General features: G+C 44.9%; 102 protein-coding genes (1 of these 102 cut by a window edge). 66 read left to right on the forward strand and 36 right to left on the reverse strand.

The window, feature by feature from the left end:
• From BMX69_RS20145 to BMX69_RS20180, 9 genes are all read left to right on the forward strand, one after another.
• A protein-coding gene (locus BMX69_RS20145; protein WP_100043340.1) for a glycoside hydrolase family 2 TIM barrel-domain containing protein crosses the window boundary here: on the forward strand, positions 1-912 show its 3' end. The gene continues 2,079 nt to the left of window position 1, outside the view; the window shows 912 of its 2,991 coding nt (coding positions 2,080-2,991); the start codon falls outside the window, past its left edge; it ends in the stop codon at positions 910-912.
• 24 nt (positions 913-936) lie between these two features.
• A complete protein-coding gene (locus tag BMX69_RS20150; protein ID WP_100043341.1) occupies positions 937-3,258 on the forward strand; it encodes a glycoside hydrolase family 65 protein in 2,322 nt (773 codons plus the stop codon).
• Positions 3,259-3,271: 13 nt separating this feature from the next.
• Positions 3,272-4,132, forward strand: a complete 861-nt coding sequence (locus tag BMX69_RS20155; protein ID WP_100043342.1) for a DMT family transporter — start codon at positions 3,272-3,274, stop codon at positions 4,130-4,132.
• 10 nt (positions 4,133-4,142) lie between these two features.
• A complete protein-coding gene (gene pgmB, locus BMX69_RS20160) occupies positions 4,143-4,784 on the forward strand; it encodes a beta-phosphoglucomutase (RefSeq protein WP_100043343.1) in 642 nt (213 codons plus the stop codon).
• Between the two features lie 120 nt (positions 4,785-4,904).
• Positions 4,905-5,900, forward strand: coding sequence for a LacI family DNA-binding transcriptional regulator (locus BMX69_RS20165; RefSeq protein WP_100043344.1), 996 nt, complete (start codon positions 4,905-4,907; stop codon positions 5,898-5,900).
• Complete coding sequence (locus BMX69_RS24960) at positions 5,888-6,013, forward strand: hypothetical protein (RefSeq protein WP_278280699.1); 126 nt, start codon at positions 5,888-5,890, stop codon at positions 6,011-6,013. The genes BMX69_RS20165 and BMX69_RS24960 overlap by 13 nt, the downstream gene beginning before the upstream one ends.
• Positions 6,014-6,061: 48 nt before the next feature.
• The gene (locus tag BMX69_RS20170) at positions 6,062-6,505 is read left to right on the forward strand and encodes a MarR family winged helix-turn-helix transcriptional regulator (protein ID WP_100043345.1); all 444 of its coding nucleotides are present in this window, start codon (positions 6,062-6,064) and stop codon (positions 6,503-6,505) included.
• Positions 6,506-6,529: 24 nt separating this feature from the next.
• Positions 6,530-7,090, forward strand: a complete 561-nt coding sequence (locus BMX69_RS20175; protein WP_054791273.1) for a CDP-alcohol phosphatidyltransferase family protein — start codon at positions 6,530-6,532, stop codon at positions 7,088-7,090.
• Between the two features lie 19 nt (positions 7,091-7,109).
• Positions 7,110-7,931: a glycosyltransferase family 8 protein gene (locus BMX69_RS20180; protein ID WP_054791274.1), complete on the forward strand. Its 822-nt coding sequence runs from the start codon at positions 7,110-7,112 to the stop codon at positions 7,929-7,931.
• A 104-nt stretch (positions 7,932-8,035) separates the two neighbouring features.
• On the opposite strand, the gene BMX69_RS20185 is transcribed toward BMX69_RS20180, so the two are convergent.
• Positions 8,036-8,302 (reverse strand): hypothetical protein, encoded by a 267-nt coding sequence (locus BMX69_RS20185; RefSeq protein WP_054791275.1) that lies wholly within the window; start codon positions 8,300-8,302, stop codon positions 8,036-8,038.
• Between the two features lie 169 nt (positions 8,303-8,471).
• Between BMX69_RS20185 and BMX69_RS20190 the strand changes: the two genes are divergently transcribed.
• The 6 genes from BMX69_RS20190 (at position 8,472) to BMX69_RS20215 (ending at position 15,931) form a co-directional block, all read left to right on the forward strand.
• Positions 8,472-9,563 carry a hypothetical protein gene (locus tag BMX69_RS20190; RefSeq protein ID WP_100043346.1) on the forward strand — a complete coding sequence of 364 codons (1,092 nt, stop codon included), beginning with the start codon at positions 8,472-8,474 and terminating at the stop codon, positions 9,561-9,563.
• Between the two features lie 173 nt (positions 9,564-9,736).
• Positions 9,737-10,336 carry a spore protease YyaC gene (gene yyaC / locus BMX69_RS20195; RefSeq protein ID WP_100043347.1) on the forward strand — a complete coding sequence of 200 codons (600 nt, stop codon included), beginning with the start codon at positions 9,737-9,739 and terminating at the stop codon, positions 10,334-10,336.
• 62 nt (positions 10,337-10,398) lie between these two features.
• Positions 10,399-11,613 (forward strand): LysM peptidoglycan-binding domain-containing protein, encoded by a 1,215-nt coding sequence (locus BMX69_RS20200; protein ID WP_100043348.1) that lies wholly within the window; start codon positions 10,399-10,401, stop codon positions 11,611-11,613.
• A 73-nt stretch (positions 11,614-11,686) separates the two neighbouring features.
• Complete coding sequence (locus BMX69_RS20205) at positions 11,687-12,961, forward strand: DUF5711 family protein (RefSeq protein ID WP_054791276.1); 1,275 nt, start codon at positions 11,687-11,689, stop codon at positions 12,959-12,961.
• Positions 12,958-14,937 carry a transketolase gene (gene tkt / locus BMX69_RS20210; protein ID WP_100043349.1) on the forward strand — a complete coding sequence of 660 codons (1,980 nt, stop codon included), beginning with the start codon at positions 12,958-12,960 and terminating at the stop codon, positions 14,935-14,937. Before BMX69_RS20205 ends, tkt begins: the two co-directional genes overlap by 4 nt.
• Before the next feature lie 49 nt (positions 14,938-14,986).
• The gene (locus BMX69_RS20215) at positions 14,987-15,931 is read left to right on the forward strand and encodes an ROK family glucokinase (protein ID WP_100043350.1); all 945 of its coding nucleotides are present in this window, start codon (positions 14,987-14,989) and stop codon (positions 15,929-15,931) included.
• Positions 15,932-15,988: 57 nt separating this feature from the next.
• Here BMX69_RS20215 and BMX69_RS20220 read toward each other — a convergent pair whose 3' ends face one another.
• The 4 genes from BMX69_RS20220 to BMX69_RS20235 all read right to left on the reverse strand — a co-directional run bounded on the left by BMX69_RS20220 (position 15,989) and on the right by BMX69_RS20235 (position 19,879).
• On the reverse strand, positions 15,989-17,176 hold the full coding sequence (locus BMX69_RS20220; RefSeq protein ID WP_054791277.1) for an oxygen-binding di-iron domain-containing protein: 1,188 nt from the start codon (positions 17,174-17,176) through the stop codon (positions 15,989-15,991).
• Positions 17,177-17,178: 2 nt separating this feature from the next.
• A complete protein-coding gene (locus tag BMX69_RS20225; RefSeq protein ID WP_054791278.1) occupies positions 17,179-17,877 on the reverse strand; it encodes a DUF542 domain-containing protein in 699 nt (232 codons plus the stop codon).
• A 125-nt stretch (positions 17,878-18,002) separates the two neighbouring features.
• The gene (locus tag BMX69_RS20230; RefSeq protein ID WP_054791279.1) at positions 18,003-18,692 is read right to left on the reverse strand and encodes a Crp/Fnr family transcriptional regulator; all 690 of its coding nucleotides are present in this window, start codon (positions 18,690-18,692) and stop codon (positions 18,003-18,005) included.
• A gap of 89 nt (positions 18,693-18,781) precedes the next feature.
• Positions 18,782-19,879: an aldose epimerase family protein gene (locus tag BMX69_RS20235; protein WP_054791280.1), complete on the reverse strand. Its 1,098-nt coding sequence runs from the start codon at positions 19,877-19,879 to the stop codon at positions 18,782-18,784.
• A 360-nt stretch (positions 19,880-20,239) separates the two neighbouring features.
• On the opposite strand from BMX69_RS20235, the gene BMX69_RS20240 reads away from it, so the two are divergent.
• From BMX69_RS20240 to BMX69_RS20250, 3 genes are all read left to right on the forward strand, one after another.
• Positions 20,240-21,745 carry a sugar ABC transporter ATP-binding protein gene (locus BMX69_RS20240; RefSeq protein WP_054791281.1) on the forward strand — a complete coding sequence of 502 codons (1,506 nt, stop codon included), beginning with the start codon at positions 20,240-20,242 and terminating at the stop codon, positions 21,743-21,745.
• Positions 21,745-22,731 (forward strand): ABC transporter permease, encoded by a 987-nt coding sequence (locus tag BMX69_RS20245; protein ID WP_025230748.1) that lies wholly within the window; start codon positions 21,745-21,747, stop codon positions 22,729-22,731. The genes BMX69_RS20240 and BMX69_RS20245 overlap by 1 nt, the downstream gene beginning before the upstream one ends.
• 66 nt (positions 22,732-22,797) lie before the next feature.
• Positions 22,798-23,856, forward strand: a complete 1,059-nt coding sequence (locus tag BMX69_RS20250) for an arabinose ABC transporter substrate-binding protein (protein WP_100043351.1) — start codon at positions 22,798-22,800, stop codon at positions 23,854-23,856.
• Positions 23,857-23,910: 54 nt separating this feature from the next.
• On the opposite strand, the gene BMX69_RS20255 is transcribed toward BMX69_RS20250, so the two are convergent.
• Positions 23,911-24,759: an AraC family transcriptional regulator gene (locus tag BMX69_RS20255; RefSeq protein ID WP_054791282.1), complete on the reverse strand. Its 849-nt coding sequence runs from the start codon at positions 24,757-24,759 to the stop codon at positions 23,911-23,913.
• A gap of 163 nt (positions 24,760-24,922) precedes the next feature.
• Between BMX69_RS20255 and BMX69_RS20260 the strand changes: the two genes are divergently transcribed.
• The 4 genes from BMX69_RS20260 (at position 24,923) to BMX69_RS20275 (ending at position 31,418) form a co-directional block, all read left to right on the forward strand.
• The gene (locus BMX69_RS20260; RefSeq protein WP_054791283.1) at positions 24,923-28,210 is read left to right on the forward strand and encodes a DUF5107 domain-containing protein; all 3,288 of its coding nucleotides are present in this window, start codon (positions 24,923-24,925) and stop codon (positions 28,208-28,210) included.
• 343 nt (positions 28,211-28,553) lie between these two features.
• Positions 28,554-30,224: a putative manganese-dependent inorganic diphosphatase gene (locus BMX69_RS20265; RefSeq protein ID WP_100043352.1), complete on the forward strand. Its 1,671-nt coding sequence runs from the start codon at positions 28,554-28,556 to the stop codon at positions 30,222-30,224.
• Between the two features lie 103 nt (positions 30,225-30,327).
• Positions 30,328-30,894, forward strand: coding sequence for a flavin reductase family protein (locus BMX69_RS20270; RefSeq protein WP_054791324.1), 567 nt, complete (start codon positions 30,328-30,330; stop codon positions 30,892-30,894).
• Positions 30,891-31,418, forward strand: a complete 528-nt coding sequence (locus tag BMX69_RS20275; protein WP_054791284.1) for a shikimate kinase — start codon at positions 30,891-30,893, stop codon at positions 31,416-31,418. Before BMX69_RS20270 ends, BMX69_RS20275 begins: the two co-directional genes overlap by 4 nt.
• A 96-nt stretch (positions 31,419-31,514) precedes the next feature.
• Here BMX69_RS20275 and BMX69_RS20280 read toward each other — a convergent pair whose 3' ends face one another.
• From BMX69_RS20280 to BMX69_RS20300, 5 genes are all read right to left on the reverse strand, one after another.
• Positions 31,515-33,194, reverse strand: coding sequence for a methyl-accepting chemotaxis protein (locus tag BMX69_RS20280; RefSeq protein ID WP_160117889.1), 1,680 nt, complete (start codon positions 33,192-33,194; stop codon positions 31,515-31,517).
• Between the two features lie 431 nt (positions 33,195-33,625).
• Positions 33,626-35,593, reverse strand: coding sequence for a methyl-accepting chemotaxis protein (locus BMX69_RS20285; RefSeq protein ID WP_100043355.1), 1,968 nt, complete (start codon positions 35,591-35,593; stop codon positions 33,626-33,628).
• A gap of 481 nt (positions 35,594-36,074) precedes the next feature.
• Entirely contained in the window at positions 36,075-37,919 is a 1,845-nt protein-coding gene (arsA, locus tag BMX69_RS20290) for an arsenical pump-driving ATPase (RefSeq protein WP_330387493.1), read from the reverse strand.
• Positions 37,813-38,190, reverse strand: a complete 378-nt coding sequence (gene arsD / locus BMX69_RS20295; protein ID WP_054791288.1) for an arsenite efflux transporter metallochaperone ArsD — start codon at positions 38,188-38,190, stop codon at positions 37,813-37,815. Before arsD ends, arsA begins: the two co-directional genes overlap by 107 nt.
• Before the next feature lie 178 nt (positions 38,191-38,368).
• Positions 38,369-38,686: an ArsR/SmtB family transcription factor gene (locus tag BMX69_RS20300; protein WP_025230760.1), complete on the reverse strand. Its 318-nt coding sequence runs from the start codon at positions 38,684-38,686 to the stop codon at positions 38,369-38,371.
• 300 nt (positions 38,687-38,986) lie between these two features.
• Between BMX69_RS20300 and BMX69_RS20305 the strand changes: the two genes are divergently transcribed.
• The 5 genes from BMX69_RS20305 (at position 38,987) to BMX69_RS20325 (ending at position 44,600) form a co-directional block, all read left to right on the forward strand.
• Positions 38,987-39,493 (forward strand): QueT transporter family protein, encoded by a 507-nt coding sequence (locus BMX69_RS20305; protein ID WP_100043357.1) that lies wholly within the window; start codon positions 38,987-38,989, stop codon positions 39,491-39,493.
• Positions 39,494-39,783: 290 nt separating this feature from the next.
• Positions 39,784-40,668, forward strand: a complete 885-nt coding sequence (locus tag BMX69_RS20310) for a hypothetical protein (RefSeq protein WP_100043358.1) — start codon at positions 39,784-39,786, stop codon at positions 40,666-40,668.
• 167 nt (positions 40,669-40,835) lie between these two features.
• Entirely contained in the window at positions 40,836-42,215 is a 1,380-nt protein-coding gene (murC, locus tag BMX69_RS20315) for a UDP-N-acetylmuramate--L-alanine ligase (protein ID WP_100043904.1), read from the forward strand.
• A 312-nt stretch (positions 42,216-42,527) separates the two neighbouring features.
• Entirely contained in the window at positions 42,528-43,571 is a 1,044-nt protein-coding gene (locus BMX69_RS20320) for a DnaD domain protein (RefSeq protein WP_100043359.1), read from the forward strand.
• A 36-nt stretch (positions 43,572-43,607) separates the two neighbouring features.
• A complete protein-coding gene (locus BMX69_RS20325; RefSeq protein ID WP_100043360.1) occupies positions 43,608-44,600 on the forward strand; it encodes an ATP-binding protein in 993 nt (330 codons plus the stop codon).
• A gap of 56 nt (positions 44,601-44,656) precedes the next feature.
• Here the strand turns inward: BMX69_RS20325 and BMX69_RS20330 are convergent, their stop codons facing one another.
• Positions 44,657-46,330 carry a S8 family peptidase gene (locus BMX69_RS20330; RefSeq protein WP_100043361.1) on the reverse strand — a complete coding sequence of 558 codons (1,674 nt, stop codon included), beginning with the start codon at positions 46,328-46,330 and terminating at the stop codon, positions 44,657-44,659.
• A 245-nt stretch (positions 46,331-46,575) separates the two neighbouring features.
• Here BMX69_RS20330 and BMX69_RS20335 point away from each other — a divergent pair, with 245 nt between their 5' ends.
• Together BMX69_RS20335 and brnQ are read left to right on the forward strand one after the other, a co-directional pair.
• A complete protein-coding gene (locus tag BMX69_RS20335) occupies positions 46,576-47,754 on the forward strand; it encodes a ribose-phosphate pyrophosphokinase (RefSeq protein ID WP_025230767.1) in 1,179 nt (392 codons plus the stop codon).
• A gap of 9 nt (positions 47,755-47,763) precedes the next feature.
• Entirely contained in the window at positions 47,764-49,074 is a 1,311-nt protein-coding gene (gene brnQ / locus BMX69_RS20340; RefSeq protein ID WP_100043362.1) for a branched-chain amino acid transport system II carrier protein, read from the forward strand.
• Between the two features lie 77 nt (positions 49,075-49,151).
• Here the strand turns inward: brnQ and BMX69_RS20345 are convergent, their stop codons facing one another.
• From BMX69_RS20345 to asnS, 3 genes are all read right to left on the reverse strand, one after another.
• Positions 49,152-51,014: an ATP-binding protein gene (locus BMX69_RS20345; RefSeq protein ID WP_100043363.1), complete on the reverse strand. Its 1,863-nt coding sequence runs from the start codon at positions 51,012-51,014 to the stop codon at positions 49,152-49,154.
• A gap of 4 nt (positions 51,015-51,018) precedes the next feature.
• Positions 51,019-52,089 carry a metallophosphoesterase family protein gene (locus tag BMX69_RS20350; protein WP_054791325.1) on the reverse strand — a complete coding sequence of 357 codons (1,071 nt, stop codon included), beginning with the start codon at positions 52,087-52,089 and terminating at the stop codon, positions 51,019-51,021.
• 84 nt (positions 52,090-52,173) lie between these two features.
• Positions 52,174-53,565 carry an asparagine--tRNA ligase gene (asnS, locus tag BMX69_RS20355; RefSeq protein WP_054791290.1) on the reverse strand — a complete coding sequence of 464 codons (1,392 nt, stop codon included), beginning with the start codon at positions 53,563-53,565 and terminating at the stop codon, positions 52,174-52,176.
• Positions 53,566-53,810: 245 nt separating this feature from the next.
• Between asnS and BMX69_RS20360 the strand changes: the two genes are divergently transcribed.
• The 5 genes from BMX69_RS20360 to BMX69_RS20380 all read left to right on the forward strand — a co-directional run bounded on the left by BMX69_RS20360 (position 53,811) and on the right by BMX69_RS20380 (position 58,108).
• A complete protein-coding gene (locus BMX69_RS20360; protein WP_054791291.1) occupies positions 53,811-55,085 on the forward strand; it encodes a glucose-1-phosphate adenylyltransferase in 1,275 nt (424 codons plus the stop codon).
• Positions 55,082-56,203, forward strand: coding sequence for a glucose-1-phosphate adenylyltransferase subunit GlgD (gene glgD / locus BMX69_RS20365; RefSeq protein ID WP_025230773.1), 1,122 nt, complete (start codon positions 55,082-55,084; stop codon positions 56,201-56,203). Before BMX69_RS20360 ends, glgD begins: the two co-directional genes overlap by 4 nt.
• 23 nt (positions 56,204-56,226) lie before the next feature.
• Positions 56,227-56,511, forward strand: coding sequence for a septation regulator SpoVG (gene spoVG / locus BMX69_RS20370; RefSeq protein ID WP_054791292.1), 285 nt, complete (start codon positions 56,227-56,229; stop codon positions 56,509-56,511).
• A gap of 137 nt (positions 56,512-56,648) precedes the next feature.
• The gene (locus BMX69_RS20375; protein WP_100043364.1) at positions 56,649-57,635 is read left to right on the forward strand and encodes a diaminopimelate dehydrogenase; all 987 of its coding nucleotides are present in this window, start codon (positions 56,649-56,651) and stop codon (positions 57,633-57,635) included.
• Positions 57,636-57,658: 23 nt separating this feature from the next.
• A complete protein-coding gene (locus BMX69_RS20380) occupies positions 57,659-58,108 on the forward strand; it encodes a DUF3783 domain-containing protein (RefSeq protein ID WP_100043365.1) in 450 nt (149 codons plus the stop codon).
• A gap of 121 nt (positions 58,109-58,229) precedes the next feature.
• Here the strand turns inward: BMX69_RS20380 and BMX69_RS20385 are convergent, their stop codons facing one another.
• From BMX69_RS20385 to BMX69_RS20405, 5 genes are all read right to left on the reverse strand, one after another.
• Positions 58,230-58,979 (reverse strand): phosphotransferase family protein, encoded by a 750-nt coding sequence (locus BMX69_RS20385; protein WP_100043366.1) that lies wholly within the window; start codon positions 58,977-58,979, stop codon positions 58,230-58,232.
• Positions 58,980-59,117: 138 nt separating this feature from the next.
• Positions 59,118-61,028 (reverse strand): 1,4-alpha-glucan branching protein GlgB, encoded by a 1,911-nt coding sequence (glgB, locus tag BMX69_RS20390; protein WP_100043367.1) that lies wholly within the window; start codon positions 61,026-61,028, stop codon positions 59,118-59,120.
• A gap of 4 nt (positions 61,029-61,032) precedes the next feature.
• On the reverse strand, positions 61,033-62,367 hold the full coding sequence (locus tag BMX69_RS20395; RefSeq protein ID WP_100043368.1) for an alpha-amylase family glycosyl hydrolase: 1,335 nt from the start codon (positions 62,365-62,367) through the stop codon (positions 61,033-61,035).
• A 26-nt stretch (positions 62,368-62,393) separates the two neighbouring features.
• Entirely contained in the window at positions 62,394-62,612 is a 219-nt protein-coding gene (locus BMX69_RS20400) for a YaaL family protein (protein WP_025230780.1), read from the reverse strand.
• Between the two features lie 101 nt (positions 62,613-62,713).
• On the reverse strand, positions 62,714-63,094 hold the full coding sequence (locus BMX69_RS20405) for an ArsR/SmtB family transcription factor (protein ID WP_025230781.1): 381 nt from the start codon (positions 63,092-63,094) through the stop codon (positions 62,714-62,716).
• A 333-nt stretch (positions 63,095-63,427) separates the two neighbouring features.
• Between BMX69_RS20405 and BMX69_RS20410 the strand changes: the two genes are divergently transcribed.
• The 11 genes from BMX69_RS20410 (at position 63,428) to BMX69_RS20460 (ending at position 73,475) form a co-directional block, all read left to right on the forward strand.
• Positions 63,428-63,970, forward strand: coding sequence for a prepilin peptidase (locus BMX69_RS20410; RefSeq protein WP_054791293.1), 543 nt, complete (start codon positions 63,428-63,430; stop codon positions 63,968-63,970).
• Between the two features lie 62 nt (positions 63,971-64,032).
• Complete coding sequence (locus BMX69_RS20415) at positions 64,033-65,034, forward strand: P-loop NTPase family protein (RefSeq protein ID WP_242941306.1); 1,002 nt, start codon at positions 64,033-64,035, stop codon at positions 65,032-65,034.
• 71 nt (positions 65,035-65,105) lie between these two features.
• The gene (locus tag BMX69_RS20420; protein ID WP_100043906.1) at positions 65,106-66,287 is read left to right on the forward strand and encodes a CpaF family protein; all 1,182 of its coding nucleotides are present in this window, start codon (positions 65,106-65,108) and stop codon (positions 66,285-66,287) included.
• A complete protein-coding gene (locus tag BMX69_RS20425) occupies positions 66,217-67,014 on the forward strand; it encodes a type II secretion system F family protein (RefSeq protein WP_166433215.1) in 798 nt (265 codons plus the stop codon). The genes BMX69_RS20420 and BMX69_RS20425 overlap by 71 nt, the downstream gene beginning before the upstream one ends.
• Positions 67,011-68,261: an immunoglobulin-like domain-containing protein gene (locus BMX69_RS20430; RefSeq protein ID WP_100043369.1), complete on the forward strand. Its 1,251-nt coding sequence runs from the start codon at positions 67,011-67,013 to the stop codon at positions 68,259-68,261. The genes BMX69_RS20425 and BMX69_RS20430 overlap by 4 nt, the downstream gene beginning before the upstream one ends.
• 15 nt (positions 68,262-68,276) lie before the next feature.
• Positions 68,277-68,462 (forward strand): Flp1 family type IVb pilin, encoded by a 186-nt coding sequence (locus tag BMX69_RS20435; RefSeq protein WP_025230787.1) that lies wholly within the window; start codon positions 68,277-68,279, stop codon positions 68,460-68,462.
• A complete protein-coding gene (locus BMX69_RS20440) occupies positions 68,462-70,348 on the forward strand; it encodes a DUF5702 domain-containing protein (RefSeq protein ID WP_100043370.1) in 1,887 nt (628 codons plus the stop codon). Before BMX69_RS20435 ends, BMX69_RS20440 begins: the two co-directional genes overlap by 1 nt.
• Positions 70,349-70,412: 64 nt before the next feature.
• Positions 70,413-71,336, forward strand: coding sequence for a TadE/TadG family type IV pilus assembly protein (locus tag BMX69_RS20445; RefSeq protein ID WP_100043371.1), 924 nt, complete (start codon positions 70,413-70,415; stop codon positions 71,334-71,336).
• Positions 71,337-71,348: 12 nt separating this feature from the next.
• Positions 71,349-71,783 (forward strand): prepilin peptidase, encoded by a 435-nt coding sequence (locus BMX69_RS20450; RefSeq protein ID WP_054791298.1) that lies wholly within the window; start codon positions 71,349-71,351, stop codon positions 71,781-71,783.
• Positions 71,780-72,169: a hypothetical protein gene (locus tag BMX69_RS20455; RefSeq protein ID WP_100043372.1), complete on the forward strand. Its 390-nt coding sequence runs from the start codon at positions 71,780-71,782 to the stop codon at positions 72,167-72,169. The genes BMX69_RS20450 and BMX69_RS20455 overlap by 4 nt, the downstream gene beginning before the upstream one ends.
• A 1-nt stretch (position 72,170) precedes the next feature.
• Positions 72,171-73,475 (forward strand): DUF6382 domain-containing protein, encoded by a 1,305-nt coding sequence (locus BMX69_RS20460; protein WP_054791299.1) that lies wholly within the window; start codon positions 72,171-72,173, stop codon positions 73,473-73,475.
• Between the two features lie 117 nt (positions 73,476-73,592).
• Here the strand turns inward: BMX69_RS20460 and BMX69_RS20465 are convergent, their stop codons facing one another.
• The 6 genes from BMX69_RS20465 to BMX69_RS20490 all read right to left on the reverse strand — a co-directional run bounded on the left by BMX69_RS20465 (position 73,593) and on the right by BMX69_RS20490 (position 77,601).
• Entirely contained in the window at positions 73,593-74,201 is a 609-nt protein-coding gene (locus tag BMX69_RS20465; RefSeq protein WP_100043373.1) for a hypothetical protein, read from the reverse strand.
• Positions 74,198-75,052: a metal ABC transporter permease gene (locus BMX69_RS20470; protein WP_174715191.1), complete on the reverse strand. Its 855-nt coding sequence runs from the start codon at positions 75,050-75,052 to the stop codon at positions 74,198-74,200. The genes BMX69_RS20465 and BMX69_RS20470 overlap by 4 nt, the downstream gene beginning before the upstream one ends.
• Positions 75,049-75,759 carry a metal ABC transporter ATP-binding protein gene (locus tag BMX69_RS20475; protein WP_054791302.1) on the reverse strand — a complete coding sequence of 237 codons (711 nt, stop codon included), beginning with the start codon at positions 75,757-75,759 and terminating at the stop codon, positions 75,049-75,051. Before BMX69_RS20475 ends, BMX69_RS20470 begins: the two co-directional genes overlap by 4 nt.
• A gap of 14 nt (positions 75,760-75,773) precedes the next feature.
• On the reverse strand, positions 75,774-76,775 hold the full coding sequence (locus BMX69_RS20480; protein ID WP_054791303.1) for a metal ABC transporter substrate-binding protein: 1,002 nt from the start codon (positions 76,773-76,775) through the stop codon (positions 75,774-75,776).
• A gap of 118 nt (positions 76,776-76,893) precedes the next feature.
• Positions 76,894-77,190 (reverse strand): hypothetical protein, encoded by a 297-nt coding sequence (locus BMX69_RS20485; protein ID WP_100043374.1) that lies wholly within the window; start codon positions 77,188-77,190, stop codon positions 76,894-76,896.
• Between the two features lie 33 nt (positions 77,191-77,223).
• A complete protein-coding gene (locus BMX69_RS20490) occupies positions 77,224-77,601 on the reverse strand; it encodes a Fur family transcriptional regulator (RefSeq protein ID WP_166433216.1) in 378 nt (125 codons plus the stop codon).
• A gap of 298 nt (positions 77,602-77,899) precedes the next feature.
• Between BMX69_RS20490 and BMX69_RS20495 the strand changes: the two genes are divergently transcribed.
• Genes BMX69_RS20495 through BMX69_RS20505 form a run of 3 tightly spaced genes read left to right on the forward strand, consistent with a single transcriptional unit; the run spans position 77,900 to position 79,520 of the window.
• Positions 77,900-78,520, forward strand: coding sequence for a rhomboid family intramembrane serine protease (locus BMX69_RS20495; protein ID WP_025230799.1), 621 nt, complete (start codon positions 77,900-77,902; stop codon positions 78,518-78,520).
• 23 nt (positions 78,521-78,543) lie between these two features.
• Complete coding sequence (locus BMX69_RS20500; RefSeq protein WP_100043376.1) at positions 78,544-78,981, forward strand: HIT family protein; 438 nt, start codon at positions 78,544-78,546, stop codon at positions 78,979-78,981.
• Positions 78,978-79,520, forward strand: coding sequence for an RNA polymerase sigma factor (locus BMX69_RS20505; RefSeq protein WP_025230801.1), 543 nt, complete (start codon positions 78,978-78,980; stop codon positions 79,518-79,520). Before BMX69_RS20500 ends, BMX69_RS20505 begins: the two co-directional genes overlap by 4 nt.
• Positions 79,521-79,523: 3 nt before the next feature.
• Here BMX69_RS20505 and BMX69_RS20510 read toward each other — a convergent pair whose 3' ends face one another.
• Complete coding sequence (locus BMX69_RS20510) at positions 79,524-80,591, reverse strand: undecaprenyldiphospho-muramoylpentapeptide beta-N-acetylglucosaminyltransferase (protein WP_054791306.1); 1,068 nt, start codon at positions 80,589-80,591, stop codon at positions 79,524-79,526.
• A gap of 111 nt (positions 80,592-80,702) precedes the next feature.
• Between BMX69_RS20510 and BMX69_RS24590 the strand changes: the two genes are divergently transcribed.
• The gene (locus BMX69_RS24590) at positions 80,703-81,191 is read left to right on the forward strand and encodes a hypothetical protein (RefSeq protein WP_054791307.1); all 489 of its coding nucleotides are present in this window, start codon (positions 80,703-80,705) and stop codon (positions 81,189-81,191) included.
• Between the two features lie 92 nt (positions 81,192-81,283).
• Here the strand turns inward: BMX69_RS24590 and BMX69_RS20520 are convergent, their stop codons facing one another.
• Positions 81,284-81,643 (reverse strand): arsenate reductase family protein, encoded by a 360-nt coding sequence (locus tag BMX69_RS20520; protein ID WP_100043377.1) that lies wholly within the window; start codon positions 81,641-81,643, stop codon positions 81,284-81,286.
• A gap of 158 nt (positions 81,644-81,801) precedes the next feature.
• Between BMX69_RS20520 and BMX69_RS20525 the strand changes: the two genes are divergently transcribed.
• The 3 genes from BMX69_RS20525 (at position 81,802) to BMX69_RS20535 (ending at position 83,449) form a co-directional block, all read left to right on the forward strand.
• Complete coding sequence (locus BMX69_RS20525; RefSeq protein WP_100043378.1) at positions 81,802-82,329, forward strand: nucleoside recognition domain-containing protein; 528 nt, start codon at positions 81,802-81,804, stop codon at positions 82,327-82,329.
• Positions 82,330-82,432: 103 nt separating this feature from the next.
• The gene (locus BMX69_RS20530; RefSeq protein WP_054791308.1) at positions 82,433-82,882 is read left to right on the forward strand and encodes a MarR family winged helix-turn-helix transcriptional regulator; all 450 of its coding nucleotides are present in this window, start codon (positions 82,433-82,435) and stop codon (positions 82,880-82,882) included.
• A gap of 27 nt (positions 82,883-82,909) precedes the next feature.
• A complete protein-coding gene (locus BMX69_RS20535) occupies positions 82,910-83,449 on the forward strand; it encodes a GerMN domain-containing protein (RefSeq protein ID WP_100043379.1) in 540 nt (179 codons plus the stop codon).
• 52 nt (positions 83,450-83,501) lie between these two features.
• Here BMX69_RS20535 and BMX69_RS20540 read toward each other — a convergent pair whose 3' ends face one another.
• Positions 83,502-85,322: a DUF885 domain-containing protein gene (locus tag BMX69_RS20540; protein ID WP_054791310.1), complete on the reverse strand. Its 1,821-nt coding sequence runs from the start codon at positions 85,320-85,322 to the stop codon at positions 83,502-83,504.
• Between the two features lie 525 nt (positions 85,323-85,847).
• Between BMX69_RS20540 and metG the strand changes: the two genes are divergently transcribed.
• From metG to dhaS, 5 genes are all read left to right on the forward strand, one after another.
• A complete protein-coding gene (gene metG / locus BMX69_RS20550; RefSeq protein ID WP_100043380.1) occupies positions 85,848-87,827 on the forward strand; it encodes a methionine--tRNA ligase in 1,980 nt (659 codons plus the stop codon).
• An 88-nt stretch (positions 87,828-87,915) separates the two neighbouring features.
• Complete coding sequence (locus tag BMX69_RS20555) at positions 87,916-88,671, forward strand: TraX family protein (protein WP_100043381.1); 756 nt, start codon at positions 87,916-87,918, stop codon at positions 88,669-88,671.
• Positions 88,672-88,696: 25 nt separating this feature from the next.
• Positions 88,697-89,473, forward strand: coding sequence for a TatD family hydrolase (locus BMX69_RS20560; RefSeq protein WP_054791311.1), 777 nt, complete (start codon positions 88,697-88,699; stop codon positions 89,471-89,473).
• A 19-nt stretch (positions 89,474-89,492) separates the two neighbouring features.
• On the forward strand, positions 89,493-90,362 hold the full coding sequence (gene rsmA, locus BMX69_RS20565; RefSeq protein WP_100043382.1) for a 16S rRNA (adenine(1518)-N(6)/adenine(1519)-N(6))-dimethyltransferase RsmA: 870 nt from the start codon (positions 89,493-89,495) through the stop codon (positions 90,360-90,362).
• 14 nt (positions 90,363-90,376) lie between these two features.
• Positions 90,377-90,940, forward strand: coding sequence for a dihydroxyacetone kinase transcriptional activator DhaS (gene dhaS / locus BMX69_RS20570; RefSeq protein ID WP_054791312.1), 564 nt, complete (start codon positions 90,377-90,379; stop codon positions 90,938-90,940).
• Here the strand turns inward: dhaS and BMX69_RS20575 are convergent.
• Entirely contained in the window at positions 90,937-91,170 is a 234-nt protein-coding gene (locus BMX69_RS20575; protein WP_025230816.1) for a hypothetical protein, read from the reverse strand. The two genes, dhaS and BMX69_RS20575, sit on opposite strands and share 4 nt — an antisense overlap.
• A 209-nt stretch (positions 91,171-91,379) precedes the next feature.
• Here BMX69_RS20575 and BMX69_RS20580 point away from each other — a divergent pair, with 209 nt between their 5' ends.
• A complete protein-coding gene (locus tag BMX69_RS20580) occupies positions 91,380-93,107 on the forward strand; it encodes an oleate hydratase (protein WP_100043383.1) in 1,728 nt (575 codons plus the stop codon).
• Positions 93,108-93,300: 193 nt separating this feature from the next.
• Positions 93,301-94,971: a peptide ABC transporter substrate-binding protein gene (locus BMX69_RS20585; protein WP_100043384.1), complete on the forward strand. Its 1,671-nt coding sequence runs from the start codon at positions 93,301-93,303 to the stop codon at positions 94,969-94,971.
• Between the two features lie 154 nt (positions 94,972-95,125).
• Here BMX69_RS20585 and BMX69_RS20590 read toward each other — a convergent pair whose 3' ends face one another.
• The 4 genes from BMX69_RS20590 to nagB all read right to left on the reverse strand — a co-directional run bounded on the left by BMX69_RS20590 (position 95,126) and on the right by nagB (position 97,569).
• A complete protein-coding gene (locus tag BMX69_RS20590; RefSeq protein WP_054791313.1) occupies positions 95,126-95,677 on the reverse strand; it encodes a TIGR01440 family protein in 552 nt (183 codons plus the stop codon).
• A 30-nt stretch (positions 95,678-95,707) separates the two neighbouring features.
• The gene (locus tag BMX69_RS20595; protein ID WP_054791327.1) at positions 95,708-96,127 is read right to left on the reverse strand and encodes an HIT family protein; all 420 of its coding nucleotides are present in this window, start codon (positions 96,125-96,127) and stop codon (positions 95,708-95,710) included.
• A 95-nt stretch (positions 96,128-96,222) separates the two neighbouring features.
• On the reverse strand, positions 96,223-96,627 hold the full coding sequence (locus BMX69_RS20600; protein WP_025230821.1) for a bacteriohemerythrin: 405 nt from the start codon (positions 96,625-96,627) through the stop codon (positions 96,223-96,225).
• Positions 96,628-96,834: 207 nt separating this feature from the next.
• On the reverse strand, positions 96,835-97,569 hold the full coding sequence (gene nagB, locus BMX69_RS20605; RefSeq protein ID WP_054791314.1) for a glucosamine-6-phosphate deaminase: 735 nt from the start codon (positions 97,567-97,569) through the stop codon (positions 96,835-96,837).
• Positions 97,570-97,687: 118 nt separating this feature from the next.
• Between nagB and BMX69_RS20610 the strand changes: the two genes are divergently transcribed.
• Complete coding sequence (locus BMX69_RS20610) at positions 97,688-99,355, forward strand: hypothetical protein (protein WP_100043385.1); 1,668 nt, start codon at positions 97,688-97,690, stop codon at positions 99,353-99,355.
• Between the two features lie 28 nt (positions 99,356-99,383).
• Here the strand turns inward: BMX69_RS20610 and BMX69_RS20615 are convergent, their stop codons facing one another.
• Positions 99,384-100,079, reverse strand: a complete 696-nt coding sequence (locus BMX69_RS20615; RefSeq protein ID WP_100043386.1) for an anaerobic ribonucleoside-triphosphate reductase activating protein — start codon at positions 100,077-100,079, stop codon at positions 99,384-99,386.
• Positions 100,080-100,227: 148 nt separating this feature from the next.
• Between BMX69_RS20615 and tadA the strand changes: the two genes are divergently transcribed.
• The 3 genes from tadA (at position 100,228) to BMX69_RS20630 (ending at position 111,343) form a co-directional block, all read left to right on the forward strand.
• Positions 100,228-100,725 (forward strand): tRNA adenosine(34) deaminase TadA, encoded by a 498-nt coding sequence (tadA, locus tag BMX69_RS20620; RefSeq protein WP_100043387.1) that lies wholly within the window; start codon positions 100,228-100,230, stop codon positions 100,723-100,725.
• A gap of 354 nt (positions 100,726-101,079) precedes the next feature.
• Positions 101,080-110,934, forward strand: coding sequence for a DUF6531 domain-containing protein (locus BMX69_RS20625; RefSeq protein WP_115639880.1), 9,855 nt, complete (start codon positions 101,080-101,082; stop codon positions 110,932-110,934).
• 13 nt (positions 110,935-110,947) lie between these two features.
• On the forward strand, positions 110,948-111,343 hold the full coding sequence (locus BMX69_RS20630) for a hypothetical protein (RefSeq protein WP_054792188.1): 396 nt from the start codon (positions 110,948-110,950) through the stop codon (positions 111,341-111,343).
• An 801-nt stretch (positions 111,344-112,144) separates the two neighbouring features.
• Here the strand turns inward: BMX69_RS20630 and BMX69_RS24530 are convergent.
• On the reverse strand, positions 112,145-112,348 hold the full coding sequence (locus BMX69_RS24530; protein ID WP_100043388.1) for a hypothetical protein: 204 nt from the start codon (positions 112,346-112,348) through the stop codon (positions 112,145-112,147).
• A 427-nt stretch (positions 112,349-112,775) separates the two neighbouring features.
• On the opposite strand from BMX69_RS24530, the gene BMX69_RS20640 reads away from it, so the two are divergent.
• The 3 genes from BMX69_RS20640 (at position 112,776) to BMX69_RS20650 (ending at position 115,103) form a co-directional block, all read left to right on the forward strand.
• Entirely contained in the window at positions 112,776-113,024 is a 249-nt protein-coding gene (locus BMX69_RS20640; RefSeq protein ID WP_054792186.1) for an IS110 family transposase, read from the forward strand.
• A gap of 188 nt (positions 113,025-113,212) precedes the next feature.
• Positions 113,213-114,541 carry an RHS repeat domain-containing protein gene (locus BMX69_RS24815; protein ID WP_100043389.1) on the forward strand — a complete coding sequence of 443 codons (1,329 nt, stop codon included), beginning with the start codon at positions 113,213-113,215 and terminating at the stop codon, positions 114,539-114,541.
• A 55-nt stretch (positions 114,542-114,596) separates the two neighbouring features.
• Positions 114,597-115,103, forward strand: a complete 507-nt coding sequence (locus BMX69_RS20650) for a hypothetical protein (RefSeq protein ID WP_100043390.1) — start codon at positions 114,597-114,599, stop codon at positions 115,101-115,103.
• Positions 115,104-115,343: the final 240 nt, after the last annotated feature.

Genomic DNA, 115,343 nt, shown 5'->3' on the forward strand with positions numbered 1-115,343 from the left:
GAACCATTGGAAGTATCTGAAACAGCGGATATCCTCAAGGTTGGGAATGGGTCAGTCATGGTAACATTCCATAAAATATTTGGGAAACTGCTGTCTGTTGCGGCAGAAGATCAGGAATATTTAAGCGAAGGTCCGGTGGTGAGCGTATACCGTGCCACCATTGATAATGACATGTATAAAAAAGAGGATTGGCTGAATAAATACTTTATTCAGAAATCCAGTGAGCAGACAGAATATTTTACCTATGAAACAGGGGCGGATAAAGTGGTTGTTTCGATTGGAAAATATTTTGGATGCGTAAATCAGTCCTGGGGCTTTGAATGTGACTATGAATATACCATCTATTCCTGCGGTCAGGTTAAGGTGAATTTACAGGGTAAGGCCATTCAGAGAGGAAAACTGGAACCTTCTTTCCTGCCCAGAATCGGTGTGGTCATGAAGGGGAATCAGTCCCTGCAAAAGGCCGTGTGGTATGGCCTTGGACCCGGTGAAAACTATTCAGACAGCAAAGCCGCCAGCACAAGGAGGATTTATTCCAGCTCTGTGGATGAAATGGGAACCAGCTATGTATTCCCCCAGGAAAATGGTCATAGGGAAGAAGTAAAATGGTTTGGAATAGGAGATGGGAATAAGAGCCTGTTATGTAAAATGGAAGCGCCTTTGGGACTGAATCTGGCAAATTATACAGATGAAAGCCTGGAAGAGGCAAAACACCCATTCCAGATACAACGGGCAGACCATGTTGAAATCCATTTGGATTATTTACAGTCCGGACTTGGAAGCAATAGCTGCGGTGAGGAGCAAATGGAAGAATTTAAAGGTAAGCTTCAAGATTTTTCTATGGCATTTGTGCTACAGGTAGTTGATGACGGGGAAATAAAGAAGGAAGCAAAGAAGCGTTATTTGGACTAGGAAGGGTAAAGGAGCAGTCGAAGAATGATAAAAGAGAGATTTTCAGGGAAATTAAAAGAGTTGCTAAGCTCCGATGACTGGATGATTCTGCAGCAGGAATATGAACCGGAAGAAAATTTGAAATTTGAAAGTTTATTCAGTTTATCCAATGGGTATCTGGGAATCAGGGGAAGTTATGAAGAAGGCGGGAAAATAACCCTCCCATATTTATATATTAATGGCGTATTTGATAAATCAGAAACCTTTATGAGGGAACTTGCTGCACTTCCCAATTGGCTTGGGATAAAGCTTTATATTGAAAAAGAGCTGATTGGAATAGAAAACTGCCAGATTCTAAAGTTTTCCAGAGCCCTTGATATGAAACAGGCCCTTCTTGCAAAAAGTTATATATTGCGGGATAAAAAGGGAAGAGAAACCCTGGTGGAAGGAATCCGGTTTGTGAGCCGTGCCAATGTACATCGCATGGGAATCAAACTGTATGTCACACCGTTAAATTACAGCGGAATCATAGAAGTGGAAAATATCATTGACGGTACGATAATTAACTTCCATGATGCCCCCCGCTTTAAAGTAAAACATACATATATGACAGCAAATGATGCGCTGGATAAAGATGGTATTTATATGGAAGTGGCGACCAGGGATGATCACCTTCATGTAGGATCCGGATGCCGGATCGAAGCCTATAAAAATGGCAAGGGAATTCTGAAAAACCGGATGTTCCACGCCTTTGGGGAACAAGGGGTGGAGTTTGGTGATTTTGATGCCATGGAAGGGGAAACAGTAGAAATCATAAAATATGTATCCATGTATACAGAACGTGATGCAGCCAGATATGCACTTCATGGGTCGGTAAAAGATGAAATAGATGGATTTTTAGAAATAGGTTTTGAAGAAGAGCTGGCAGCCCATAGGGCGGTTTATGAGGAGATGTGGAAAGCCGCGGATATCCGTATTGAAGGTGACTTTGAGCTGGACCGGGCAGTCCGTTTCAATATTTTCCATTTAATGAGCACGGGCAATGAGAGAGATGCCAGAGTCAATGTGGGCGCAAAGCTCCTTTCCGGCGAAGAATACGGCGGCCATGCCTTTTGGGATACGGAAATTTTCATGCTTCCCTTTTTTGCATACGTTTTCCCTAAAACGGCAAGAAATCTGGAATCTTACCGGTATCATTTGCTGGATGCAGCAAGGGAAAATGCCAGGAAAAACGGCTATAAAGGAGCACAATATCCATGGGAATCTGCGGATGACGGCACAGAGCAGTGCCCTGACTGGACCATTGAGCCGGATGGTTCCTGTTACCGCTGTTATGTAGCCGTTTATGAGCATCACGTGACGGCGGCAGTTGCTTATGGCATTTATAATTATGTGAAAATAACCAGAGACATCGATTTTTTACTGAACCAGGGAGTGGAGATTTTAACAGAAACAGCAAGGTTTTGGGCCAGCCGGTGTGAATATGTCGCAGAAAAGGACTGCTATGAGATTAACCAGGTAACCGGCCCTGATGAATGGCATGAACCGGTAAATAACAATCTCTATACCAATTATCTGGCGAAATGGAATCTGCGCTATGTGATTGCCTTAATTGACACCCTTAAGAAAGAGCATGCCAAAGATTATGATACGATAATCCGGAAAACAGGGTTAACGGACGGAGAAATCAAAAATTGGGAGATCGTCCAGGAAAAGATGTACCTTCCGAGAAAAGAAGGCACGAGCCTTTTAGAGCAGTTTGAAGGTTACTTTAAGCTGGATGATGTGGTGATTGAAAAATACGATGAAAATGACTGGCCGATTCGTCCGGAAGCCTTTAAGACCAAGAAGGCAAGACAGACACAGATTATTAAGCAGGCGGATGTGGTCATGCTTCTTCACTTAATGGGAGAAGAATTTTCGGAAGATGAGATAGGTCAAAATTACGAGTATTATGAAAAACGTACCCTTCATGGATCTTCTTTAAGCCCAAGCATTTACTCTGTTATGGGATTAAAGGTAGGAGACGATTCCAAGGCGTACCGGTATCTGAAAAGAGCCGCTTTCCTGGATTTGCTGAACTTACAGAAAAACACGAGGGAAGGGATTCACGCTGCAAATACCGGAGGCGTATGGCAGACCGTGGTATTTGGATTTGCCGGGGTTTCCATTGGGGAAGACGGTATGCTGACTGTTCGCCCTCACATGCCAAAGGAATGGGAGGGGCTGGACTTTAGCCTCCACTATCGGAATTCCTGGTTAAAGATCACCATCAGCAGGGATAACAGCGTCTTAGTGAAGGTACTGGACGGGGAAGCCCTTAATGTAAAGGTAAATGGGCAGATCATAAAGGCATCCAGGGAATAGAGAGGGCATGTACATGAAAAAAAGGCTTGCAATCGGGGGGCTTATCTTAGTAACCATCATATGGGGCGGCGGCTTTGTTGCCAGCGATATGGCTCTGGAGAGTATGAGACCATTTCAGATTATGGCGGTCCGTTTTCTATTAGGCACTATTTTAATGGGGCTGATCAGCATACGTTCCTTAAAAGGAATCACAAAATCAGAAGTAAAGGCAGGGGGGCTCATGGGTCTCGCCCTCTTTGCCGGATTTGCATTTCAGATTGTGGGGCTTCAATACACCACACCCTCTAAAAATGCATTTTTAACAGCGTTAAATGTGGTGATCGTTCCGTTTATTTCATTTCTGATCTTAAGAAAGAAAATAGGAGCAAGAGGGATCGCCGGGGCAGTGATGTCCATAGCAGGTGTGGCCCTTCTGTCATTAGACCGAAATTTTTCCTTAGGCCTTGGGGACGGGCTGACTCTTATCTGCGCTGTTGGGTTTGCATTTCAAATATTTCTTACAAGTGAATATGTAAAGAAATACCGTGCGACTGTATTGAACTTTATTCAGATGATAACCGCATTCTTTTTATCCTTCATCAGCTTAATTGCTTTTGGAGAGACACAGTTTCATGTGACCGGGAAAGGAATATTAAGTGTTCTTTATTTAGGAGTGATCAGCACAACGGTATGCTACCTGCTTCAGACAGCAAGCCAGAAATATGTAGATGAAACAAAAGCGGCTATTATTCTGTCCCTGGAATCCGTATTTGGAACATTGTTTTCTATTCTGATTCTTGGGGAAATTGTCACCCCCCGCATGTTGGCGGGCAGCTTGATCATCTTAGGAGCAGTTGTAATATCAAACCTTTCAGAAGCCGGGCAGGTAGAATAGGAGGTTCCTTATGAAATATAAGGCAGTTATTTTTGATTTGGATGGGGTGATCTGTCATACGGACAGATACCATTATCAGGCATGGAAACAGGTCGCAGAAGAACTTGGCGTTTATTTTGATGAAGAAATCAATAACCGGTTGCGGGGAATCAGCCGCATGGAAAGTCTTGAGATCATTTTGGAGAATTATCACGGGAACTTAAACCAGGAAGAAAAGACGTTTCTGGCAGAAAAGAAAAATGAAATCTATAAGGAGTTATTGAAGCATATGAGCCCGAAGGATCTTTCCGGGGAAGTAAAGGCAACACTTAATGCCCTCCGCTTAAAAGGGCTGAAGCTTGGCATTGGATCTTCCAGTAAGAATGCAGGATTCATCTTAGAGCGTATTGGCCTTTTTGGGTATTTTGATGCTATTTCTGACGGAAATAATATTATTAATTCCAAACCTGACCCGGAAGTGTTTCTAAAAGCAGCCAGGTTCCTTTCAGAGGACCCGAAAGGCTGCCTTGTGGTAGAAGATGCCAAAGCCGGATTAGAGGCTGCCAAAGCCGGAAATATGGACTGCGGGGCAATTGGAGATGGGATATCCTGCAATATTGCAACCTATCAATTAAATACATTCTCTGATCTGCTTAAAATCGTAGAACCTTGATGGATCACAACGCCGGACTGTAACAAATTTGATATTGTGACAGACATATGATGATAGTTGCGGCACAAAATCAGATATGATAAAATGAGGACAATATAAGAAGCGAGGAAGGAAAAAATAGTGGCAACAATTAAAGAAATAGCTGAAATGGCAGGCGTTTCTGCTGCGACCGTATCTCGTGTCCTTAATTTTGATGACACGTTAAATGTACAGGACGAGACGAAACAAAGAGTGTTTGAGGCCGCAGAACGATTAGAATATCAGATGCGGGACAAGAAGAAGTATAAAAAGAAATTAAAGCTTGGCATGATATCATCCTATTCCCTGGAAGAGGAATTAGAAGATACCTTTTATCTATCTGTACGTATTGCAATAGAGAGGAAATTAGAAGAGGAAGGGTTTAAAAAGTTTCCGGTCAATTTAGGGGATTCTGTGGAAAGCACATCGAATCTGGACGGATTGATCTGCCTTGGGACCTTTAGTGAATCCATGGTAAACAAGGTGAAATCCTTTCATAAGCCGGCTGTTTTTGTGGATGCATTGGGTGACTTGGATTTGTTTGATTCCGTGGTAACAGATTTAAGACACTCTGTAAAGAAGGTGCTCAGTTATTTTTTACAGGAAGGCCACAAAAAGATCGCATTTATTGGAGGCCGTGATGTGGATGTGGATGGGAAAGAAGTGGTGGATTTAAGGGTTCCTATTTATCGTTCTTTCATGGAAGAGAGAGGGATTCTAAATGAGGAATATATTAAGATAGGCGGCTATACTCCCAAGCATGGATATAGGCTCGGAAAGGAACTTTTGGCTATGGAAGAAAGGCCAAGCGCTATCTTTACAGCAAACGATTCTTTAGCCGTTGGTTGTTATAAAGCCATACAGGAGGCAGGGCTTTGTATTCCGGAGGATATCAGCATAATTGGATTTAATGATATCTCCATTGCTAAATATTTGATTCCTCCTCTTACGACCGTTCATATTTATATGGATTTTATGGGTTCTCAGGCAGTAAGTATACTGGCGGAACGGATATATTCCGGGCGTGAGATCAGTATGCATATTTCCTTACCTACAAAATTGATGGTTCGGGGAAGTGTCAGTAAATGGAAAGGTTAGAATTAAGGGCTGCCGGCTCTATCAAGATGCTGTTTCTTCGCGTTTGTGCGGGAGGAACAGCATTTTTTGTGGATTTTATAAATCTGCTTGACAAGTATCTGATTTCAGATTAACCTTTAAGTGTCCGATATCGGATACTTTATGATAGAGGAGATTCTGGAATGAATGAACCGATCAAAAAGCAACAAGGAATTTTAAACCAACAGGAAAAGGAACTTGCAGCCATCTATCACAGCGCTGCTATAAGATACGGAATTTCTGACAGTGAACTTTGGGTATGGTATGCCCTTCTTGTTTGGGGAGGTGAGTATTCCCAGCAAGACATCTGTGATATATGGTCTTTGCCGAAACAGACTGTCAACTCCGTAATCGCAAATTTAACAAAAAAAGGCTATGTATTCCTGGAAACAGTTCCTGGAACGCGCAACCGGAAAATCATCCGTCTTACCGAAGCAGGAAAAGCGTTTGGTGAAAACAGGGTACTGCATATATATGAAGCAGAAACGAGAGTCATCGAAAAGATGCCGGAGCAGGAGCTTAAGACATTCATCGCATTGATGGGGAAGTATATTACCCTTTTGCGTGAAGAAATAAATAAAGAGTAATGAAAACAAGCAGAAAGGAGAATTATGAATCGAGAACCTCAAAATAGGATCCTGACAATCCCAAATATGCTTTCCGCTTTACGCATATGCATGATACCGCTTCTTGTCTGGCTATACTACGTAAAACAGGATTATTTAAGGACAGGAGGCCTTCTGATCCTGTCTGGCCTGACAGATGTTGTAGATGGTTTTATTGCAAGACGTTTTCAAATGATCAGCAATTTGGGTAAGGTATTGGACCCGATTGCTGATAAGCTGACCCAGGGGGCGATGCTCTTTTGCCTTGTCACCCGCTTCCCCTTAATGATGGCACCGCTTGTTCTTCTGATTCTGAAAGAGATATTTGCAGGAATCACAGGCTTTTTGGTGATCCGGAACACGGGGCAGGTTTTTGGGGCAAATTGGCATGGTAAAGCAGCAACGATTCTGCTTTATGCCATGATGATCCTTCATGTGATATGGAATGACATTCCCAGGATATTATCGGATATGCTTATTGTAATTTGCATCCTTATGATGTTTGTTTCTCTTGTTCTTTACGGAATCCGCAATATAGCGGCATTGAAGAATACAAACAAAACTTAGCAAAGAAAGGAGAAGAATCATGCATAATGACACAATCAATCTGCTTGTGACCTTTGATAAAAACTATATAAAACCGTTTCAAACCATGTTAGTGTCTCTGCTTGCTAATAATCCTCGGGAAACCGTACATGTATGGCTGCTGCATAGCGCGATCCCCCAGGAGGAGCTTCAAGCCCTGGAAGAATACTGCAGCTTGCGCTGTGTACCCTTAACTCCACTGCAGGTAGACCGTGCAATCTTCCAGAATGCCCCCATTTCAAAAAGGTACCCTCAGGAGATGTATTACCGCTTGCTGGCTCCCCATCTTCTTCCTGAGTCCTTGGAAAAGGTTCTTTATCTTGATCCGGATATCCTTGTGATTAATCCCCTTCGCCCATTGTGGGATGTGGAACTTAAAGGGTGTGCCTTTGCCGCCGCGTCCCATACCGGAATTACGGAGATAATGAATGATATCAATCGTGTAAGGCTGGGTACCGAGCATGACTATTACAATACCGGTGTTTTGTTGATGGATTTAGAAAAGGCCAGGGAGCTTGTCAAGACAGATGCTATTTTTAAGTGTGTCAGCGAACACGAATCGGACCTTCTGCTCCCGGATCAGGATGTTTTTAATTTCCTGTATGGACAGCAGACCATGCAGGTGGACGATGCCATATGGAACTATGATGCCAGGTATTACTCTAATTACCTCATAAGAAGCGGCGGCATTATTAATCTGGAATGGGTAATGCAGAAGACGGCGGTTCTTCATTTCTGCGGAAAAAGAAAACCCTGGGCAGCATCCTATTCCCATCGCTTTGGGTCTCTGTATAAGCATTATATGCAGGCTGCCGCCAGATAGCAGTTTGAATCAGCAGGTGTTGCGGCATGATACCAGAGAATACAACAGCAAAACGGCATAGTCAAAACTGACTATGCCGTATGGTGTACGAACACTTCTTTCGCTTATTCTTCTATGACCTGAATTTCCAGAAAATCAAAATCAATGTGCTCTATAAAATTATCCTGGGTAAACCGGGCCTTGGAATGTCTTTGAAATTCATGGATGGTAGCATCAAGCCACATAGGTTTTCCAAGATCGAACTGGAGGCAGATATCGTCAAGCGCCTGAAAGACCATAGTAGTTCTGGAAAGGCTGTAGTCGGAGATGCAGATGACGGTGTCTTTCATGATCCTGGTATCTTTCATTAATTTTGCCCACATGCGAAACATAAACGAATTTTCCTTTCTAAAATAAGGGGATGCCATCAGTTGCTTTTATGATGCAACGATTATAGCATTATTGCACAGAAAAAGGCAAGAAGGAAAATGGCGGACATTGTAAAACAATGAAAAATATGATAGAATCTTTGTAGGAAAAACCGAAGGAGGAAGACTTAAGATGGCGCAACCCATAACAGATCAGGTTGGTTTTCTTGGAGAGGCCTGCAGGGCCGTTCAGGAGCTATCTGCAAGCAGGAGTTTATTGGAAAAGTTCCGGCTGGAGGAGAAACGTCTGGAGAAGGAACTGGATGCAGAAAGGAAGGCTGTGACAGATGCCATCAGCCTTACGGTGAAGAAACGGATCGAGGAAATAAACGACACCTATGACAAGGAAATAGCAAGGGAACAGGACCGCTTAAAACGGATGAGAGGGAAGCGGGAGAAGGCAAAAACCCAGGGAGTCAGGGAACGGATCGAAGAGGAGACGGCAGAGCTTAAGGCAAACAACCGGGAGTTAATGCTGCAGATGAAGTCAGTTTTCCAGCAGGACCGGGTTCCTGGCCTTTGTAAAAGCGGCTGGTATTATGCTCTGTATCTTCCCAGGGGATTTTCTGAGTTCCTTGTGCTGCTTTTTAATATTTTCTTGTTCTTTCTTGCAATCCCCTGCGGGATCTATCTGTTGCTTCCGGAGAAATCTCCTTTTTATCTTATGGGGATTTACTTTGCGGCCATTTTGTTTTTTGGGGGCCTTTACATCCTCATCAATAATCTTACCAAGGTGAGGCATCAGAGTGCATTAAGAAAAGGAAGGTCCATCAGAGACCTTATTAAGTCCAACAAACGAAAGATCAAGGTTATCGTCCATTCTATAAAAAAAGACCGTGATGAAGCAGTATACAATCTGGAGAAATATGATGACGAGATCGCCCGGATCGATCAGGACTTATCCAATATTGCCGATAAGAAGCGGGAAGCCTTAAATACCTTTGATAAGGTGACAAAGACCATCCTGTCCGATGAGATCGCCGGCAACAGCAGGGATAAGATTGCAAAGCTTGAGGAAGAATATGAAGCGGCAGCAGCGAATGCCAATGAGGCGGAAATCAGGGTAAAGGAGCAGACCCTGTTTATCAATGATAACTATGCGTCCTATATTGGAAAAGAATTTATGGTTCCGGAAAGGCTTGACGAACTGGCAGATATGATCCGGATGGGCAAGGCTTCCTCCATCAGTGAAGCAAAAACTCTTTATAAGAGTCTTAAAGAATAAAATCAAGGTGCGGGATGAAAGGGTTTGTCTGCCTTTTTCCGGCACCTTTTTTAATATAATTACCTCTATGAAGGCAATTTCCCAATGATATTTCCTGTCCCTGTAAATGAATAATTCCATAAATGGCGGCTTATAATAGAACAGAGAAAATATGGACAGCAAGGCAGGATATTATGAAATTATGGGAAAGAATTGCGATCCGCGGAAACCGGGACGTTTTTTATTATGATACAAAGCAGGTATTCCAGGCAGAGGAGTTTGCTTCCAGGCTTTACGACATGATACGTATGGAGCAGGAAAACGGAAAGGTGGCGGGAGTGCTGTTTTTGTGCATTGGAACCGACCGCTCTACGGGAGACAGTCTTGGACCGCTCATTGGCTACAAGCTGAAGGAAAAGGAGCTGGAATATTTAGAAATTCTGGGGACACTGGAACGTCCGGTCCATGCCATGAATCTGGAGACTTACCAGACCATTTTAAAGCTTCGCTATCCGAATCACGTGGTGGTGGCAGTGGATGCTTCTGTCGGAAGCTTGGAGCATATCGGCTATGTAACACTGGGAAAAGGAGCGTTAAAGCCAGGCCTTGGTGTCAGTAAGGAGCTTCGGGCCGTAGGAGATATTTTTATTACCGGGATCGTAGGGAGCTGCGGTAATTATGACCCTCTGATGCTGCAGAGCATCCGGCTTTCCGTTGTTATGCGCATGGCTGACTGCATCAGCTATAGTATTTATCTTGTCGAAAAGTTATGGGAAAACACTGCCCTGCTTTGACACGATTTTCACCCGTTTCATGCTATGATTCATTGGATTAAAAAGAATAGCGAGGTGAGCCAATGGGTGAATTATATAATCCGTTCCCGAAGCTGCCGAAGAATATAAGGCAGATCGGGGAAAGGGATCAGATTGTAAAATTGTATATGGAAGATTATGTAAATACGTATTTGAAACGTCTGTATCCTGCGGGTGGACAAGAACTCCGGGTTGGTCTTCTGTTAGGCGGCATGGAATTCAATGACGGAACGCCATATATCTTCATTGACGGTGCTTTGGAAATGGAGGATGTGACGGAGGCAGGAGGCCGGGTGGTGTTTTCGGAGCTGTCCTGGAAAAGGGCCTATCGGAATATGGAGCAGCTTTTTCCAAAGCGGTCCATCCAGGGCTGGTTTTTGTGCGGCAGGCCGGGAGATGATTTAAGTCCCATCAATTATTGGAAACAGCATATTCAGTATTTTGGGGGACCCAACAGGCTGATGTATTTAAGCAATGGAGCGGATGGAGACGAAACAGTTTACATAACTTCGGAGGATGGATTTTACAAGCTTAAAGGATACAGCATTTATTATGAGCGAAATCAGATGATGCAGGACTATATGGTACTGCGAAAGGATGTAAAACGTATCGAAACCGATACAAATGATAAGGTAATCGAAGAATTCCGCAAGCGGATGGACGAGCATAAGGTGGAAGTTACGGACCGGCATCAGACGGTAGGGCTTCTCCGGGGCATGTGTATGGCCATGTCAATCGTCATATTAGCTGGCGGAATTGTTATGTTTAACAACTATGAACGGATGCGGAGTATGGAAAGTGTGATCGCATCGGCCATTCCGGCCAAGGCGGAACAGATTTTGATTGGGAAAAAAGGCACGGAAAAAGGAGGTAACGGCGAATCCAAGGTAATTGTGGAAGAGGCAGAGGGAGGCGTTTATCCTACCACTGCAGTAAGTAAGGAGACCATGTCTGAAACTATGCCGGAACAATCCCAGGCGGAGACCATGGCGGAGAGCAAAGCAGCAGAAACGATGCCCCAGGAGACTCCGGCGGCGACACAGGCGCCGACTCAGGCAGCGACTCAGCCAGCAGTCCAGGAAACAGAGGCAGCTGCAGAGAACACTCCGCGGGTTCATGTGGTACAGGAGGGAGAAACTCTTTACGGTATCTGTATAGCCGAATACCATACGGTAAATAAATTAAAAGAAATCTGTGAGCTTAACGGTCTGGATGATGAAAATAAAATTGTAGCCGGCCAGAAATTACTTCTTCCATAGAAAAATATAATGCGTTTCTTCCTGAAATGATGTATACTACCAGTATATATGGGCATTTTTGGGAGAAAAGAGCATGATTGACAGGAACTCTATGAATCGAGAGATTAAAAAAAACCAGCTTCGGCGGCAGATTGTTTCATCTTCTCCTCAGGAGGGCACAGACAGCCAGGAGATCATAAAAAAAGCCCTCACCAGGGTGAAAAAGAGAAGGATCAGGATCGCTCTGGTGCTGTTTTTGGTGTTTATAGCAGGAGCCATAGGTGTTTATGAGTATTTTACCCATTATCAGTACACCCAGTATGGCGTAGCCTGGAGTAAAGATATGAATGAGGGAAGCTATGTGGGATATCTTAGCTTTGGTTCCAATGTATTAAAATACAGCAAGGATGGAGCCTCCTATCTGGATTCCCAGGGGAAAGAAGTCTGGATACAAAGCTATGAAATGAAATCTCCCATGGCATGCGTAAACGGGAATTATGCGGCTATTGCGGACCAGCAGGGAAATTCCATTTATATCTTTGATAAATCAGGTAATACTGGTATAGCGACTACGGTGCTTCCTGTCGTGAAGGCAACGGTGTCCTCTTACGGAGTGGTGGCCGCGATCCTGGAGGACTCCACATCAAATTATATTTATTTCTTTAAGCGGGATGGAAGCGCCCTTGATGTAAAGATCAAGGCACTTTTAGGAGGGGATTCTGGTTATCCGGTGGATATCAGCTTGTCCCCTGATGGCACCCAGCTGATCGGTGCTTATGCATATTTGAAAAACGGAACGTTAAACGGCAGGGTGGCTTTTCACAATTTTGCGGAAATCGGCAAAAGCGTTCCTGACAGACTGGTGGGCGGTTTTGATGAGCCTTATGATTCTTCCCTTGTCGCCCAGGTCCAGTTCCTTGACGATACATACTCCTGTGCCTTTGCTGACAACAGCGTATCTTTTTACTCCACTAAGAATGAGCTTTCTCCGGAGCTGATCCGGCAGGTAGCCGTGGAAGAGGAGATAAGGAGCGTGTTTTATTCGGAAAAATATGTTGGGCTTATTGTAAACAACCCGGAAGGAGAAAATCCCTACCGTCTGGATGTGTACAAGCCCAATGGGAATCTTGTGTTTTCCAAAGGTTTCCAATATCAGTACACCCATGCGGATATTGACGGGGACCATGTAATTTTGTATAATGAAGATTCTTGCAGAGTCTATAACATGTCCGGAAGGCTTAAGTTTGCCGGGACATTTGATTTTCCGATATCTAAGATTAGAAACGGCAGGTTCCCCAATACTCTGATCGTAACCGGCACCCAAAACATGAAAGAAATAAGATTACAAATAGGAGGACAATACCAATGAGCAACATCGATACCATGTCAGTCAATGCAATCCGTGTCCTATCAGCGGATGCCATCCAAAAAGCCAATTCCGGACATCCGGGACTTCCCTTAGGCTGCGCATCAGCAGCATACGAATTATGGGCAAACCATATGAACCACAATCCAGCAGATCCGGACTGGGCCAACAGAGACCGCTTTATCTTATCCGGAGGCCATGGTTCCATGCTTTTGTATTCCCTGCTCCATTTATTTGGCTATGGGAATTTATCAAAAGAGGATGTGATGAATTTCCGCCAGCATGGCTCCAAGACTCCAGGACATCCGGAGTATGGTCATACCGTAGGCGTGGAAGCTACCACAGGTCCTTTAGGCGCAGGTATGGGTATGGCAGTTGGTATGGCCATTGCCGAGAAACATTTGTCATCCGTATTCAACAAAGAGAATTTTCCGGTTGTTGACCATTATACCTATGTACTGGGCGGAGATGGATGCATGATGGAAGGTATTTCCTCTGAGGTATTTTCTCTGGCTGGTACCCTTGGCCTTGGAAAATTAATCGTTCTTTATGACTCCAATCAGATCTCCATTGAAGGAAGCACTGACATCGCATTTACTGAGGATGTGAAAAAGCGCATGGAAGCCTTCCATTTCCAGACCATTACCGTTGAAGATGGAAACGATTTGGAAGCCATTGGACGAGCCATTGAAGAAGCGAAAGCAGATACCGAACACCCCTCCTTTATTACGATTAAAACCCAGATCGGTTATGGCTGTCCTGCGAAGCAGGGGAAAGCCAGTGCTCACGGAGAACCTCTGGGAGCAGACAATGTGACAGCCCTGAAGGAAAACTTAGGCTGGCCTTCCATGGAGCCATTCTATGTTCCTGAAGAAGTGTACAGCCATTATCAGAAGATCGCAGAGGATAAGGCAGAAACAGAAGCAGCATGGAATGTAATGTTTGCTGCATACTGCCAGGAGTATCCTGATATGGAAGAACTTTGGAATGCATACCATGACCCGGATGCAGGTGAGAAAGCCATTGAAAAATGCGAAGACTTCTGGAAACGGTCTGAAAAGGCAGATGCAACCAGGAATTTATCCGGACAGGTTTTAAACCGTTTAAAGACCTATATGCCAAACTTAATCGGCGGTTCTGCGGATCTGGCTCCTTCCAATAAAACCAATATGTCCGATATGGGTGATTTTTCAAAGGATAACGGCGGCGGCCGCAACCTGCATTTTGGCGTAAGAGAGCTTGGTATGACAGCTATCGGAAACGGAATGATGCTTCACGGAGGCCTTCGCACCTATATAGCAACCTTTTTCGTGTTCAGCGATTATACAAAGCCAATGGCACGCTTATCCTCGTTAATGGGCGTTCCGCTGACCTTTGTATTTACCCATGACAGCATCGGCGTTGGAGAGGATGGACCAACCCATGAGCCGATTGAACAGCTTGCCATGTTAAGGGCAATGCCTAATTTCCATGTGTTCCGTCCCTGTGATGAGACAGAGACAGCAGCAGCCTGGTATTCTGCACTGACCTCTAAAAAAACCCCTACTGCCCTTGTTCTTACAAGGCAGAACTTAACACCTATGCCTGGAAGCAGCAAGGAAGCCTTAAAAGGAGGCTATGTGATCGATGACTGTGAAGGTACACCTGAGATCATTCTGATTGCAAGCGGTTCTGAGGTGGAGCTGGCAGTCAATGCGAAGAAGCTTCTTACCGACAAAAAGGTACGTGTAGTTTCCATGCCTTGTATGGATCTGTATGAGGAACAGACTGAGGAGTATAAGGAGTCTGTCCTTCCAAAGGCAGTTCGCAAGCGCGTGGCAGTAGAAGCATTAAGTGATTTCGGCTGGGGTAAATATGTAGGCCTTGACGGAACGTATGTGACCATGAAAGGCTTCGGTGCCAGCGGCCCCGCAAATCTTTTATTTGAACATTTCGGATTTACAGCAGAAAACGTGGCAGAGGCTGCAAGGTCCATCTAGCTCCACTGCGGACTTACGGTACAAAAGGCAAAAAAGGAGTGTAAATAATATGGGAATGAAATGTGTCGGTGTAGATGTAGGCGGTACATCTGTAAAAATCGGAATATTTGAAATAACAGGAGAGCTCATCCATAAGTGGGAAGTCCCCACCAGACAAGAAGAAGGCGGAAAATACATCCTTAGCGACACCGCCGCTTCCATACTGAAAACCCTGAAAGAGCTGAATATTCCTCTGGATGAGGTAAAAGGAGCAGGCATGGGAGTCCCAGGCCCAGTCATGCCCAGCGGGTATGTAGAAGTCTGTGTAAACCTGGGCTGGCGTGATATGTATCCAGAAAAAGAATTAAGTGAGATGCTTCACGGCATCCCAGTAAAAAGCGGCAATGATGCCAATGTTGCAGCACTTGGAGAGATGTGGCAGGGAGGCGGAAAAGGCTATGATGATATCGTTATGGTCACCCTGGGCACCGGAGTAGGCGGCGGCGTGATCATTGACCAGAAGATTGTTGCCGGAAAGCATGGCCTGGCCGGAGAGATCGGACATGTCCATATCCGTGACGATGAAACAGAAAGCTGTAATTGCGGAGGCATAGGCTGTGTGGAGCAGATAGCCAGCGCAACAGGCATAGCAAGAGAAGCCAGAAGAAAAATGGCTGCAAAAGATACCCCATCCGTTCTCAGGACATATGGAGACAACGTAACGGCAAAGGATGTGCTGGATGCTGCCAAGGAAGGGGACGCACTGGCCTGTGAGGTCATGGAAGTAGTAGGCCATTACCTTGGCCTTGCCCTGGCCCAGATTTCCATGGTAACAGACCCGGAGGTCTTTGTTATTGGGGGCGGCGTTTCAAAAGCCGGATCCTTCTTAATTGATATCCTATATAAACATTTTGACAAGTACACACCTATTTCCAAAAATAAGAGCGGAATCGTCCTGGCTAAGCTGGGAAATGATGCAGGAATATATGGAGCAGCAAGGCTGATCCTGGATTAAGAATGAAGAGGCGGATTCGGAAGAATCCGCCTCTTTTTTAATATACTAATACAAACATTACTGGCAAAGCGCCTTAGCAACTTCTGCCGCCTTATTAAAATCCTCTTCTTCCGGATTCCAAAGGCACTTGGCTTCCGTTTCCACTACCGAGAAGCCGGCATCAGTCAGCCGTTCCCGAAGGACCTTTGTTCCCTCTCCGCTCCAGCCATAGCAACCAAATACTGCCGCCTTTTTGCCCTTATACTTCAGTTCCTTCAGGAAATCAAGCCATCCTCCCACAGAAGAAAGGATGCTGCCTCCTACGGTTGGGGAACCAAGGGCAATTGCTTTTGATTTAAACACCTCTGTCATAATATCATTTTTATTTACCTTGGAAATATTATAAATCTTCACCCTGGTATCCGGCGAAATCCGTGCAATTTCGGCACTGATCTTGTGGGCCAGCTGTTTTGTTCCATCCCACATCGTATCATAAACAATGGTGATTTGATCCTCCTGATAATTCTGTGACCATTCATAATATTTTTCCACGATCTGCAAAGGATTCTCCCTCCAGATGGAACCGTGGCTGGTGGCAATCATATCGATGGGCAGGTTAAGCCCTTGAATTTCCTCAATTTTCTTTTTCACAAGAGGAGAAAACGGAGTTAAAATATTGGCATAATATTTGACAGCCTCCTCCCAAAGCCTGCACTGGTCAGCCTTATCATTAAATAATTCCTCCACAGCAAAATGCTGTCCAAACGCGTCATTGGAAAAGAGGATATGATCCCCTGTCAGGTAAGTAGCCATGCTGTCAGGCCAGTGGAGCATTTTCATTTCCACAAAGACCAGCTTCTTCCCATTTCCGATATCAATGGAATCCCCTGTCTTAACCACCTGATAATTCCATTCCGGATGGTGATACTGGCCGGTAAGAGATTTCACCCCGTTTGCGGTACAATAAATAGGTGTGCCCGGTATTTTCTCCATCAATGCAGGAAGGGAACCGCTGTGATCCACTTCCCCGTGGTTGGCAACAATAAAATCAATTTCCTTTAAATCAATCTCTTTTTCCAGATTATCTATAAATTCCGTAGAATGCGGCTTCCATACCGTGTCGATGAGTACTGTCTTTTCTTCCCTGATTAAATAGGCGTTCTGGCTTGAGCCATGATTAATGGAGTAATCCGCTCCGTGAAAGGATTCCAGCTCCCAATCCATGATTCCTACCCAATAAACATTATTTTTCACAAGTTTTTTCATGATCAATTTCCTCCTTCATATTTTGGAAACAGCAGTGAGTTTTCAGTAAATATATGAATATACACATCATTAATCAGTTCCTGAAGCTTTTGAAATGCCAGGCGGTAAGAGGCACAGCCATCTTCCGGCGCAGTAAAATCATTGGTGCAGGCTGTGATTTCTTTTACCAGATTTCCGGCTGCTTCATGTTCAACCTCTAAATCCTTCACATATCCGGAGCGCATGTCACCTGCAAAGCTTTTTTTCATATAAGGGAAAATAAGCTTTTCTTCCTTTGCAAAATGCTCCTGGAGTTCCTTTCTCAAGTCTGAAAAAAGCCCGTGTAAGGGAACAAGCTGTGCTTGATGGTGTTCGTAATGAGCCAGCAAGACCTTATTGATCAGCTCATCAATTTCTGCCAGCAGGATTCTTTCTTTCGAATGATGAGTGTTAATAATATAATCAATCAGGTCTGGAACTTCCATTTCCATCAGCCGTTCCACGGCCAGCACTTGTCCCTTGTTTGATCGTTTAGGTTGATTCACAATTTTTTTATTCAGCAGTTCGATAAAGCTCTTTGATTCGATTCCCAGCTTCTGTATGGCCTCTTCCAAGGCATCCTTTCCGCCGCAGCAATAATCAATATGAAAGTCATTAAAGATCTCAACTGCTTCCGGATAGGCCTTAACAACATCGGTCACTTTCATTTTACCTGTAATCATATTCTCCTCCTCTTTTCTGAATTCTATGGTATTCAGAAACGTTTGTTTTTGTTTGTAAGGCCAGTATATCTGGAAAAGAGAATAAAAAATGTGATTTAAATCATTATTTTAAAACTATTTATTTTTTATGTTTCATTATCAAAAATGTCTCTTAAAATATCTTTATTTCTGACGTGGATCTTACGATTCCCTTCTAGCTCAATAGCACCTTCTTTGCGAAGTTCTCCAAGCTTTCTGCTTATGGTTTCTCTTCTGACATTAATATAAGCGGATATATCGTCTCTGGTCAATTCAATGGTTTCTCCCTTGATCCGGCTGCTTCTGAATAAAAGAAAGCCAGCGATACGGGCCTTGGCATCGTTGACGGACAATAGCTGCACCAGCTCATTTGCCGCTGACAGCTTTTGTCCTACCACGTTTAATAGTTTGACTCCGATTTCAGGTTTTTTTAATATCAATTCCTGGATATCCGTCAAGGAGATAAGACATACTCCGCATTCTCCCAGGGCAATGGCATTTGCTTCAAAGGCTTTTCCGCCGAATATGTTCTGCTCTCCATAGATATCGCCTTCTGCCAGTATATCAAAAACGTATTCTTTTCCTTCCAGGGAATAGCGGCTGACCTTAACCTTTCCGTAACGGATGACCAGTATTTTATCTGCAGGATCATACTCATGAAAAACCGTTTCCCCTCTTTTGTAATCCAGATGCCGGGCCCTTGATACCAGTTCCTTCTGCTCCTCAATAGAAAGGGACTCAAAAAGAGGGATTTTTGAAGTGCACAATTTATTACAGCAACTACATTTAAGTTCCATGCCATTCTCCTTTCGGGTATTTAACTATTATATGGATAATTATATTATAATAAACAAAGAGAGTATGGCAAGAGGGATGGCGCTTTTATCTATGAAATATGGTACCGGATGGTCCTGAAAAACGGCTGCTCCGGGGTGGTGAGCCGGTAATTGCCGGGCAGCAGATGCATCACATCAGGGATATCCTGTGCTTCCAGAGCAATGGCACAAGAGGCGGAGGAGGGCACACCGCCGCACAAAGCCATTCCAGTAGGCAAAAATCCCCCTGAATACAAAATCAGGGCGGGTGCATCCGTCATTACTTTCAGGGTTCGTCCGGTCCTCCTATCCCGCAGGATGCCGGCCTTATGAATCTCTGCAGGCCGTTTTGCAGACCGAAGCGGACGGAACGACTGATTTCTGTTAAGGATGTAGGCGTTATTGTATCCCTTTCCAATGGAAAGCTGCTCCTTGCAGACAGGGCTTTTTACAGAACGGATTAGGGATAGAAGCTGCCTGGGAGAACGGAAGTCAAAAACGGAATCTGCGGCAGGAATGATATCGGCCGGCAGATGGTCCTTATTATTTATGCACACGTTATTTGCAAATATCTGAACCTCCTGTTCCAGACCGGAGACAGAAAAATCACCGGATAGATTCCAGTAGGTGTGGTTGGACATGTTGATATAGGTAGGAGCGTCCGTCACCGCGGTGTATTCTATGGTAAGCCAGTTGGTGTCTTCCAGGGTATATTTTACTTGATAGATCCTGTTGCCCGGATACCCATCCAGGCCGTCTGGCTGGATTGCAGACAGCAGGATAGAGGCCGATTCCAGACCGGAAGCCACAGAGGTTACCTGCCAGAGTTGGACTGATAAGTTATTTATCCCTCCGTGGAGTTGGTTCTTCCCGTCATTTTTTGAAAGCCGGCATATTTGCGGTCCTACAGGAAGTAAGGCTTCCCCGATTCTTCCGGCATTTGGCCCAAGGGTGGCTCCTGCATAGCAGATACAGTTTTCATATGGTTCCATATTCTCAAAGCCCAGGGTGATTGGCTGTTCCCTGCCGCTTTCATCTCTTATGGCAATCTGTAGAATGGCCGCTCCAAGCGCCGTTATGGAAACCGTCATGCCCAGGCTGGTGCTCATATCATAAACCGTATAAGCGGTTCCCGCCTGATTCCATAATTCTCTGGTTTTGATTTTCATACACATGTCCTCCATTAAAACCAGTATAAGGATTTGTCCATGAAAGGGAAAGGGCAAAAAAATAGAAGAGCAATTTTTCAAAATGACAGAGCAAGAGAAAGCAATGGGATCCAGATAATTAACGGTCCGGAGGAACAGGTGCGAAAAGAGAGCCAAGGTGCAATTTGTGGTAAAAAAGAGGATTGATGGCAAAATTTTGAACGGAAGCAGGCCGTTTCATCATATAGGAAGGAGGGACCGTGATAAATGAGAGCAAATTTTCGCAATGATAGAGCAAACCTACATAATGATGAATTTTGTTTCAATGATATAATGAACTTATTAAAACAGAAAGCTGGAATAAAAAAGAGGAGGTAAGACATGGGGAGCGTATTGGAATTCCAGAATATATCCAAATATTTTCCCGGAGTAAAGGCGTTGGACCAGGTATCCTTTCAGGCACATTCCGGGGAGGTTCTGGCATTTTTAGGGGAAAACGGGGCCGGCAAGTCCACCCTGTTAAAGGTGCTCAATGGGGATTACCAGCCTACCGGGGGAAAATATCTCCTTGATGGATTTGAGAAGCATTTTCAATCTCCTCATGAGGCCATTGAGGAAGGGATTTCCGTCATATATCAGGAGCGGCAGATTCTATTGGAATTATCCGTGGCGGAGAATATTTATCTGGGAAGAATGCCTGCAAACAGGCTGGGATTCATCGATATCCGTAAGGCAAATGAGATGACTGCAAAAATCATAGAGGATTTTGGCCTTCCCATTAGTCCAACCACTAAGGTAAAGGATTTAAGTATCGCCTATCAGCAGATGGTGGAGATTATGAAGGCCTATTCCAGAGAAAATCTAAAGGTGATCTGCTTTGACGAGCCTACGGCCTCCCTGTCGGATTCGGAGATCGAATCTTTATTTAGGATCATTGGGAAGTTAAAGGAAGAGGGAAAGATCATCATCTATGTATCCCACCGCATGGACGAGCTTCGGAGGATTACGGATAAGGTGGCAATTTTTAAAGACGGGCGCTACGTGGCCACGGTGGAGACAGGAGCGGTGCCGGAAGCGGAACTGATCCGAATGATGGTGGGCCGCGACCTGGGGGATATTTACAGAAGCTTAGACAAGAACAAAGTGATTGGAGATGTACTTCTGGAGGTGAAAAACTTATCCTCGGACTATGTAAAAGAAAATTCCTTTGTACTGCGAAAAGGAGAGGTGTTAGGCTTTTCCGGTCTTGTAGGGGCGGGAAGGACGGAACTTATGAGGGCCATCATTGGAGCTGACGAGGTAAAAGGCGGTGAGATCTATCTGGAAGGAAAGAACATACGCAACCGCTCTCCTCATGAAGCCATGGAGCATGGGATTGTTCTGGTGCCGGAGGACCGGAAGCTTCAGGGGATTCTTTCAAATTTAAGCGTCAGTGATAATATGAACATTGCCATGCTGGATACCAACTCCAACAGGCTGGGGTTTGTAAACGGAGAGAAGGAAGAGGAGCTGGCACAAAAGGGAATCCAGGATTTTAAGATCAAGACTCCGTCTCCTGACAAAAAGATCGTGGAGCTTTCCGGCGGAAACCAGCAGAAATGTATTGTGGCCCGCTGGATCAGCACGAATCCGAAGGTGCTCATCCTGGATGAGCCGACCAAGGGGATTGACGTAGGCGCCAAATCAGAATTTTATCATATGATCTGTAAATTTGCCAAGGAAGGACTGGGGATCATTCTGATATCCTCTGAGCTTCCTGAGGTCATCGGTCTGTCGGACCGGATCATTGTTATGAAATCACTGAGAATCACAGGAGAAATAGCGGCGGAGGAAGCGACCGAAAGCAAGCTTCTGAGCCTGGGTATGATTGGGGAGGTACAGGATTAATGGGAACAAATAAGAAAAGCAGAATCAAAATAAATGGTGACAAGATCGTACTGCTTGCGGCAATCGTGGTGGTATTTGGGCTTTTTACCTCTCTGAATAAGAACTTTCTTTCGGTTACGAACTTAATCAATATTCTTGTGGCGGCATCCCTTGTAGGGCTGGTGGCTGTGGGCCATACATATTTAATCATTGCAGGGCAGAATGACTTGTCCCCTGGCTCTGTGGCAGCGTTTTCCGGCGTTATGGCGGCTCTTTTAGTAGGCAAGGGAGTTCCTTTCGGGGTTGCGCTGATTCTTACCATTGGCTGCGGGATTCTTATCGGATTTTTCAATTCCTTTATGGTGAACCGGATTCATCTGGAGGCCTTTATTGCAACCCTGGTGACCCAGTCCATTATCAGAGGCTTTGCCTATATCATATGCGGCGGAAAACCGGTTTCCATCAGCAACAGGACCTTTCTCATCCTGGGAAAAGCAAGGATCTTAAACATTCCCCTTTCCGTATGGATCATGGTGATCTGTATCATCATCTTTGGCATCATACTTTCCAAAACGAAATTCGGAAGAAGCGTATACGCCATCGGCGGCAGCATGGAAGCTGCCAGACTTGCAGGATTAAATCCCAAAAGGATCATTACCACCTGTTATGTGATGATGGGAATCCTCTGCTCCATCGGCGGGATCATCTTCGCGGCCCGTATGAATTCCGGCCAGCCTGCGGCTAATGTGAACCTGGAATTTGACGCTATTACGGCGGTTATTCTGGGCGGTGTTTCTTTCATCGGCGGAGTTGGAAATATGGGAGGAACCATCCTTGGAATCATACTGATCCAGTCCTTTAATACAGGTCTTACTATGGTAAATGTCCCCAGTTTCTGGCAGTTTGTGGCAAAGGGAGGGCTTCTCTTATTTGCCCTGGCAACAGACTATTTAAGAAAACAGAAAAGAGAGCGGGATTTACTGGCAGCATCCATGAAGAATTTATAACGTTCCAAAGGAAACCATCAGGTTTTCTGAAGATAGAGCAAAAATTAAAACAGGAGGGTTTAAATCATGAAAAAAACAGCAGCGATTATTTTGGCAGCAGCAATGGCAATGGGGTTAACAGCCTGCAGCGGATTTGACGATGCAAAGCCGGCGGAAACCACGACAGCAGGTACGGCAGAGACAACAACAGGCGGGACCCAGACGGAAGCAGGGGCAAAGGGTGTCGTTTATGGAATCTACAAGGCCGGGGATCAGACATGGTTCATTGACGAAGGGGCAGCGGCCCAAAAGGCAGTGGAAGAAAAGGGCGATGAATTTATCTATGTGGATGCAAAAATGAATCCGGAAGAATACTTAAAGGCCATTGACAATGCCATTGCAAATAAGGCAAAGGGGATCGTTACCTGTATCCCGGACCAGACCATGTCTCAGGCTGTGGTTGATAAATGCAAGGAAGCTGGCATCCCGATAGTATCAGCCGATGATGCGCTCCAGACGGAGTCAGGAGAAAAGATCGCTCCATGGGTGGGCATTAATGCATACGTAATCGGACAGGCCAACGGCCAGTGGCTGGCGGATTATGCCAATAATAATAATCTGGCAGAAGATCCGGAATGCGGGCTGATGATTCTGACCATGGATACGGTTTCCTCCTGTGTTCCCAGGGCTGAAGGAGAATTAGACAAGTTTACGGAAGTTTGCCCTGATTTTCCGAAAGAGCGGATTTTCAAAGCCGATCATGACGGGACTACAGATAAGGGCAATGTAGCTGCTACATCAGTCATCACCGCCCATCCGGAAATCAAAAAGTGGCTGGTAACGGGAGCCAATGAAGAAGGTACGATCGGTGCAGTCCGTGCCTTGGAAAGCGCAGGATTAGATGCCAATGCAATTGCAGTAGGCCTTGGAGCTTATATGGCAAAAGATGAGTGGAACAATAAGGGAGCCGACGGAACCTGCATGAAGGCAGCAGCTTATTTCTCCTCTGATTCGGTAGGAGCAGGCTCGGTCAATGTATTATACGATGTGATCAGCGGAAAAGAGGTTCCTATAGAGACAGCCGTAGATGCGGTGATCGTTACCCCCGATAATTATAAGGAAGTGATGGGGAAAGCAGCGGAATAAACCGATTGCCCGGTGATGAAAAAAAGCAGCCTCTGCAATGCAGGGGCGCTTTTTTCAGTTCCTGATAGAAAAACGGTATTCGGAAGGCGTGATTCCCGTCACTTTTTTAAAGGTGGTGCAAAAGCTGCTTTCACTGGTAAAGCCTGTGCTGAAGCATATGTCCTTGATGGAGATGTCCAGGGACTTTAAAAGGAACTTGGCATTGTTGACCCTGGCGGCGATCACATATTCGTGAGGTGAAAATCCGGATTCCTTTTTAAACAGCCGGCTGAAATAAAAGGGGCTTAAGGAAGCCTGATCCGCCAGATCCTTTAGGGTAAGAGGATCGGTCAGATGTTCGTTGATGTAGGCAATGGTGTCCTCAATGATGCTGGAAGAGACGTTTTCAGAGCGCTCAAAGTCCCTGTTAACCAAAAGTTCCGTTAATATATTAACAATGTAATTGTTCAGCCAGGCCTCTTTGATGGAAATACACTCCCGAAACTGCAGATAAATTTTGTGCAGATATTTTTCCAGACGGTAGGTATCCCTCAGGGTAATGACCGGAGGGCCGCCGTCCAGGATCGCATCATAATATCCTGCCGCACCTATGCCGTCAAAATGGAGCCATTCCGCCTCCCAGCCCGTTGCCGTCCAGTAGGCGTGAGGTTCAAAGCAGTTTAGTATCACTACCTGCCCTTCGCCTGCATGAAAGACTCGTCCGCCTGTTTCAACCTGGCATTCTCCTCTCCGGATGAACATGATGAGGAAGCTGTCATAGGAATTCCGATGAAGGGAATATCCGGGCTCGTACCGGAAAAGTCCCATGTTGATGGGATATAAGAAAATTCTTTTTGCAAGGGCACTGGGCGTATAAACATAATAATCCGACCCTGAGATGACCCCGCGTTCTGTAGACAGCATATATGGGCCCTCCTTTCTTTTTATGAAACCATTATAGAGAATAAACGGTAATTCGTCAATAAAAATTAGAGCAATTTTTATAAACTAGTAAGCAACTAAAGCTAATGAAAATCATGATAAAAGATTATATAGTATAAGCAAGAACTTAAAAGGAGGTCTAAGAATGGAAGCAGTAAAAATATGGGAGGAGTCCATCGTCATACCCACTTATGAGGTGGGGGAAGCGGATAAAAATCCGATGTTTCTGGAAAGCCGTGTTTATCAGGGAAGCTCAGGAAAAATTTACCCTTATCCTACCATTGAGAAGATCCATGATACCAGGACGGACAAAGCCTATCAGGCAGTCTGGCTGGAAAATGAATACTTAAAGGTAATGATACTTCCCGAGCTTGGCGGAAGAATCCAGCGGGCCTTTGATAAAACGAATCAATATGATTTCGTCTATTACAACCACGTCATAAAGCCAGCCCTGGTAGGGCTCTGCGGCCCCTGGATCAGCGGCGGGATTGAATTTAACTGGCCCCAGCACCACCGGCCGACCACTTATTCTCCTGTGGACTATATGCTGTTAGAACATGAGGATGGTTCTAAAACCTGCCGGGTCTGCGATGTGGACCAGATGTACGGAACCAAGGGGGAGGCCAGTTTCACCTTGCATCCCGGAAAAGCTTATATTGAGATAAAGGGCCAGCTTTACAACCCCACGCCAATGCCCCAGACCTTTTTATGGTGGGCAAACCCGGCAGTTCCGGTCAATGATTACACTCAGTCCATCTTCCCGCCGGATGTCCATGCCGTTATGGATCATGGGAAAAGGGATGTATCCCGTTTCCCCATTGCCACGGGAGTTTATTATAAGCATGACTACAGTGAAGGCATTGATATTTCCCGTTATAAGAATATTCCGGTACCTACCTCTTACATGGCTGAAAAGAGTGAGTTTAACTTTGTAGGAGGATATGATTACCAGGTAGGGGCGGGAATTCTTCATGTGGCAGACCATCACATTTCGCCAGGAAAGAAGCAGTGGACCTGGGGCTGCGGGGATTTCGGAAAGGCCTGGGACCGGAATCTGACCGATGAGGACGGTCCTTACATTGAACTGATGACCGGTGTTTACACGGATAATCAGCCGGATTTTACCTGGTTAAAGCCTATGGAAGAAAAAACCTTTACCCAGTATTTCATGCCTTATAAAGCCGTTGGCCCTGTGAAAAACGCCTCCATTCACGCCGTTATAAACCTGGAGACAAGGGAAAATGAGATCCATATTGCTGCATACGGAACCCAGGAGTATCCGGATGCGAGGATTCTGCTGACATACGGGAAGGAGACGCTTCTCGATGAAATTACCCTTCTTTCTCCAGTCCATACTTATGAAAAGACGCTGCATACCGGCGTGGAGGATGAGACAAGGCTGACTCTAAAAGTACTTTCCGGTGAAAGGGAGCTGGTTTCCTACACCCCCTTAAAGAAGGAGGTTCCAAAGCTTCCAAGCCCTGCAAAAGCGGCCGATGATCCGGAAAAGATCATGACAAATGAAGAGTTATATCTTACTGGGCTTCATATCGAGCAGTACCGCCATGCTACTTACAGACCGGATCCTTATTACATAGAAGGCTTAAAAAGGGATCCTGAAGATATCCGCATCAATAATGCCTATGGCTCCCTGCTCATGCGAAGAGGCTGCTTTGAGGAGGCAGAGGAACATTTCAGGAAGGCGTTAAAACGGGCTGTTCGGAAAAACCCCAACCCTTATGACTCTGAGCCTTACTACAATCTGGGCCTGGCGCTTTTGTATCAGGGGAAGATTGAGGAAGCCTTTGATGCCTTTTATAAGGCTACGTGGTCAGGCGAGCAGCAGGAAATGAGTTTTTATTATCTTTCCTGCATTGAATCCATGAGAGGAAATTATGAAAGTGCTCTGGAATTTGTGGAAAAGGGACTGGTGAGAAATTCACATAATGTAAAGGCCAGAGCCTTAAACGCCTATCTCTTACGCAGGCTGGACAGGACGGCAGAAGCCAGGGCTCTCATTGAGGAGAATTTGAAGGTGGACTCCTTTGACTATATATCCCGCTTGGAAGCAGCATATCTGGAGCCAGGACGTCAGGAGGAAATCCGGATGGAGATAAGCCGGATGGCCAGAGGCTTTCACGAAAACTACTTAATGGCAGCCAGACATTATGCAGAATTCGGTGCATACGAAGCCGCCGTCCAGACCCTGGAACAGTGCTCCGTGAAATGGCCCATGCTCTATTATTATAAAGCCTACTATCTGAAGCTTATGGGAAAAGACGGATCTGAAGCTTTAAAAGAAGCTTTAGAGCAGGCAGAGAGGTGCAGCACGGATTACTGTTTCCCTAATAAGCTGGAGGACATCTCAGTGCTTAAGTTTGCGGCGGAAAAGGATCTGGAAGGAGCCAACGCCAATTATTATCTGGGTAATTTATATTATGATAAGCTTCAGTATCATACTGCCATTTCTTATTGGGAACAGTCTGCCCGGTTAAATCCCCGGTTCCCAACCGTGTGGAGAAATTTATCACTGGCTTATTACAACAAAGAAAAGGACAGGGAAAAGGCAAGAGAGGCCATGGAAAAGGCCTATGGCCTGAACCCGGCCGATGCAAGGATCTTTTTGGAATTGGATCAGCTTTACAAAAAGCTGGATATGCCCGTGGCAGAACGTCTGAAAAAGTATGAAGCTGCAAGAGATGTATTTATGAAGCGTGACGATCTGATGATTGAGTATGCGACGCTTTTAAATCTTTCGGGACGTTACGGAGAGGCATATGAATTCATTATGAGCTATAAATTCCATCCATGGGAAGGCGGAGAGGGAAAAGTGACCGCCCAGTATGTGGTCTCCCTTGTGGAGTTGGCCAGGCAGGCTATGGATGCAAAGGATTGGGGCAGGGCGGAAGAATACCTGACAAATGCCCTGAAGTATCCGGAGAATCTGGGAGAAGGAAAGTTAGAAGGAACAAAGGACAATCATATCAATTATTATCTGGGTGTTGTCATGGAGAATCTGGGAAAGACTGAGGCAGCAAGAGCCTGTTATGAAGCGGCCAGTGTGGGAACGGATGAACCGGCAGGCATGATGTATTACAATGACCAGCCTGCGGATATGATTTATTACCAGGGGCTCGCTAAGGAAAAGCTGGGAAAACCGGTGGAGGCCAGGGCCAGGTTCTATAAGCTGCTGGATTACGGAGAACAGCATATGTTCGATAACATAAAGATTGAATATTTCGCCGTATCCCTGCCCGATTTCCTGATTTATGAAGATGACCTAGATAAGAAAAACAAAGCCCATTGCAACTATCTTACAGGGCTTGGAAAAATTGGGCTTGGAGATATAAAGGGGGCGAAGGAAGCTTTCATGGAAACCATACAGCTGGATAATGCCCATTTAAATGCATTCAGGTATATAAATATGATATAAAATGGAGACAGAAAAGCAATGGGAGGAGGGATGTTTTTATAACATCTCTTCCTCCCTCTTTCTTTTATTTTTTGGTTTTTAAGTTCTTCAACGGCTATAACGACCCGTCCTCTTATTTACAATTTACTAAATTATGATATAATGGGAATACTTCACAAAGAAAAAGCTTCATAAAATGAGGAGACCCCGATTGACAGGCAATCGGGGCAATTATGAAAAATCTATGTGCAATTTGACGATTAAATCAATTTGACTCATATATTTTCTATGTATTTAGTATAAAAAATATATATGAACGGAATATGAACGACCTGTAAACACATTATGAAAAAAGGAGGAAAGTATGGGAGAAAATTATAAGAACAGAAAGACTATCGTAATAGGCCATAAAAATCCAGATACAGATTCCATCTGTTCTGCCATCTGTTATGCAAATCTAAAAAGAAAGCTGACCGGAGAAGAATATCAGCCAGGAAGGGCTGGTCACGTCAATGAGGAGACACAATTCGTGCTTCATTATTTTGAAGTGGAAGCGCCGGAGCTTGTGGAAAATGTGAAGACACAGGTCCGTGATATCGATATTCGTAAGACAAGAGGTGTTAAGAAAAACCTGTCCTTAAAAAAGGCCTGGAAACTGATGCAGGAAGCAAATGTAGTCACCATACCCACGGTGACCGAGGATGGGATGTTAGAAGGACTGATCACAGTAGGTGATATTGCCAAGTCCTATATGAACGTTTATGACAGCAGCATTTTATCAAAGGCAAATACCCAGTATGAAAATATTGTGGAAACCTTAGAAGGGGCCATGGTAGTCGGTGGAAAGGGCGAATATTTCAATCATGGCAAGGTCCTTATCGCAGCGGCCAATCCTGATATGATGGAATATTACATTTCCAAAGGCGACTTAGTGATCCTGGGGAACCGTTATGAATCCCAGCTATGCGCGATTGAGATGGAAGCGGCCTGCATCATTGTATGCGAAGGAGCAGCGGTATCCATGACGATCAAAAAGCTGGCTCAGGAGCGTGGCTGTACGGTCATGACCACCCCTTACGACACATATACGGCAGCCCGACTGGTGAATCAGAGCATTCCTATCAGCTACTTCATGACTACCGAAGGGTTGATTTCCTTTGAAGAAGACGATTATATTGATGAAATAAAAGATGTCATGGCAAGTAAGCGCCACCGGGATTTCCCGATTCTTGATAAGGATGGAAAATACATGGGAATGATTTCCCGCCGGAATTTGCTTGGTGCAAAAGGAAAGCGTCTGATCCTGGTGGACCATAATGAGAAAACCCAGGCGGTGGAAGGCATGGAAAGTGCAGAAATTCTGGAGATCATTGATCATCACAGGCTCGGCACCGTAGAAACCATATCTCCTGTATTTTTCCGCAATCAGCCGGTAGGCTGTACAGCTACCATCGTATATCAGATGTATATGGAAAATAGCATAGAAATTGAACCGAAGATTGCAGGCCTTCTGTGCAGCGCCATTATCTCAGATACGCTTTTATTCCGTTCCCCTACCTGCACGGAGTCTGATAAAAAGGCAGCTCTTGTCCTTGCGGATATCGCAGGGATCCAGGTGGAGAAATACGCTTCCTCCATGTTCGCGGCAGGAAGTAACCTAAAGGGAAAGACGGATGGGGAGATCTTTTATCAGGATTTCAAAAAATTCACACTTGGTAAGGTGTCCTTTGGAGTGGGACAGATCAGCTCCTTAAACGCCAGTGAACTGGATGAACTGAAGGACCGTATGCCTCCATACATGAAAAAAGCAAGAAAAGAGCATGGTGTAGACATGATGTTTTTCATGCTTACCAACATTCTGACGGAATCTACGGTTCTGTTATGTGAGGGTCAGGGAGCAAAACAGATGGTTCTCGGAGCTTTCCGCGCAGAGGAAGAGGAAGGGACGGCAGAAGACCATATCGTAAGTCTTCCCGGCGTGGTATCCAGAAAGAAACAGTTGATTCCTGGCATTATGCTGGCGGTTCAGGAATAGGAGGCTGTCGTCAATGAAAAAGAAAGAAACCAATGAATATAGAAAAACAAATGAAAATATAAAGACCGTAAAAAACAGCAGGGTTTCCTGGAAGCCTGGAAACATGCTTTATCCGGTTCCGGCGGTTATGGTGAGCTGCCAGAGGGAAGGGGAAAAACCCAATATCATTACCGTGGCATGGGCAGGAACCATATGTTCCACCCCGGCCATGCTGTCTATATCCATCCGCCCGGAACGGCATTCCCATAAAATCATAAAAGAAACCAGAGAGTTTGTGGTAAATCTGGTGACAAAGGATCTGGTGCGGGCGACCGATTACTGCGGGGTGAAGTCCGGCAGGGAAGTGGATAAATTTGCAGAAATGAGGCTGACGCCTTGTTCCCTGGAACATGTAAAAGCCCCCGGAATAGAGGAAAGCCCGGTGAATTTAGCCTGCAGAGTTGTGGAGATCAAGCCTCTGGGAAGCCATGACCTGTTTTTGGCAGAGGTGGTTGGAGTGACCGTAAACAGCCGGTACATGGACGAAAAAGGGAAGTTCCACCTTAATGATGCAGGACTTATATCCTATTCTCATGGGGAATATTTTGAACTGGGGAAAAAGCTTGGAAGTTTCGGCTATTCTGTGAAAAAGGCAGGAAAAAAGCCGTCGGGCAGGAGGAAAAACAAATGACGAGTAAGCTTAATAACATTACGCTGATCGGTATGCCGGCTTCTGGTAAAAGCACAGTAGGCGTTTTGCTGGCAAAACGCCTTGGATATTCTTTTGTGGACGTGGACATTGTAATTCAGGAGCAGGAAGGCTGCCTATTAAAGGAAATTATTGAAAAAGAGGGCCAGGATGGCTTTCTGGCTGTGGAAAACAGGATCAATGCCTGCCTTAATGTCCGCCATAGCGTCATTGCCCCGGGAGGCAGCGTGATCTATGGAAAAGAAGCTATGGAGCATTTAAAAGAGATCAGTACTGTGGTTTATTTAAAGCTTAGCTATGAAAGCGTGGAAGAACGGCTGGGTAATCTGGTAGACCGGGGAGTTGTCTTAAAGGACGGAATGACCTTAAAAGACTTATACGAGGAACGGGTACCTTATTATGAAAAATATGCCGACATAACCATTGATGAAAACGGCCTTGATGCAGGAAAGACGGTAGACAGGTTAAGAGCCATTATGGAGGAAAGGTTCGGCCTGACTACATAATCGCCTCGCCAGTTTTCATAATCACCCTGAATATTTACGGGAAATTTAAAAGGTGTCTCTAAAGTCAAATTACGGCTTTTGGACACCTTTTTTGTTTTAAACTTTTAACTGAAACTTTCCAATTAATAGCTTCAGCATCTGAGCCTGCCCGGCCATTTCCTGACTCGCAGCAGCACTTTCCTCTGATGTGGCGGAATTGGTTTGAATCACACTTGATATCTGATCAATTCCCTGAGTTACCTGGGCAACTGCAAATGCCTGATCCTTTGATGCGGATGATATCTGGTATGCTAAGTCCGCTGCTGTTTTGGAAGACTGGACAATGCGGTCCATGGATTTTGCAGTCTCCTTGGCAATATGATTTCCAGCCTCAATGGAAGCCAGGGTATGCTCAATTAATGCAGAGGTATTTTTGGAAGCTTCCTGACTTTTGTTGGCCAGGTTGCGGACCTCGTCTGCAACAACTGCAAAGCCCTTTCCGGCCTCTCCAGCCCTTGCTGCTTCTACGGCTGCGTTAAGGGCCAGGATATTGGTCTGGAAGGCAATGTCCTCTATGGTTTTGATAACCTTTCCGATTTCTGAGGAGGCACTGCTGATATCCTCCATGGCATTTGTCAGATCCTGCATCTGAGTTTTACCAAATTCCAGCTCTGATGCGGTATTGCTTACCTGCTGGTTTGTTTCTTTTGCATTCTCCGCATTATGGTTTATGTTATTGGAAATATCATTGATGGTGGCAGCCAGCTCTTCAATAGAGGAAGCCTGTTCGGTCGCACCCTGGCTTAAAGCCTGGGCACTGCCTGCCACCTGTTCAGCACCTGAGGCCACCTGGTCTGAGGACTGGGTTATTTTAGCCATGACATCATTTAAGGAATCAGTAAGATTCTGTATGGAGAGCTGTACGGAACGGAACTCCCCTTTAAACTCCTCTGAGTCATGAGGAATATTAAAATTTCCCTGGGCCATCTGGCTTGTGGTGGAAGAAATATAATCCATATAGTAGGATAAACGCCCCATCATCGTCCTCATACTGTCTGCAAGATGTCCTAGCTCATCTTCTGAACGATATTCCAGAATGCATTTCAAATCTCCCTGGGCCATCCGGTCTGCAACCGCTTTCAGTTCGTCAATGGGACGGGTGATCCCTCTTGTAATGGCGATTGCAATGATAACGGATGTAACAATGGAAATGAGGATGATGGTGCCCATAATTGCAATGAATATGGATGTCAGGCGGGAAAGATCGGCAGACCTTAAATCACCGGTTGTTGACTTATCTGACAACATGGTATTGATCGTATCTGCAATCTCCGCTGCCAGGGGAGCTGCCTGGCTTCGGAACGTAGTCATAGCCTCCTTGGGAGATGTCGATGCAAGCTCAATGGTATGGCTGCGGACCGCCTCATAGGATTTCATTTTTTCTGTAAGCTTGCTGTAAAGCTCTTTTTCCGAGGCTGTCTTCATCTGCCCCTGTACCAGTTCCATTTTCTGGTTTATCATTTCAATCTGTTTGCTTAGGTTTTCCTTCTGATTGGCAGTTTCCGCAGAATCTTCCGAAAAAATTATGTATAAAATTGTTGCACGGTGAGCCTGAAACGCCTGTCCCAGGCTTCCGATATCGCCCTGGGCAAATCCATAATCCTGCAATGCAGTATGATATTTCTCATTAACGGTCCGAATGAGCAGAATTCCGATGGTTCCGGCTAAGCCTGAAAACAATACAACGATGAGAAATGCAGCAAGCAGCCGGTTTCCTACCTTTCGTTTTTTTAACATACAATGTTCCTCCATGGTTTTAGTTTATTTTGCCTTATTACGTTTGTTCCATGAATTTTTGGATAAATGTCGGATTTGACATAATATTTCATAATGATTCTATATTATATCTTTTCTTAAATTTCCTGAATATGGAATTACTAATAATTATAGTTATCTTTCCGATTTTAGTCAATATAGTAGATGGTTACGTGCAAAATTTAGCAGCTATGATTATCTCACTGTAGTTGAAAGCGATGGGGAAGCAAAACATCTGCTGAAAAAATATTTTGCCGTTTCCGGACAGGAAGGAATTTATAGGATTCTTCATTCGGATAAAGGACTGGTCATTGAACTGGAAGAGTGAATATCTGTATAAAAAATACCGTTTCATAATGAATGATGATGATTAATTGCCATTAATCATTCATTATGAAGCGGTTTTGTATGAATTAGAACCGGAACTGATCCATCAGGCCATTTAAGATATGGGCCTGACTGGAGAGCTCTTCGCTGGTGGCTGCGCTCTCTTCTGCAGTAGCGGAATTGGTCTGCACAACGCCGGATATCTGGTCGATTCCCAGGGCCACATGGGCAATGGAGCTTGCCTGTTCCTGGGAAGCTTCTGCGATATCATATATCAGAGAAGCCATTTTTTCGGAAGAAGCTGCGATTCGTTCCAGAGAATCCGCTGTTTCACCGGCGATTCCCGTTCCCTTCTGTACCGACTGGGCGGAGCTTTCTATGAGGAAAGCGGTATTTTTTGAGGCCTCCGCGCTTTTTGATGCAAGATTTCGCACTTCGTCGGCGACGACGGCAAAGCCTTTTCCGGCTTCTCCGGCACGGGCGGCTTCAACCGCTGCGTTTAAAGCCAGGATGTTGGTCTGGTAGGCAATATCTTCGATGGTTTTTATGATCTTACCGATTTCACTGGAAGTATGGTTGATCTCGTTCATTGCATCGGTCATTCTCTTCATCTGTTCTTTTCCATTTTCCAGCTGGGTTGAAGTCTCCTTTGCCTGGAGAGTGGCCTCCTCTGCGTTTTTAGCATTTAAATCCACATGAGAAGAAATAAGACTTATGGTAGCTACCAGCTCCTCCACGGAACTGGCCTGCTCTGTTGCTCCCTGGGAGAGCGCCTGGGCACCTGCGGATACTTGTTCGGCACCGGATGCTACCTCCTCAGAGGACTGGTCGATCCTTAAGAGAGTATCTCTGAGCCTGGACTGCAGCTGGGTCATGGCCTGAAGAATCCCGCCAAATCCTCCTACATAGGCGGACTCGCAGCTGGAAGAAACGGTTAAGCTGCCTTCTGCCATCTCATTGAGAATATGATCTACATCTCCGATGATCATTTTAAACCCGTCCACCAGCTCCCGGGTAGCTTCTGCCAGCACACCGGTTTCGTCTTGGCTGTTGATTACAGGAACCGGAGACTCCAGATCACCCTGCACCAGTCTTTTTAAGCGTTCGGTACAGGCATTTACGGGATTTCCGATTCTTCCTGCAAGGACAACCGATATGATTCCGGCCACAGTCAGTGCTGCGATGAGCAGTATTACCGATATGACGATTCCGGTTATGGTCGCTCCCATAAAGTCCGTCATGGGAGCTTTGAGGCCGAAGCTCCAGCCATCGGTCCCTTCAATGGGTGCATATGCCAGAAATTCGTTTACGCCCCCCTTGTTGTAACGGCCAAATCCGCTATTTCCTTCGGTCATTCCCTTCTCAAGAGCAGCAAGAGCAGCCAGTCCGGGATCTGTCTTTGCGATTTCCTGGGTATTTGTCACATTGGTTACTTTCTCCATATCCACATCGGCAATGATACCGCCGCTTCTGTTCAGTATGTAGGAATTGCTTCCCTTACTTATCTTTATGCTGGCAACGATATCATTTAAAAAGGTCTCTGTAGGGACAAAATATACGACGCCCACGACTTTGGAATCCGGAATTCCCTTATCCCACAATGGGGCGGATATGATAATGGTAAGCTGTCCTGTGATCTTACTGATTAAAGGATCGGATACCACTGTCTCGCCATTTAGGGACTTTTGGAAATAGTCCCGGTCAGAATAGTCTTTTCCATCAAACAAGCTGATTCCGTCTGCCCCCAGTATGTTTCCACGCTGGAAGTCGTGGGCTTTTGCCTTCTGGTCTATGATGGTTTTTTTATCAGCCACGCTGGTTCCAGGGTTGGAGAGCCGGTCAATGCTGCCGACTTCATAGGCAATATTCTTATAAATATCCAGTTCTTTTGAAACCCGCTGTGAGGCGGTGCGTGCCAGTTCCGTCATGGTCTGGTTCATAGTCCCGATCATGCTGGAATAGTTTAAATAAATGCTGGTACCTCCCACTGCACATAGGGAAATAAATACTGTCAAAGCCATGCTTAGCAGTATTTTAGTTTTTATGCTTTTCATTATCACTTCTCCTTTGTACTTCGCTTAAGTCTGCGAATTTAAGTATACTTTATGTTAGGAAAAATGTCTAATTCCTTTTCTGCAATATGATATAAAATGCTAATAGACAAATCACGTAATATGCTCTATATTGAAATGACTACTTTATAACCAAATTTTTTTAAGGAGACTAAATAAATTTTTTGTGGTACTCAACGACACCTTGCCTGATTTACTTAATATGATAAAGCCTGGTGCCAGATGAAGTGCTTGACATCATCAGCGAGGGTGGTTCCGGCTACCATTTCTTTGAAAGAAGTGCAGAACGGCTCATTATTAATAAAACAGATTACCGATAATCAGATCCCTCAGGCATATAACTGCCTGAGGGATTTTACGTATCTATTTCCTTGTATTTACCGCAATCAACAAGGTTTATATTGCAAAGTATATAATCCTGCCGTTGATTATACATAACGGCAGGATTTCTGACAAAAGTTTGCTATAACATTAACAAACGGTCCCCTTTGATTTCTTCTGCACTCCATGTAATTAATGCAAATTTACCGTCAGCATGTTTATCAACACGATTAAGCCATTCCACCTCATTTGCCGCCTTTGCTGCCAACATGGGATTGGTGGTATCCGCGCCGTACAAGGATTGGTTGATAATCCACCACTGAGCGGATATACCTGCCCGCTTCAAATCGTCCTCCAAACGCAATGCCTCATAAACAGGTGTTGCTTCGGGCAGGGTCACAATAAGAACTTCGGTTTCATCAGATTTCAGCCTTGGCAGAAGTTTCTTCACTGATTCAGGGATTTCACCTTTTGTTCGCTGAATCTCATGATTGTAACTTTGAGTGGATTCCAGCAAAAGCAGGGTATGACCGGTAGGTGCCGTATCAATCACCACTACCTGATCGTCAGCTTTATCTACTATTTCTGCAAAGGCACGAAACACAGCAATTTCCTGTGTGCAGGGAGAACGCAAATCTTCCTCAACATAGGCAATATCACCATCGCTCATACCAGACGAACGAGCTTTATAAAGCACTTCAGACTGGTATTTTTTCAGTTCTTCGGCCTCGTCTATATGGCTCAATGAAACGCCGCAGTTTTCGTCCAGCACAAATTTCAGATGTGCGGCGGGGTCGGTAGTTGTAAGATGAACTTTTTCTCCGCGCTTTGCAAGACCCAACGCCACAGCAGCAGCAACAGTAGTTTTTCCTACGCCGCCTTTGCCCATGGTGAAAATAACGCGCTTGCCGCTTTTTGCCAGTTCGTCGATCACATTATTTAACGCAGGAACATGAATGCGGTTCAGCGTTTCATTGTGTACAGTTACATGGTCGGTATTCAGTAAGGCACGCACATTTTCAAGTCCTGTGACGTTATAGGCTCGTAAGGGTACCATATGGAGCGGAAGCGTCTGGAGACTTTCCGGCATTGCATTAAGCGCGGTCTGCTGCTTCTCATACAAGTTGGAAGAAAGAGGGTCGCTGTATTCAGTCAGTACACCATTGATAACCAGCATTTGATTGAGGACTCCCAGGGAGGAAAGTTCGCCATAAGCCCGTGCTGCTTCTTTAAACGGTGCTGTCTCGGGGCGCGTCACAAGGATTAATGAGGTCAAATTTCCGTTTGCCAGAGTTTCCACAGCCTGCTTGTAAATCATCTTTTTGCTTTCCAGACCGGAAAGCTGGCCCAAGCAGGACGCACCGTGAGTGCTTTCGCTGATAAAATTACTCCATGCGGACGGGAGCTGAAGCATTCGCAGAGTGTGGCCTGTGGGTGCGGTGTCAAAAATAATATGATCATATTCCTGTTGTATCTTACCGTCTGTGATAAAGTTGGAAAATTCATTAAACGCCGCGATCTCCACGGTGCAGGAGCCAGAAAGCTGTTCTTCCATGTTAGCGAGAACAGCATCAGGAAGTTTGCCGCGGTAAGGGGCAATGACGCTTTCCCGGTATTCAGCAGCAGCCTGAATTGGGTCGAGATTCGCCACCGCCAAATTAGGCACGTCGGGAATCGGTATCCCCTTGTTTGTTAACTCCATAGAAAAAACGTCCTGTAAATTAGATGCCGGGTCGGTACTGATCAGCATCACTCGTTTTCCTTTGTCTGCCAGTGATACAGCGGTGGCGCAGGCAACGCTTGTTTTTCCCACGCCGCCCTTGCCGGTATAGAAGAGATACTTTGTAAGTTTGATTGTACAAGGGTCAAATAAATTCACTTTAGCAGCAGCCTCCTTTGCAGCAGCAGCCATCATTTCCCTGCGCTTTTTCCACTGGTCTACCCAGTAAGTTGGCAGGCAGGCCCAACCACTCCGTAAATTCCGCATTAGTGGGGTATTTGCCGGTCAGAAGGATTTTTCCATCCATCAGGGTAACGGGCAAGCCGTCTGGCCCTTTGTCATTTATGAAGTCATTCACGGCCTTATTATTCACAAACTCCATTGGTGCACTGTTGAGATTAAAACGATCAACGGTTACGCCATGTTTTTTCAATGTATCAAGTACAGTAGAGATACGAAGCAGTTCGGGATCAACTCCTACTCCGCAAAGTCCGGTAGAGCAGCACATAGCAGGTTCAAAGATTTGCATTGTTTTCATAAAGTTACCTTCTTTCATTGAATTTATTTAGAATCGCGTTCCGTGAAGAAGCGTTCTATGTTCAAATTTCATACAATCATTGTCATATAGAATTTTTTCTATATTTCGACGACTTTTTTGTCGATGCCAAATTTCCCATTGAGAACATGACACCGACAGCTGCGGTCACAGTAACAAACTATATATCACTGCCTTTCCGATGGCATATGCAATCGGGGTTTGAAGTGAATATCTCTCCTAACTGCTGATAAAAAGCTTTTAGGCGTTCCTCATTCAATGAATAATATATCCATTTGCCTTCCGGCCTTGCTTTTACCAAGCCAGCGTCTATTAAGACTTTCATATCATGGGACAGGGTCGGCTGGGTAATATGAAACTTTTCTAAAATCTTGCAGGCACAAAGCTCTCCGCAAGAAAGCATATCAACAATGCGTAATCGTTTCGGGTCGGATAAAGCCTTTAAAATTTTAGCATTCTGAATGTATTTTTCTTCCATAGTACAACCTCACATAGAATATTTTCTATGTATTATCATATGCCTTAAATAAAAATATGTCAATATAATTTACTTTTCTATATCATCCATATGTACTTTAATAAATCCTTCGTAAAATGGATTATTTCCGTTACAAATTCCGGGTCATTACTTGCCTTTTAACGTATTTTGTGCTACACTTTTTTATGCAATAAGGTCGCAGACCCCCTTGATTTTCCTACATATCAAGGCTATCTGCATTCAACGGCCGGTGTGTTCGAGACCTTCCACACCTAAAACAAAACTAAAGGAGAAATGAATATGCATTACAAAACTTCAGAAAAAACCTATTTTATGGTTTTTTCAGCGGCGATTGCTGCAGTCTACACTGTGCTGACCATGGTTTTTGCGCCTATCAGCTTCGGTCCCATCCAGTTTAGAATTTCAGAGATCCTCTGTATTCTGCCATTTTTTACTCCGGCAGCAATTCCTGGATTGTTCATTGGTTGCTTCCTGTCAAATTTATTATGCGGAGCAGCAACCCTGGATGTGATTTTTGGAAGTCTTGCAACCCTGATCGGAGCTATCGGTTCCTATAAGCTTCGGAAAAACAGGTGGCTGGTATGCCTTCCGCCGATTTTGGCAAATACCATTATCATCCCATGGGTTCTGCGGTACGCTTACGGCTCAGAGGATATTATCTGGTATGGGATGCTGACAGTGGGAATAGGAGAGATTCTAGTAATAGGAATCCTTGGCAACATACTGCTTGGCGTGCTGAACAATTATAGGCATGTAATATTCGGGCGTTTCTTGTCGGATAAATAAGAACTTGAAAGTTTTACGGTGCCGCAGCATAGCTTCATGCATTTAAGAGCTACTTTTGAGCTTGTTCAGGTGTTTTGTAATAAGCATCCTGAATGAGCTTTCTCTTTATATGATAGCAAAAGTATTCCGTAAATGTATATTCATAGAGAGTGTTTTCTTCCCTCATAACATTAGATCAAAAGGCAGGTTACAATCGTTATATAAACTTTAACCCAAAATGGAAAATGTGACCAATATGTAACCGCCTTCATTTATAATTATATCATAACACAAGGATGATGGTGGAAATTATGACAAAAGGAAGAGTGAGTGTAGTACGCGGTACCGACCGGTATATCACTGTAGCAGTGGATGAATGCGACAATTGGAGCGTTAAGGGGGTTATGTTTCATTGTGATGATTCTCAGGGGATCCAATACGGCAGTATGCTGGAGATGATTTTAAATATGGACCGTATATTTGATTCCATGAGTTGTCCGAAACAGACATTTCAAATGCGTCACTTTCCCGGAACAAATCCTCCAGATTTTGTGACGCGGACCAGCAAAGAGAAAGAACGAAAGGGAAAACGAAGTACCTTCCGTATATATGTACAGTATCGTTACCATGCCAGCTGGCAGGGATTGATCCATTGGGAGGATGGAGACAGGCAGGAGTCATTTGAAAGCATGCTTCAATTAATTCTCTTAATGAATAAGATGTTGAGAGGAGACTTCCTGATGGGACAGGAAGGGGAACCATTGAATTCCTTCCATGTGGCCATTGATGCTTATGAGTCCGGACGCATAATGGGAAATTATCAAAATATACCTGCAGACCTGACAGAACGGCATGATGTTCTGGCTGATCTGGCGGGAACCCTGGGAAGCTTTATGGATATTAGGGCATCAAAGGAAAAGATTCCAAAATATGGAGTCAAATATGGACGTCTGATTTCCAATGAGGCCTGTTCCATGTGCAGAAGGGGCGGGCAAACTGCAACTTTTTCAATTAAAATCATGTTTCGTGAGCATTCTACATGGCAGGGCATCATTTACTGGCGGGAAGGCAGGGTGGAGCAGCCTTTCCGAAGCTATAAGGAGATGCTTTACCTGATGGTATCTGCTATAGGAATGCCCCAGGTAAGCAGCGGCAACATGGCGGAAGAGATGCCAAAGATTGCCCTGGGATCATAAGGACTGTGTCATAAAGTGCACTTTACAGAACATAAAATCTGTAAGGTGCATATTTTTGATTGTAATTAAATTGTAGATTTTCTCAGTGCTTTCTTATATAATAAGAAAGTACGCAGTAAAGAATGGCATTCATTATTACAGAAAACAAAATTAAGGATGGAAAAAACATGTATCAAATTGATTTTCATAAACCAGAGGCAATTCATTTTATTGGAATAGGCGGAATCAGCATGAGCGGTTTGGCGGAAATTCTTATTGACGAGGGATTTACCGTTACTGGGTCAGATTCCCAGAATTCAGAGCTGACACGCCATTTAGAGACAAAGGGTGCAGCGATCGCATATGGCCAGCGGGCAGAGAATATTAGAGAAGGAATTGACGTAGTTGTCTACACCGCTGCCGTTCATCCCGATAATCCGGAATTTGCAAGGGCTAAAGAAAAAGGACTTCCCATACTAAGCCGTGCAGAACTGCTTGGACAGATGATGAAAAATTATGAGAATTCCATAGCCGTATCAGGTACCCACGGAAAGACCACCACCACATCTATGATCACTGAGATTCTTTTGGCTGCTGAAACAGACCCCACCATATCGGTAGGCGGAATCTTAAACTCCATTGGCGGCAATATCCGGGTAGGAGGCCCAAGACTGTTTGTAACAGAAGCCTGTGAATATACCAATAGCTTTCTGTCTTTTTTCCCTACCATGGAGGTAATCCTGAATATAGAGGCAGATCATCTGGATTTCTTTAAAGATATTAAGGATATTCGCCACTCTTTTCGCCTGTTTGCCGAAAAGCTCCCCCAAAACGGCTCCCTGGTGATAAACAATGACATTGAGAGCAGGGAGGAGATTACCCAGGGGCTTCCATGCAACGTGATTACATTTGGAAAGAAACCGGGAAGCAGATATCAGGCCGAAGCCATCCGTTTTGACGATTTGGCAAGGGCGACTTATGATTTAAAGGTTGACGGAAATATTGTGGATACCGTGACACTGGGCGTTCCGGGAGAACATAATGTGTATAATTCACTGGCAGCTGCAGCCGTTTGTACAGAGCTGGGAATCGGGCTGGAGCTGATTAAAAAAGGACTGAAGCGCTTTACAGGTACCAACCGGCGTTTTGAGAAAAAGGGAGAACTGTCAGGAATCACCATCGTTGATGATTATGCTCACCATCCCCAGGAAATCAGGGCAACTCTGGAAACAGCAAAGCATTATCCCCATAAAAAGCTGTGGGTGGCATTCCAGCCTCATACATATACCAGGACAAAAGCATTTCTGGATGAATTTGCAGAGGCACTGTCTCTGGCAGATGAGGTGATTCTTGCGGACATCTATGCGGCCCGTGAAGCGGACGATTTAGGAATCAGTTCCAGGGATATTGCAGAGAGAATCGAGAAAAGAGGCGTAAAAGTCCATTATTTTTCATCCTTTGATGAGATTGAAACATTTATTTTAGAAAATTGTATACACGGTGATTTGTTGATAACTATGGGGGCTGGAGATATCGTAAAAGTGGGAGAAAAGCTTTTAGGCTTATAGTTATCCCCATTATCCACATAGTTTTCAACATTTTATGTTAAGAAGCTATGTGGATTTTTTAATTTACATAATTTATAGTCTAACAATTTAAGAAATCCCGGTTTTATCAGCAAATCGACATGATTCGGTGGAGAAATCCTAATTATGTATACCTGGTTTCCACATTATCCACATTATCCACAATTCATATGGTGGATAACTACGGCTATTTTCTTTTAATACGACCTGTGGTATGATATTCACAAAAGCAATGAGCAGCCGCAGGCTTTTCTCGCTGCACTGCGGACTGGCTATATAAAAAAGGTGAGGGTTATGACATTGAATATTAAAAGCAGTTTCAAGATCAACGTTACAGTCATTACCAATGAGTTCATTGACGAATACATGGCAGCGGCCAATGGAGAATACATAAAAGAATATTTATATTTAATGCGCCATGAAGGAGAAGAAATCACCGTTTCCATGATTGCGGATGCGTTAAACCATACAGAAGCAGATGTAGCGCGGGCTTTATCATACTGGAAGAATGCCGGAGTCCTAAAAGAAGACGTTCCAGCTAAACCGGAAGTATCCCCAGCGGCATCAGAAACAGCCTGTTCCGGAATCATCGCAGAGGAACAAGTAAAACCAGCACCATCCGGCCGCCGTATGGTCTACTCCCCAGAAAAGATAAGCGGTCTGGCCGGAGATGAGGATTTCTCTCAGCTTCTTTATATTGCCCAGAAATACATGAATAAGGTATTCACCCAAAGGGAGTGCGAGGTGTTTGCCTATCTATATGACGGCCTGCACATGCCTGCTGAGCTTTTAGAATATGTGGTAGAATACTGTGTGCAAGGTGGTCACAGCAGCATCCGTTATATTGAAACGGTGGCTATCAGCTGGCATGAAAAAGGGTTTCGGACCGTGGAAGATGCCAAGAGCTTTGCCCTTACCTTTACCAAGGATTCCTTTGCTGTTATGAAAGCCTTTGGATTAAATGACAGGAAACCGGGAGATCTTGAGAAGGACTTCATAGACAGGTGGTTCCGCGCCTATGGATTTGCCAGGGAGCTGGTTGTTGAAGCCTGTAACAGGACACTGGCGGCTACTCATGCGCCCAGCTTTCAGTATGCGGACAAAATATTAGAGGGCTGGAAAAAAGCCGGTGTACGCTCCATGGAAGAGATTAAAAAGCTGGACGAACAGTATGCGGAACGCATGAGAAGCGGAGAACATAAAACCGGAAAAAGCGGTGATAATAAGCAGGCTCAGAGCACTAAGGGAAGAAAGGGACAGAACCAGTTTCAGAATTTCCCTCAAAGAGAGATTGATTATGATGCCCTTGTTTTAAAGCAATTATCGGAGCGGCAGTAATATTACATAAGGTCAGCAGGATGAACGGAGGTAATTATGGCGCTGAGCAATTCACAGTACGATGCTATCATGCGGGCATATGGACAGCAACAGTTTAAGAACCGCCATGAACAGGAAGAGCGGATTGCGGAAGTATACCGCAGGATTCCGGTTATAAAAGAGCTTGATGATTTCATCAGCACCAGTGCAGTGGCCAGTGCGCGCAGGCTGCTTGAAGGGGACAAGGGAGCTCTTAAGGACTTAAGAAATGAAATTGCAGACTTGAGAGAGCAGAAAAGTGTACTCTTAAAGGCAGCCGGTTACTCTGCGGACTATATGGAGATGCAGTACCGGTGTCCGGATTGTAAGGATACCGGATACGCAGATGGGACCAAGTGCCACTGTTTCCGCCAGTCTGAAATGAAATATCTTTACGCTCAGTCAAACATTGAACAGATTATTGCTGTAGAAAATTTCGATACATTTTCCTATGAATACTTTGATGATACCAGGGTGGTTCCGGTTCTTAACAGAACCGTCAGACAGTACATGGGACAGGTTGTGGAGACTTGCAAAAGCTTTGTAAAGGGATTTTCCGGGGAACATGGAAACCTGCTGTTTACAGGCCCTACAGGAGTCGGTAAAACGTTCCTGACAAACTGCATCGCCAAGGAGCTGATTGACCGGTATTATTCCGTGATATACTTATCGGCCAATGACTTATTCGAGGTATTTTCAAAGAACCGGTTCGATTACCAGGATGAAGAAGATATGAAAGGGATGTACCAGTATATTCTGGACTGCGACCTTCTGATCATTGATGATCTGGGTACAGAGCTTAATAACAGTTTTACATCTTCTGAATTGTTTTACTGCATCAACGAACGGCTTAATTCTACCAGGTCCACGATCATATCCACCAACCACCCCATAAATGAGCTGAGGGACCGGTATACGGAACGTGTGACATCAAGGCTGATCAGCCGCTATACGGTGATTCCCCTTTATGGAGATGATATTCGTATCAGAAAGAAACATATTAATAAATAAAAAACCAGGAAGCCCATCTCAATGGGCTCCTGGATTTTCTATGCTTCCTATGGTTTTTAAAGGCTGGCAAGCCGCTCAAAAAGTCTGTTTACCTCCACCTGCCCGTATCCCCAAATGTTATTTGGATAAACATAAGAGCTGCTGCGTACTGCACCGCTGATTAAGAGACGGTTCACATTATTTCCGGTCATACGGGGGTAATTACCTCTGACAATGGCCCATTCAAGCACCATGGCAACGATTCCGGCAGCATGCGCCGTCGCCGCTCCGGTACCTGTTATCGATCCATATTGGCCACCACGAACCGCACAGGTGAGCTCGAAGCCAGGTGCGGCCAGATCAGGCTTTATTTCACCGATTCTTGTATAGCCTCTGCTGGATTCCGGCAGGATGCTGTTTGTCGCATCGTTATAAGCGCTCACTGTCAGCTGATGCCTTCCATTTCCAGGAGAGGTTATGGTCGTATCAGGGTTTGAATTGAGAAAATATGTATCTCTTGAAATCAAATCGCCGGAAGGGAGCCAGGAATGGAAGGCAAAGCCTTCACTTTCAATATTCTGTACCCGCAGGTACCAGATTCCGGGAATGAGATTGTTAAACCGCAGCAGGATGAGTTGATCTCCATTTGCTTCCTCAAATATGAAGTTGTTAACATAGATGACAGTTTCGTTAAATATGAAACTGAACCTTCTGCATTGATTGAAGGTAGGAAAAACAGGCTGTGTGGATTCACGGTTCGGAGAAGAGATGTCTACGGACAGCCTTGCCGGAGCGTATGACCAGATCTCCATGGAAAGCATTTTATCATTGGCCCCCACTCTTAATTCAAAATCATTATAATAAGGAGCTCCGGTGGTGGAGTTAAAGTAATGCCTTTGATTGTTCCCTTCGTTGCCGGCGGAAACGCATATTCCGATTCCAGGCAGCAATGTGAGGTAATCGATATAGCTGTCAATGGAGGCCCTGCCGTCATGACCTCCCTGGCTGCTTCCTAAAGCAACGCATACCACAAGAGGGCGGTTTAACCGTTCTGAAACTGAAAATGCATAACGGATGCCAAGTATGATATCGGATTCCTGATAGCAGAGAGAGTTTTCCGGAACAAAGAAGATATTTTTTAAGTTTTGTTTTGCTTCTTTCAATTTGACGATCACAAGATCAGCCTGAGGTACGACACCGCTGAAGGCTTCGGCCTCATTCGGGGTACCGGCTAAAACACTGGCTATGGCCGTTCCGTGTCCGACGGGGTCCGTTGTGGGGACAAGGGCCAAGGGATCCTCTGAATTTAAAGCAGCGTTGATTTGATCCCTGCTGTATTCGGAACCGAATGTAAAGGTATCGGGAATCGTACCCGTTTGCACTGTCTGGTCCCATATCGTGAGGATGCGTGAGGTTCCATCATTATATTTAAATGCAGGATGATTGTAGTCGATTCCGGTATCAACGACAGCCACCAGGACGCCTCTGCCGAACAGAGCCAGAAAAGGATTTCTCTGAACGGTTGTGATGCCGGATTTTTCCAGGCTGGTCGTAGAGGTTGGTGTGTAGAGGAAGGGAAAGCTGTTATAGGGATGACGGCCTAAATCACAGGGGTCAACGGTAGTGACAGGTACGTGCAGAAGGGAATCCCTTATATCTAAAAAGGTGATATTATTTCCAGTATCATAGGAAGGAACCAGGGTATTACTAATTATTAAGTCATAATAATTATTATCCAAAATTTTTAACAAGATAAATCCTCCCTGTATTTATTGGGTACATAATACATTTTATGCGGAAAAACATCTATTATGAGGATATCCTGGAGCATTGCATTGGATTATAAACGTAAGAAATTAACAGTTGCATCAAGTTCTTTCAAAGGTTACAATGAGAGATAAAGAGTCCTAAATACATCGATTAACTTGACTAATTCCGCACATAATGTTATAAAAGAACCGTTGCGTTGTATTAGGATACGTTGGAGGAGAGAAGAATGCTTTACGAAGAAAAGACGATAGAAACCATACCGGTAGGTCCACTGGGTCTGATACCGTTAAAAAGCTGCAAGGAGCTGGGAGATAAGGTCAATGACTACCTGGTGTCATGGAGACAGGAGCGGGAGAGCGAACATAAGTCAACCATCGCTTTTTCAGGTTATCAGAGAGATTCCTATATTATCGGAGCCAGCACGCCAAGATTCGGATCCGGCGAAGCAAAGGGTACCCTGCATGAATCTGTACGGGGTGATGACCTTTATTTCATGGTGGATGTGTGTAATTACAGCCTTACTTATTCCCTGTGCGGGATGACCAATCATATGTCTCCTGATGATCACTTCCAGGATTTGAAGCGACTCATTGCAGCATCGGCAGGAAAAGCCCGCCGCATCAATGTGATCATGCCATTCCTATACGAGAGCAGACAGCATAAGAGATCCAGCAGAGAATCCTTAGACTGTGCGCTGGCCCTTCGGGAGTTGGTGAATATGGGAGTTGAGAACATCATCACCTTTGATGCTCATGACCCGAGAGTGCAGAATGCGATTCCTTTAAAGGGCTTTGAAACTGTTCAGCCTATTTACCAGTTTATCAAGTACTTACTGAAGGAAGAGAAAGAACTGGATATTGACAGCGAGCATATGATGGTCATCAGCCCGGATGAGGGAGGCATGGGACGTGCTGTATTCTTTGCCAATGTTCTTGGCCTTGATATGGGTATGTTCTATAAACGCAGGGATTATACTCAAATCGTGAATGGACGCAATCCCATCGTTGCCCACGAATTTTTGGGAAGCAGCGTAGAAGGCAAAGATGTGATCATAGTTGACGACATGATTTCTTCCGGCGAAAGCATGCTTGATGTAGCGAAGGAGCTTAAGAGAAGAAAAGCCAGGAAAGTATTTGTTTGCTCCACTTTTGGCCTTTTTACCAACGGTCTTGCAAAGTTTGATGAATATTATGAGAATGGATTTATTGACAGGATCCTTACGACCAATCTGGTCTATCAGACCCCTGATCTCTTATCCAGACCATACTATATCAATGTTGATATGAGTAAGTATATTGCACTTATCATAGATAATTTAAACCATGACGCATCCTTAAGCGAGCTTTTAAATCCAACGAAAAGAATTAACCGGCTTCTGGAGCGTTACCGCGCAGGTGACAGGTAAAAAGGGCATATGGAACGATTACCGAAGCAGAAACTGGTCTTAGTAGGCCTTACACTTTTCTCCATGTTTTTTGGGGCGGGAAATCTTATTTTTCCGCCCTTTTTGGGTGCATCCGCGGGAACGAATATCTGGATTGCCATGGCAGGCTTTGCGGTGACAGCCATCGGGTTTCCGGTTCTTGGTGTGGTTGCAGTGGCTAAGTCCGGCGGCCTTAATAAGTTGGCCGGCCATGTTCATCCCAGATTTGCATTTATTTTTACTCTGCTCATTTACTTATCCATAGGGCCGTGTCTCGCAATTCCCAGAACTGCCAGCACCTCCTTTGAGATGGCGGTGGTCCCCTTTTTAAAAGAAGGGGGCTCGGGAGCTCTCTCCCAGTTCCTTTATTCCGCCGTGTTCTTTACCATTGCTTTTGTCGTGTCATTGAAACCGGATAAATTAACAGACCGTCTGGGTAAGATAATGACTCCCTGCCTTTTGGCCCTGATCGTGGTAATATTTGCAGGCAGCGTAGTCCATCCGGCAGGCTCTTACGGGTTTCCGTCAAAGTCCTATGGGTCCAATCCATTTGTAAAAGGATTTCTTGAAGGGTATCTGACCATGGATACCATCGCTGCCCTGAACTTTGGAATTATTATCTCTTTGAATGTTCAGGCAATGGGAATCAAACAGGAAGCTTCCGTCGTAAAGGAAACCATTCAGGCCGGTTTCGTCGCCGGAGGTGTTCTTTTAATGGTATACAGTGCTCTGGCCCACGTGGGAGCCGTCACCGGCGGCGCAATGGGGCTGGGAGAAAACGGAGCTCAGACCTTGAACCAGGCGGTACGTTTTTTGTATGGGAATGTGGGGCTTGTGATGCTGGCCGCCATATTCTTCATTGCCTGTTTAAATACCTGCATCGGCCTTATCAGTTGCTGCAGCAGGTATTTCTGCACCATTGTACCAAAAGTGGGATACCGTGTATGGGCATTCACCTTCGCATTGGTGAGCCTGGTAATCTCCAATATCGGTCTTACCAGGATATTAGAAGTCTCTGTACCGGTGTTAAATGCCATTTACCCCATAGCCATTGTCCTCATTCTGCTGTCCTTTGGTTTTCCGGACGGAAGGAAGTGGAAGGCTGTTTATGTCTGTTCCATTAGTTTCACAGGAATCGTCAGTGTGCTTCTGTCCCTGGAACAGGCAGGTCTTAGCTTTTTAAATCCCGGGCTTTCCATGCTTCCTCTTTATGGTATGGGACTTGGCTGGATCGGGCCGGCTATTACAGGGCTTCTGGCTGGCGTTTTAGCCGGTTTAGCCGGATATAGGAACAGATCATAGGATCTATAGTAAAAAGACTGTCATGAGGCTTACAAGCCGTCATAACAGTCTTTTATTATTGGAACATTATCATGAGGTTAAATTTCTATCAGGTGATAGGGGATCAGGTTTGCGGTCAGCATCTGGGCCTCTCTCTGATGGCAGGTGAAGATAATAACCTGGTCGGAATAAGTGCTCACCAGCCATCTTAAAGCAGTCCGAAGCCTGTCGTCATCATATAGTACAAAACTGTCATCAAATATGAATGGCATCCGTTCGTTGCCCTCCTGAATCAAGGTGGCAGCCGCCAATCGAAGGGCCAGATAAACCTGGTCCATGGTGCCGCTGCTGACTTGTTCTAAAGGAACCAGCTTGGTTTTTGTATTCAGAAATACATTCAGGTTCTCATCTACGCTCATGCTGGTATAGATTCCCCCTGTGATCCCGGCGATAAGGTCAGAAGCTGTTTTATTTAGATATAGGCCAAAGGAGTCCCGGATAGAGGAGGAGAGGCTGGTCATGGTTTCCAGTGCTAAGTCAATGGCGGATATTTCTTCCCGGATCCGGTCGTTCTCCGCCAGGATGTGCTTAAGTCCTTCAGCCTGGGTTTTGCAGCTTGATAAGTGCTCCAGCTTTTTCTCAAGCTCCCACTGGCTTTTCTGCTGCTTTTCAATAGATTCCCCACAGTTCTCCTGCTTTTTTGAAAGCTCCTCAATATCTTTCGCTTTCTGAGCGATGACGGCTTCCGATTTGGCTACCGCTGAGCATAAGCGGGTGAACTCTGCCATCTTTGTCTGGAATGCGCGGATCGTTTCTGAAGATATCTCAGTATTTCCCAAATGTCTGGATAGGATCTCCTGCAGGATCTTGGCGCTCATTTCCATGTCCTTTTGGCTATGCCTCAGCCGTAAAAACAGAATCAGGCCGATCAGGTAGAAAATCGTGGCGGTTCCAATAAAAATACCTAACAAAAGGATGAGGTCAAGTCCATAGTAAGCGGTGAAATAATTTGCTTCTCCCAGATAATAAAGTACTCCCGTGCCGCATAACAGCAAGGTGGCGATGACCAGGGAAAGGACAGAAAAGATCTTTCTTGGTTTTTTATTGCAGGCCGCCCTGGCTTCCATATATTCGTCATAGTTTTCCTGGGCCTTTGCCTGGCAGGCGTTTATAGACGCCTGGTCGGAAAACTGGTTGCTGTTCAGTACCTGCCTGCCCCTTGCGGCTTTTTGAAGAAGTTCTTCCTTTTCTTTCTGCTGTTCATCCATGGATACCCTGATATGGGAGCGGAGCTTATGGTATTCCTGAATCTGGTTTTCATACTCCGGAGATGAGATTTCCTTTTCTGTGTTGCGGATTTCGCTTAATAACGAGGTATAAGTCCGGGCCGCTTCCGGAACCATCTGGGATTCCAGCTCCTTTTTCTGTGACTTTAAAAAGGCGGCAGCCTTTGTGATGTTAAGGGCTAAGTTTCCCGTGGTGTTTAAGTTGGCTATGTAATTTTTAAGTTCGGAAACCATGCCCTCATCGGTAGCGCTTTTAAGCTGGCCGATGCTGACGGTGTTAATGTATGCCGATTCGCTTAAACCGCATAATAAGTCATCTAAAAATGCCTTAGTCGGCTCAATCTCCCGTCCGGCGGTTTCATCTACGATCTTAAACTCTTTTTTATTCTTCTGGAAGGTGCGCTCGATCCGGTAAATGTGATCCTTATGCTCCAGCCGTATCTGCCCCTCATAAGTGCCGCTGTTTTCCCAAGGCTCGAATTTTGTGTAAAGATCATTCCGGGATGCACGGCCTCTCTGGCGTTCAATACCGAAAAGCATTCCCCGGATGAATGTATGGATGGTGGATTTTCCGGCCTCATTTTTCCCATATACAATGTTTAGCCCATCCCGGAAGGTAAGGTTTCTGCCATGGAATTTCCCAAAGCCATTGATATAGATATCAATTATTTTCATGGGGTCAGCTCCTTTCGTCCGTTGTACGAAGCAATGCGTTAATGCCGTAATGAAGGGCCTTTTTTTCCACCGGGCTCATCTCTGGTTTCTGAAGGGCCTGGATAAAGAAACCGATCATATCGCTGGGGTGTTCGGCAAACAATGCGGGAAAATCATACTGAGGTTCAGATTCGTCAATGATTTCCATGATCTTAAAACGGGTGGAAAGCATCTCTAAGTCAAAGGAAATGTCAGGGTCCCTCATGCCGCGGATTCGAAACCGGAATATGTTTTCCGATCCCCGGTTCTGGATTTCCTGGGTGATTTTCATGGCAAGCTCCGTATTGGTAGTGGCAGTTGTTACATTAACTGCCAGGGAGATGTACTGGAGCTTTGCAAGGGGAATAAACCTTAAGGAAGTCACCATACGGGTCACCTCATTGATCTCCCCCACCATCATGCCGTGCTGCCCGGATTCTGTCTTATCAAGCGGCTCTAAGGAACCGGCAAATGCCATACGGTTTTCCAGTAAGATCTCCGGCCGGTGGATGTGCCCCATGGCAATGTAGGAAAAGTCCAGATTGGCCATGGCGCCCTTGTCAAATGGGATGTGGTTGGCATCGCCCCCATGACCAAGAAGGACATGGATGCGCCCGTTGTTGGGCACCTTTAAATGATCAAGGCGGTTTTCGGGGATTTCTGCTGAGTGGTAACTGAAACCGTAAACCTCGGTATTGATGTCCTTAAAGTAAACACTTTCCAGCTCCCCTCCCATGAGATAAGATACATTGGGAGCCCAGGTGAAGCTTAAAAGGGCAGAGTTGTTCCGGATGCGGTCATGGTTACCGGCAATGATGACCACATGGACATCCGGTATGGTGGTAAATAGAAAATTTACTTCTTTCAAATCTCTGGCCAGGGGCTGGCGGTGAAATAAGTCTCCGGAAATAAAGAGGCAGTTGGCTTCCAGGGCCTTTGCCTGGCTGACCGCCTTTGCAAAGGTGTCCTTGATGTCCTGATACCGTTCCTTGCTCCATGGCTTATCGCTGTCCGGGCTCATGCCCCAGTGAACATCTGCAATATGTATGAATTTCATTATCATTACCTCGCTGGTCCTCTGCATAGCTGAACTGAAACCACAAATTCCCTGCCTTTTGGGAAGGGAATTTGCGGTACAGGCTTAAAGCTCGCAGTTGTTGACAGTTCTTGGGAATGGAACCACGTCACGGATGTTGCCCATTCCGGTAAGATACATCACGCAGCGCTCAAAGCCAAGGCCAAAGCCTGCATGGCGGGTAGAACCGTATTTTCTTAAGTCAAGATAGAATTCGTAATCCTCTTTCTCAAGGCCAAGCTCGTCCATACGTGCCACAAGCTTGTCATAATTGTCCTCTCTCTGGCTTCCTCCGATGATCTCGCCGATTCCGGGTACCAGGCAGTCTACGGCAGCCACGGTCTTATTATCCGGATTCAGCTTCATGTAGAAGGCCTTGATCTCCTTTGGATAGTCTGTTACGAATACAGGCTTCTTATAGAGCTGCTCGGTTAAATAGCGCTCATGCTCGGTCTGTAAGTCACAGCCCCAGAACACCTTATAGTCAAATTCCTCATTGTGCTTCTCCAGAAGCTCTATGGCCTCGGTGTAAGTCACACGGGCAAATTCAGAGTTTAAAACATGGTTTAAGCGGTTAAGTAGCTCCTTGTCCACAAACTGATTGAAGAAGTTCATCTCTTCCGGTGCATGCTCCAGGACGAAACGGATCACATATTTAAGCATGGCTTCTGCCAGCTCCATATTATCATCCAAATCGGCAAAGGCCATCTCCGGCTCAATCATCCAGAACTCTGCCGCATGGCGGGTGGTATTGGAGTTTTCTGCACGGAACGTAGGTCCAAAGGTATAAACATTGCGGAATGCCATAGCATAGGTCTCCGCATTGAGCTGGCCGCTTACGGTTAAGTTGGTAGGCTTTGCAAAGAAGTCCTGGGTGAAATCCACAGACCCTTCCTTAGTCTTTGGAATATCTGTTAAATCCATAGTAGTAACCTGGAACATCTCACCGGCGCCCTCACAGTCGCTTCCGGTAATGATGGGGGTGTGTACATACACAAAGTCCCTTTCCTGGAAGAACTGGTGAATGGCATAAGCGATCAGAGAACGCACACGGAAAACAGCCTGAAAGGTATTGGTCCTGGGACGCAGATGGGAAATGGTTCTTAAATATTCAAAGGAATGGCGCTTTTTCTGAAGGGGATAGTCCGGTGTAGAAGTCCCTTCAACAATAATTTTATCCGCCTGGATCTCAAATGGCTGTTTTGCATCGGGAGTGGGTACCAGGGTACCGGTGACGATAACAGCGGTTCCTACATTGAGTTTGGATATTTCAGAGAAATTTTCCATAGTGTCATGATAGACGACCTGAAGTGTTTCAAAATAAGTTCCGTCATTTAAAACAATGAATCCAAATGATTTGGAATCCCGTAAACTTCTCACCCAGCCTCCGATCGTAACCTGCGTGTTAAGAAGTGATTCTTTGTCTTTATATATTTGTCTTACAGTGATTAAATCCATAGTGGCTTCTCCTTTTACATGTTCGCATACTTAGTAAGATTATACTGTATTTCGAGCATTGATTCAAGGGGGAAGGGTGTAAAAACGCAAGATATGGCTTAAAATGTAAAAGAATCGAAAAAAGCATGAAAAATGTCGGAAAATGCACAAAAAATTATCATAATAATTCAAAATTTTGTTCACTATTTTCTGAATATGTGTTATAATGCTAGTACAATAAAATTACAACAGCGAGAGGTGATAACGTGATCAAGAAAGAAATGATTGCCATGCTTTTGGCAGGCGGGCAGGGAAGCCGGTTAGGCGTGTTAACGCAAAAAGTGGCCAAACCAGCAGTATCATTTGGCGGCAAGTACCGTATAATTGATTTCCCACTCAGTAACTGCATCAACTCAGGAGTAGATACAGTGGGAGTTCTGACTCAGTATCAGCCATTGCGCTTAAATACCCATATCGGGATCGGCATCCCATGGGATTTGGACCGGAACGTTGGCGGCGTCACGATCCTTCCTCCCTATGAAAAGAGCAAGGGCAGTGATTGGTATACTGGAACGGCAAATGCCATCTATCAGAACCTCGAATATATGGAAACTTACAATCCGGACTATGTCCTCATATTGTCAGGAGACCATATCTATAAGATGGATTATGAGGTCATGCTGGAATACCATAAAGCGAATAATGCTGATATCACCATTGCTGCTATGCCGGTGCCGATTGAGGAAGCCAGCCGTTTTGGAATCCTTATAACCGATGAGAGCAACCGTATCACGGAGTTTGAAGAAAAACCGGTAAATCCAAGAAGCAACCTGGCATCCATGGGTATCTACATATTCAGCTGGAAAGTATTAAAAGAGGCACTGATCAAGATGTCTGAAGTACCGGGCTGTGATTTCGGAAAGCATATCATTCCATACTGCTTCGAGGCAGGGGACCGGGTATTTGCCTATGAATACAATGGTTATTGGAAGGATGTGGGAACTTTAAGCTCTTACTGGGAAGCTAATATGGAGCTGATTGATATCATTCCCGAATTTAACCTTTATGAGGAGTACTGGAAGATCTATACAAAGAGCGACATCATACCGCCTCAATATGTGTCGGAAGAGGCTGTTATAGACAGAAGCATCATCGGAGAAGGGTCAGAAATCTGCGGAGAAATCCACAATTCCGTTATTGGTGCCGGTGTTACCATTAAAAAGGGAGCCGTGGTCAGGGATTCCATCATCATGAGGGAATGCGTACTGGGAGAGAATGTCAAGATCCAGAAGGCCATTATCGCTGAAAATGTAAAGATAGGAGCGAACTCTGAGCTTGGTTGCGGGGAATTTGCCCCCAGCAAATATGATCCCAAGGTCTATCAGTCCGATCTGGTAACAGTCGGTGAGAATTCAACCATACCGGAAAATGTGAAGGTAGGTAAGAATACGGCAATCGTCGGTGAAACAACAGCAGAAGATTATACTGACGGTGAGCTGGCTGGCGGAGACTACATCATAAAGGCAGGTGGCATACGATGAGAGCGATAGGAATTGTATTAGCAGGCGGAAACAGTAAGAGAATGCGGGAATTATCCAATAAAAGGGCGATCTCGGCCATGCCCATTGCCGGCAATTACCGCAGCATTGATTTTGCCCTCAGCAATATGACGAATTCCCATATTCAGAACGTAGCGGTTTTAACTCAGTATAATTCCAGATCGCTTCATCTGCATTTGAGCTCTTCCAAATGGTGGGATTTTGGTAGAAAGCAGGGGGGATTGTTTGTATTCACTCCAACTATAACCGCAGAAAGCAGTGACTGGTACCGGGGAACTGCAGATGCGCTTTTCCAGAACCTTACATTCTTAAAGAACAGCCATGAACCCTATGTTGTTATTGCGGCAGGTGACGGCATCTATAAGCTGGATTATGGAAAAGTTCTGGAATATCATATTGAGAAGAAGGCTGATATTACCGTCGTATGCACGGAGCTTCCGCAGGGAGAGGATATCACACGATTCGGTCTGGTGAGAACCAATGAAGACGGAAGGATCACAGACTTTGAGGAAAAGCCTATGGTCGCATCTTCTAATGTCGTATCCTGCGGTATTTATGTCATCCGCAGACGGCAGCTGATTGAGCTCATTGAGCGCTGCGCTATGGAAGACCGTTATGATTTTGTAAACGATATTCTGATACGTTACCGGAACCTAAAGAGGATTTATGCTTATAAGATGAATACTTACTGGAGGAATATTGCTTCTGTTGAGTCTTACTACAAGACCAACATGGATTTCCTGAAATCGGAAGTGAGGGATTATTTCTTCCGCCAGTACCCGGATGTTTATTCTAAAATAGATGATTTGCCTCCGGCAAAGTATAATCCGGGAGCCTCAGTTAAGAACAGTTTGATATCCAGCGGCAGCATTGTCAATGGAGTGGTCGAAAATTCTGTTCTGTTTAAAAAGGCATATGTAGGCAATAACTGTGTCATTAAAAATTCTATTATTTTAAATGACGTTTACATAGGTGATAATACGGTTATTGAAAATTGTATAGTGGAAAGCCGGGATACGATCCGGGCAAATACCACTCATATTGGAACACCGGACAATATAAAAATTGTCTTAGAGAAAAACGAAAGATACACATTATAAGGAAATGCGGGGGAAAGCTTGACATGCAGATTACAGACGTGAGGGTTAGACGTATTGAAAAAGAAGGAAAGATGAAAGCAATAGTATCCATTACTCTTGATAATGAATTTGTAATTCATGATATCAAGGTAATCGAAGGGGAGAAGGGGCTATTTATTGCTATGCCAAGCCGCAAGGCTGCAGATGGGGAATACCGGGATATTGCACATCCCATTAATTCCGACACCCGTGATATGATCCAGAGGGTCATTCTGGATAAGTATGAGACCACGGCATTAGAGATGCCGGAGGTGACGGCATTTGCTTAATAAGTCTTTTAATCCGCAGGCAGGGGTGACTCTGCCTGCGGATTTTTGTATGTGACTCTCCTTAAATACAGGATTTACACGGGGCTCTTTTTGGGGTTATAATAAAAAGTAATAATTTTGGAAAGGTAGATGAAAACATGACGATAAAAATAGGTATTGCAGGCTATGGGAATCTGGGAAAAGGGGTGGAATGTGCCATCCGCCATAATCCGGATCTTGAGCTTTCTGCCGTATTTACCAGAAGAGATCCGGCATCATTAACCCTTCTTACTCCGGGTGTAAAGGTGTATTCCATGGAGGAAGCTATTTCAAAAAAGGATTCCATTGATGTGATGATCCTCTGTGGCGGAAGCGCAGCAGATCTTCCGGTACAGACTCCCCTTCTTGCCAGACATTTCAATGTAGTGGACAGCTTTGACACCCACGCACGGATCCCCCGGCATTTTGAAGCAGTGGATGAGGCGGCAAAGGAAGGAAACAAGGTTGGGATCATATCCGTTGGCTGGGACCCGGGCATGTTTTCCTTAAACCGCCTGTATGGAGAGTCCATTTTACCGGGCGGCCATGATTATACGTTCTGGGGCAGGGGCGTAAGCCAGGGCCATTCCGATGCGATCCGCAGGATCGAAGGTGTCCGGGATGCCAGACAGTATACCATTCCGGTTGAAGAAGCCCTCGAAGCGGTCCGCAGCGGAAAAAATCCAGAACTGTCCACCAGAGAGAAGCATACCCGCGAATGTTTTGTAGTGGCGGAAGAGAATGCGGATTTAGACCGGATCAGGAAAGAAATCGTATCTATGCCCAATTATTTTGCAGATTATGATACTACGGTTCATTTTATCAGCGAAGAGGAACTTAACCGGGACCACAGGGGAATTCCCCATGGAGGATTTGTCATTAGGACCGGAAAGACAGGCTGGGAGGATGAGAACAGCCATGTGATCGAATACAGCCTAAAGCTGGATTCCAATCCGGAATTTACGGCCTCCGTGCTGACGGCTTATGCTAGAGCCGCTTATCGTTTGAATCAAGAAGGCCAGAGCGGATGTAAAACCGTGCTTGATATTGCTCCGGCATATTTAAGTGCCTTTAGCGGAAAAGAGCTGAGAGGACGTCTGTTATAATTCAGAGGCAGGAGGAATAGAGAATGGCAGCGAGAAAAGAAATGGTCCTGTATTATCAGCCTGAAAAGGACAGGCAGAGCGGAAATGATACAAAGGCCGCGAAGCTGAAAGCAGTTCTTGTCCGTATGGGGATACGGATTAAAAACATATCCCCGGAACAGGTGTACCAGACCGTAGGATATCTGGCAGGCTTTGACGGATTTGAAGAAAAGGAGCAGGAGAATTGCCCTGATGTGGAAGAGGAGATCCTGGTTATGAAAAATTTTTCAAACCGCCGGATTGACGAACTGCTCTTAAATTTAAGGCGGGCCGGAGTTCCTAAAATCGACCTAAAGGCAGTAATCACCGATACCAACTGTAAATGGAAATTCTATGATCTGTATCTGGAGCTTAAGAAAGAACATGACACCATGTCAGGAACGAATGAGACAGATCCGAAGGAAGCGGAAGAGAACGAAACAGATACGGTTTAAGGTGCCGTGCAGAATGTTGTTAGATTGATCTATTGAAAAAAATAAAATGGTACGTAAAAACGCGTCTTGATCAAGGGATAAAACCCTCTCAAGACGCGTTTTTGTTCTTTATGCTGCAAATTTACTGATAATCACAAACAGTGGCCCACTGTTGAAGCAATTCCGCCTCTTCCGGTCTTCTCTTTGAAAGCTGGGCAGCAGCAACCATGGGAAGCCAGGTCTGCACATATTTCTTTGCAGTACCGGTCTTCTTACAAAACAGGTTCATATACATATCTGCCTTATTCTGGTCCTGCAGACAGAACAGCAGGTAAGTTCTTGCCACATCCGCGCTGGCATTGCCCTGAGTCGCGTGTACCCAGTCCAGAACAAACATGGTTCCGTCATCGGTTACCACAATATTGCTGGGATTAAAATCCCCATGGCATAATTTTGTATGTTTAGGCATACTGTCCAGCTGTGTCCGCATATCGTATCTGGTCACATCCTCTAATTCTTCCGTGTCCAGGATCTGACGTGACATCTTATCTTTTAACTTATTAAGAAGCGGGCACTGCTTTGACAGAATACTCAAATGGAGATCTACCATATTCTCCATGTATTCCGGTAATTTATCAGGATTTTCATCCATGAGCTGTTGGAGAGTCTTGCCTTCAATGAAATCAAAGGTAATGGACCACTTTCCTTCGAAAACACCAACCTCTAAAACCTTAGGAACATTGATTCCGCCGACTTCTTCCACGCGGGCTGTAATCAATGCTTCATTCAATACATCTGCCTTTGGGAAATCAGCGTTAAATACCTTGATCGCTTTATTTCCATCACGAAAGACCTTTTTTGTTGCAGTTGTAGCAATTAATTGTGCTGCCATACGAATCTCTCCTTCCATCCAACCATTAGTCTGAACCGTTATGTAGTGATTCTGTACTTATATTTTACTACAAAACCCATAAAAAGTATAGCTTGTTTTGTGATTTATCAGGATAAATTTACTGAATATGTCTGCAATTTAAAAGCGGAAAACAGCCGCACCATAAGCCGGAAGCTGGTAAGGGAAAGAGTATTCCTGATCATCCCATTCCATCTTTTCAGAGCGGAAAGAAGGCCCTTTCTCTCCCCGCTTATACAGTCCGTGATCCTGGTCTAAAACAAGAGTGTAAGTTCCCCGTTTCGGAACTCCTACCCGGTAATCAGGACGGGCTACGGGAGTGAAGTTTAACACAAACAGCAGGCTGCGCTTTTTATCCTTACTGTACCTGATAAAACTGAAGATGCTACGTTCCTTGTCATTGGCATTGACCCAGAAGAAGCCTTCCCAGTCATAGTCCTTTTCATAAAGTGCCGGATATTTTTTGTACAGGTGCAGAAGATCTCTTACATAGTCCTTAAGGGTTTTGCCTAAAGGCTCCTCAGACAGATACCAGTCAAGGGAGTTTTTTTCATCCCATTCATGAAACTGTCCAAATTCCTGTCCCATAAACAGCAGTTTTTTACCGGGATGACCAAGCATAAACGTATATCCCAATTTTAAGTTTGCAAATTTATCTTCCAGAAGTCCCGGCATTTTGTTGATCATGGAACTTTTCAAATGCACCACCTCATCATGGGATAATACCAGTATATAATTTTCACTGGTGAAATATGTAAGGCCAAATGTCATCTTGTGGTGGTTGTATTTGCGGAAATAAGGATCCAGCTTCATATATTCCAGAAAATCATGCATCCAGCCCATATTCCATTTAAAGGTAAAACCAAGGCCTCCCTCTTCCTGATTCCCGGTAACCTTTGGCCAGACGGTAGATTCCTCGGCAATGACCATAGCTCCGTTTCCCCGTTTTTTAATGACGCTGTTTAAATGCTTAAAAAACTCTATGGCTTCCAGATTCTCGTTTCCGCCGTACTGGTTTGGTACCCAGTCCCCGTTGTTTCTTCCATAATCCAGATAAAGCATGGAAGCGACCGCGTCGACCCGGAGCCCGTCAACATGAAATTTATCCACCCAGTAAAGGGCATTGGCAATAAGGAAATTATCCACCTCATATTTACTGTAATCAAAGACTTTTGTTCCCCAATCAGGGTGTTCCCCTTTCCGGGGGTCTGAATATTCGTAGCAGGCTTCTCCGTCAAAGTCCGCCAGGCCATGAGCATCCTTTGGAAAATGAGCCGGAACCCAGTCAAGGATGACCCCGATTCCTTTTTTGTGCATGTAGTTTACGAAATACATAAACTCTCCTGGAGTCCCAAACCGGGAAGTTGGGGCAAAATATCCTGTCACCTGATATCCCCAGGATCCGTCATAGGGATGTTCTGCAATTCCCATCAGCTCCACATGGGTATAACCCATTTCCAGAATATAATCTGCCAGTTCATGAGCCGCTTCGATATAAGTATAAAAGCCATCCTTTTCATCCCTGCTTTTCTTCCGCCAGGAACCTAAATGTACCTCATAGATGCTGAGAGGTTCATCTAAGGGGTCTTTGGCCTTCCGCTTTTCCATCCAGGCCAGATCCTTCCACTGAAATCCCGTAAGGTCTGCGGTAACAGAGGCAGTCTGGGGGCGGTATTCTGCCTGGAATGCGTAAGGATCCGCCTTGAAAAGGATCTTGCCGCTCCTTGTGGTGATTGCATATTTATATAGCTCCCCAACGCTTAAATCAGGGACAAAAGCTTCCCAGATTCCGGAATCAGCAAGGGATCCCATTGGATTTGCTTCCGGATCCCAGCCGTTAAAATCTCCTACCACGCTGACCTGACTGCTATGAGGCGCCCAGACTGCAAAATACATCCCATCGTTTCCTTCGTAGTTGATCGGATGGGCGCCCAGTTTTTCGTAGATTTCATAATGCCTTCCATTGTTATAAAGGTATCGGTCCACCTCTGTGATAAAACCCATTCCGATTTCATTTCTGCCACTTTCCATTCGCTCATCCCTCCATGATCTTTAAGATAACACCCCGGTTTGCGGGTATGGTCAATCCGATTCTATGGTCAATCACTGGAAATATTTCTCCGTTCAGAAGATTGACAGCAGTGTTTCCCTCACAAGGACAGGGAATTCCGGCAAATGCGTCAGAATCATCATTGTTTACTGCAGTTATGATGGCCTGACTTTCATGAAACCGTGCAAATGCATACTGACGGTTGGTGAGAAGAAGCTCCTGGTACCGGCCTCCATGAAACTCCGGGTTTTGTTCATGGATATGACCCAGCTTGCTGATAAAATCCTCAAGCGGACAGGTAAACTTCTTTACTTCGGAAATGGAAACCAAGGGACGCAGCATGGAATCATCCGTATTGGTTCGTCTGCCTTCCATCCCAAACTCGCTGCCATAGTAGACGGAGGGGATTCCGGGAAGGGTGAATAACAGGGTGTAAACCGGATAGAGGTGCTGGGTATTGGAAAGCTTGCTTGCGATCCGGTTTTCGTCATGATTGTCCACAAAGGTATAAAGCTGTGACCCGATGGATTCCAGCCTTTTTACATTGTGTGCAATTTCAAAATAATTGTGGTCATTATGGCCTGAATAAATGCTCTTATGTAGTTCGTAGTTCGTGACAGAATGAAGCATACCGGGACTGACCCATCTGCCGTATTCTCCATGGATAACTTCCCCCATGAGCCAGAAATCTTCTTTCATTTCCGCCGTGTGCTGCCGCAGCTCCTTCATAAATCCAAAGTCCAGCACATTGGCACAGTCAAGGCGTATTCCGTCAATGTCAAAGTTATTGATCCAAAACTGTACGGTGTCAAATAAATACTGCCTGACTGCGGGATTAAAAAGATTAAGGCAAGGAAGCTCAAAGTGTCCCTGCCACGCTTCGTAACCAAAGGAATCTCCCAAAGGACTGCTGCCGGCAAAGTTGATTCCCCGGTACCAGTCCCTGTAGGGAGAATTCTCTCTTTGGTTTAAAATATCCTGAAATGCAAAAAACTCCCGTCCCGTATGGTTAAAGACGCCGTCAACAACCACTTTGATACCTGCTTCATGGCAGCGGGACACAAACTCCTGAAAGCCTTCTCTGTCACCAAGACGGCGGTCCACCATCCGGTAATCACGCGTATCGTACCCATGGGTAGAGGATTCAAACAGTGGCCCGATGTAGATCGCATTGCACCCCAGAGACCGGATATGGGAAATCCACTTACAAAGTTCCCCAAATTGGTTCACAACAGAAAATTCCCTGTTCTCTTTCGGAGCGCCCACAAGCCCCAGGGGATATATGTGATAAAAAACTCCCCTATCATACCACTTGCTCATATACTTATCCTCCAGATTATAGTAGTTTATACCTCCCGGCTTTTAAAGCGTCGCAGAAGGAACTGGTAACGCAGCTGTGCCGCATTAAGTTCGTAGATATAACAATCAATAAGCGTTGGGTCAACCACCTGTTCAAAGTGATTTCTTGCGGAATCAATGGCGGTTTTGGAACGTTCAATCTCATGCCTTAAATTCCGCTCTTCCTCTGACAGGACCAGATGTTTTTTTAATAGACCATGTTTCATTTTATCATCTCCAGATTTTATAATTTTTACCGAATGCTATAAATTCAGTATGTCTGGAAAATGGCACTTTATTCATATATTCCCTGTATATCATTTATAATTTATGAAACCTGGTTCATTAGTTCCTGTAAATACAGCCCCAGAGAACAAAGTTTTTTTGTGCTGTCGCCAATGGTCAGATAGTAATAATTAGCTGTCCCTTCCTGGCGGACATTCACAAGACCTGCCTTTTTTAAAATCTTTAAATGATGGGAAATGGCAGGGCGGGACAAACGGGTCATTTCCGTTATTTCCTTTACATTCATTCCCTGCCTGGGTCTTATGCTTAGGTCATCTTTGGTGTTTGAAACGTCGTTTCCCAGGTCATCATAAAGACCTGCATTGGCCAGAACCTTAATTATGGTCAGCCGCACTTCGTCTCCGAGAGCGATAAAAATCGGCATGCAATTCTGGAAAAGTTCATTAAAATCCTCGGCATGCATGGTTGGATTCCTCCTTTGGTTTAAAAAATTAAACTAATATTATTTTATCATCTCAGCAGGATAACGTCAATGTTTTGCTGCCATAATTTTGTGATTTATGCTGCGATAAAGAGAAAATATTGAAAAAAATTGTTGAAATATGACAATAAATTCACAGAGAGGCCTTTGCTCTCAGAAAACCCTATAAAAGAATGTATACAATATTTCTTGTAAAAAACAGTTGACATTTTATTTTCCCTTGTGCATAATAAAGGCACATTCTTATATGCATTCCGCATACAGCATTTCAAAAGTTTTTTATAATCCATAGCTGATTTTCCAGCGTGAATTCCAATGTTGAAATTTTATGTAAAGAGGGGGGATTTTATCGTTCGGTATGTTATTTTGCTGCTTATTTTAGGAGCAGGAGCTTTTTATGATGTCCGGGAACACCGTATCCCTAACTGGTTGGTGCTTTCAGGGATCATCCTTGGCATTCTGCTTGAAATCCCTGGTCCGGAGAATCCTTTTGGAGGCCTTCTGTTCTTGCTGAGGCTGGTAATTGTAACAGGGATATTCTTTTTACTATTCCTGTGCCGGATGATCGGTGCGGGAGATATCAAGCTTACTGCACTCATATGCGGCTTTCTGGGGTTAAGAACAGGCGCTTTGGCCGTTGGACTTGGTTTTCTTATAGGGGCTTTCTGGTCCTTTATCAAAATGGCAGGGAGTGGCAGCCTTTTCACCCGCCTTTCTTGTCTTCTTGCCTTTATCAGGCACGTATTTCAAACTGGAAAACTTACAATTTACTACGATCCTGTCCGGGATGGATATGATATGGTGATACCTTTAGGCCTGTGCCTGTTTTTAGGGACACTGGGTTCTGTGTTTTTTTGATCAACTGGATATGAAAACATATCCGCTTGATTTATTAGTATACAAAATAAGGAGGTTTGGTTTTGGCAAAGAGAGTGATGGCGGTTTATGATACGGACCCTTTGTATACGGAGAGGTTCACGGATTTTGTAAACCAAAAGGAGCAGGTCGGGTTCTCGGTTATGGCATTTACAGCCCTGGAACGGCTGAAGGCATATGGGGAAGACCATAAGATAGAGCTTTTGCTCATTAGTTCCTCCGTTTCCAGGGAGGATATAGAAAAAATAGCCGCTGCCGTTGTGATCATACTGGCTGACGGTGAGTCAGTCCCTCCGGGAGGACAGTATCCAAGCGTTTATAAATATCAGGCGGCTGACAGTCTGATGCGGGAGGTGATGAATTACTACTGTGACGATCCCGGAGATCCGGGTTATTCCATGGTTTCAAAGACGGGGAGGATCATAGGAGTCTATTCTCCCATCAACCGGTGCTTAAAGACCTCTTTTGCCCTTACCATGGGACAGCTTCTGGCCCGGGATTTAAAGGTTCTTTATTTAAACTTTGAGGATTGCTCGGGATTTCGGCGGCTGATCGGAGAAGAGTATAAGGGAGGTTTGTCTGATCTTTTATATTATTACAGCCAGGAAGGTTTTCACTGGGTACGCCTTGGATCCATCGTCTATACCTGGGGGGAGCTGGATTATGTGCCGCCGGTGCAATACCCTGAGGACCTTTGCCAGGTGACCGGGCAGGTGATGGCAGAGCTGGTAACCCGCATTGCCATGGAAAGTGTTTATGAATCCATTATTCTGGATTTAGGCCAATTCGGCAAGAAAGCTTCAGAGGTGCTGGAGATATGCGATGCAGTATATATGCCGGTAAAGGATGACTGCGTATCTGCAGCAAAGATAGAAGAGTTTGAGGAATACCTGGTGTCATCCGGCCATGAGTTTCTTAAAAACCGGATTCAGAAAATAAAGCCTCCCTATCACTGCAGCTTTGGACGGAAAGACAACTATCTGGAACAACTCTTATGGGGAGAATTGGGAGATTATACAAGACAGCTTTTGAGGAAACAGCCATAAGCGGTAAAGAAATTGTACAAGGAGGAACAGCCATGGACGATGAGGAAAGAAGGAAGCTTCGGGAAGAAATCATGAAAGAGCTGGATGAACGGCAGCAGGTAACGGATGAGGAGCTTTATGACATCATAGACCGCAGAATTTTGGAGTATGGGCAGATCAGTTTTCTTCCCCTAAAAGATAAGAAGGAGCTTCGGGGTAGGCTTTTTGATTCTTTCCGGCGGCTTGGGGTCCTTCAGGAGCTGGTAGATGATGAGGATGTGACAGAGATCATGGTAAATGGGGCAGACCATGTCTTTGTGGAGAAAAACGGGCGTATGGAGCAGTGGGTCAGAGCCTTTGACAGTCAGGAGCAGCTAGAGGATACCATTCAGCAGATCGTCAGCAGAGTAAACCGTACGGTAAATGTATCAAGGCCCATCGCGGATGCCAGGTTATCTGATGGTTCCAGGGTCCATGTCGTGCTGCCGCCCATTGCCTTAGACGGCCCCGCTGTGACCATCCGTAAGTTTCCAAAGCCCATTACCATGACCAGGCTGCTAAAGCTGGGCTCGGTTACGGAAGAGGCTGCGGATTTTCTAAAATGCATTGTAGGGGCGGGATACAATATATTTATCAGCGGGGGAACCAATTCGGGAAAAAGTACGTTTCTCAATGCCCTGTCCGCCTACATCCCCGGGGATGAGCGGATTGTGACCATTGAAGATTCCGCGGAACTGAAGATTGCTCATATTCCCAATCTGGTGCGGCTTGAAACAAGAGAGGCCAATGGAGAGGGTGATGGGGAAGTGTCCATTGGTGATCTGATCCGGGCTGCACTCAGAATGAATCCCAGCAGAATAATCGTTGGAGAGGTGAGAGGAAAGGAGGCTTTGGACATGATATCAGCCATGAACACCGGCCATGACGGAAGCCTCAGCACCGGCCATGGAAACAGTCCCAGAGACATGCTTTCCAGGCTGGAGACTATGGTGCTTATGGGAGCAGATATCCCATTGGCAGCAGCCAGAAGCCAGGTTGCGGCAGCAATTGATATCTTAATTCATTTGGGACGGCTCAGAGATAAAAGCAGGAGGGTCCTGTCCATTGTGGAGGTAATTGGCTATGAGAACGGAGAAATCAGGCTTAATCCGCTATACAGGTTTGAGGAAGATTATGGGAATCTGGAAGAAGGACAGGTTGTTCATGGAAGCCTTAAAAAAGTGGGAATTATTCAAAACGCCGAAAAACTTAAAGCAGCAGGCATTGAAATATGAAACCTATGATCTGACACCCGTTCAGTGGTGCCTGTATGGTCTTCAGGGCCTGTCAATTGCAGGGATTTTCGCTTACATCTTTTACCGCAGCATCCTATCATTCCTGTTGTTTGCCCCAATGGTTTTTATATTTCCCATGATTAAAAAAAGAGAACTGAAGGAAGGCCGGCTTCAGCAGTTAAATCTGGAATTTAAGGAGGGCATCCTTCTTTTAGCCTCCTTCCTAAGTGCCGGTTATTCTGTGGAGAACGCGTTTTCTGCTTCCGTAAAGGAATTGGGTCTGCTTTTCGGGGAGGAGGGGATGGTTTCCAGGGAATTTAAGCATATTGAAAGCCAGATCCGGATGAACCGTTCGGTCGAGCTGGCGCTTTCCGATTTTGCAGGCCGAAGCGGCCTTGATGATGTTAAGAACTTTGCGGAGGTATTTGCTGCGGCTAAACGAAGCGGAGGTGAACTGGTTATGATCATAAGCCACACGGCGGATGCAATAAGGGACAAGGTACAGGTAAGACAGGAGATTTTAACGATGACAGCCTCAAAACAGTTTGAACAGAAAATTATGAGCATGATCCCCTTTTTTATTGTCCTTTATATTGATCTGACTTCTCCAGGCTTTTTTAACATCATGTACAGTACGGGAATCGGAAGGATTCTTATGACCCTGTGCATGATCATTTACATCGCTGCCCTGGGGATTTCAAGATGGATTATGAGGATTGAGATATGAAAAGAACATGGAGATTTCCTTTTACAAAGATACAGATGGCCTGCGTTGTTTTCGGGATTGCCTTATATGTTGCTTTTGAGCTGTATTATGCAGTGGGCGGGCAGGCGGTAACGGAAGGGGGAGGGCTTAAACGGGCAGGGCCGGGGCACGGAGAGATTACATATGATATCCAGGTATCCGGGCTTGACCGGGAGAATGGGGACAGGAAGATACCGGTGAGAATCCCTGTCAGGGAGCGGCAGTATGGGGCGGAAGAGGCAAAGGAGCTGTTTCAAAGGATCCGGCCTGAACTGACACGGCAGATGCTGGGGGAAAATGAGTCCCTTGAGGAGGTGAGAGAAAGTTTAAATTTAAAGAACAGTCTTGGAGATTATGGGCTTAGAATCAGCTGGGAGTCTGATAATCCCCAGGTGATCGATTCCTTTGGAATTGTTCACAATGAGGAAATACCAGAAGAAGGAGAGCAGGTCTGGTTAAGGGCCAGAGTGACGGATGGGCGCCATGAGGACCGATATGAGTTTAAAGTGACGGTTTACCCGGCCTCCCTTACCAAGGACGAAAAAGCAGCCGCAGACTTTCTTCAGTGGATAGGCCAGATGGATATGAAACAGCAGACGGAGGATCGCCTGCTACTGCCCTCAGTTTATGAGGGGAACCGGCTGATGTATTTTAAGCCTGAAGAGGCGGATTACCGGATATTGCCGGTGCTGGGGTTTTTACTGGCGGCTCTCCTGCACGTAAAAGAAGAGTTTGACAGGAAAAGTCAGGCGAAGATACGTGAGCAGCAATTGCTGTTTGATTATTCTGAGGTGGTTTCCAAGCTGGTAGTCTATATCGGAGCAGGTCTTACCGTCCGTGGAGCCTGGGAGAGGATTGCGGCTGGCTATAAGGAGGCCGTAAAGCAGGGGAAAAGAAGCGCACGTCCGACGTATGAGGAGATGGTGAAGACAGCAAGTCAGATAAGCAGCGGGCTGTCGGAAGGACGGGCTTACAGTGAATTTGGAAGGCGATGCGGCTTACAGGCCTACATAAAGCTCTCCACTCTCCTGGAACAGAGTCAGAAAAACGGAAGCAGGCAGCTTCGCCCGGCTTTGGAGCTTGAGATGGCTTCAGCCTTTGAGCTAAGGAAGAACCTGGCGAAAAAGCTGGGGGAAGAAGCAGGAACCAAACTTTTGCTGCCCCTGTTTATGATGCTGGGGGTGGTCATGGTCATGATCGTCGTGCCTGCGTTCCTGTCATTTTATTAGAAGGGAGGTGATATGATGCTGACAACGGTAAACAGTCAGATCCTGGATTTCTTTAAGGAAGAAGACGGAGTAGGCGTGATTGAAGTAGTGCTGATTCTGGTGGTGTTAATCGGACTTGTCATTATTTTTAAAAAGCAGATAACGACTCTTCTTGATAACATATTCAAGGAAATCAACAGCCAGTCTAAAGAGGTGTATTGATGCGCAAAAGCGGGCAGGTAACAGTGTTTTTCAGTTTAGCTCTTTTATGCATATTCAGCCTGATGTGCGGACTTTTAGAGTCCGCACGGACTGCAGGAACCAGGTGTTATCTAAAGCTGGCGGCCGATTCTTCCATGGACTCTGTATTCAGCAGGTTTCACAGAGAAGCCTGGGATAAATACCGTCTCTTTCTTCTGGAATGTGAGAATGGCGAGGAACTTGAAAAAGCATGGAAGGGATTTATGGAGCCCTATATGGACAGCTCCGGCTGGTATACCATGGATATGGAAAAGGCGGATACAATGCAGCTTTTCCGTATCACTGATGGGGGAGGGCAGTATTTAAAGAAGGAGATTCTGGACTATATGAAGTATGGAATATTTGAAAATATGACAGATGAAAAGGGTGCAGAAGCCCTGCTTAAGAACTTAAAGGAAGCAAAAGCAGTGAAACGGTTATCCGGATCGTTTCGTGACCATGAAAGGGAAGCGGTCCGGTTGGAAAGGGCTTTGGAAGATATCAATGATTCTTTAAAGCGGCAGAAGGAATACTGGCGGTCTGCTTATGAAAGAATCAGGGATTATGATGGTCCAGGTTTTCGTAGAGAAGCAGATCTTTTGGAGCGGGAAATGAACCGGATTCCTTCCCTTGTAAAAGCCTATGGGAAGAAGGCAGATGATTTAAAAAACAGCTTAAGTGGAACTAACAATGACTTATTTGCGGCTCAGGCTGAATTGAGCCAGGAAGTACGTGAAACTTTTATTGGGGATACCTCTTGCTATGGATCCTATGTAAATCAGGATGGGGAGCGAAGGCGGGAAATTGAGGCTCTGCCAGCTAAGATGGAACAGATAAAACAGGTGAAGGAACAGGCAGGGAAGCGCTCCTCTGAGGTAGAGCAGATCATTGATAACTGGGATAGTGATGATGAAGAGGATGACGGCCCGGATCTGTCTGGACTATGGGGATCTGTAGGGGAACTATGGGCAAAGGCTGACATCCCCTCTCTTTCTTATTCCAATGGGGTGAAGGACCCGGAAAAGCAGAGATTTTTGGAACAGTTAGAAGGTTTTATACAGACAGGGCTCTTATCCCTGGTTCTGCCCGATGGAAAGGAAATATCCAAAGGTATATTGTCTGACGATTCTTTTCCTTCCGTTACCTGCGGAGATGGCCAGGTGCTGGAGACAGGCCTTTTGGACAGGCTTCTGTTTGGGGAGTATTGCGGCCGTTTTCTTACAAATGTTCTTTCAGAGGAGGATAAGGAGGTAATGTACGAATTGGAATATCTGGTTTCAGGAAAGAAAACAGATGAGGAAAACTTAAAGCAGACAGTTTTAGAGGTTCTCATGATCAGGGAAGGCATGAACCTAATCCATATTCTTTCAGACGGCCAGAAACGAGAGGAGGCAATGTCTCTTGCCGGCCTTATTACCGGAGCCGTGGGTCTGGCTCCTCTAACCGGGATCGTTGCATTTTTTGTGATGAGCATCTGGGCGCTTGGGGAGGCGATTGTGGATGTGAGAATGCTTCTAGAAGGGAAAAATGTGGTCTTTCTTAAGTCAAGAAACACATGGAAGCTATCCCTAGATGACCTTTTGGAATTAGGAAGAACGGGAACATGCGAAGGTGGGAAAGAGGATGAAGACGGAATTGATTATACCGGCTATTTGAAGCTTCTTCTTTTCCCGGGAGAATCCGGACAGCAGCATTACCGTCTGATGGATGTGATCCAGATGAATTTATGCAGGAAACAGGAGGATTTTCGCATGGATAACTGCGTTTATCAGGCGGAAGTAAGGGGAACTGTGAGATCAAGGCATATGTTTTTCGGAGGAAATAATCCCTCCTATCCAGTGGAAGTCCGGACAGAAAAAGCATATTAATGGCTGCTTGCAGATATTCCTTTATGCCCGGTGTGGTGAAAAAATGGTAAGGAGGTGGATGATCATGCCCTTTTTCAAGGAGTTCTATAGAAAAAATAATAAAAAAATTGTTACTCTCCAGGTACAAATCCCCTTCATGAAACAAGGATTCCTTGTAAAAAGGGTATTATCATCTGCCTCCTGCCACCGAAAAAAGGGAAGCCTGACCATAGAGGCTGCCCTGGTCCTGCCACTTTTCCTTTTTTTTATGGTGATTCTCATGCTTCCCATGGGGGTTATGAAGGAAGGTAGGCGAATACAAACCGCTCTGGAAGCAGCAGGAGAAGAAGTCAGCCAGTATGCTTATGTTTTGCAACAGCTTAAACTGGGAGAAGAGGTGCATGCCAAAGAAATCGATGGTTTTTCAGACGAGTTTTTAGAAGGACTCACAGAGGAAGGAATCCTTCTCTTTGTCAGAAAGCGGGTGGAAGGACGGGCAGGGTTTAAACGGCTTGAATCAGCGTCCTTTGCACGTTCCACCGTATTAGCGGACGGAGAGACCATTGATCTGATTATGGATTACCGGGTAAGAATTCCATTTTCTGTTTTTGGCTTAAGCAGCATACCCATGACCGCCAGATGCTGCCGGAGGGCCTGGATCGGCCAGGAGGGAGGCCGCAGCGGAAAGAATGGAACGGAGGATGAGCTTGTATACATTGGAAAGGCGAGTACAAGATACCACCGCCAACGGACCTGCCATTACTTATACAATAATATAGTACAGATTTCTTTTAAGGAAATTGAAACTGTTCGTAATTTAACCGGCGGTAAATATAAACCCTGCAGCAGATGCGGCAGATTTGCAGAGGAGAGCGGCAGCGTATATATCATGCCATCAGGAGAGCGGTATCACAGTGACAGGAATTGCTCCTCTATCATGGCATATGTGGAGGCTGTCCCCTTATCCCAGGTACGCCATCTGGGACCGTGCTCCTACTGTTCTCAATAGGGAGGTACCTCTATGGTGGAAAGCGTAAATAAAATTATATTTGGAGTATTTTTATTGGCGGCTGCCTGGGAAGACGGAAGAGAAAAGGCTGTCAGCGTATGGCTTTTTCAGGCAGCAGGCATGGCCGGACTGATTCTGGCTCTTTTACAGGGAGATATTGGCAGAGAACGGCTGTCAAGCTGTATGATAGGAGCTGGACTCCTTCTTTTAAGCCGATTAACAGGTGAGGCAATCGGAATTGGAGATGGTTGGTTTTTTGTAGTCAGCGGCCTGTTTTTAAGAGCATGTTTGAATCTGAAGTTATTGATCTGTGGAATTTTTTTAAATGGCATTGTATGCGGTGGAATTTATGTCTGGGGCTGGCTGCGGGGACGGGATTATAAGAAGAAAACGGTACCGTTTCTGCCATTTCTGGTTCCTGTGTGGATTGGACTGGTGATGCTATGAAGAATAGACTGCAGGGAAGCTATACCGTTGAGGCAGCTTTTATTATGGCAATTGTTTTATGGGCGCTGATTGTTTCTGTACAAGCTGCTTACCGGTTGAGGGATGAAGTTGTAGGATCAATGGCATTGGGAGAGACGGTGCAAAGACTGCGCCATAATGAAACAGAGCCATCTGAAGAAGCTGCCTTGTGGGCAGTCAGAAGGGCCGGTAATCCTTTTTCCTGGAAAAAATATGATTTCCAGATCAAGATGGCAGGAAACCCAGTAACGGGCAGGAGAGTGGAAGCCTATGGAAGTGCGGGGGCCTGGAAGCTGGAAATGGAACAGGGCGTGTTTGATCCGGAGAATTTTTTAAGGATGTTGACGCTCATCAATCAGGAGGAATGAGATGAAGGCTGTATACAGGCGGGAAATGAAGCACAATTATTTGATCATGGAGCCGGAGGAGAATGGATATGACAGTTATGAAATACATATGATGGCGGCAAACAGGATCGGGGGACTGCTGAAGTTCCATGTAAAACAGGTGGATAATCAGAAATTATATTATTATGAGATCACCTCAAAGCAGCCCTTAAACAGGGTACTTGAATATCATAGTCTGGGCAGGGAGGAGCTTAAGAAGTTGATAGAGGATATTGGGCGGACTCTGGACAGGCTGGAGGCTTACCTGCTTAAGGAAAAACAAATCCTACTAGAGCCAGAATATATTTATGTTGAGCCGGAGCAGTTTACGGTTTCCCTTTGCCTTATTCCCGGTAGACAAGTGGGATTTCCTGAAGAGATGACCGGGTTGCTGCGGTATCTTCTGGGTAAGGTCAATCACCAGGATAAGGAATGTGTAGTTATGGCGTATGGCCTGTATCAGGAAAGTCTTAAGGAAAATTACGGGATGAAGGACCTCCTTGAAATTGCCGGAAAGAATTGTTCCAGCGAAAAAGGAAGTGATGAAAGTGTACTTCAGACGGAAAAGGACAACAACACGGAAGAGAATCTTAGCTCTCACATTTTGTATTCAATTAACGAGGACATAGAAGAAAGAAGCCGCTTTTTTGATGGTAAGGTGAATGGGGTTGTTTTCATTGTCCCGATTTTAGCTATGTTTAGTATTGCCACAGCTTTATGGTTGGTTTTTGGTATGGAAGGGATTCGAAAATTCTGGTATGGGGTGCCCATCACCGGGGGGTTCTCAGCATTCGCAGTTTTAGCCATATGGAGAAAAGAGTCCAGGCAGCCAAAGGAGATGATGGTGAAAAAGGAAGAGCGAGACCGTCAACCAGCGGAAGGCTATGACTGGCAGTTGACATTTGAAGAAGAAATAAAGGAAAAGACGCTAAAACCTGATACAGGAGATGAGGAAGTATTTCAAACGGCCCTGTTAAACGATACAACGGCTGATAAAAGTATCCGCTTTTTACGTGCAGTTGGTTCTGAATTGGAAGATATCCCAATTACTTATGTTCCTTATTTAATTGGAAAGCAGGAAGGCATGGTCGATTGTGTCCTTACTGGAGAAGCCATCAGCAGGATTCACGCCAGGATAGACAGAGAAGGAGAAGAATACCGGATCAGTGACTTAAATTCTACCAATGGAACCGCTGTGAACGGGCGGGTATTAGAAACAAATGAGACGGTATCGCTGAAAATAGGAGATGAAGTTTTTATTGCAAATTACCCATTTATATTTACATGAAGTTATGTTTACATAAAGTTGTATTTACATAAATTTATATTTACGTAAATTTATAATTACAAAATAAAAACACCGGCCTTTTTCGGGCCGGTGTACTGGCGGTATGGGAATGAAATTCTATACCGCCTTAACATCGTTTACCTGCACATAATAATATGTGTTGCCTTCTTCTATATAACTTTGATACACACCTGTTATTTCTATTTCGCTATTTTCATCCGGATAGTCATCAGGATAGGTAAGATCTCCGTCCCAGATTAATTCCAGCCCTTGCTGGCAGCAGGCAGTGGCATCCGCAATGACCAAAGCGTAAAAATTGTTATTATTCGAATCCTGGTAAACCTGGAATATCCCTTCGGCTTTAATTGTTTTTCCCATATATTCTTCCGGTGATATCATCATATTGTATACCTCGGAAAAAACCATGGTGCTGCTTAATTTCGTCAGGTCAATATCAAACCCGGTGCTATTCGTGGAGCCAGCCCGATCATCCTGAAATTGCTCCGTGGTTGGTTCAAAAGAATCGGAAGGATAGGTATTAATATCAAAGTCTTCCGTACTCTCCGGATCGTATTGTTCAGAGCCTGCGGTCCCATATTGTACGGAGTCTGCCCGGTCCCCTTGCGGCAGCGACGGACCGGGGGCAGTCACGGCGTCTTTTCCGCAGCCTGTCAATGTAAGGTTTACCATGAAAAGCATCAGAACCATTCCAAAGATACGTTTCATCTACTGACACCTCCCCGGATCCACCCAATGAGTGAGCATATGGCAAACGCAGCGATATCAACGGCTACAATGGTTGAGCCGACCGGTGTTCCTGCCAGAATGGATGTTAGAATTCCCAGTACGGCGCAGAAGACGGAAAGGATTGCCGAACAAAGGATCACGGACTTAAAGTTTTTAAATATGCGCATTGCCGAGAGCGACGGAAAAATGACCAATGCAGAGATCAGCAGTGATCCAACCAGATTCATGGCAAGTACGATGATAATGGCTATGATGACCGCAATCAGCAGGTTGTATTGTTCCGCTTTTGTGCCGGTTGCTCTTGCAAAGTCTTCATCAAAGGTAACTGCAAATATCTTATGGTAAAAGAGTAAAAATACGGCGATAACGACCACCGAAAGGGCAACACAAAGCCATACTTCCGACTTTGTCAGTGTCAGAATGGAGGTTGAACCAAACAGCGTACTGCATACGTCTCCTGCCAGATTGGCTGAGGCAGAAAATATATTCATAAGCAGGTAGCCCAGGGCCAGCGCGCCCACGGAAATCATAGCGATAGCTGCATCGCCCTTGATTTTGGCATTCTGACCGGTTCGCAGCAGAAGAATTGCGCAGATGACGGTAACCGGCAGAATGAGCAGCATTTGATTGGACAGCTTCATTACCGTAGCGATTGCCATACCGCCAAAGGCAACATGGGACAATCCGTCGCCAATAAAGGAAAAACGCTTTAACACTAGTGTAACACCCAACAGGGAGGAGCAGAGAGCAATTAATATCCCGACAATCAGAGCATAGCGTACAAAGGGATATTCAAAATATAAGGCTAATTTTTCAATCAAGATACTCATGCTTCTTTGCCTCCATTCTGAGATGAATATGCTTTGCCGATGCTGCTGTCTAGATACTCATCTTTTTTTCCGAAAAAGAGAGGATCTCCCATATGCAGGATATGGCTTGCATAGTTAACTGCAGCGCCTATATCATGAGATATCATAATAATGGTGATGCCTTCCTCATTCAGCTTTTGGATCAACTCATACATCTCGGCAGTGGCCTTTGGATCAAGCCCTGAAACAGGCTCGTCAAGCAGAAGCATTTTTCCTGCAGCGCACAGCGCCCGTGCCAGCAGAACTCGCTGCTGCTGGCCTCCGGACAATTCTCTGTAACACCGTTTGGACAAATGGGAGATCCCCATTTTCTCCATATTTTCACGGGAAAGCTGTTTTTCTTCACGGCTGTAATAGGGACGCAGCCCACAGCGGTTCAGACAGCCCGATAAAACAATTTCCCGAACAGATGCCGGAAAATCCTTTTGTACCACTGTCTGCTGAGGCAGATATCCGATTCCTCCTGGATGCTGCTTGTTTTCTATAACAATGCTTCCTTCAAGCGGCGCCAGAAGGTGCAGAATAGTTTTCATGAGAGTACTTTTCCCGGAACCGTTTTCTCCTACGATACAGAGATAATCACCGCTGTTTACGGAAAAGTTAAGTCCCTTAAGGACCGTTTTGCCGTCATACCCGATGGTAAGGTTGTTACATGTTAGCTGTGCCACTATGATTCCTCCTCTTAATTTAATGCATCTTTCAGTACTTCCAGATTCGTCTGCATAATGGAAAGATAGGTGGTACCACTTTGTGCATCCTTGGAAGTGGTAGACTGCATGGAATCCATGGTACGGACTGCCTGATTTTTATCCTTCGTGTTTTGAACGATGGTTTCAGCGATTTTATGCTTGGTGCCTTCTATAGTCAGCACAGTGCCAAGCCCCAATTCATCAACTTTTTTTGAAAGAAATGCGATGGTTTCAAAGCTGGCCTCCGTTTCTGCAGAGCAGCCCACAAATGCGGCATAATAGGTAAGGCCGTAATCATCTGCTAAGTAGCGGAAGGGAAAGCGGTCCCCAAACAGCACGGTATTCTGTTTTGCAGAGTCAACTGCCTGCTGGTAGCTTTCATCCAATTGATCCAGCTTTTTTCCATAGGAATCTGCGTTTGCAGAATAGTCCGCGGCATTTGCACTGTCGATTTCGCCAAGCTTTGAAGCAATGTAATTGCAATAGGTTTTGGCATTTTTCAGTGACAGCCAAACATGCTCGTCATATTCCGGGCCATCCTCACTGCTATTCTCGGCTTCTTCTTCCTCTGACTCCATTCCTTCAACAACCTCTTCCTCTTTGACGGTGTCGCCCAGAACTTCAAGGAGATTGATCACGACCATATCTTTGTTTTTAGCTTCCTTTAAAGCATCCTCTACCCATAGGTCGGATTCACCGCCTACATAGATGAACATATCGCTGTTTGAGATTTTGATGATATCATCCGCTGTCGGCTGATAGCTGTGCAGATCCACACCGTTATCCAGAAGCATGGTGACCTCTCCATTGTCCCCATGGCTGCCAAGGATTTCTCTGACCCAATCGTACTCCGGGAAAATCGTGCATACCACGCTTAGTTTATTGTTATTGCTGGCTGTTGTCGTTGCCGTTGTCGTTGCATTTGTATTAGAGCAAGCAGTAAGTGCTCCTATCATCATAAGACCTGCTAACAGGCAGGAAATTAATTTTTTCATTATTAGAACCTCCGAATAAATATAGATCATTAAAAATGGGCATAAGAATATAAGGGAGCATCGACAGATTTTGGTTTCTGCCTAAAATGGGCAGAATTCTCCCTTGTTAAATCAATATTCAATTCGTAAGCTTTACCTTAAGAGAAACCAAAGTGTGTGAAGGGTTGCGGTGAAAGACCGGAATCACGCAGATTACAAAAAAGTATGCGGCCGCGAATACGGCAACGGCAGGCGCAAGGCCTGTTCCAAGAGTATTCAGTGCCTGGACACAGGCCTGAACTTCAAGACAGATGGGGCAGTTTTCGCCTATGCATTGATGGCGGGCCTCAGCAGTGATATAAAATGTGGAAAAGAGCAGCATAAAAAGAATCGCCAGGGTGATAAACCCAGCAAGCAGTTTTTTGTTTTTTGCCATATCTCTTCCTCCTTTTTAAAAGCAATGGACACATCAGATACAGTTTTTGCAGATCCCGTAAAGTACGGATTTCTCTTTTTTGATCTGAAAACCGTCCACTTTTAAAATGTCCTCCAGCATCCTGTCGGCAATGTGGGCATCCATATGAAAAGTCCTTCCGCATTTTATGCAGTTCAGATGAATACAATTACGGCAATCCTCTGAATGAATATACTGATAAAAAAGCTCCCGGCTTCCTTCTTTCGTGAAGCGGTTAATCAGCCCTTTTTCCTCCAGATAAGTGAGATTACGGTACACTGCACTTAAACTGACGGAAGAATCGGAAAGGCTGTCTGCAATTTGTTTTGCGGAAAATTGTCTGTCAGGGTTTTCCTGCAAAAAGGCAAAAAGCTGTTTTCTTTGTGCTGTCATATAATTGGCCAAAAGGGTTCACTTCCTAATTTGCGATTTGTTCGCAAATAAGTGTACTGCGGAATTGAGATGTTGTCAAGGTAATTTGCGAATGTTTCGCAAATTATATCCTTCAGGCCCCTTGCCGGGCAGGAAGAGTTCCCCGGATGCCTTTTAAAACAGCCGGCCGGATTTAGATAGGCTAATGTTGCAGTTTTGGCTAAAATGGTTAAGTTTTTACCGCAAATTTCGCGTTCATATTTACATAATATGTCAACTTGTGTTAAAATAGGCATAATATTTAGCAAGGAGAGCTGTAATGAAGGACTTATACAGGCGTAAGAAGGCATTTGTAAACGTTGGTTTGATCGCAATAAATGTCATCTATTTCCTATATCTGGAGGTGACAGGCTCCACGGAAAATACGCAGTTTATGGTGGCACATGGAGCAATGTATGCTCCGCTTGTATTGGAGGGAGGAGAGTATTACCGGCTGCTCACTTCTGTTTTTATGCATTTTGGCATTAACCATATTATGAATAACATGCTCATTTTATTTATATTGGGAGATAATCTGGAGAGGGCTCTGGGCCATATAAAATACCTGCTCTTCTATTTGCTTTGCGGAGTAGGTGCCAATGTGGTGTCTATGGTAGTGAATCTTGGAGAATACAGAACTGTAGTCTCGGCAGGGGCGTCAGGCGCAATTTTTGGCGTAATCGGAGGCCTTTTATATGCGGTATTAGTCAACCGCGGCCGGCTGGAGGACTTAAGTGTCAGACAGCTGGCAGTTGTGATTGCGTGTTCCCTGTATTTTGGCTTTACCAGCACAGGCGTAGATAATGCTGCCCATATTGGTGGGCTCATTGTTGGCGTAGTTATGGGGATTCTCATGTACCGCAAGCCAAGAAGGCGCCAGGATATGGAGATATGGGGATAATCTATTTGGAAGGAGGTGAGTAAGTGAGGGACGATAATTGCATTTTCTGCAAAATTGCAAATGGCGTGATACCTTCTGAAACGATCTACGAGGATGAGATGTTTCGTGTGATCCTGGATTTAGGACCAGCTTCCAGGGGGCATGCCCTGATACTTCCTAAACAGCATTACAAAGATATCTGTGAGCTGGAAGAGGAAACAGCAAAAAAGGTTCTCCCGTTAGCGGCTAAAATAGGAAACGCCATGAAAAACTCATTAAGCTGTGCCGGATTTAATGTTGTGCAGAATAATGGGAAAGAAGCAGGCCAGACGGTTTTTCATTTTCATGTGCATTTGATTCCTCGTTATGAGGAAGGCCCTGTAATGGTTTCATGGGTGCCGGGCGAGGCAGATCCAGGAGAATTAACACAGACAGGAGACGCTATAAGGAGCGCCCTACAATCAGAGGGACACAATCAATGAGCATACATGAAGATGAAAATCTGTTACTGCAGTCTATATATGGGGAATATCAGGGATTGCTCCGCAGGATAGCGAAAACACTCAATGTGCCTGACATGGAACTGGATGATGTGGTGCAGGAAACTTTTATTGCATATTTTGAGAATTATTCATTATCATGGTCAGATACGCGAAAGAAAGGCATGTTGATTAAGATCCTGAAACGTAAATCCATTGACTGCCTCCGTAAGAACGGCCATTATGAGAAGGTGAGCCTGGATGAGGGAGACGCAGTTAATGAGGTGGCGATGCTTACGAGATATGTAGTCACTGATCCCCTGGATGTGATCCTTGGAGAGGAAGCTCTTTTAAAGATAACCTGGGAGATTTCCAATATGAGAGAGGAATGGAAGGAAATGGCCATTCTTTATTTTCTGGAACAGCTTACTATTCCTGAAATTTGCGAAATCCTAAAAATTCCGGGAACGGTTTGCCGTTCCCGGATATATCGTACTAGAGTTTGCTTAAAAAAGATCCTCGGTCCTAATTTTCATATATGAAGATTAATTTTGAACCAGAGATTCAATCATATCAATAATGGTATCAACCGCATTGTGTAATTCACTTTTCTCCATTTTAGAGATAAAAGTCTGCCGGTTGGCAAATGTTTCGCTGATTGCCTGTAAAAGGGAATCTCCGGTTAGGTTTTCTTCTTCAAGAAGAGAACTGAAGCCTTGCTTTGCAAAGGATCTTGCATTTAAAATCTGATCCCCCCTGCTGGCGGCAGCGGAAAGAGGAATCAGGATATTCGGCTTTCTAAGTGCGAGAATTTCACAGATGGAATTTGCCCCGGCTCTTGAGATCATTAGGTCTGCAGCAGCAAATAGATGTTTTAAAGGGGCGTCAACATATTCGTATTGTACATATCCTTCCATTCCGATCAGGCTTTCGTCCAGATTGCCTTTTCCACAGATATGTATCACCTGGTAATTTTTAAGCAGTTTTGGGAGAATGCCCCTTAAGGCGGTATTGACTGTTACGGAACCAAGACTTCCGCCGATGATCAGGATAACAGGCCGGTTTGCAGACAAACGTGCATATTTTAAACCTGTCTGCCGATCTCCCATTAAAAGCTCTTTCCTTATAGGAGAGCCAGTGAGTACGGCTTTTTCCTTTGGAAGATAAGGAAGGGTTTCCGGAAAATTGCAGCAGATTTTTGTTGCAGATGTAATACTAAGCCTGTTGGCAAGCCCTGGAGTCATGTCTGATTCGTGAATGATAACAGGCACCTTGCAGTGTTTTGCAGCTAATACTACGGGAACGGCTACAAAGCCTCCTTTTGAGAAAACCACATCCGGCTTATAATTTTTTATCAATCTCAATGCTTCCCAATATCCTTTTAATACCCGGAAGGGATCAGAGAAGTTTTTAAAGTCAAAATACCGACGGAACTTACCGGAAGAAATGCCGTCATAAGGGATGCCGGCTCCCTCGATGAGCTTGCGTTCGATTCCCTGGTATGATCCTATATAGTGAATATCGTAATTCCTCTCTTTTAACGAGGGAACTAAAGCCAGGTTCGGGGTAACATGACCGGCAGTACCACCGCCGGTTAAGATGATTTTTTTCATAAAGCGTTGCCTCCCAAATTCGATATACTATTATAGTAAACGTTAGCGATAAAAAGTCAACCCCAAAGCTTGTGGGAACTTAAGGATAACTTGTATTTAAGAGGTGTGTACGTGGAGAAGGAGAGAAACCATGGAAAAAAATATTCAATTTTAAAACGGATAAAATATCATTTGTCATCTCAGGAAAAATTAGAAGCCCATCTGCTTGATTATATGCAGGAGCATCCGGAATTAACACCTGAACCCCCCTCCCCTCCTCCCGGCGAATTTCAAGCGATTATGGCGGAGCTTAACCGGAGAGGGACAGAAACCGTAATAGGAAAGCAACTGAGGGTATTGTATTACGGCCATAGATTAGTCAATTCCATACAAAAGCCGTTCCTCATCGTAATGGTGGTCCTGATTATACTGGCTGCTTCAGCAATCGGGGCATCGGCAAAGAAGGCTCATGCTTATCGTTTGAAAGAGCAGGGGGCCGGTAAGAGCAGAAATGAAGTACTTAAAGCGGACAAGGTGTCCAATGCGTATGAAGAAATAAAAGAGCATCTGGGGATCGAACTGTTAATGATTAACAGCATGCCCCATAAAATAGAGCAGTAAAGTTTATGGCAGAATACCCGGCGGAAGGGAGAAGATACAAGTCTTAAGTCCGCCGGGTATTTCTATGGGAAAGCATTTTTTAAAATAAGGATTTAACGGAGTAGGGACGACTCCCATTCTTTTTCCTTAAAGCCAACCAGGACGAAATCATCGCCAATGATTAAGGGGCGCTTAACTAACATTCCATCGGTCGCCAGGAGATCGATCTGTTCTTTTTCGCTCATGCCGGGCAAAAGCTCTTTTAAATTTTTTTCCTTGTAGATAATTCCGCTGGTGTTAAAAAAACGTTTTATGGGAAGCCCGCTTTTTTGGATCCAGTCTGCAAGCTCTACGGAGTTTGGGTTTTCTTCTTTGATATTTCTGGCGTCATATGTTACATCATGGGCATCTAGCCACTTTTTTGCATTTTTGCAGGTACTGCAGGGGGGATACTGTAAAAATAAAATACTCATATCGGTACATCTCCTTTCGGTTAATAGCGTAAGTCCTTCAGTGCAGCGGGTGACCCGCAGTGCTCATTGCTTTCGTGGATAGTTTACCTCAAAACGCCTTGAATGAAAAGGGAAGAATTGGAATAAACTATAACAATTAAGGTTTTTTAGGTGAAGGTATGAAATTTCTATTATTTCTGTCTGAGGCGGCAGTTCCGCTTATCATTTTTTACATGGTAGGCTTTGGCATATTGTCCAAACGTCCGGTTTTTGATGATTTTATAGACGGGGCCAAGGAAGGGATGAAAACAGTGGCAGGGATCATGCCTACGCTCATCGGACTTATGACTGCAGTGGGGGTGCTCCGTGCTTCCGGTTTTTTAGACTTTCTGGCAAAATGCCTGACAAAGCCGGCTGCCCTCCTATTTCTTCCCGCACCGGTCGTGCCGGTGATTTTAGTGCGTCTGATTTCAAACTCAGCTGCCACAGGACTTGTGCTCGATATTTTTAAGAAATATGGAACAGATTCCTATATCGGTATGCTGACGTCAGTGATCATGAGCTGTACGGAAACCGTTTTCTATTGTCTGAGCATTTATTTTGGAACCGTAAAAATTAAAAAGACCCGGTATACTCTTGGCGGTGCATTGGCTGCCACGGCGGCGGGCATAGCCGCAAGTGTCGTCATATCCCGTTTTCTGGTATAAAAGGTATTTATTTGATCTGATTTTAAGAATTTCATAAGAATTCAGGTGGTTGTCTTGGGATACATAATCATGTATAATTACGAAGAAGCTTTTATTGTCATAAGTGAAGGGGATAAACGTGGATACTTACGGGACTCTTAACGAAGTTTTGGTAAGACTGTTTCGAGATATTATGGATATAGAGCAACAGGCTATCATTACACAGGAATTTACCAATATTACAAATAATGATATGCATGTGATCGAGGCCATTGGCATTGGAGAACCCAAAAACATGTCGGCCATAGCCAGGGAATTGTCTGTTACGGTCGGTACGTTGACCATAGCCATGAACAGTCTTGTAAAGAAGGGGTATGTGACCCGTCAGAGAGGAAAAGAGGACCGGCGTGTTGTATACATCTCTCTTTCAGAAAAAGGGAAAGAAGCCTATGAACACCATGCCAGATTTCATCAGGAGATGATCGCCGGCATAGTTGCAGGTTTAAGTGAGAATGAAATAGAAGTTTTGATCAAAGCTCTGACCAAGTTAAATCAATGGTTTCGGAGCCTTTAAGAGAATTTAAGGAGGCAATACTCAATTATGAAAAAATTCATCGTATTTTTAATGAGCGCTATGATGATGATGTCCCTGGTAGCATGTGCACCAACACAGCCTAAGGTGGAGACCACAGCGCCTGACCCTCAGGTAATGGCTTCAACGGGAGGCGCCAGTGATAAAGTTCCTGATCCTAACGCAGAACCAATGGAGATCATCTCCGTATACAGTAAGAATGATGACTCCACCGGTTTAAATCAGGCGATGGATGCGGTATCTGAGCTGACAGCAGACGCTATGGTGGACAAGCTGATAGAATACAGCGTATTAGAGGATGGTACAAAGGTTCTGCAGTTTGATAAGAAAGATGATGGAACGGCCACTCTTGATTTATCCCAGATGCCGGAAAAAGGTACAACAGAAGATTTACTTACCCTGACAGCGGTTGGCAATACCTTTATTGAAAATTTTGAATTGGACAAATTAAAAATTCTTGTTAATGGTAAGAATTATTCCAATGATCAGATCAAGCAGGGAGATAGTGATTACCTGGAATACGTTAAGAATTATAAGAAAATAAAATAAGATAAAATAGTAGGGCAGAAGCGGCATATTACAAGCTTCTGCCCTTTTTGATTTATTGGCTTCTTAACTGTTTGGACAGCCAGGTGCGGAACGCAGGCTGTATAACTGAAAACGGAGCAGGACCTACATCAAGCATAAAAGCGTGGAAATCCTTTAAATTAAAATCATCCTTTAAGATCCTTTTGGCTGTGCCCAGCATTTCCATAATCTCCATATACCCCACGTAGTATTCCATGTAATTGGTGGGATTTTCGATCAGGCTGGTGTAAATGGAATCTACAATATCTGTTTTCTCAATATTATAAAACGTACCAAGATATTTGGCTGTCTGTTCTTTATCCCAGCCCTCATAATTGATGCAGATATCCAGATAGGCATAGATGCCCAAGGTAACAGCAGTGTTATGTGCCAGAAGCTCTCCAAGCCCGGGAGGCAGCCCGTTATCCATGGTGTAGGAGTAAAACTCCACATAGGTGGCCCAGCCTTCCGAATAGCTGGGGAAGGAGAGGATGCTTCTTAAGTCGTTTGGTTTCCTACTTAAAAAATATACGTTCTGATATAAATGCCCGGGATAACCTTCATGAGCCAGGGTGGTGTAAAGATCATCATTTTGAAACCGCGGGTTGCCGTTGATGTAAATGACATTATCCTCATAACGGTCCAGAGGAGGAACTAAGTAGAAGGCAGGGCTTAAAGATGCCTCCAGAGAACTTGGAACGTATTTTACGGTATAGCTGCAGGGCGGAAGCTCAGGAAAATCTGTTAATATCTGGGATTTTAGAGAATCCAGGATATCTTCCGGCTTGGTATAATGGAAGGAATAGTTGTCAAGGTGGTCCAGCACTTCGGGATGTTCCTTTGTGATCGCTCCTATGGCCTGGATATCGGTGTTTAACTGTTTTTCGATTGCCTTTGTCAGGCTTCGAATGGAATCATAAGAGGTTCCGGTGTTGGATTTGACCAGGTATTCAAAATATTCTTTACCCTTTGGATAGTAGGATAAGCCTTTATCATTGGTCCCGGTCCCCATAAGTGCGGTGATACCATTTATTAGATTTTTATAAGCAGGTATGAAATGTTCTTCCAGGACTTTTAAATTCTTCTCTTTATAAGAAGCTTTCTCTTCATCGGTTAGGTCCGTAAGGGCATCCACCCGGGTGTTGAATGTGTCGGCAAGGAAGCTGTGGTCAGGCTGGATTAGATATGCCTCACAGGATTTTAATACATGATCTGCGGCAGCGTCAGACATAAACAGGCCGGCTTCTGATTTTTTCTTTTCAAACTCCATAATCTGTCCATAATAATCATCAATGGTAGAAAGCAACGCAAGATAATGGTCCACATCATCCCGGGTATAAAAGGCGTATTCTGAAAACAAGATGGGAAGCTGTGCCTGGATTCCTATGGTGGTTGTTAAAGGCTGGGCGTAAAGCTCCAGACCGTCAGATTCTAATTCTGTATTTATGTAAGAACGGAGAATCTGCCAGGTAAGCCGCTGCTCGTCGGATAGCTGGCGGGGGTTAAAGCCTTCAAGCTTTCTTTTTAACTCCCTAAGATCATTCGATCCCTGTTTCATTTTATCCAGAGAAAATTCCCCCAAGGTCAAAGGAACTGTATCAAACCCCCGGGAAGCAGGATCTGCGATACTAAAGTGAAAACTGATTCCGGAATCGCTGATTTCCTCACGAAACAAGTCATTTGTAAATTGATCAAACTTGTTTTGTGCGGACAAATCTTTAGCATGGAATTGTTCATACCCGGCCCCTGAAGGTGTGGCAGGAGTTTTATCGGGGGGTGCACAAGCACAAAGCAGGGAAACAGCCAGGATGAAAGATAAAAAACGGCGGCCCTGTTTCAAAATGATGTTTTTCATATTTGCTTCCTCCGTGATTCACTATTATTATTTATATGATGATATTAAAAAAGTCATGACAAAAGCGATGATGTACCTACATACCCGCTTGACAAACCTTACTGAAACTATTAAACTAGGGTTACTAACAATCTATTTATATAAGAATGCTGAGAAAAGAAGAGTAAGAAATCAACCTCATGTGCAGAGACTTCCGGAAGCTGAAAAGGAAGCTTGAGCGTATTTCCCAACATGGCCTTGGAGCAGCGGAATTGAATTGGCGAAACCGCGCCTTTAAATTTCGACGGTTACACCCGTTATCGTGTCAGACTGTTATTAAGTAACCATAAGATCTTATGGAGATTTTATGGAGCAAACGCAGCCGGTAAGGTCTGTACTGCAAGGTACGGATAAATTAAAGTGGTAACACGGGACAGTTCCCCGTCTTTAAATTTCCGAAAGGATTTTTTTAGGCGGGTTTTTCTTTGGGGGAAGGGAAAAAAGTCCCTTTGCCGTATCCCATTTCATAAACAGGAGGAAAACAGAATGTGTAAAGATTCTAACAAAAAACCATACTATATCACCACAGCCATTGCCTATGCATCAGGAAAGCCTCATATCGGCAATACCTATGAGGCAGTACTAGCGGATGCCATTGCCCGCTATAAAAGAGCGGAAGGCTTTGACGTATTTTTCCAGACAGGAACCGATGAGCACGGCCAGAAGATTGAGGAAAAGGCAGAGGCTGCAGGAATCACACCGAAGGAATTCGTAGACAGGGCAGCCGGTGAAATTAAAACGATCTGGGATTTAATGAACACCTCTTATGATAAATTCATCCGCACCACGGATAAAGACCACGAAGAACAGGTTCAGAAGATCTTTAAGAAGCTCTATGATCAGGGTGATATCTATAAGGGACATTACGAAGGCTTATACTGTACCCCATGTGAATCATTTTTCACAGAATCCCAGCTTGTAGACGGCAAATGTCCGGACTGCGGACGTGAGGTAAAGCCGGCGAAAGAAGAGGCATATTTCTTCCGTATGAGCAAATATGCGGACCGTTTGATAAACCACATCAATGAGAACCCGGACTTTATCCAGCCTGTGTCCAGAAAAAATGAGATGATGAACAATTTCCTCCTTCCGGGGCTTCAGGATCTATGTGTATCCAGGACTACTTTTAAATGGGGAATTCCGGTGTCCTTTGACCCGAAGCATGTCACCTATGTCTGGCTTGATGCGCTGACCAATTATATTACCGGCATCGGCTACGATTGTGACGGCAATAGCAGTGAGCAGTTTGCCAGATTATGGCCGGCAGACCTTCACCTCATCGGAAAGGATATTATCCGCTTCCATACAATCTACTGGCCTATTTTCCTGATGGCCCTTGATATTCCCCTGCCAAAGCAGGTATTTGGTCATCCCTGGCTGCTTCAGGGGGACGGCAAGATGAGTAAATCCAAGGGAAATGTCCTCTATGCGGATACTCTGGTGGATTTCTTTGGCGTGGATGCAGTCCGCTATTTCGTCCTTCATGAAATGCCCTTTGACAATGACGGAGTTATCTCCTGGGAGCTTATGGTGGAGCGCATGAACTCAGATCTTGCCAACATCCTGGGCAATCTGGTAAACCGTACCATTTCCATGTCCAATAAATACTTTGGCGGAATCGTATCAGACGGGAAGTCAGCAGAGGCTGTTGATGAGGATTTAAAGGCAGTGGTGCTGGAAGAAGTGAAAAAGGTCCAGGAGAAGATGGAGAAGCATCGTGTTGCTGATGCCATGACAGCAATCTTTAATATTTTCAGAAGGAGCAACAAATACATTGATGAAACTGCTCCATGGACCCTTGCTAAGGATGAGGCATCAAAGAGCCGGCTGGAAACCGTGCTTTATAATCTGACGGAAGCCATTACCATCGGAGCCTCCCTCCTTGATTCCTTTATGCCAGATACCTCCAAAAAGATTCTTAACCAGCTTAATACAGAAAAAAGAGACTTGTCCCAGATGAATGAATTCGGTTTATATCCCTCTGGAAACAAGGTGACGGATAAGCCGGAGATCCTGTTTGCCCGTATGGATATCAAGGAAGTCCTGGAGAAAGTGGAAGCCATGTTTGGTTCGAACGAGGAAGAATTGAAAGAGAATGCCAAAGAAGATTCTTCTGCAGTGATTGATATAGAAGCCAAGGCAGAGATCGAATACGACGATTTTGCCAAGCTGCAGTTCCAGGTAGGCGAGATCATTGCCTGCGAAGCGGTTCCAAAGTCAAAGAAGCTTCTGTGTTCCAAGGTAAGGATCGGAAGCCAGGTAAAACAGATCGTCAGCGGAATCAAAGCCCACTATTCACCAGAAGAAATGGTTGGCAAAAAGGTGATGGTTGTGGTAAACTTAAAACCAGCAAAACTGGCTGGAGTCATGTCTGAAGGCATGCTTCTCTGCGCGGAGGATGCAGAAGGCAATCTATCCCTTATGATACCGGAGAAAACAATGCCGGCAGGAGCAGAAATCTGCTAATACAGGGGAATGTCTGACGACACTTAAAAGAAACAACGAAAGGCCGGGTAATTAGATCCGGCCTTATTGTTTTAAGAAGGAGGATTCCATGAAGGAATCAATGGGCGCCCGAACGAGAGGAATAACAGGAAACACCTTAAAGATGATCGCCATTGTCACCATGCTCATAGATCATATTGGAGTTGCAATCATTGAAAACGGTATATTAAAATATCAGGACAACCTTCCGGCCTGGGAGATGTTTGGCCTTTCGGGCGGAAGCATGTGGAATACCGCTGACCTGGTGCTCCGCACCATTGGAAGAATTGCATTCCCTATCTTTTGTTTTCTGTTGGTAGAAGGATTTTTCCATACCAGGGATATTAAGAAATATGGCGCCAGGCTTTTTTTATTCGCCCTAATTTCCGAAATTCCGTTTGATCTGGCTCTCTTTGGCAAATGGTTTTACCCAGGCTATCAGAATGTATATGTTACCCTGTTCATTGGCCTATGTGTCCTTTACTGGTATGACAAGGCGTTGGGTAACCCAATCAGGCAGATCCTGGTATTTTTGGCTGGATGCGGTGCTGCAGTTATTTTGAAATGTGATTATGACATCATTGGAATTACCATGATCCTGCTATTTTATGTCTTTTATAAAGATAAGAAAAGACAGAACATATTTGCAGGAATTCTGGCCGCCTTTGAAAGTCTTAGCTGTTTTGGGGCCGCCATCCTGGCCTTCATCCCCATCCGAATGTACAGCGGGGCAAGAGGGAAAAGGAATTTAAAATACTTTTTTTATTGGTTTTATCCCGCTCACTTAGTTTTACTATATATCCTGCGTTTAATTATTATAAAGTAAGAAACTGTTTTAAAAGGAGATTCCTATGATTTTTGATACACACGCCCATTATGATGATGAGGCATTTGATGAAGACAGGGAGGAACTGCTGGCAAGCCTTTTAAACCATGGAATTGAGGCTGTTACCAATGTGGGGGCTAGTATGGAAACTTCCAGACATACCCTTGAACTGGCAGAGAAATATCCATATATATATGGCGCCATCGGTGTTCACCCCAATGAAACCGGAGAACTGAAAGAGGAAGACTTAGCCTGGCTGAAGGAGCATTCTGCCCATAAAAAGATCGTGGCAATCGGCGAGATCGGTCTTGATTATTACTGGGATGAGCCGGACCATGAAACCCAGAAGAAGTGGTTTATCCGCCAGCTTAGCCTGGCAAGGGAAGTGAAGCTTCCTGTGGTCATCCACAGCCGGGATGCGGCAAAGGATACTCTGGATATCATGAAGGCAGAGGGGGCAAAGGACATTGGAGGAGTGATTCACTGCTTTTCTTATGGAAAGGAAATTGCCAGGGAATACTTAAATATGGGGTATTTTCTTGGGATCGGAGGCGTCCTCACCTTTAAGAATGCCAAAAAACTGAAAGAAGTAGTGGAGTATATGCCGATGGAACAGCTGGTCCTTGAGACAGACTGCCCTTATCTGGCTCCCGCTCCCAACAGGGGAAAGCGTAATTCCTCCTTAAACCTTCCTTATGTGGTGCAGGAGATCAGCGCCATTAAGGGAATCCCGGAAGAAACAGTTATAGATATCACCAATCAGAATGCCAAAAGGCTATACAGGCTTAAGGAACAGCTATAAAAGAAAACGGAGGACAGGCATGGCAACACTGGGAAATCCCCAAAAAACAATTGAGATCATAAAGAAATACGAATTCGCATTTCAAAAGAAATTCGGACAGAATTTTTTAATAGATACCCACGTTTTAGATAAGATCATAGCCGCGGCAGGCGTAACAAAGGATGATTGCGTTCTGGAAATCGGGCCTGGGATCGGTACGATGACACAGTACCTGGCTGAAAATGCCAGACATGTCGTGGCAGTGGAGATCGATTCTAACCTGATCCCCATTCTCAACGAGACTTTGGCGGACTATGAGAATGTGACCGTTATCCATGCGGATATTCTTAAAGTTGACATCAATCAGATAACGGAACAATATAACGGCGGACGTCCCATCAAGGTAGTTGCAAATCTTCCGTATTACATCACAACCCCTATCATTATGGGCCTTTTTGAAAACAAGGTTCCAATCGACAATATCACGGTCATGGTTCAGAAGGAAGTGGCGGACCGCATGCAGGTAGGGCCTGGCTCCAAGGATTACGGCGCTCTCTCCCTGGCCGTTCAGTATTATGCAGAGCCCTATATTGTGGCAAACGTCCCGCCTAACTGCTTCATGCCCCGTCCTAACGTAGGGTCTGCGGTCATCCGCCTGACCCGCCACAAGGAACCACCGGTAAAGGCAGAGGATCCAGGGCTTATGTTCCGGCTGATCCGCGCCTCCTTTAACCAGAGAAGAAAGACACTTCAAAACGGATTAAACAATTCGCCGGAAATTCCCTTTACAAAGGAGCAGATCACGGAAGCGGTTGAAAGCCTGGGACTCGGGCCATCTGTACGGGGAGAGGCATTGACTCTAGAACAGTTTGCTTCCCTCAGCAACTATTTTACAGGAATGAAAAGATAAGAGCAGGAGGGATTATGTCGGATTCGCTGATTACAAAACGCGCAATTGCGGAAGCCTTAAAACAGGTATGCAGGGAAAAACCCTTTGATAAGATATCCATATCCAATATCACATCCGTATGGGGATTAAACCGGCAGACCTTCTATTATCATTTTCAGGATAAATATGAACTTTTAAGCTGGATCTATTACAATGAGAATTTTGCTAAAATAGCAGAAGACATTACTCTTGAGAACTGGGACCAGAAGATTTATGAACTGCTTCAGAATATGAAAGAAGAAAAGGCCTTTTATATCAATACCATCAAAGAACAGGAACATACCTTTGAGAGCTATCTGTTTGATATGGCAAAGGCCCTGTTTTCCGAAGCAATTATAAAGCTGGATGAAAAGAAGAAGCTCACCGATGAGGAGAGGGATTTTGACGCAGGATTTTATGCGTATGGCATTTGCGGGATTATCGTTGACTGGGTGGAGAAGGGAATGAGAACAGAGCCGCAGCTCGTGGCGGATCGCTTAAAAAGCCTGGCCAAGGCTTCGGAGCGGGCTGGTTATCTCCGGAGCCAGGCGGAGCTTTAAGAAAGCTTATGCATGATGATATCCAGGCATTCTTCCTTGGTACAGCTTTTAATGAGCGAAACCAGATCAGAATAAGAAAAAAGCTCTGCAGCGATAGGGCTGAATTTTTCCAACAGCTCTTCTAAGTTCCGGGCGGTTCGCTCCGGAGATTTCTGCCCATTTCTTAACTGGTGGAGTAGCGCCGTTTTAAGGACAGACTCCCGGATATGTTTGTGTATAGTGGCCGACATAAAAAGTCCTCCTTTATCATTATATTCATATTAAAATAAGGTAAAAAAATCTTCTATAGACAAAATTGAATATTTGTCTAGTTTTACGACATCATTTCCTTGATGTCGTTTTTTTATACAACTGAAAAACCATGTATGGTGACGGATAAAATGAAGTATGATAATATAAGCATATCAGTTAACACAATTCATAGAATGGAGCGTTGCATATGAAAGGAAAAAATAATTTCGGAAAAGTGCTTGCATGGGGAGCTGCGGCAACTGCGGCAGGAGTAGCCGCAAAAAAAGCCTATGATTATTCAAAAAAACAGATGGATTTAAAAAGTGAAGAAAACATAAGGCATATGGAAAATGGGCAGGCCCCTGGAAAAGCGTATTTTGTAGGCGGCGGTCTGGGAAGCATGGCAGGAGCTGCTTATCTTCTGCGCGACTGCAACATGCCGGGAGACCAGATCACGATTTTTGAAGGAATGCATATTCTTGGAGGAAGCAACGATGGTATCGGAACCCCTGAAAAAGGCTTTGTATGCCGGGGCGGACGTATGCTTAATGAAGAGACGTATGAAAACTTCTGGGAACTGTTCCGTACCATCCCGTCATTAAATAACCCTGCCAGGAGCGTTACCGAAGAGATCTTAAGCTTTGATCATGCCCACCCGACCCACGCTAAGGCCAGGCTTGTGGACAAGGATGGAACCATCCTTGATGTGAAGAGCATGGGATTTACCCAGCAGGAACGCATGGCCATGTTAAAGCTTATGAATACACCAGAAGAAAAGCTGGATGATATGACCATAGAGGAATGGTTCGCTGACATGCCTCATTTCTTTACAACGAATTTCTGGTACATGTGGCAGACCACCTTTGCATTCCAGAAATGGAGCAGCCTTTTTGAGTTCCGCCGCTACATGCGCCGGATGATCCTGGAATTTTCAAGGATCGAAACTTTGGAAGGGGTAACTAGAACCCCATTAAACCAGTATGACAGTGTGATCCGTCCTTTGGAAAACTATTTGAGAAAGCAGGGAGTTGTCTTTGCGGAAAACTGTACGGTTACTGATATTGATTTCGCAGATGGAGACGGGATTACGGCTAAGGTGCTTCACTTAAAAGATAACGGCATAGAAAGACAGGTAGAGCTTCAGGATGGTGATATCTGTATCATGACCAATGCCTGTATGACCGACAGCGCAACCCTGGGGGATCTCCACACTCCGGCACCGGAGCCTGTTTTAAGACCAATATCCGGGGAATTATGGACCAAGGTATCTGCAAAGAAGCCTGGACTAGGTAATCCTTACCCATTCTTTGGCGATGTTCATGAGACCAATTGGGAAAGCTTTACCGTAACAAGCCGTGGAAATAAGCTTCTTAAATTGATTGAGGATTATTCCGGCAATGTACCTGGAAGCGGAGCACTTATGACCTTTAAGGATTCCAACTGGCTGATGAGCATTGTTGTAGCTGCCCAGCCACACTTTATCAATCAGCCTATGGACCAGACGATCTTCTGGGGATACGGACTTTATACGGATCGTGAAGGAGACTTCATAAAGAAACCGATGAAGGATTGTACCGGAGAGGAAATGCTCATCGAGCTTCTCCATCATCTTCATATGGAAAACCGTAAGGATGAAATCCTGGCAGATGTGGTCAATGTCATTCCCTGCATGATGCCTTATGTAGATGCCCAATTCCAGCCACGCAAGATGACTGACCGCCCGAAGGTAGTTCCAGCCGGCTCTACCAACTTCGCTATGATAAGCCAGTTTGTGGAGATTCCGGACGACATGGTATTTACCGAGGAATATTCGGTAAGGGCTGCCAGAATCGCTGTTTACACCCTGATGGGATCAAATAAAAAGGTTTGTCCGGTCACCCCATACGTGAAGGAACCAAAGGTTTTAATGAAGGCAGTACAGACCTCATACCGCTAATAAAATTCAAAAATGTCTTTTTGGGCCAGACACTTTCCGCTCCGGGAAATGTCTGGCCCTTTACCAAATTACCGTGTTAACACGCGGGTGTCATAAATTTCCACGTTGCAAGAACCGTCTTTCTGTGGTATGCTAAAACCTGCGCTGTCTGTGAAGGGCGGACGCAAAAAATAGCAGATATGGAGGAACAGATATGAAGAAAATGGCGCTTGTATTAGCGGCAGTCCTTGCTTCAGGGATGATCCTGACAGCATGCGGGGGTTCCGGTAAATCCGGTACGGCCGGCAATGAAACACAGAAAACAGAAGCAGCAGGAAATACTGCAGGGGGTCTTGATCTGGCAGTTCAGATTGGTCCAGATCCGGAAACCATTGACCCGGCCTTAAATTCATCAATTGATGCAGCTAATATGATCCTGCACGGATTTGAGACACTTTTGACCTTTGATAAGGATAATAATATTATTCCCGGACAGGCAGAATCCTATGATGTGAGTGATGACGGACTTACTTATACGTTTCATTTAAGGGATGGTTTGAAATGGAGCGACGGCTCTGAGCTTACATCAGAAGACTTCGTATATTCCTGGAAGCGTCTGGCAGACCCTGCGACAGCAGCTCCTTATGCAGCAGACATGCTTTCCATGGTAAAAGGATATGATGAGGCAACAGCAGGAAATGTTGACGCCCTGGCTGTATCCGCACCTGATGCAAAAACCTTTGTAGTGGAGCTTGCGTCTCCCTGCGTTTATTTTGATAAAATCGCCACCCATGCCAGCATGGCTCCTGTAAAAGAGGATGTAGTAGAGGCAAAGGGTGACCAGTGGTCCTTAACTCCTGATAGTTATATATCCAACGGACCGTTAAAGATGATCGAGTGGGTACCAGGTTCCCATATCACCTTTGCTAAGAATGAAAATTACTGGGCTGCAGATACTGTAACCTTAAATACCTTAAAATTTGTCCTTATGGAAGATTCCAACGCAGCTTACAGCGCTTACCAGACAGGGGAAGTTTCCATGATCAAGGATGTTCCTACTGACGAAATCCCAAGCCTTGAGGGCACTCCTGATTACCATCTGGAACCTCGTATGGCGACTTCCTATACAATCTTCAACACGACAAAGGCACCTTTTGACAATACACTGGTCCGCCGTGCGTTGACCCTTGCAACTGACCGGGAATATGTTGCCAGTACCGTTATGGCAGGGACCGTTTTACCAGCTAACAACTTTGTAGGCCCTGGTATATCTGATGCAGAAAGCGGTTCTTCCTTTGAAGAAGTCACCAGAAAGAACAACGGCGGTGATTACTTTAATGTAAACAATTATGAAGAAGATCTTAATAAGGCAAAAGAACTTCTGGCAGAAGCAGGATATCCGGACGGAAAAGGCTTCCCAGTGATCGAATATATGACCAATGATGCCGGTTATAATAAGGCAATTGCAGAATATTTACAGAGCGCCTGGAGCGAACTGGGTATCAGAATGGATATTAAGATTGTTGAATGGTCTACCTTTGCACCAACCCGCCGTGCCGGTGACTTCCAGATTGCACGCGGAGGCTGGGTATATGACTATGATGATCCTTCCAATATGCTGAACTTATTCACAACTGAAAGCGGAAACAACGATGGAAAGTATTCTAATCCTGAGGTGGACAGCTTATTAAACCAGGCCCGTGATACTGCTGATAAGACAGAGCATTATGAGAAGCTTCATGCGGCAGAAAAGCTTATCATGGAAGATGCAGCGGTAGCACCGCTTGTATACTCCAGCGATTTCTATCTGCAGAAGCCTGAATTAAAGGGTACATGGCACTCTCCATACGGCTTCTGGTTCTTTACCCATGCTACCATGGAATAATGACTGAAACAAAAGGAATCGTAAAAAAACAGCATCACAAAAGAACATAAAAAGAGCGCGTCTTGACCGGCTGAAAAAACAGCTTCAAGACGCGCTTATTACGTTGTTTAAAGTAATGCAGACTGCTGTCCCAGATGTCTGGTTTTTATCCCATTTATCCTAAGGATTCATCATAGCAGGCACGGGCTCCGCCAATGTATTTCGGCCTGGTACGGGCGGTGACCACGTGGGCGGCGCCGATATACCTGGTCTTTATGCGGACTGGAACGGCTACTGCCTTTAAGTGCATGCCGATCAACGTGTCACCGATATCAATCCCGGCATGGGCTTTAATGGATTCTACCGCCACCGGGCATTGCAGGGTCTGGTAAGCCGCAGTGGCAAGAGAGCTGCCGGCTTTTAACTGCGGTACTACATTGACCGGTTCATAGCCATAGAGCATGGCTGCTTCCTTTTCCAGAATCAAAGCCCGGTTTAAATGCTCGCAGCACTGGGCTGCAACATAAATCCCCTGCTCGTTAAAAACTTCATAAATGGCAGAAAACACAGTCTGTCCGATTTCCGCGCTGGAATGGGAACCGATCCTGTGGTCGGATATCTCGCTGGAGGAGCATCCGATTACGACCAAGTCCTTCTCATTTAAGTGTGCCACTTCCAGCAGCTCTTTTGCAGCCATTGCGGCCTGCGATCTGATTTCATCCAACATGATATGGCCTCCTCCTTATGAGTCTATTTTTTATAATGCCGCACGGATGACAGCAGCCATTTCCTCATATTCTTTATCTGTCAGATATATTTTGTCCGGATTCATGGTAAAGGTGCTTCCCCATTCGTCCATGCCGTTATATTTTGGAACAATGTGCATATGAAGGTGACATCCGGTGTCGCCGTAAGCGCCGTAATTTACCTTATCCGGGTTAAATACTTTATGGACAGCCTTAGAAACTCTGGCTACATCAGCAAAAAAGGCATTTCTTTCCTCATCATCAATATCAACCAGCTCGCTTACGTGATCCTTATAAGCCAGAATCACTCTGCCTTTTTTACTCTGCTCTTTAAATAAATATAAAAATCCTGTCTCCATTTCGCAAATAGGATAGCCGAATTTTGCAACAAGATCTCCCTTCATACAGTATGCGCAATTTGGATCTTTCATAATCATGTTCCTTCCTTCTGCCGGAGCATTGTTTTAGTTTTCCGGCCTGTTCTGTCATAATACCGTTTCCATGAGATGCACTTCACTCTGGAAGATTAAGCCCTGCTTCTAATATGAGCGGCCACCTTGGCATCCTCTTTTTTGATGTGGTTGATCAGCCAGCCCGCAATGGCACTGTTGACTTCACCTACAAGAATGATGGTCGGGCCTTCCTTTTCCAGCTTGGCACAGATTCCAGCCACCACCTTTTTAAATTCCTCGTGATAACGTTTGTGGTTTACATAATCCGGATACTGATTCTGGATCTGGAGCTTTTCCTCATTGCCGAAATGCTTTGCGGTATACTCCTGCAGGAACTTGGTGGTATTAGCCAGTTCCGCACGTCCTTTCCCTGTGGAGCAGGCAGTAAGCAGGTTATTGACTGCATCGATCAGCTGGCGATGCTCGGAATCAATTAACTGGTTGCCGGTTTCCAAATCTTTTGAAAATGTATATGCCATATTGCTGTCTCCTTATCTTAAGTTTTAAACTCATTCTACACTATTTCCAGATAAATTCCAACCGTTATTTTACTGCCTCCTTAGGGGGATCCCTGCTTTTCCCATTCGGAATATCCGCCCTTAAAATGGGTATAAAAATGCCCGGCGCAGGAGCAGCCGGGCAGATACTGTCATATAATTTGGAAACGGATGATAAAGCAGCCGGGTTTAAATATTTCCCATCCTGGAAAGAGCCGCTTCGTCTGCAACAATGGTAACATCCGGATGAAGCTGTAAAATAGATGCCGGAACTTTAGAAGTAACCGGTCCGCAGATTACATCATGAAGGATGTCTGCTTTCTCAGCTCCGCTGACGATCAGCAGGATCTTTCTGGCTCTCATTATGGTACCGATACCCATGGTATAGGCTTGGCGCGGAACTTCATCAATTGATGCGAAGAAACGCTTGTTGGCTTCGATGGTGCTTTCCTGAAGGTCTACAATGTGCGTATCCTTTGGGAAGATGTCGGATGGCTCGTTGAAGCCAATGTGACCATTGTGCCCAAGTCCTAAGAGCTGTAAATCAACACCGCCCAGGCCTTTGATAATTTCCTCGTAGCGGGCAGCTTCTTTGTTGGCGTCAGCTTCCATCCCATTAGGGATGTTGGTATTTGCTTCGTCAATGTTTACATGGCGAAACAGATTCTCACGCATAAAATAGTAATAGCTTTGATCGTTTTCCCTGGTGAGTCCCTTGTATTCATCAAGGTTCGCAGTCTTTACCTGGGAGAAATCCAAATCCCCTTTGTTATACCATTCGATCAATTGCTTGTAGGTGCCTATAGGTGAGGAACCGGTAGCCAGTCCAAGAACACAGCTCGGTTTCATAATAATCTGGGCAGATATTATATTGGCGGCCTTACGGCTCATATCGTTGTAGTCCTTCGCGCGATAAAGCTTCATTTCTCTATCCCTCCATACGTTTAAAAAAAATTTTTATATATTCTTTTCATAAGGATATCATTTTTGTGTCATAGATGCAATGGCATTTTGCATAAAATAATTATAAAGGAGTGATGGCATGCCTAATTATCGAAGACTAATCTCATATATTTATGCCTATGAAGGCGCAGTCAAAGGAAAAAACATCGGATTTGCCAAAATAGAGACGAGAGGGGTCCAGTGCAAGATTACGGTCAGTGTCAAAAGAATATATGTGGGCGGCAATGATATCGGAGTATACTTATTAGCCGCAGACCAGGAAATATTCCTGGGAAATATTTTTATACGCGGTGGTTCCGGTGAATTCAGGACTGTGGTATCGGCTAGCGATATAGAACACTCCGGAATTAACATGGATCAGTGCTACGGACTGACCATCCATGATGTGAAAAATACATGGCGTTCCTATACGACCATTTGGGAAGATGCTGTTGCCCATGCGGCGGAAGTCGATCTGGAGAGTGCGGCCAAGGTTGTTTTGGAAAAGGAACAGGCCGATATTTCAGAAGAACAGATAAAACGGGCGGTACGTGAGATCGAGGAAGAATTCCCGCTTAAGCCTGATGAACCCCGGGAGATTTCCCAGGCAGAGATTTTACAAGATGAAACAATTGAGGCCTCCTCTAATGACCGAACGGTAGAAGAGGATGTTTTGGTTGCCGAAGAACAGGAACTGCCGGAAGAGGAAGATCTGCAGGCAGAACACCTGGATGAAGATGATCAGAGAACAGTTGATGCAGATATGGATGTTGCCGTACCAGCCGATGAGGAACCGGTAAAAACAGGATCAAAAGATGGTGAACAGGAATGGATCATGTCTGATGAATCGTTAGCGGAAGAAGACGGCTTACAGTACACAGAGGATTCGGAAGAAGACCATTCGTACATAGAGGAATCGGAAAAAGGTCTTCAGTACATGGAGGAGTCAGAAGAAGACCTCCAGTATGCGGAGGAATCAGAAGAAGACCTCCAATATATGGAGGAACCGGGCGTAGAGCCAGCGAAAGCCGGTGAGCCGGATGAAGCCTGGGCCAAAGCAGAGGAGCCGATGCAGGAACCCCGGCAGAGTGACATGCAGTCTGCGGAGCAAGTTTCCGGAGATTGGAAAAATGACGGACAGGAAGACATACCGAGTGAGATGCAGGAGAAGGAAGATGAGCAACAGGAGGCTGGGAAAGCGGTGGAAGCCCAGGAGAGCGAAGCTGTATTCAGTGAGCCTTATCCCTTCAGCGCCCAGGATGGAATCGGTGAAACCACTTGTTACCGGGCAGATGCTGTGATAAAAGAAAGCATGGGTAATCAGGAAGTACGGCCAAAGCTGGGAAATCCTGATGAATTAGAGCGCCTTCGCCAAAATGAGATCCAGGAAGATAACACCCATCATATGATTTGGGAAAAGTTGAAACGTGAACATACAAGGATTCTTGCATTTGATTACGAGGATGGCTGTGAAATTCTGACCATAAAGCCCCAGGATATCGGTGTCCTTCCAAGGGATACCTGGGTTTATGGCAACAACAGCTTCCTTCTGCATGGATACTATAATTACCGTTACTTAATTCTGGCAAAACTATTGAACCCAAACGGGATGCCCCGTTACCTACTTGGAATTCCAGGGCATTATTACAGCAATGAGCGATACATGGCTTCTATGTTCGGCTTTCCTAATTTCGTTCTGTCAAAAGATCAGCCAATGGAAGACGGCCGGTTTGGATTCTGGTATACCGATGTAAAATTAGGGGGCTAATTTAAGCCCCCTTATCGGCTTGCCCTGATTAATCCTCAACGCCTCGAAGCATAGCATTGGGAATCAAGGGTTTTAGGATGTTTAAGAATTGATTGAGCTCTTCTCTGGAAAAAGGCTGGAAACCGGGACATAGGACCTGGTCCGAGTCCACATAGTTTTGCAGGTAATAATTAGGACAGCCTGTCAGCCATTCACCGATATCTATAAAATCACGGAGGCTATGGATCCCTTTTACCGCCGTTGTGCGGAATTCAAAAGGAATGGTTCCTTGAAGGAGAAAAGCAGCGCTTTCCTCAATGTCCTTCATCCTTAGCCCCCTGATTCCCGCTGCCTTGGGATAATTATCCCTGCCTGCTTTAATATCCATTGCCACATAGTCCAAAAGTCCGTTTGAAGCCAGATTTTTTAAGACCTCCGGCCGATAGCCGTTGGTATCCAGTTTAATAAGATAGCCCAGATCCCGAATTTTCCGGATAAAGGGTTCTAAATCCTCTGACAGGGTGGGTTCTCCCCCAGTAATGCAGACACCCTCTAAAATTCCTTTTCGTTTCTTTAAAAAACCCAAAATCTCCTCTTCACTGAACAGGGATTCTGCCTCAATGCCGATCAGCCCGCTGTTATGGCAGAAGGGGCAGCGGAAATTGCAGCCGCCGAGAAAGATCGTAGCTGCCACGTGGCCGGGAAAATCCAGAAGCGTTGTTTTTTGAAGACCGCATAGTTTCATACCTTCACCATTCCTTTGTTTCGTGATATACTTATCCCAGTATATCACATTTAAATACCCGAGGGTATGTAATATTGAAATACCCTGGAGGTGTCCCAATATGCCTAGAAAACATGGGCAGTAATATTAATAGCAAAGAGGAACAAATATGACAACAGATGAGAAATATATGCGCACAGCAATAAAACAGGCTGAAAAGGCAGGCGCCATTGGTGAAGTCCCCATCGGCTGCATTATTGTTTATGAAGATAAGATCATTGCCCGCGGATATAACCGCCGCACCATTGATAAAAATGTCCTGTCCCATGCGGAGATCAATGCCATCCGCAAAGCGTGCAGAAAAATAGGGGATTGGAGGCTTGAGGGCTGCACCATGTATGTGACCCTGGAACCCTGTCCCATGTGTGCCGGAGCTATTGTTCAGGCCAGGATCCCCAGAGTCGTTATCGGCTGCATGAATGCTAAGGCCGGCTGTGCTGGATCGGTGCTTGATATGCTTCATGAGGAGGGCTTTAATCACCAGGTTGAAACGGAAACAGGAGTTTTGGGAGAAGAATGTTCTCAAATGATGAAAGATTTTTTTAGAGAGCTGCGGGAAAGGAACAAGAAAAAACAGGAAGATAAGTCCTTTATAACAGAACAGTGATATCATTCAAGTCTCTGAATTGAGTTTATAACTCAGTTTGGAGGCTTTTTTAATTTGCTTTCGGGGAATAAGAAGTGTGTTATAAAAACGATGCTTTTTTCTGTTTATCTATAAGATAATTTAAGAACGGGATTTCAACAGTTAAAATATCAGAGCATAGATGAAAATGCGAAAACAATGGGCAAAATTGCTCCCAACCTCAGGATACTGAAGCGATGATTATTGCCTAAGTAGCTGTTTATGCCATAAAAATGGCCGTTTCTGACATCATACAACATTTATTGTTCTTTTTATTATATATTATGCTTGCAGACTCTTTGCTGCAAAAATATGAATTAAAGGAGAAAGATGAGTATGAGGGGCAAAAGAAGACGATTTGTTAAACAATTGTTTAGCTATCTGCTTTGTGTGAGTATGGTAGCGCCGGGCATGACACCGATTGTATCATTCGGTGCGGAGTACATTAACAACAGGCCGAGGTATGTAGACTTTGCAAGCCCGGAAGCATTGACGCTGGAAGAACTTGGGTTTGACCAGAATGAGACAGAAGCGGCGGTGGCGGAAGATGACGCCAGTGAGACCGCTGCCACAGATCCTTCGGACGAAACCAACACGGCAGAAACGCCGGAAGTGGAAGAGAGCCATGAGGCAGAAACCAGTCCGGCAGGGACGGATGAAGAGGAAACCAGTCCGGCAGATACCGATGGGAAAGCAAGCGGTACTGAAGCAAGCGGTACAGAAGAAACCGGAAAATCAGATTCCGGATCGGAAGGGACCAAAGAAGAGAACGGCACTTCCCTTACGGAAGAGAACAAAAAAGTTGACATAACTCTGGAGGAACAGGAAGAGACCAGAGAGCCGGAGTTGTACTACGACTACGATCAGTACATCGATGAGCCGGAGGGACAACTGGTACAGTTTAACGAGTCGTACCGTACCTATCGCACCGGAGAAGGCCAGTATGTGACCGTTGCAGGCGGTTATTCCGGCTTATACCGGGATGAGAACGGAGTGGTCGGGCAGATCGATAACAGCCTGACTGAAACAGAAGAGGAATACACCGTTGGTACGCCCTCCAGTGCCCTCCCCCGCTCCAGGGCCAAGACCGTGGCCGGCTATGGAAACAGTGCGGGAAGCAGCAGAGTATTGTTTCCAGAGAAAATCAACACAAGTCAGGGAGTCTCCATCGAAAGGGAGGGACACCGGATCGAACTTATCCCGTCAGGGGGAAGCTTTAAGAAGAGTGCCGTATCGGACAACACCATCCGCTACAGCGACGTATACCCTGGCGTTGACTATCAATACAGCCTGGTAGGGAACACACTAAAGGAAGATATTATCCTGCTGGAAAAGACGGAAAGAAATCAGTTTTCTTTTTCTATAAAGACAGGGGGCCTAAAGGCGGCCCAGGAGAAGAATACCATCATCCTTTACAGCGATAACAAAAGGCAACCGGAATTTGTTCTGGAAGCTCCCCTGATGATCGATGCAGATGGGAAGACCAGCGAAGACCTGGTGATGAAGCTGAGCGGTGAGGAAGGCAGTTACCGTGCCACTGTTACAGCGGATAAAAAATGGCTTCAGGATGAAGACCGAAGCTACCCGGTTCGGATCGACCCTTCGGCTGTCAACATGGTTCCCAGCGAATTTGTGCTGGTAAACGTGGCTGACGGACAGCCCTCAAAGTTCCTGGGAAATATGGGACCAATGTATGCCGGATACAGGGAAGGCTTTGGCAATATGAGAACCTATATTGCCATTAACGGAGACTGGACTCAGGTCATGGGCCAGGCAGTCTGTACCCAGGCCACATTCCGCATCGGCACACAGACTGGCAACGGGGTAGGGAAGACCCGTATTGAGCTGCGCGCACCGGGGAAGGAATGGAATGCAACCACCCTCACCTGGAATCAGTTAAAAGAACCCCTTCCGGAACTGATTGATGTTCTGGATTCTCCAGGGCCAGATCAGACCCTGGAATATGATATAACAGCCATGATGCAGTCCTGGATGACAGGAAGCAGACTTCAAGCCGGGTTAGAGCTTCAGGCGGCTAACGAGCCTAAGTCTGAAGCCCAGGCGCCTCTCCGGATGCCTGCGGAGAGCTTTTACAACCGGGATCATACAGCTATGGGACCTAGAATCGACATCTCCTGGGAAGGAGAGCTTTTGGGAGACTTAGCCCTATTGGATATCAACGCCCTGACAGCACAAGTGAATCCGGCTGTTAAGGAAAGCGAATCCGGCGGCAGGACAACCATGGGAGTTCTGGCCCACGGGATCTCTCAGGCCGGATCAAAGGTAACATGGGAACTCCGGGAGATGGATCATGAAGCAGCGAAAGATGTAGTAACGGCAGAGGATTCCTATACATCTCCTGATTTTTCAAAAGAAATAGCATTTATTGAGGCCTTTAACAGCCAGGCAAAGACAGGAAACTGGCAGAGTCAGGCTCTGGAAAGCGGTTTAATTTTAAAAACTGATACCATCTATCAGGTAATGGCTGTGGCAGAAGGTGTTGTACTGGAGGAGGATCCGGAAACCGGAGAAATGGTGCCGGGAGAGGAAACAGCCACCAGCGAGGAGAAGCTCAGTGATGAATTCCTGCTCTATGAGGTGCTGAGTCTGGATCTATTAACCCGGATTGCCGATCATTACGGGGTGGAGGAGAAAACCATCCAGAAGGACAACCGTTTAAGCAATGGTCTGACCTTCTCCGGAGACATTCTGTTTATCCGTAATCCTCAGCAGAGTGCGCCATATACTCCAAAGCCCCTGACTGATGCAGAACAGATGATGATTGACATGCTGTTAAACGGTATGGGGAAAGACTGCGTATTCAGTCATGAGCCAATTAACATGAATACCGGCGATTTCTTTATGCAGCAGACGGACGCAGAACTTGAAGAACTGGGCGGAATCTTTGCATTCCAGAGAAGCTATAATTCCATCGCAGCCCATTTCCTTTCCGAGTTTGGAATCGGCTGGAGCAGCCCCTTTGGTCAGAGGCTGACGGTTAGATATAACGGAGATATTTTATACCGGAAGGATGACGGCGGAGCCATTAATTTTGCAAAGCAGTCCGATGGCAGTTATCAGGCACCCGATGGCTATGATATGGTTCTCGTGTCAGCAGATTCCATTGACTTGGAAACAGCAGATATCCCCAGTGAAGATGAGGAAGAGGGAACACCTTCAGAAGCCAGTATCAAAACCTATGCCCGTAATTTCTCCTTCTTAGAAGATGGACCGGCTGTTATGACGGAAGAGGCCGAAGAAGCTGAGGAAGATGGAGAAGAGGAAGAAGAGGAAGATAACAGGGTTCCGGAAGCTACGGCCTGGGAGCTTAAGAAGTCAGACGGCACAGTGCTGACCTTTGATGCCAGGGGTCTTCTGCGTTATGTCACAGACCGGAAAGGATACCGGACCGTCCTTCTCTATGACGAAAATGATGATGTACGCCAGATAAGAACACCCTCAGGGAAGCTCTTTGACTTGACAGCAGATGAGTACCACCGCATCACCTCTGTCACCCTGCCAAACGGCGGCATAATCACCTATGGGTATGATGAAAGCCACAACCTGATCTCCGTTACCGATCCGGAAGGTGGGGTGCGCCGGTACGAGTATGATGACACCCACCATATGACTGCATGGTATGACGAGAATGGAAGCCGTATCGTGGAGAATGTCTACGATAAAGATGGACGCGTCACCAGCCAGACGGATGCCTTGGGAAATACCACCAACCTTGCATATGAGAACGGCTGTACGGTATCAACGGATAACCGGGGCAATGTTACCAGATATTATATGGACAGCAGGAGGAGGATATCCAGAATTGAATATCCGGATGGAAGCAGCGAGAGCACTATATACACAGAGGATAACCGGGTCGCCGGAAGGACGGATGAACGGGGTGTAACAACTTCCTATACCTATGATAAGAACGGAAACATTCTGACAGAGACGAGAGGTGACGGAAGCCAGGCCTCATATACTTACAATGACTTAAACCTGCCCCTGACAGCGGCTGATTATGAAGGAAACGTGACCACCTTCACGTATGATGAGTCAGGAAACCTTCTGTCCATGACAGATGGTGAGGACAATACAGTCCATTATACCTATGATGAGTTAAATCGAATGGTATCCATAAAAGATGCCAATGGAGGAACACATAAGTTTACTTATGATGGAGCCGTAGTGGCTTCTATGACCGATGGAGAAGGATATATCTGGACGTTTGCTTATGATGATATGAATCACGTCCTGGAAGCTTCCGATCCCCTGGGAAATACCAAGTCCTATGAGTATAACTTAAAGGGATGGAGAACCTCCGAAACGGAGAAAGACGGCGGAACCACAAAATATGAGTTTGATGCCGTAGGAACGGTTTTATCCATCACAGATGCCATGGGTGAAGAGACTGCATTTAACTATGATAAGATGTACAACATCCTGTCCGGCCGCGATGCCCTGGGCAATACCCTGGATTATGTATACGATGAAAACTATAACAAGATAAAGGAAAGAGATGCCAAAGGAGGGGAAACCCATTACACCTACGACAGCCGGAACCGTCTGATAAAGACTACCGACGTTTTGGGACAGGAAATTGCCTATGAGCTGGACGGGAAGGGGAATATCTTAAAGACCACAGACCGCCGGGGGAATATAAGGTCAACTCTATATCATACGATTTTAAATTTACCTGTTCTCAAAAAAGATGCTCTTGGCAATGAGACATACTACAGCTATGACCACAATGGGAATCTGAAAAAGGTCACGTATCCGGATGGAACATCCATATCCTACACTTATGACCGTGCCGGAAGAATGGTATCCACCACAGCCCAGAACGGCTTGGTCACAAAGCTGTCTTATGACGGAAATGGAAACATCATTCGTATTAACGATGATGAGACCCGGGTGTACCAATTTAAATACGATCTCAACAACCGGATTGTAAGGGCAGAAGATCCTTTGGGTGGAATTACTCTCTACTCTTACGATGGGGCTGGAAACCAAAAGAAAGTAACTGATGCCGAGTCAAATGCCACAGGCTATGCCTATGATGCTGCAGGCCGTTTAAAAGAGGTAACAGATGCCCTAAACGGCTCAGTAACCGCGGAGTATGATCTAAATGGCAACACCCTGAAAACCACGGATCAGAACGGCACCAGCACCAGCTACCATTATGATGTCATTGGCCAGGTACTTGCAGAGGTAGATGCAGCAGGATTTATCACTGCCATGGAATATGATTCCCTGGGCAATGTGGAGAAGGTGACAGATGCTCTAAAAGGCGAGACTTCCATGGAAATGGATGCCTTAAGCCGCACTACCAGGATGACTGATGCCATGGGCCATGAGTATAAATATACCTATGATGCAAACGGCAATGTGATCCGCGTTCTTTATCCGGATGGAGACAGTGTGGTCATGGTCTATGACGCAAATGACCGGATGATAAAGAGTATTGATGAAGCTGATGTCATCACTTCCTATACCTATGACCCCATGGGCCGGATCACAGAAGCAAAGGATAACATCGGCAACACCATGACCTATGAGTACGATGAAAGCGGAAATCTGGTAAAACAAACTGATACCATCGGAAGAAGCGCTGTTTACGAATATGATAAATTTAACCATTTGATATCCGTAACTGGTACGGATCTGGCTACGACACGGTACGGCTACGATGCCCTGGACCGGCTCACAGAGGTGACGGATCCGGAGGGAAAACAAACCTCCTATGAGTATGACAAGGTGGGTAATCTTGTTAAGACCAGATCGCCAGGCGAGGCTGTTTATACCTATGCCTATGACGCCATCAACCGTCTGACGAAGAAAGTGAATCCATTAGGGGCGGCCACTACCTTCCAGTATGATGCAAAGGGAAATTTAACCGGCACAGTTGATGGAGAAGGCGCAGAAAACTCTTATGTTTACGATGCCACCAACCGCCTGACCACATTTATTGATGGAAGAGGAAACGGCACGGCTTATGAGTACGATGAGCTGTCCAGGCTCCTCTCCTATACCACAGCGGAAGGAAATAAACAGGAATACCGCTATGATGCAGACAGCAACTTAACAAAGGTGAAGGATGCCAATGGCCTGATCACAGAATACCAGTATGACGTGATGGGCAATCTTGTAAAATCTATTTCACCAAAGGGGGCAGTAACTGCTTATACCTATGATAAGCACGATGAGGTAACCAGTATCACCGACCCTGCAGGGAACGTGACGGCCTATGAGGTGGATTTAAACCGCCAGGTACTTTCCAGACAGGAAAAGAACGGAGGAACGTACAGCTACAGTTACGATGCCGTACATCGTCTGACTGGTGTGAAGACCCCGCTGGGCTTATCCCGCAGCTTTACTTATGACGTAGCCGACAACATTGTGACGGATACGGATACTTTAGGCCGTACCAATGCCTATACCTATGACATCATGCACCGCATGACAAAAGCCGTGGATGCCAAGGGTGGGGAAACGGAATATGGCTATGATGTCAGAGGAAACCGTAACGCAGTCACCGATGCTCTGGGTTATACGTGGAATTACCGGTATGACAAGATTGACCAACTGACAGCCAGTGTAGACCCGGAAGGCAAGGCAACAGAAGTGGCTTATAATTTAGTAGGCGAGATCGCTTCGGTAACAAAGCCGGGAGAGAGAACCACCAGCTTTGGTTATGATAAGAATTACAACCGGACAGCGATAACGGATCCCAAAGGATATATCTACGAATATACCTATGACAAGGATAACCGCCTGACGGATACCAAGGATCCTCTTGCACAGACAGGACATATCACCTACGACAAGGGAAGCCGAGTTACATCGGTGAAGGACAAGATGGGCCTGACGGAAAGCTACACCTACGACCCTCACGGCAATGTCTTAAGCGTCCAGGTAACCAATGGCCTGATGACCAGATTCAGTTATGATATCCTTGATCACTTGGTAAAGGTAACCATGCCAAGCAATCTGACCACAACCTATGCTTATGATGTGATGGGAAATGTCACGGCAATGACGGATACCATGAAGCGGACCACGGCCTATACCTATGACTTGGAAGGAAATATGACTTCTCTGGTGAATGCAGAAGGCCGGAAGGAGCAGTCCGCTTATGATGCAGGCGGTCGGATAATCAGCCATACTACAAACAGCGGCGACACGATCCGATATGACTACGACAAGCTGAACGATCTGGTGGAAAAATCCTATGAGGATGCAAACGGACAGAAACAGGCGGAAGGAGTCGTTTACGGTTATGACGCCTTAGGCCAGAGAGTCTCCATGATGGACACAACCGGAGAGAGTACCTATGAGTACGATTCCCTTGGAAGAATTACCAAGGTAACAAGTGGTTCCGGTCAGGCAACAACCTATGCTTATGACGGTGCGGACCAGTTAGAGAGCATTACCTATCCGGATGGGAAAAGCGTCCATTATCAATATGATAAAAACGACAACATTACCAAGGTAACCGGAAGAGACGGAACAGTTACTAGCTATATCTATGATGCGATCAACCGGGTAACAGAAATCCACCGTCCAAACGGAATCAGCACCTACAACACCTACAATGCCAGAGACCAGATCACGGAGATGAAGAATCTCTGTGATGAAGATGGCTGGATAGCCAGCGAGTACCATTATACCTACGATGACCGAGGCTTTATTGTAGGGGAAGATGTGGTAGAATCCTTATATGCCTACGCCTGGGATGACAAGCATGACGGAAGACATGAAAACGGAAAGCATGATGATTTGTATCCTCATGGAGACACCCATAACAACAAGCACGATAAGGATGCAAAGGACAATTACCAGATCATCGGAACAAAGCGGACCTTTGAGTACGACGATGACGGGAAGCTTTTAAAAGCCACAGAAGAGGAAGAGCGCCAGGGAACTTATGTCTACACCTACCGCTATGACGATATGGGAAACCGTACCTTCTACTCAAAGACCCGAAACGGCACCGTTTTGGAAAGCGCAGAATACACCTATAACGCCTCCAACCAGAAGATAAGTGCCAAGCTGTATGACGGCAAGAAGAATACTACCATGAAGTATGAATATGACGCCGATGGAAACCTGATTTCCGAGACAGGAAAGAAGGGAACTGATAAGGTAGAGCTGACCTATGATTATACGGTGGAAAACCGCTTAAAAGCCGTTTTTGATGCGGATGAGCTTTTGGTGGCAGCAGCCTATGACGGGGACGGAAACCGCCTGTTCCAGTTGAACTACAACCTTCATACGGATGATGACTGGAAAGGAAACTCCGGCAATGGAAACGGAAATAACAAGGACAACACCGGAAGCGGGAACAGCGGAACAAGTGTAGCAAGTGGAATAAGCGGAGTCTTGGCGTCCATTGTGGAGTTCTTTACGGGAACAGGGGAAGAACCGGAAGCAGAACCGGAGACCCAGGAAGAGTCCAACGGGAATAAGAACAAAGACAAAGGTAATGACGGGAACGCCACTAATAATGGGAAAGGGAATGGCAACGGAAAAGATAATTCCAGTGGGAATAACGGGAATAGTGGAAATGGGAATAACGGGAATGATAGCGGAAATAGCGGAAATGGCAATGCCGAAACCGAAAGCTCCAATAATGGAACCGAAACCGCAAATGGAAGTGGAAACACCAACAATACCGGAGGAAGCCAGAACCAAAGCGGAATCCTGATGCCCCAAAAGCCAGTTTCCGATGTGGAACAAGGATTAATTGATCTCATTAAAACCACAGGTAAGTATAAGAACTATGAACTGATCGAATATGTCAATGATGTCAACCGGGAATACACGGAAGTGTTAATAGAAGTGAACATTGACGGAGAAATGGATACAGCTTATACTTATGGAATAGAACGTCTTGCCATAGAGCGTTTCACAGGCTGGACAGGCTATTATACCAATGATCCCAGAGGAAGTGTAACCGGAGTAACCGACAGCGAGGGAACCTTGTGGAAGTCCTACCGCTACAGCCCGACCGGAGATATAAACTTTGGAAAGCCGGAATATAACAATGTTTACAGCTACAATGCAGAGGATTACAACCCGAATCTGGAATTCCAGTATTTAAGAAGCCGTTACTATGATGTGGAACGTGGAGATTTCTTGACGGAAGATACTTACCTTGGACAGATCACAGATCCACTGAGCCTGAATCGTTATAATTATGTAAAAGGCAGTGCGCCAAATTATGTAGATCCAAACGGAATGTATTCGGTGCCGAAATCAGCAGCGTCCTATGATTCGAAAAAAGAAGATACTTATGGAAATCAAAAGGTAGGGAGTGAATACGCAGCAACGGGTGTAAAATATGCGAATTTAAAAGACATAAACCGTATGCAAGAGGAGGCGGTAGATAATCTTACCCGATTGATGAATCTTGCTAAGAATTCGAGTATGGCAAAATATTGTCAGATATTTAATGCAGGAAAGCAATTAGGGGGATCAACTTTCTGGAAGATCCTGGATAGAGAGACGATAGGGAAAATATATGTATTGTTCGGAGACACATCCCGTTATAATTATACGGATAAACAATTCTGGGAAGACAGCGATAGAATTTGGAAAAACATAATAGAAAAAATATATGGGCCGGGAACTCAAGATGCAAGTGAACTAAAAAAACTTCGTAAGATATATGAAGCAGGGATTGACGTGGGATATGGACTAGGGCTTACAATGCTCTTGTCATTTCTCAGTTCTAAAGGAAAACAATCTGTAAGTGGAGGAGATTACAAGAGTGTTTTAGTAATGGATCAATATGGAAATACCTATTCCGTGATGGTTCCGCAGGCAGTGATTGAGGGTGGTATTTCAGGAGAACTGGGAGCTGGAGCAGCAATACTGGGAATGACTGGAGGTAAGGGGGATTCTGGAACTAAAAGGATTGATGATATACTGGAAGGTGCCACCGAGACCACTAATAATGCAGGAAAAGCAAGAAATTTTGAAAAAACCGGAGGTTTTGAAAAGACACTTGAAGATTTCAATAGTTTAAATCCGTCAAATGTAAAAGACATTCAAACAAAATATGGCCCAGGAAAAGTAGGAACTCTGAGTGATGGAACAACAGTTGTAGCGAGACCTGGAAGTACCACTGGTGGGCCAACATTAGAAATAACAGTATCTAATAATAAAATATATAAAATCAGATATTAATATGGAGGTGAATATGGAGCAATGGGAAGAGGTTTTTAAAGGCATGATACCAAGAGGAAAATACCAAGTTTTGTTAGAGAATGGTGAAGAAAATGGCCTATTAGTTCGACTTGAGAGTAAAAACAATTCGGTATATATTAATTTTGGTGCTGTATCTGCTTTTAGAATGCTAGATGAAGGTATTGTGCTAGATAACTTATTTGAAGAATCTCAGATTCAGAAATATAAAAGGGAGGATTTTGCTAACGTTATTTATAAACTTGAAAACGGAGAATTCGGCAAGTTTGTAAAAACAATTGGTGGTGATTTGTGTGAATATTTGGGTTTAAAACATTTTGTTATTATTACCATGAATTACATAATTGAAATTATCACAAGGTGGGAACCACAAATTAATATGAAGAAGTAATGTGTGAAACAAAAAATCCTTACTTTTATGGTGCTTTTTAAATGGTGTACCTGTGACATAACCTTATAAACACCGTAATAAAAAAGAATTTTGGCGGTTACATCACCTTAGACAGTACAGAACCCTAATTACAGCACCTTTAGGATCAGGGTATAGCCATAGTATTTGAACAGCCCCGTATTCTCGCCATACAGCGGTCGGCACTGCCGACCGCTGTAACCGCAAGGGGCGCTTCACAGCCCCTTGCTTTATCCTGCTCTATTTTCGAACCAGTACATATGGGCTAAAATTTGCCTGAAAATGGGTTTTGGTGATGACTCGCACAATGGCATCTTATTTTCTTTGGAGGAAAACATATCGGTGAAAAATCGCCTTCCCTTCTCCAAATCGGCTCACATTTGTTTTTGACCCCATATATGAGCAACTATGCCAATTCTGTCTTTTTGAAGGCACACTGGGCAACACGAGCGTACACGGGCTAAGGAGAATGAATTGCTGATAGGAGATGTGGTTAGGGTAGAAGCTTGCTTGGAGGGGGCATTTAAAATTGTCATGAAAATGTAAGAGAAAATTCTGATGATGGAGGCTGAACCCCTCTTTTCAAAAAAATCTGCTTATGGTAAAATGGGCAAACCGGGGGTTATAGGGGGGATAGAATGAACCTCATCTCTTTGGGATTTGGCCGACAGACGAAAAAACAGCCACTGATTCCGTGACATGATATGATCCTCCATAAGTAGATTTTGGTTATTTACCATGTCTACTTATGGAGGATCATATCAGGATTCAGTGGCTATTGATTTACAGTTTTTCAATGTACTTCATAATGCGGATACCATCTGCGATGCCGCAGGAGTACAGATAGGATTCATTTTCAGCCATGTCAAACCCTTGAAGTACTATGTATTTGTTTAGGATATCCCCCTCCTTTTTGGGGAGCTTCTTGAGAATGGACTCTGCTTCTTCAAAAAATAGCAATTCTGATTCACAGCTTTCTCTTTCCACTTCTTTCTGGTGTAGCAGTATATCAATTCTCCACAATCACCAGATCTATAAGTTCTTGCTCGTTCATGTTTTTTGTCACCTCCTTTGAGCCAAACGATACTGTAACAAGCCTTAGGAGTCGATACCACTATGTAACAAACCCAACCTCAGCTTTTGTATCATACCTTACAAATCGAAAAAATCTATCCAGAATGACTTGCAATCACAAGGGACCAGAGGTAACATACACCAACCTTGAAAAAGGATTGCCCTGTAAAATTCTGGGTTTTGGAAGTGAATAGGCTTAATCTCCCTTGCGGTCATCGTAGCTTTGTGTGTAAATCGGTGAATAACGCTTATCAGCTGAGGTTGCCGGCGGTTTTATCATTTCAGGATGGAGACAGGATAAAAGGAAGGATGACATCTGAGAAAAGAAAATATCATTTATGTGGGAATCGACCTGCATAAGGAAACTCATACGGCAGTCATGCTTGATTGCTGGAATCGGAAATTAGGAGAAATAACCTTTGAAAATAAGCCCTCGGAATTTTCTAAGCTGACGAGAAAGGTCAGCCGTTTTGTGACGGAGGAGAAGACGAAGACCGCTGTTTATGGCCTGGAAAATGCCTACGGTTATGGACGGACGTTGGCAGTGTGGCTTCTTGAAAAAGGAAATGTGGTAAAGGACGACCTATAAGGTATGGGGAGAAATTCGCCTAAGAAATAGATTATGAGGATGATTTATGTAGTGGTTGTCTGGTGGTCGATGGAACAGGCTGAACCCCTCTTTTCAAAAAACCATATATGATAAACCGGGGTGGAGGGGATTATAGGGAGAATTAGGCCATTCTGGAGGTATTCCAAACCCCGTACACGGGAGTGTTAATGGAAGTGAACATTGACGGAGAAATGGATACGGCTTATACTTATGGAAATGAACGTCTTGCCATAGAGCGTTTCACAGGCTGGACAGGTTATTATACCAATGATCCCATAGGAAGTGTCACTGGGGTAACCGACAGCAAGGGAACCTTGTGGAAGTCCTACCGCTACAGCCCAACCGGAGATATAAACTTTGGAAAGCCGGAATATAACAATGTTTACAGCTACAATGCGGAGGATTACAACCCGAATCTGGAATTCCAGTATTTAAGAAGCCGTTACTATGATGTGGAACGTGGAGATTTCTTGACGGAAGATACATACCTTGGACAGATCACAGATCCACTGAGCCTGAATCGTTATAATTATGTAAAAGGCAGTGCGCCAAATTATGTAGATCCAAGCGGAATGTATTCAGTGCCGAAATCAGCAGCGTCCTATGATTCGAAAAAAGAAGATACTTATGGAAATCAAAAGGTAGGGAGTGAATACGCAGCAACGGGTGTAAAATATGCGACTTTAAAAGACATAAACCGTATGCAAGAGGAGGCGGTAGATAATCTTACCCGATTGATGAATCTTGCAAAGAATTCGAGTATGGCAAAATATTGTCAGATATTTAATGCAGGAAAGCAATTAGGGGGATCAACTTTCTGGAAGATCCTGGATAGAGAGACGATAGGGAAAATATATGTATTGTTCGGAGACACATCCCGTTATAATTATACGGATAAACAATTCTGGGAAGACAGCGATAGAATTTGGAAAAACATAATAGAAAAAATATATGGGCCGGGAACTCAAGATGCAAGTGAACTAAAAAAACTTCGTAAGATATATGAAGCAGGGATTGACGTGGGATATGGACTTGGGCTTACAATGCTCTTGTCATTTCTCAGTTCTAAAGGAAAACAATCTGTAAGTGGAGGAGATTACAAGAGTGTCTTAGTAATGGATCAATATGGAAATACCTATTCCGTGATGGTTCCGCAGGCAGTGATTGAGGGTGGTATTTCAGGAGAACTGGGAGCTGGAGCAGCAATACTGGGAATGACTGGAGGTAAGGGGGATTCTGATTCTTATAAAAAGTATGACCCTAAGGAAATAGAAAAAAAATATGGACTGAGCAAAGGAGAATTTCATAGGGATGTAAAACCAGAAATATTATCGGATTTAACTGGCTCCAATTCACCCTATAAAGATTTGATGAAAAAGATGGGGAATAATCCAGATATATATTTGTCCTCAGATGGAAAAATTCAAATCGTTTCAACACAGTTTAAAGGTAAGTCATTTATTACAGACTTAAACATAAATGATTTCTTGCCATAAGTAAAGATGCAGGTGTTCTAAGCACCAAAACAGAACACCTGCAAAGGAGGTCAATATGTCTTATGAAATAAATATTATTGCTATAAATCAAGATAAGCCGATACAACAACCATTTTTTAACTCGTCAATATTACTGCATAATGAAAAAGAAAATATAGATATTAGTAGGTATGTAGAAATCTGGCCTTTTTTTTCGGCAACAAAAGGAATCTTGTATTCATTAGTTGTTGAAATGAATGAAGGGTATTATAGTGCATTCCCGTTATGTGATTCAGATTTTGATGTGAGTCTTCCAGAAGATATGTTGTTGATTAAGGTATTAGAAGAAGAGCGGGAGAACTTGACAGCTTTTATTATCAAAGAAACATATTATAAAGACTTTGTCAAATTAGTAAAATTCTTGATAGAAAATGCTCCTAACAAAAGGATACTCTTCCAAACAAGGTATCAAGGTGGTGACAAGGAGTTAGTAATAGGGGTAATAAAATGGACAGAATTTTTAACTATGTTGGCTCAGAAGCAAATCTTTTTCAATATCTGTTATATCATTGAAGAGGATTGATATTCGAATTGTTTTTTGGACAAAAGATAACAGAAAAATCTCTTATCTAACCCATGTTCACCGCTATCAATACAGTAGGTTGTGGTTGAATGTGTACCCGGCAAAGCTTTGGTGTATGCCAACTTTGTCGTATTTTGACCACCTCCACCGTACCAAATTGTGAATCCTACCACCTAGCGTAAAATTGCTTCAAATGCCCAGCACTGCTGGGCGAAATGGATAGCCGGGTGGTTGCTTTTG

Origin of the sequence: Lacrimispora sphenoides JCM 1415, from assembly GCF_900105615.1 — a bacterium.
Taxonomy (GTDB): Bacteria; Bacillota; Clostridia; order Lachnospirales; family Lachnospiraceae; genus Lacrimispora; species Lacrimispora sphenoides.

Coding starts and splice junctions, on each gene's coding strand:
- BMX69_RS20350 (WP_054791325.1), bottom strand. CDS start 52,089: ATGAAATTCATACATATTGCAGATGTTCACTGGGGCATGAGCCCGGAC.
- BMX69_RS20590 (WP_054791313.1), bottom strand. CDS start 95,677: ATGTTGGATGAAATCAGATCGCAGGCCGCAATGGCTGCAAAAGAGCTG.
- BMX69_RS20190 (WP_100043346.1), top strand. CDS start 8,472: ATGGCGCAACCCATAACAGATCAGGTTGGTTTTCTTGGAGAGGCCTGC.
- BMX69_RS20585 (WP_100043384.1), top strand. CDS start 93,301: ATGAAGAAAATGGCGCTTGTATTAGCGGCAGTCCTTGCTTCAGGGATG.
- pgmB (WP_100043343.1), top strand. CDS start 4,143: ATGAAATATAAGGCAGTTATTTTTGATTTGGATGGGGTGATCTGTCAT.
- dhaS (WP_054791312.1), top strand. CDS start 90,377: ATGTCGGATTCGCTGATTACAAAACGCGCAATTGCGGAAGCCTTAAAA.
- BMX69_RS20325 (WP_100043360.1), top strand. CDS start 43,608: ATGGCGCTGAGCAATTCACAGTACGATGCTATCATGCGGGCATATGGA.
- BMX69_RS20395 (WP_100043368.1), bottom strand. CDS start 62,367: ATGAGCAAGTGGTATGATAGGGGAGTTTTTTATCACATATATCCCCTG.
- BMX69_RS20310 (WP_100043358.1), top strand. CDS start 39,784: ATGACAAAAGGAAGAGTGAGTGTAGTACGCGGTACCGACCGGTATATC.
- BMX69_RS20410 (WP_054791293.1), top strand. CDS start 63,428: ATGTTGAAATTTTATGTAAAGAGGGGGGATTTTATCGTTCGGTATGTT.
- BMX69_RS20230 (WP_054791279.1), bottom strand. CDS start 18,692: ATGGAACTTAAATGTAGTTGCTGTAATAAATTGTGCACTTCAAAAATC.
- BMX69_RS20495 (WP_025230799.1), top strand. CDS start 77,900: ATGAAGGACTTATACAGGCGTAAGAAGGCATTTGTAAACGTTGGTTTG.
- BMX69_RS20170 (WP_100043345.1), top strand. CDS start 6,062: ATGAATGAACCGATCAAAAAGCAACAAGGAATTTTAAACCAACAGGAA.
- asnS (WP_054791290.1), bottom strand. CDS start 53,565: ATGGATTTAATCACTGTAAGACAAATATATAAAGACAAAGAATCACTT.
- tadA (WP_100043387.1), top strand. CDS start 100,228: ATGACAACAGATGAGAAATATATGCGCACAGCAATAAAACAGGCTGAA.
- BMX69_RS20275 (WP_054791284.1), top strand. CDS start 30,891: ATGACGAGTAAGCTTAATAACATTACGCTGATCGGTATGCCGGCTTCT.
- BMX69_RS20255 (WP_054791282.1), bottom strand. CDS start 24,759: ATGCTGTCTACAGAACGCGGGGTCATCTCAGGGTCGGATTATTATGTT.
- BMX69_RS20220 (WP_054791277.1), bottom strand. CDS start 17,176: ATGAAAAAACTTGTGAAAAATAATGTTTATTGGGTAGGAATCATGGAT.
- BMX69_RS20470 (WP_174715191.1), bottom strand. CDS start 75,052: ATGAGTATCTTGATTGAAAAATTAGCCTTATATTTTGAATATCCCTTT.
- BMX69_RS20225 (WP_054791278.1), bottom strand. CDS start 17,877: ATGATTACAGGTAAAATGAAAGTGACCGATGTTGTTAAGGCCTATCCG.
- BMX69_RS20150 (WP_100043341.1), top strand. CDS start 937: ATGATAAAAGAGAGATTTTCAGGGAAATTAAAAGAGTTGCTAAGCTCC.
- BMX69_RS20505 (WP_025230801.1), top strand. CDS start 78,978: ATGAGCATACATGAAGATGAAAATCTGTTACTGCAGTCTATATATGGG.
- BMX69_RS20600 (WP_025230821.1), bottom strand. CDS start 96,627: ATGGCATATACATTTTCAAAAGATTTGGAAACCGGCAACCAGTTAATT.
- brnQ (WP_100043362.1), top strand. CDS start 47,764: ATGGAACGATTACCGAAGCAGAAACTGGTCTTAGTAGGCCTTACACTT.
- BMX69_RS20305 (WP_100043357.1), top strand. CDS start 38,987: ATGCATTACAAAACTTCAGAAAAAACCTATTTTATGGTTTTTTCAGCG.
- BMX69_RS20380 (WP_100043365.1), top strand. CDS start 57,659: ATGGCAGCGAGAAAAGAAATGGTCCTGTATTATCAGCCTGAAAAGGAC.
- BMX69_RS20245 (WP_025230748.1), top strand. CDS start 21,745: ATGGGAACAAATAAGAAAAGCAGAATCAAAATAAATGGTGACAAGATC.
- BMX69_RS20155 (WP_100043342.1), top strand. CDS start 3,272: ATGAAAAAAAGGCTTGCAATCGGGGGGCTTATCTTAGTAACCATCATA.
- BMX69_RS20260 (WP_054791283.1), top strand. CDS start 24,923: ATGGAAGCAGTAAAAATATGGGAGGAGTCCATCGTCATACCCACTTAT.
- rsmA (WP_100043382.1), top strand. CDS start 89,493: ATGGCAACACTGGGAAATCCCCAAAAAACAATTGAGATCATAAAGAAA.
- BMX69_RS20440 (WP_100043370.1), top strand. CDS start 68,462: ATGCGCAAAAGCGGGCAGGTAACAGTGTTTTTCAGTTTAGCTCTTTTA.
- BMX69_RS20450 (WP_054791298.1), top strand. CDS start 71,349: ATGGTGGAAAGCGTAAATAAAATTATATTTGGAGTATTTTTATTGGCG.
- BMX69_RS20180 (WP_054791274.1), top strand. CDS start 7,110: ATGCATAATGACACAATCAATCTGCTTGTGACCTTTGATAAAAACTAT.
- BMX69_RS20650 (WP_100043390.1), top strand. CDS start 114,597: ATGTCTTATGAAATAAATATTATTGCTATAAATCAAGATAAGCCGATA.
- BMX69_RS20480 (WP_054791303.1), bottom strand. CDS start 76,775: ATGAAAAAATTAATTTCCTGCCTGTTAGCAGGTCTTATGATGATAGGA.
- BMX69_RS20335 (WP_025230767.1), top strand. CDS start 46,576: ATGCTTTACGAAGAAAAGACGATAGAAACCATACCGGTAGGTCCACTG.
- BMX69_RS20575 (WP_025230816.1), bottom strand. CDS start 91,170: ATGTCGGCCACTATACACAAACATATCCGGGAGTCTGTCCTTAAAACG.
- glgD (WP_025230773.1), top strand. CDS start 55,082: ATGAGAGCGATAGGAATTGTATTAGCAGGCGGAAACAGTAAGAGAATG.
- BMX69_RS20465 (WP_100043373.1), bottom strand. CDS start 74,201: ATGAAACGTATCTTTGGAATGGTTCTGATGCTTTTCATGGTAAACCTT.
- BMX69_RS20385 (WP_100043366.1), bottom strand. CDS start 58,979: ATGGCAGCACAATTAATTGCTACAACTGCAACAAAAAAGGTCTTTCGT.
- BMX69_RS20240 (WP_054791281.1), top strand. CDS start 20,240: ATGGGGAGCGTATTGGAATTCCAGAATATATCCAAATATTTTCCCGGA.
- BMX69_RS20285 (WP_100043355.1), bottom strand. CDS start 35,593: ATGAAAAGCATAAAAACTAAAATACTGCTAAGCATGGCTTTGACAGTA.
- BMX69_RS20460 (WP_054791299.1), top strand. CDS start 72,171: ATGAAGGCTGTATACAGGCGGGAAATGAAGCACAATTATTTGATCATG.
- BMX69_RS20425 (WP_166433215.1), top strand. CDS start 66,217: ATGGAAGCCTTAAAAAAGTGGGAATTATTCAAAACGCCGAAAAACTTA.
- BMX69_RS20435 (WP_025230787.1), top strand. CDS start 68,277: ATGCTGACAACGGTAAACAGTCAGATCCTGGATTTCTTTAAGGAAGAA.
- BMX69_RS20430 (WP_100043369.1), top strand. CDS start 67,011: ATGAAAAGAACATGGAGATTTCCTTTTACAAAGATACAGATGGCCTGC.
- arsD (WP_054791288.1), bottom strand. CDS start 38,190: ATGAAAACAATGCAAATCTTTGAACCTGCTATGTGCTGCTCTACCGGA.
- BMX69_RS20345 (WP_100043363.1), bottom strand. CDS start 51,014: ATGAAAATAATTGATATCTATATCAATGGCTTTGGGAAATTCCATGGC.
- BMX69_RS20625 (WP_115639880.1), top strand. CDS start 101,080: ATGAGGGGCAAAAGAAGACGATTTGTTAAACAATTGTTTAGCTATCTG.
- BMX69_RS20270 (WP_054791324.1), top strand. CDS start 30,328: ATGCTTTATCCGGTTCCGGCGGTTATGGTGAGCTGCCAGAGGGAAGGG.
- BMX69_RS20455 (WP_100043372.1), top strand. CDS start 71,780: ATGAAGAATAGACTGCAGGGAAGCTATACCGTTGAGGCAGCTTTTATT.
- BMX69_RS20520 (WP_100043377.1), bottom strand. CDS start 81,643: ATGAGTATTTTATTTTTACAGTATCCCCCCTGCAGTACCTGCAAAAAT.
- arsA (WP_330387493.1), bottom strand. CDS start 37,919: ATGCGGAATTTACGGAGTGGTTGGGCCTGCCTGCCAACTTACTGGGTA.
- BMX69_RS20235 (WP_054791280.1), bottom strand. CDS start 19,879: ATGAAAATCAAAACCAGAGAATTATGGAATCAGGCGGGAACCGCTTAT.
- BMX69_RS24815 (WP_100043389.1), top strand. CDS start 113,213: ATGGAAGTGAACATTGACGGAGAAATGGATACGGCTTATACTTATGGA.
- BMX69_RS20560 (WP_054791311.1), top strand. CDS start 88,697: ATGATTTTTGATACACACGCCCATTATGATGATGAGGCATTTGATGAA.
- BMX69_RS20185 (WP_054791275.1), bottom strand. CDS start 8,302: ATGTTTCGCATGTGGGCAAAATTAATGAAAGATACCAGGATCATGAAA.
- BMX69_RS20215 (WP_100043350.1), top strand. CDS start 14,987: ATGGGAATGAAATGTGTCGGTGTAGATGTAGGCGGTACATCTGTAAAA.
- BMX69_RS20610 (WP_100043385.1), top strand. CDS start 97,688: ATGCCTAATTATCGAAGACTAATCTCATATATTTATGCCTATGAAGGC.
- spoVG (WP_054791292.1), top strand. CDS start 56,227: ATGCAGATTACAGACGTGAGGGTTAGACGTATTGAAAAAGAAGGAAAG.
- BMX69_RS20525 (WP_100043378.1), top strand. CDS start 81,802: ATGAAATTTCTATTATTTCTGTCTGAGGCGGCAGTTCCGCTTATCATT.
- BMX69_RS20320 (WP_100043359.1), top strand. CDS start 42,528: ATGACATTGAATATTAAAAGCAGTTTCAAGATCAACGTTACAGTCATT.
- BMX69_RS20250 (WP_100043351.1), top strand. CDS start 22,798: ATGAAAAAAACAGCAGCGATTATTTTGGCAGCAGCAATGGCAATGGGG.
- BMX69_RS20490 (WP_166433216.1), bottom strand. CDS start 77,601: ATGACAGCACAAAGAAAACAGCTTTTTGCCTTTTTGCAGGAAAACCCT.
- BMX69_RS20510 (WP_054791306.1), bottom strand. CDS start 80,591: ATGAAAAAAATCATCTTAACCGGCGGTGGTACTGCCGGTCATGTTACC.
- BMX69_RS20200 (WP_100043348.1), top strand. CDS start 10,399: ATGGGTGAATTATATAATCCGTTCCCGAAGCTGCCGAAGAATATAAGG.
- BMX69_RS20420 (WP_100043906.1), top strand. CDS start 65,106: ATGAAAGAGCTGGATGAACGGCAGCAGGTAACGGATGAGGAGCTTTAT.
- metG (WP_100043380.1), top strand. CDS start 85,848: ATGTGTAAAGATTCTAACAAAAAACCATACTATATCACCACAGCCATT.
- BMX69_RS20485 (WP_100043374.1), bottom strand. CDS start 77,190: ATGGCAAAAAACAAAAAACTGCTTGCTGGGTTTATCACCCTGGCGATT.
- BMX69_RS20375 (WP_100043364.1), top strand. CDS start 56,649: ATGACGATAAAAATAGGTATTGCAGGCTATGGGAATCTGGGAAAAGGG.
- glgB (WP_100043367.1), bottom strand. CDS start 61,028: ATGGAAAGTGGCAGAAATGAAATCGGAATGGGTTTTATCACAGAGGTG.
- BMX69_RS20615 (WP_100043386.1), bottom strand. CDS start 100,079: ATGAAACTATGCGGTCTTCAAAAAACAACGCTTCTGGATTTTCCCGGC.
- BMX69_RS20400 (WP_025230780.1), bottom strand. CDS start 62,612: ATGAAACATGGTCTATTAAAAAAACATCTGGTCCTGTCAGAGGAAGAG.
- BMX69_RS20265 (WP_100043352.1), top strand. CDS start 28,554: ATGGGAGAAAATTATAAGAACAGAAAGACTATCGTAATAGGCCATAAA.
- BMX69_RS20580 (WP_100043383.1), top strand. CDS start 91,380: ATGAAAGGAAAAAATAATTTCGGAAAAGTGCTTGCATGGGGAGCTGCG.
- BMX69_RS20595 (WP_054791327.1), bottom strand. CDS start 96,127: ATGAAAGATCCAAATTGCGCATACTGTATGAAGGGAGATCTTGTTGCA.
- BMX69_RS20555 (WP_100043381.1), top strand. CDS start 87,916: ATGAAGGAATCAATGGGCGCCCGAACGAGAGGAATAACAGGAAACACC.
- tkt (WP_100043349.1), top strand. CDS start 12,958: ATGAGCAACATCGATACCATGTCAGTCAATGCAATCCGTGTCCTATCA.
- BMX69_RS24960 (WP_278280699.1), top strand. CDS start 5,888: ATGGAAAGGTTAGAATTAAGGGCTGCCGGCTCTATCAAGATGCTGTTT.
- BMX69_RS20405 (WP_025230781.1), bottom strand. CDS start 63,094: ATGCATGCCGAGGATTTTAATGAACTTTTCCAGAATTGCATGCCGATT.
- BMX69_RS20175 (WP_054791273.1), top strand. CDS start 6,530: ATGAATCGAGAACCTCAAAATAGGATCCTGACAATCCCAAATATGCTT.
- nagB (WP_054791314.1), bottom strand. CDS start 97,569: ATGAAGCTTTATCGCGCGAAGGACTACAACGATATGAGCCGTAAGGCC.
- BMX69_RS20540 (WP_054791310.1), bottom strand. CDS start 85,322: ATGAAAAACATCATTTTGAAACAGGGCCGCCGTTTTTTATCTTTCATC.
- murC (WP_100043904.1), top strand. CDS start 40,836: ATGTATCAAATTGATTTTCATAAACCAGAGGCAATTCATTTTATTGGA.
- yyaC (WP_100043347.1), top strand. CDS start 9,737: ATGAAATTATGGGAAAGAATTGCGATCCGCGGAAACCGGGACGTTTTT.
- BMX69_RS20280 (WP_160117889.1), bottom strand. CDS start 33,194: ATGTTAAAAAAACGAAAGGTAGGAAACCGGCTGCTTGCTGCATTTCTC.
- BMX69_RS20205 (WP_054791276.1), top strand. CDS start 11,687: ATGATTGACAGGAACTCTATGAATCGAGAGATTAAAAAAAACCAGCTT.
- BMX69_RS20630 (WP_054792188.1), top strand. CDS start 110,948: ATGGAGCAATGGGAAGAGGTTTTTAAAGGCATGATACCAAGAGGAAAA.
- BMX69_RS20535 (WP_100043379.1), top strand. CDS start 82,910: ATGAAAAAATTCATCGTATTTTTAATGAGCGCTATGATGATGATGTCC.
- BMX69_RS20300 (WP_025230760.1), bottom strand. CDS start 38,686: ATGGAAGAAAAATACATTCAGAATGCTAAAATTTTAAAGGCTTTATCC.
- BMX69_RS20445 (WP_100043371.1), top strand. CDS start 70,413: ATGCCCTTTTTCAAGGAGTTCTATAGAAAAAATAATAAAAAAATTGTT.